Raw genomic sequence first — 110,659 nt, forward strand, 5'->3', positions numbered from 1 at the left:
AAAGCTTTTTGAGGTGGTAGGCGATAGCATGCAGCCCGAATATGACGAGGGGGATTTGGCGATTGTAGATATGGTAAATTTTAGGGGCGATTTTATTAAGATCGGCGGAATTTATGTCGTGCGCGTGGGCGACGTAGTTTACGTAAAAAGGGTCGAGTTTTTGCCAAAAGGCGCTATTAAGCTCATTAGCCTAAACTCCAAATACGGCGATCTATACCCGCATAAAGAGGGCTACGAATACGAAATCCTAGGAAAGGTCTGCGGCAAGATCAAGCTAGAAATTCAAAAAGGGCTGACGTTTAGCGATAGCGGGATAAAATAATTTAAAGCCCCTGTATTTGATGAAATCTGCCTTGCTGCTGCAGCCATAGCCGATCGCGCATCTTTTGGTTTTCTATTTCCAGCGCGTTCGCAGCATCTTGCGCGGCGGCTGCGTTGTTATAAAAAGCGTTTTGCCAAGCCATCCCCGCATCCTGCCAATCATAGCTTCCTTGGCTTGAGCCGGCAAGGGCGATTGCTTCTTGCGGCGTTAGAGGCTTGGCACAGCCCGCCAGATACTTCGCGAAATAATCCTTAAGCAGGTAATCGCTTCCCGCCTGCTTTAATCTGTCAAAATCATACTTCGATACCCAAAAGGCGTCGCCCTCGGTGCAGAAATAAATTCCGATATTTTTTAGATATTTTTCCATATCGCGAGTGACTGGGTAGCCTACCGATTCGACCGGAACATAATAGGCTTCGCCGCCCATAAAAGCAACGTCACGCTCGGCAGGATTAAAAACACAGCCCGAAAATAGCACGGCTGCGCAGATTAGCATCAAATTTCTCATAAATTTTTACCATTTCGGCTTTTTCGTGCCTCTTTTGCCGGTGTATGGATTACTTCTGCCCTTGCTCGACCAGTTGTCGCGCTGCGTGCGGTTTTTATTTGAGCGGTAATGAGGCTTTACGTATTTGCCCTTTTTGGTGACATATCCGCCCACTCTCTGCGCGCTAAAAGACACCGACGGCGTGAGCAAGAAAGCCGCTAAAATTAAAGCGAGTAGTTTTTTCATTTTATGATCCTTTATTGAAATTGTTTCAGATCTGCTAAATCAAAGCGGGTTAGCCGCCTTTCTAGAGGATAAAGAAAATATCTAACGGCAAGAATATCCCCGTCTCGAAGTTGTTTTTGCTGCGATTTGGAAAGACGAATTGTGGCTACTTGAAAAGATGCCGCTAGGATAGCTGTGTTGGTAAACATAGTATTTTTATCAACTCTCATTTCTAGCTTCTGAGTTGGAACGCCACCATTGCTATCCTCCATCCAAAACTGCTCTGGCTCCTTTAACACAATCCCGATTATGCCCCCATAACTTACCTTCCCGTTTTTGCTTTCAAGATACAAGGACACATCCTTTTCTTTACATACAAAATAAAGGGTTGTTTTATCGGTCATCTCGTCGGTAACGTAAAATTTTTCACAAAACGCAGATAGAGATGAGGACAATACCAGAATAAACAATAAAACTTTTTTCATCGCTTATCGGCTTTCTCATAAATTTAAATAATTTGCCCTCTATTTAGGAGGGCAAAACCTATTTCTTCTTTTTAGGCGTAGGTTTTGTTTGCGAAAGTGCGCTTCCTGCGACGGATTTGCTTTTCTCGCTATACCTATCGTCCTTTAAAATTTCGGATGCCTCTGACGCAACCTTTTTGGACGTTTGTTTCTTATTTGTCGCCATTTCAACCTCCTTTCATTAAGATAATCAAGACTTTTCTCGATTGCCGAATTATACTACTAAAAATATTATCAATAATAATAAAATTTAAGCATCGTTTAATATTACTTTTGATAATATTCTCCCATCAAAACCAAGGTGACCCACACCTAGCCCGCGTCGGGTAGAAGCTACGGGAAGCGTCCGTATGGATACGACAATCCATACCCGAGTAATCAGCCCCGATAGCGACAAGTTCGGGGGCAGAAAAATCCTTGTCAAATTTTTTATGGCGGACGTGCCAAGCGGCGCGCTAAATTGCAACAACGGCTTTTATATCGGCTAAACCGAGCGTTCGCCACCATAAAGGTTTCGTAGGCTAATGCCGTTGATGAGTAAAAGGCAGAGATTGCCGTCAAACCGGCTTGACATCTCCCGCATTTGGGGGCTGTCATAGTTTAAGTAAAACACTGACTTTCCTTTTTTATTTTATGGCGGACGTATGTTAAGCGGCAAAAACTCTTGGGTGCCCGTAAAACGAGATTTTGGAACGCAGGTTCGACTCCTGCCGTCCGCCGCCATATCCATAAATGAGCCTCCACTCGCCTTGCTCCTTAGGCGTGATCCACGCACAAATGAAATTTTGTTTTGGAGGCTCTTTTATGGATATTTTTTAAGGAGAAAAGAAATGAAAAAGTTGTTTTTTATCGCAAATCATCCAGCCCCAAAAGAGCTAGAGGCAGAATACGAAGTTGTCGCTCTTAGCGACGAGCAAAAGAGGATATGGGCCTCTATCCCTAAAACAGAGATTTCCACCCATATAGCGGGCATCTTAAAAGTCGCGCGCGATTTTGATGCCGTTGTAGTAGTCGGCGAACCTAGAGCTTGCCATATTGTAGTTTCAGCGGTTGGAAAGGATAGATGCTTTTCTACCTATTCAATCCGCCAAAGTGTAGATGAGCCGCAACCCGATGGCTCTGTAATCAAAAAAGCCGTATTTAAATTTGACGGCTTAGTCCGTTATGAATAAAGGAGAAACAAATGAGAACAAATTTATCAAAAAGTGGTCTACCAACTTTAGGTGTAGGTGGAGGCGCTGCATCAAACACAGCAGAATTCCGAGTAATACTAAATGGTGAGAAAAGGCTCAAAAAGCCGATATTTATTGCCCGCCACGGGCAGCTATCGTGCAGCAGCACTCAAGCAATTATCGCCCTACAAAAGGGCGACTACATCGTTGATGTTCGTTTTAAGCGCGATGCCTCTCGCGAGGCTTGGGAGTGCGGCGAAATTAGGATATCGGCGAAGCGCGTTATCGCAGTCGCCAAAGGCGTTGACGAAATAGAGGTGGAGCCTGCCGTCATCAGCTACGACGACATCCCAGAAAAATGCTGGGAAGGCGGAAATGTCTACCACAACCGCGATGGTGAGTATTTCGCGGAGGTAGAACGATGAAAAATCAAGAGCTTGAAACTGCTGCGGCAGAGATCGCAGGCAGCGTTTCGGATTATCTGCGCTCCGTAGCGGAGCATCTATGTGTAATTTCGCAGATGAGCGGAATAAACATAAGTGATCTACTAATAAACCTCGCGCTACTGGCAAGAGCTGCGGAGCGAAAAAAGGAGAGCGAAAATGCTGCGGCTTCTGAAAAGGCTATTTAAGAGGCGCACAAAATTTACGATCTCAAATCTTAGATTTGGGATATTGAAAGGATAGACAAATGGGTTTAAAAGACTTTAGAAAGGCATTTAGAGCTTACCGGACTAGGGTAGGTATAGATAAACACACGAAATTTAGCAGCTTTGCTAAATTTGTGAATGCTCGAAAAAAGGAGATGAAATGAGCGAAACAATGGAACTAATCGTATCATACGAGGCAAAAACGGCAGATAGCCAAATTCTAACTACGAATTTTGAGGAGATCAAAGCGGGCGTGGCAATGCAGGTGGAAAAATACTCGATCGAGGTAACCGACGAGAATATCCCCGAAGCTAAAAAGGTGATGGCGAATTTTAACAAGGTCAAAACCGCAATCGGCGATCGCTATAAGTTTTTCATTGACAAGCTTTCGACGCCTATCAATCAGCTAAAGAACGAGAAAAAAGAGATCGAAGCCATCATCACCGACGGACGCCAAAAGATAGCTGACGGCGTGGCGGCTTTTGAAAACGCCAAGCTAGAGCAGATTGCGGAGCGCATAAACGAATACGCAAGGAGCCTCTGCGATGAAAAAGGGCTAAATTGCGAGCGCATCAACACCGCCGATCTAATCAAATTAAGCGCGGTAACTACTGCGGGCTCTCTTGCCAAGCCTACGAAAGAAGCTATCGAGGGCAAAATTGCCGCTTTAGAAAACGAAATTTTACAAGCAAAGCTAGCCGAGCAAGAAAAGCAAAGGCGCGATGCGGAGATAGCAGAGCGCGCAAGAAAAGAAGCGGAGGAGAGGGCCGCACGCGAAAAAGCGGAAATGGAAGCGCGAGCAAAAGCTAGAGAGGCTGAAATTTTGGCGCGAGCCGAGAGGGAGAAAGCCGAAGCCGCACAAAGAGCCGAAAGAGAGAAGCAAGAGGCGGTCGAGCAAGCCGCGCGCGAAGCGGCAGAGCGCGCAAAAACGGAGGCAAATAAGCAAGCTTTTTACGAGGCGCAGCGCGAAGTCTTACAAAAGCCGCGCGACGCAGGAGACGGCAAGGTTATCTATACGATCCGCGCCGAGTTTGAGGTAAAGGCCATCGCAAACGCTTCGCACGAAAAACTAGCAGCAAAAATCAAAGAGATGTTAGCTGCGGCGGGCATAACAAACCTAAGCAAAATCGAGGTGTTAAATGCTTGAGATTGATTTAGGCGAACAGGGGGTTAAGCATCCCCTAGGTACGATGATAAAAGGCTTGCCCATCAAAGACTACCACGCGCGAGTTGAAATCTCTAAAAGCGATTTGGATCTCTTGGCGAAAAGCCCCTATCACTTCAAATTTAAAGACGAGTTTGAAAAGCCTGATAGCAAGGCTCTAACCTTGGGCTCGGCAGTGCATAAGCTGGTGCTGGAGCCTGCGGATTTTTTTAAAGAGTTCGCCACCGAACCCAAAGCCGATAAACGCACCAAAGAGGGCAAAGAACTCTACGCGGAGTTTTTAAAAGGCGCGGAGGGTAAGATCGTCCTAGACGCCGAAGCTTATGAAAAAGCGACCGCTATTGCTAACGCAGTCAATTCTATGAGAGAGACGGCGCTTTTTTTAAAAGACGGGCTAGCGGAGCAGAGCTATTTTGCGGAGATTTCGGGGGTGCCCGTGAAGTGTCGCCCCGATTTTCTAAACGAAGCACTAAGCCTTTGCGTAGATTTGAAAACGACCTCCGACGCTAGCGCGGACGGATTTGCAAAATCGGTAGCAAATTTTAATTACCACATCCAAGCGGCGTTTTATACCGACATCTTGCGCCTATGCGGCAAGCGCGTGGATAATTTCCTGTTTATCGCGGTCGAAACCAAAAAGCCCTATATGACGGGCTTTTATGCGCTAGACGAGGCGGCGATAGAGCAGGGGCGCAAGACATATCTAGCCCTGCTTGAGCGCTATAAACTATGCATGGAACGTAACGAGTGGTGGGGATATGCCAAGTTTGAACCCGAGAGTAAAGAGATAGAGGCGGTGCAGACGCTAAGCCTGCCTGCGTGGAAATTTTATGAAAGTATAGCGTAAGGATAAAAAATGAACCAACTTCAAATTAGAGAACAAGACGCGCGCGAGCTAGTAAGAGCTAAGATGGATGTCATAAAGACGATCACGGGCGGCGATAAAGCCAAGATGAGCGCATTTGCGGCAAGCCTCACGGCGATGGCGAGTGATCCCGCTTTAAGTATTTGCTCGGTGCAAAGCGTTATCGGCGCGGGGCTTGAAATCGTACGATTAGGGCTCAATCCGAATAAGACTTTCGGTCAGGCCTATGTAGTGCCGTTTAAAAACAAGGCACAGCTTCAGATAGGCTATAAGGGCTGGCTAAGTCTAGCATATCGCAACGGCTGGATATTTAGGGCGCTCGCGGCTTACAAATGCGACGAGTTTGAGATAAATTTCGCAGGGATTAAGGACGACATAGAATTTAGCCCCAATTACGACGAGCGCGACGAAACAAATTCCTTATGGGTATTTAATAATCTGCGCGGCGTGATCGTCTATGTCAAAGACGCGGGCGGCAATGAATTTAGCGAATTTGTGCCTTTTAAAAAACTCGAGCAGCTGCGCCTAAAAAGCCAGAACCAAAAAGACAAAGAGGCGCTAACCAATATTTGGGGCGAATGGGCGGAGGAGATGTATAAGGCTAAGGCTATCAAATATGTAGCTACTCGCCTACCGATAACCGAGCAGATACAAGAAGCTATCAACGCAGAGAATGAAGCATATAAAGAGCAGCCGAAGCTAGAGCCGCAGCCGCAAAATTTAAATGAATTTCTAGCCAAAGCCGCGCAGAAAAAGGCAGAGCCTGTAGAGGAGATCATCGAAGCCGCGCCGCTAGAGATAGACGTAAGCGAGGAAGTGCTACCGCTTGACGCTCTGCAAAGCGAGCTAGTAGCAAGAGGCGTGGACGAAATCGAAGCGGAAAAGCGGATGGAAAGGCTCAGCCCTGATGAGGCAAGGGCATATCTATCCGATCCGAATTCGATTGACGCATTAGCAGAGGAGCTAAGAAATGAATAAGGTCGTTTTAATCGGAAATTTAACCCGCGATATCGAGCTAAGATACACGCAGAGCGGCTACTGCGTCGGAAACGCGGGTATCGCCGTAACGAGAAAATTTAAGAACGCGCAGGGGGAGACGGCAGAGGATACCTGCTTTATCGACCTGAAGTTTTTCGGTCGCACGGCGGAGGTTGCGAACCAATACCTACGCAAAGGCTCAAAGCTCGCCGTTGAGGGGCGGCTCAAGTTGGAGCAGTGGCAGGATCAAAACGGACAGAACCGCAGTAAACACGTAGTAGAGGTAGAGAGCCTAGAGATGCTAGGCAGCAATCAAAACTCGGGCAATTATCAGAATTCGGGATGCGGTGCGCAGAATTCCAACGGCGGCAGCACGCAAAACTACGCTCAAAGCAGCGCAACTCAAAGCAGAGCGGGAAAGCCTGCCGCCGATAAATACGATGACGGCAACGACACGATCCCGTTTTAAGGAGATATAAATGAACCAACTGTCTTTAGAGCTTGAGGGTATCGGTGTAGTTGCCCCCGCTCTCTACAAATGTAAAGAGTGCAAATTTTCAGAGCGGTGGGAGTGTAATACAAAAGTTGTTTGGTATTGTTCGAAAATTCGCTCAAACAGAACAGACAACAAATTGCTAAAAATTAAAGCCAATAATGCGGCTTGCAAGCTATTTTTAAAGGATGAGCTATGAACGAGGTAGAATGGCTAAACGAACACGGCGGCTTCGATGAATGGCGCGCCGCAGCAGAGGCACAATGGTGGGAGGATTACGGAGCGGATGCGGCGTATGACAGAGAGATAGACGATGCGGAATATTTTGCTGAAAGAGATCCCTATGTGGATGAACGCTAGAGAATTTGCAAAGCGCGAGGATAAAAAACTCTACGTGATAGACGTGCAGGCTAGTAAAGACCGAAAGATCGGACGCACGGATCGCTTCCGTAAGCTAGGAGGAGTGCTACAAATAGAGACGGAGCACTATTATCTAGCCTTTAAAGATCCGATCACGCCCGCGCTGAAAGAGCGGATAGAGCGGCTGTATTACAAGGCGATCGAATTAGTCGCAAACGATTATGAGCTTGCTTGGATAGCGCACAAGGACACGGGCTCGCCACACTTAAATGTGCTTCAGCGCTTTTTGCGCTTCAAGTGGCATCGCGGCGGAAAAATAGTGCAGAAAATGTGTGAGAACTTAGAGGCGCTTTTGGCAATGAGCGAGGAGGCGCGCGCGGAGTTTCTGACTCGTGAGTTAGAGGCTATGAGAGAAGCAAAGAAACAAAAGGAAGTGCAGAGTGAAACTATACAACGATCATTTTCAAAATTTTAAGCGCTACGGCATACCTAAAGCGCAGCTAGTGATCGCGGACATCCCCTATAATCTAGGAAATAACGCTTACGCAAGCAACCCCGTGTGGTATGTGGGCGGCGACAATGCAAACGGAGAAAGCAAGCTGGCAGGTAAAAGCTTCTTTGATACGGATGAAAATTTTAAAGTCGCCGAGTTTATGCACTTCTGCTCTAAAATGCTAATCAAAGAGCCTAAAGAGGCTGGACGAGCGCCTGCGATGATAGTGTTTTGCGCTTTCGAACAACAAGCGCCACTAATCGAGCTTGCCGCACGTTACGGCTTCGCGCACTACATAAATTTGGTATTTCGTAAAAAGTCCTCCTCGCAGGTCTTAAAAGCCAATATGCGAATAGTCGGCAATTGCGAATATGCGCTCATATTTTACCGCGACAAGCTACCGAAATTTAACGGCGGCGGCAGAATGAGGATGAACTGCATAGACTGGGTCAGCGACGACGCAAGCGTGCCGAAAATACACCCGACCCAAAAGCCCGTGAAGTTGCTTGAATACCTTATCTCGCTATTTACCGACGTGGGGGGATGTAGTGATCGATCCGCGTGCAGGGAGTGGCAGCACTTTAGTAGCGGCAGAAAATTTAGGGCGCAAATCTTACGGATTTGAGATCAAAAAGGATTTTTTTAAAGCGGCGCACGAACGGATGTTTAAAGCCGTGCAGAAAAAGCTATTCGTATAAAAGGATAAAAAATGAGCATGTGGTATAAAACACGCATAGAAATTTCGGGGCTGACGCTCAATCAGGCGGCGGGCATTATGGCAAGAGGTAAAGATTTCCTGGGGAGCATAATACCACTGCCTAAGACCATAGAGCTTGACGAAAATGGCTTTTACAAGACAGAGAAAGACAAAGAGGCCGCGCGCGAATTCTACGACAAAGAACGCGACTGTCGATTTATTAACTGCGATTGGAAATACACTGTATATCCAGAATATGGCGGGTATCGCGTGTTAATTGAAGCGCAAACCGAAGATATTCCTAAAAAAGAAATCCTTAAATTTATTAAGGAATTTGAAATGGAGAAAGAATGGCAGTGCATAGAATTTCTAGTAACGTCTTTTTGGGAAGAATTTGACGAGGGAGGCGATAATTGGATATTGCGAGCAGAGATAATATCAGACGAAAAGCAAAAACTCATGATGACCGAGTATGCGGTAAAGACGCCACTAACTTATGTAATATGAAAGGATACAAAATGACAACACAAGAAAAGATAAAGGTTATGCAAGCCTATACGAGGGGCGAGGAGATCGAGAGGCGTTCGGCTAATTGCGAAGAAGATGAATGGGCATTTGCAGGATTGCCGGTTTGGAATTGGGAGAAATTCGAATACCGTATCAAGCCAAAAGAGCCTAAATTCAAAGTAGGCGATGAGATAGTGTGCAAAAGCTCACGAGGTATCGCCAATCCCGAGGTTTGGTGCGTCGGATCGCCTGTGATAGAGGGAATAGACCCAGATGATTTCATCAATGTCGATGATGTCCTTTGGTATTGGGAGTATCAAGACGTAGATGGCGTGTGGGAAAGGACAAACGCTAGATACACAAAAAGCGACCTTAGCAAAGAAGTGCTCGGTCCCAATGAAAGAGAAACAGCTATGCCTCTTTACGCGCTAGGATTTAGATTGCCGGAAAAAATAGGAGAGTGAAATGTTTATACTAACTTATATCAAAGCGTGGGGTATTCTTATGACGCCGATATCTTATGTTTGGCTTTTTGTATGGATGGCTATCACAGGATATTTTTCCAAACTATCCGAAAAAGGAAGCGATACTCTTGCGTTGGTCTTTTTCATATCGACCATACTTCTTGTTATTGGCGTATCGATTTGGTGCTGGTATATAGCGGGCGATGTTTTAAATTTCTTTAGTGGCTTGAAAGGAGAATAGAATGCTAAATTTCATATTTTGGGGTATAACGCTGAATTGCTACGCGTTTACGATGTATGCTCTTGCATTATACTCCCTATCCCCCTACGAACTACAAATAAAAAGCAAGATAAAGCCGCTGTCTTTGGTGGGTGGTATATTTACACCATACGTTATGTTTATCATCAGCATAATTGTTTTTGTGCTGATAGTATATTGTCGGTTCGATGCCAATAAAATGGATATGATAATACAAAAAATGAAGGATATAAAATGAGTAGCCCCGAGCGAGAAAAAGAGCGCGAGATGCTAGCCAAAATCGACGATTTCGCGCAGAAGCACAATGAAAAAGGCGCGCTCGTGGAGAAAATCCATAAAAGGCTGTTTGAGCTGAATTTAGAACAACTAAAGGAAATTTTAAAAAGGATCGAGAAATGAATGAAATTTTGTTGTTATTATACTTGGCTGATCTATCGGATAAAATGTGCATTCTGTTAGCAGTTTGTGGTATACTTCTTTTTTCACTTGTGCTTTTCCTGTTTATGTTCGCCGACATCGGCATTGGAGACCGAACAAAGAAAATAGTATGGCACGGAATTAAGCTGTCAATCGCTATCATAATCCTTTCTTTTCTATATCCGTCCAAAAACACCCTTTATATCGCCGCTAGCGCAAAAGCGGGGCAGATAGGGATAGAAAAGCTGCAAGGTAGCGATACTTTTAGTAAGGCGTTGAAACTATTAGACAAAAAGCTAGATGAAGCTTTAGCGGAGGAAAAAAATGGATGATAAATTTATAACAAAAGCCGAAGCGCTTAAAGAGCTAGGGCTAAAATCTCAAATGAGCCTTTATAGGCTTACAAAGGCGGGAAAAATAGTCGCCAATAAGGTGAATGCGAAAGTGATTTATTATTCGCTAAGTTCTATCAAGGCTTACAAGGCAGGCAAAAGTGCTTAAAGCCCGTCTAAAAAATCGCTCCACCACTGCATCAACGCCGCGCGCTGCTTTAAATTTTTGGCGTGGTTATAAGCATCTTTTACCTTGTTTTTTTCTACGTGCGCGAGGCAAAGCTCGATTACGTCGGAGTTTTGCCCGTGCTCGTCTTGCTTTTCATGGCAGATCGTGCTGAATGTCGCGCGAAATCCGTGCGGCGTAATCATCTCGTTTGAAAAACCTAAATTTCGCAGCATAGAACGCACCGTATTATCGCTGATCGGCCTGACGTTTGATTTGATCGATGGAAAGATAAACTCGCTTTGCAGCGGTGAGCTCGCGCGATAATCCGAGAGCATTCTTCGGACGCTAGAGCTTAAAAACACCTCGTGATCTTTACCGTTTTTCATTTTGCTCGCGGGGATTTTCCACATATCTCCTTTTATCTCATCCCATGTAGCAAATCTTGCATTCTCTCCGCGTACTGCCGTGTATAGCATAAATAGCGCGCATACTTTTATCCTCTCATTTCCAAAATACCCCTTTACCGCTTTTATCAAATTTCTTATCTCCGCCTCATCCTTAAAATACGCAAAATGTCTAATCTGCCGTCTGCCTATGAGCGTGGCCTTATCAATGTCCGCGATGATATTGTGATCTACATATTCGTGAAGCAGGGCGAATTTATAAAAGCCATTTAGCGCGCCGAGCACCTTTTTCGCAGTTTCTTGCTTTTCGTCCGAGAGCAGGGGAGAGAGGGCGCCTATAATATCCTTTCTGCCGATATCCGCTATCTGCATACTCCCGAGCGCAGGCAAAAGGAGGCTTTCAAACCGCCTATTTATCCAAAACAGCTGCTTAGGGCTGATTTTGCTTTTCGTTTTGATCCATTCCTCAAAGACCTCGCGAAAGGTTATTTTATCGCTCGTTTTAACCCTCGTTTTTAGCTCGCTCTTTCTCTGCCTAGCCTCCGCAAGGCTCATCTCTCCCGCGCGCCCGATCGTCACTCTTTTATACTTCGCTCCTTGTTTATACTCATAGATGAAAAATTTAGCCCCGCTAGGCATTATTTTTATAAGCAGATTGCTGCCGTCGCCGACGAAGTAGGGTTTGTCTTTGGGCTTTAAATTCTTTAGCTGCGTTGCGGTTAGCGGAACCGATAACTTAGGCATTTCAAATCCTTTTTACTGACTAAATTTAAAATTTACTGCTGGAATTTACATTTAGGCAGTAAAAAAGTCAGCTATAAATTTTGTCTGCGATTATTTTCGATTGTTAATCATTGTTTGTGATTTTATGAAAATTTGTTTTAAAATTACGTTAAAATCGAGTTATAATGTCTGCGAAAGTTTTTGATTGTTTGTGATTGTTTTGAAGTGATGGCGGGTAGATAGGGATTCGAACCCCAGAAGGCTGACGCCTTACGCGCTTTCGAGGCGCGCTCCTTCGACCGCTCGGACATCTACCCGAATGAAAACGTAATTTAAGCCAAAAATGGCTTAATAATAGATTTAAAAATGAAATTCCGCGTGAAATTTCGCCTGATTTTGCGGGCGGGGGTTGAAATTTAACGGCACAAATTTAGATTTCGTTTTAAATCTATGGCTTAAGGTACGATCCGGTGCGGCTTTGGGTATGAAATTTACCTTCGCGCGCGTAGTTTTGGGCACGGAATTTTACCGCTTTATGGATGAAATTTTATAAAGCAGCAGCGTTTTACGCTCTGCGTAGCTTTTGCGAGCAAGGAATTTTAGCATTTCGCGGACAAATTTTATCGCGGCGGCGAAAAATCACTCGCCGTTTATAATTTTCATGCGCCGCCCTACAAAATCGAGATAAAAATTTTGATCTCGTCTCCGCCGTAAAACTCAAAATCCGTTCCAAACGCTCTTTTTAGTTCGCTAGCTTCAAAAAAGCTCCAAATTTTACTCCAAAACCTTGCTACGTTTTGCGGCTCATTTGGGAAACTAAAAACGGCGTATTTGCCGCTTTTGATTTCCAAGGCTTCGCCACCGCGTGGCGCTTTGGTGCCGATAAAGATATCGTAAAGCCCGTCAGCGCCGTTTTCGTAATCGTAATAGACGCCGTAGATCTCGCTCTGCCCGTCATAGCACTCTTTCATAAATTTTTCCCATAGCGCGGGAATTTTACCGCTCCCGTCTAGCTCGTCCGCGTTTTTCGTGCGGGCTTTTAACCCGTAAATTTTAAATCCGTCTAAATATGAAATTTTGATTTTTTCGCTCAAATTTCGCCCTTTCCGTTACTGCCCTAAAAGCTCCCTTGCTTCTTTTGCGATCGCGACGTCGGTGAAGCCGAAAAGCTTAAATAGCTCGCTCGCGTTGCCGCTCTCGCCGAAGCTTTGCATACCGTGTACCGCGTCTGCAAATTTATACCACTCAAGCGCGCTTGCGGCTTCGACGGCTAAAATTTTAGTTTGCGCCTGCAGGATTTGCGCCAGATAGTCTGCGTCCTGCTCACACAAAAGCTCGAAGCACGGCGCGCTTACGACGTTTGCGCCGATACCTTGCTCTTGCAGGATCGCCGCCGCTTTTAGGCAGAGCGAGACTTCGCTGCCGCTTGCGATGAGCGTGATCTGCGCCTCTTTGCTCTGCCTTAGCAGATACGCGCCGTTTTGCACGTCGCCCAAAACCGCCTTAGGTAGCGGCTCAAGTCCCTGGCGCGAGCAGACGAATGCCGCGGGCGCATTTAGGGCAAGTGCCGTACGCCAGCATTTTACGTTTTCGTTGCCGTCCGCGGGGCGGAAGGTGTAGAAGCCAGGCATCGCGCGGAAGGTGCTAAGCTGCTCGATAGGCTCGTGCGTCGGCCCGTCTTCGCCTACGCCGATACTGTCGTGCGTGAAGACGAAGTAGTGGCGCAAACCCATCAGCGCCGCGAGGCGAGCGCCCGTTTTTAGATAGTCGCTAAAGATAAAAAACGTCGCGCTAAACGGGATGAAAAGCCCGTATCTCGCAAAGGCGTTGCCGATCGCTGCCATCGCGTGCTCGCGGATGCCGAAGTGTAAATTTTTGCCGCACGGAAAGTCGCCGCCGCCTTTTAGCTCGGTCTTATTCGACGCCGCTAAATCGGCGCTTCCGCCCAAAAAGCCGGGCACGGCGTTTGCGATGGCGTTTAAAATTTTACCGTTACTATCGCGGGTGGCGACCTTAAGCCCGCTAAAATCGGGAAATTCTATCTTGCTAAAATCGGGATTTAAAAGCTCGTTTAGAAGCGCTCTTTTTTCATCGCTTAGCTTCGCAAGCTTCTCCTTCCAAAGTCTCTCCTCCAAATCACCCTTCTCAACCGCAGCGCGCGTCGCAAAAAGCACGTCCTCGCTTACGACGAAGCTTTGAGCGGGATCAAAGCCCAAGCTTTGCTTAGCGCGTGCAAGCAGCTCCTCACCAAGCGGCGCGCCGTGCGTTTTGGCCGTGCCCTCAAGCTCGAGCGCGCCCTTGCCGATCGTGGTGTTTGCGATGATGAGGTAGGGTTTTGTTTTGTTTTTGACCTCGTCAAGGACAAATTCTATCTGATCGAAATTATGCCCGTCGATGCGTGCGACCTCAAAGCCCTGCGCCTCAAATCGCACTTTCACATCCTCAAACCACGCGATATCGGTGCTGCCGTCGATCGTGATGCCATTAGAATCATAGATTATCGTGAGATTATCGAGGTTGTGTCTGCCCGCAAGCGCGCACGCTTCGTAGCTGATGCCCTCCTGCAGATCGCCGTCGCCGCAGAAGCAATAGACGCGGTGATCGATGATCTCGTTTCCTTCCTCGTTGAGCAGATGCGCGGCGTATTTCGCGGCCATCGCAAATCCAACCGCGTTTGCGACGCCCTGTCCGAGCGGTCCGGTAGCGATCTCGACGCCTGGGGTGGTGATCTCCGGGTGGCCCGGGGTTTTGGAGTGCAGGCGCCTGAAGCTTTTCAGATCGTCCATGCTCAAATCGTATCCGCTAAGATAGAGGTAGCTATACACGAGCGCGCTTGCGTGCCCGCCCGAGAATACGACGCGGTCGCGGTTCAGCCACGCGGGATTTTTGGGATTGTGGCGGACCTTACTCATAAAGACGCTCATTACGTCGCTTAGTCCCATCGGCGTGCCGGGATGGCCCGAGTTAGCGCTTTGGATCATATCCGCGCTTAGAAATTTGATCGTGTTTGAAATTTTACTTAGCTGCTCGCTCGACATTTTTCATCCTTTCAGGTATTTTTCTATCAAATTTAAAACCAAATCGCGCAGGCTTTCATCATAGCCGCTCATCGCGCCGCTTACCTCGTCTATTAGGCGCTGCTTGTAGCTTCTAGCACCCGCAAGACCTAGTAAATTTACGAAGGAATTTTTCGCGCCGTCCGCCCCTACGGGCTTGCCTGCGCTTGCCTCGTCGCCCGTGGCGTCGATGATATCATCCTCGATCTGAAATATAAGACCTAGCTTTAGTCCGATTTTATAAAGCTCATGCGCGAGCTCGTCCTTTAGCCCGCCGATTATGGCGCCTAGCTCAAACGCCGCTGCGATGAGCGCGCCCGTTTTATGCAGATGCAAAAACTCAAGCTCGCTTTGCTTTAACGGGCTGTTTTCAAAACGGCAATCGATCGCCTGACCCAGCACCATGCCGCCGCTGCCTGCGTTTCGCGCTAGAGTTTTAATGCATTTTATCTTAATCTCGTCGCTTAGGTTCGCGCTCGCGGCTATCAAAAACGCGTCGGTATTTAGCGCATCGCCCACTAAAATCGCCGTGACCTCGTCGTATTTTTTATGCAGGCTCGGCCGTCCGCGGCGCAGATCCGCATCGTCCATCGCGGGCAGATCGTCGTGGATAAGTGAGTAGGTGTGGATCATCTCAAGCGCCATCGCGATCGCCAGCGCGCCCTCAAAGCGCCGCTCATCCACTGTCGAGACGACGCCTAGTAGCAGCTGCGCGCGAAAATGCTTGCCGCCCGCCTGCAGCATGTAATTGAGCGCCTCCTCAAAGTACGGATGAAAGCTAGGCGCCTTCAGCTCGTTTTGCTTCAAGTAATCTTTAAATTTTTCTAAAATATCCATTGATCCTACCTTGCGGTTTTGATTTGCTCTGCTTGGGCGCGCCCTTGACGAATGCAAATTCGCGCCCTTCGAATGCCTTTTCGTCGCGCAGCTTAGACTTTGCTGTCGCGAGCCGTTTGTACGCCGCATAGAAGCAATCGTGCCGCTTAAAATTTTAAATTTTAATTCCCTAGCTTTACACAGTGCGCGCGGCGGAGGATGCTCCGCTTTTTTGAGCTGCATCTTACGTTAGATTTGCTCGCGGATGTCGCGCAACGGCTTGCCCGCTTTGCATTTAAGCCGTGCGAGTTAAATTTTACTTTGCGCCGCAGCGTAGCAGCTCGCCGAAATTTTAGAATTTGCCCTCGCGCCGCCCGTTAAATTTGACTGATTTGCTAAGGTTAAAAATTTAATAACCTAGCGTCAAATTAAGCGAGTCGTGCTTTATGCAAACCGTATCGCCACAAAATCTAAATTTAACGCCGCCTTATAAAATCGGGCTTCATTTAGTTCGCTACAGAAGCCGCTCGCTCCGTAAAATCCAAATCGCTCGCTAAGCAAAGCAGCCATTCTATATAAAAAGCTTATTTTCACCATTTTTGAACTACGCTTAGCCCTTATTGCCGAGCAGATCGCCTAGGCCTCCAAGCCCTCCTAGCATGGATGCTGCAGCGCCTTTCTTCTCATTTTCGACGAGTTTTATCGCGTCGCCTATCGCCGAAATTAGCAGGATCTGCAAGCTCTCTTTGTCGCTAAAAAGGCTGTCGTCGATGCTCAGATCTAGCACCTCGCCCGCGCCATTTAGTCTGATGGCGACCATGCCCGCGCCCGATTTTACGGTAAATTCCTTGCGCGCATTCTCCTCCTCGATCTGCTTAGCCTTGGCCTGCATCTGATCGAGCATCTGCCCCATTTTCGAAAAATCCATTCCCTCAAACATCTTTACTCCGTTATTTGGTTTTTTTCGTTTACTTGCACGATTTTAGGCTTGAAGCTTCTTGCTTTTTTTGCGCTCATCTGTGCGTAGGCCACGATGATGACGACGTCGCCGACGCAGACTTTGCGCGCGGCTGCGCCGTTTAGGCAGATCTCGCCCTTTTTCTCGCCGCGAATCACGTAGGTAGCGAAGCGCTCGCCGTTATTGACGTTTAGGATCTCTACTTTTTGGTATTCGCAAAGCCCCGCAGCCTCGATGAGCTCGGGTCCGATCGTAATGGAGCCTACGTAGTTGAGGTTGGCGTCCGTCACGCGCGCGCGGTGGATTTTGCTTGATAAAATTTCGATTTTCATCGACCGTCCTTTAAATTTAGTCTAAATTTGATTCGCCTCGCGCCGCGACGAGCTCGCTTACGACCTGCTTGTCGCTGAAGGGGTGCTTCACGCCCTTGATCTCCTGGTAGGTCTCGTCGCCCTTACCCAAAATAGCGATCATCTCGCCGTTTTTGGCAAGATCTAGCGCGCGCGCGATCGCCTCTTTGCGATCCGTGATCTTTAAAATTTTATCTTTTCGTCGCATCCCGGCGCAAATTTGCTCGATGATCTCATCTGGATTCTCGCTACGCGGATTATCGCTCGTGACGATGCAAATTTTGGCAAAGTGCTCGGCGATGGCGCCCATTTTCGGACGCTTGCCGTGGTCGCGATCGCCGCCCGCGCCAAAAACCGCGATGATCTCGCCGCTTGCACGCAGCGCGTTTAGCACCTTTTCGATGCCGTCGGGGGTATGAGCGAAATCGACGATTACAAGCGGGTCTTTATTTACGATCTGTACGCGACCCTCGACGCCGCCGAAGTTTGCCAGAGCTTTTGCGATCTTTTCGTTCGGCAGCTTGGTTAGAATTTTAACCGCCGCAAACGCCGCGGTAAGGTTGTAGAGATTAAACTCGCCGATGAGATCGCTTTGCAGCTGCGCATTATCGCCGTTTGGAGTACGCACGAGCGCGTCGATACCGCCCTTTAGCCCGTATCCGCTCACGCCGAAGCTCGCGGCGTTTTTGATGCCGTAGGTAAGGGCGTTTGCGGGGTCAAATTTAATGTGCCCATCGTCGGCGTTTATGAGCTTTGGCGCGTCGTCAGCGAAAAACGAGCTCTTGACTGCGGCGTATTCTTGCATGCTGCCATGATAATCGAGATGATCTTGGCTTAAATTCGTAAAAATTTTAAGCGCAAATTCTAATCCTTCGATACGATTTTGTGCGATTGCGTGCGAGCTTACCTCCATAACGAAATACTCGCAGCCCTGCTTGCCGGCTTCGTAAAGATAGCTCATCGTCTTAAAAACCGAGCTTGTCGTAAGCCCCTTCTCGTCGATCCTGCGCTCATTTATAAAGGCGCCGCGCGTGCCGCTTAGACCGCAGCTAAAGCCCAGATCCAGCAGCGTCGAATAGATCGCCGCCGCGGTCGTGGTCTTGCCGTTCGTGCCAGTGATGCCTACGATTTTGATGCGCGAATCGATCTTTAAAAGTTCCTTTGCTTGCACGATAGAGATGATCTGCGCGCCTTTTTGCGCCGCTTCAGGTTCAAATTTAGCGTTCGCGCTCGTGCGCATAAAAAAGCAGCCCGCCTCGCATTCGGCGGAGTTATCGGTGATAAAGCTATTTTCGAGTCGTATTTTCATGATTTTTGATTTTTTGCATCAGCGCTTCGAAGCGTTCATCGCCTGCATACGCGGCGGCCGAGCTCTCGACGTAATTAAGCCCCATTTCGTAGTAGCCGTTTTCTATCAAATTTTCTAAAAATTCTATCATCTCGGTTTTGTCCGAAATGGCGATTTTGGAGGAAAAAATGATCGATTCAAAGGCGTCTTTAAAGCCTCTTTGGCCTACCGCGCGCATAAAATCGGCATAAGCAATGACTGCAATCTCGTCCTCGGCGCCGGGTTCGGAGGCCGCTTCGTTCGCGATCTTTTCGTTGATGGAGTTTAAAATTTTAAAAAGCTCCGCAGTTTGAGTTTTGGGGCTGAGGTTGTAAAAATCAAAGAGCATAAACGCCTCTTCGCGGTCTGCCAGCGCGGTCTGGCAAAGTTCAAGCAAAAATAGAATTTCCTCCTCGCCGCTTTTTTCATATGCGAGCGAAAAATATAGCTTCGCAAGCTCGAATTCTCCGCGCGAAAAGGCCTTTAGCCCCAGTTTTTTATAGTTCAAACTCTTCGCCTTCGGGGATGTTTACGACGCTAAGCTCGGGGTGAATATCCATGCGAAGCTGGCGCTCGACGCCGTATTTTAGGGTCTGTGAGCTCGCCGCGCAGCCGTGGCAATGCCCGGTAAGGCGGACATAGACGACGCCGTTTTTTATGCCTAAAAGCTTCATATCGCCGCCGTCGTTTTGCAGCATCGGTCGGATTAGCTCCAAGCTATCCTGTACCGGGGCTAGAAGCTCTTCGTCTGTAAATGGTATCATTAAAATTCCTTATTTTAGTTTTGGCGCATTATATCCAAAAGCGATAAAAAAAGGCTTATCGGGGATGAAATTTAATCTGAAATTTTGCGCGAGGACGCGGATTTTGCGTAATGGCTCGCAAAGAATTTTATACGCCGCGAACGGCGAGTCGCGATTTTAAAAATTTTATCGATTCGGCAAGGACGAAACTCGCAAATCATCGGGCTTGCGTATATTTAAATTTAGACTATTTGCGCCATAAATTTGGGATGAAATTTTAGACAGATCGAGGGCTAAATTTGAGATGAAATTTTTGAGCGGTAGGTAAAATTTAAAGCGGAACTCTCTAAATTTAATTTATACAAGCGCCGATATGATTAAATTTTTTAGAAAAACAATCCTGCTTTTAATTGCAAATTTGCGATTACTAAAGCCTGGGCGGCGAATATTGTTTTGAAGCTCGCAGATGAAATTTTACGCCATGTCTTATACTGATCGCGGCTGTGAAATTTTAGCGCGGGCGTGTGCCATCACGGTAAAATTTCTATCGGCGTGCCGATTTTTACGTGCTCAAAAAGCTCGTCCATATCGTCGTTGACGAGTGCTATGCAGCCCTCCGTCCAGTCGCCGAACGCCGCGATACTCTGCCCTAGGTAGCTAAATTTGTTCGGTAGACCGTGGATTTTGATATCGCCACCTGCGCTCTTACCGAGGGATTTTGCGTGCGCTACGTCGGCTTTGTTCGGATAGGAGATGCCTAAATTTAGATGATACGCCGAGTTTGGATTTTTGCCGTTTATGGTGTAGTTGCCCTCCGGGGTTTTGCCGTCGCCTTGAACCTCTTTATGTCCTTCAGGCTCGCGTCCAAGGGCGATTTTGTAGCTTTTTGCGACGCCTTTCGAGGTCAAAATTTCAAGAATTCGTTTAGATTTATAGACGCGGATCTTAGAGATTTGCTCGCCGTCCAATGCCTGCTTTAGCGGAATTTCAGAGTTGATCGTTTCGATATTTTTATAGCTAAGATAATTGTCCAATGCCCACGCTAGGCCCGCAGCGATGATAATAAGCGGGAGTAAAATTTTAAATTTCATAGAAGAAATTTCGGGAGTGATCCCGAAATTTTATTTGCTGATTAGCTCGATATAAGCCATCTCTGCGGCGTCGCCCTTGCGAAGGCGAGTTTTGATGATGCGAGTGTAGCCGCCGTTTACGCCTGCATATTTTGGAGCGATCTCGGTGACTAGCTTATTTGTCGCAGCCTTATCTTGAAGCGCCGCGAAAACAAATCTATGCGCCTCGCTGTCGCCCTTGCGCGCGCGAGTGATCAGCTTTTCGGCATAGCTTCTTAGCTCTTTTGCCTTAGGAAGCGTGGTTTCGATCTTGCCGCTAGTAACTAAAGCGATGGTTAAATTTTTAAGCAGGGCGGCACGGTGAGACGAAGTACGCCCTAGCTTCCTATATCCGTGATTATGTCTCATTTATTGTCCTTCATTCTTTTGTCTTTGAGCCTTCAGCTCATCAAGCTTGCGTTTTAGCTGCTCTTTTTTCTCGCCGAGCTCTTGGTTACCGATAGGATAACCGATCTCCTCCATAACGGCCTTGATCTCCTCGAGAGATTTTTTGCCTAAGTTTTTAAGGTCTTTAAGCTCGCTTTCCTCCATGATCGCAAGCTCACCGATAAATCTAATATCCGCACGATCCAGGCAGTTAAAGCTTCGCGCGCTTAAGCTTAGATTGCTAACGCTCTCAAAAAGCTTTGCAAATTCGGAATTTGCAGGAATCGCTCTACCGAAAGTATCCGCAGCGCTGATATTTACGATGCCTTTGAAAACCGCCAGCTGCTGATACATCGCTTCAAGCGCGTTTTTAAACGCGTCTATCGCGCTGATCTGACCGTCGGTAGTGATCGTAAAGACTACCTTTTCGTAGTCGGGATTATCCTCTACGAAGACATTTTCGATGTCGTAAACGGCCTTGGTTACCGGGGTAAAAAACGCATCCAACGCGATGAAATCAGCGTCTAAATTTTCTCTGATCTCTTCGCTTGGGACGTAGCCGATACCCTTTTCGATGATGAGCGTAAATTTAAGATCGGCATCCTCGTTTATCGTAGCCAGATAAGCGCTTGGATTTACGATCTCTACGGCGTCGTTATTTAGGTCACTGCCGTAAATTTCTTTAGGTCCTTTAAAGCTGTATTCTACGACCTCGCGTAGGGAATCGCCTTTGATTTTAAACCTTAAGCCCTTTAAATTTATGATAAAAGCCGCCATATCCTCGAGCATGCCGCGCATGCTGTCGAATTCGTGGCTTACGCCTTCGATTTTAACCGCAGTCGGCGCAAAACCGACCGTGCTCGTATAAAGTAGCCTTCGTAAAGGATGAGCTAGAGTGACGGCATATCCCGTTTCAAAGGGATATGCTATGATTTTAGCAACATTTTCGCTGACATTCTCAACCTTTATTTCAGTTGGCATATGAGCTGATGTTGTGATTTTTCTCATATTAGCACCTACTATTTCGAGTAAAGCTCTACGATAAATCTTTCCTCTACAGGAATAACAACTTCTTCTCTCTCCGGAACTCTAGAAAAAATTCCGTATCTTTTCTCTTTTTCTACGTCGACCCACGCTACGATGCCGGTCTGTGCAGTAAGATCCAGCGCTCTTGAAATTTGCGGGTTATTTTTGCTCTTCTCGATCACTTCGATCTTTTGTCCTGCGCGAACGCTGTATGAAGGGATATCGACGCGCTTGCCGTCTACCAAGATATGTCCGTGCGTAACGAGCTGGCGCGCAAATCGTCTAGTCGTAGCAAAGCCCATGCGGTAAACGACGTTATCTAGCCTCTGCTCTAAAAGCTGAACCAAAATCGCTCCGGTGTTACCCTCTCTGCGAGCCGCTTCGGCAAATAGCCTGCGGAACTGCTTCTCGCTTACGCCGTACATAAATTTAGCCTTTTGTTTCTCGCGAAGCTGTGAGCCATATTCGCTTAGTTTAGCGCGTCTTTGTCCGTGCTGACCCGGAGCGTAAGGGCGTTTTAAAAGCGCGCTCTTGCCCGCAAGCCTTCTTTCGCCTTTCATAAATAGATCGACGCCGAGCCTTCTTTCTAATTTTTCAACCGGTCCTGTATATCTAGCCATAAATTTCTCCTTTTATAATTACACGCGACGTCGTTTAGGCGGTCTGCAACCGTTGTGCGCAAGAGGAGTGATATCTTTGAAATATGTAACTTTAATCCCTTCTACGCTACCTACACTTTTAACGGCGGTTTCGCGTCCGCTTCCCGGACCCTGAACCTTGACGCCTACCTCTTTGATGCCGTGCTCTTTGGCTTTGCTTAGCGCGTCCTCGACGGCTTGTTGCGCCGCATAAGGGGTGGATTTTTTGCTGCCTTTAAAATTTAAAGCGCCCGCACTGCTCCACGCGATCGCGTTGCCCATCTCGTCCGTTACGGTTATCATGGTGTTGTTAAACGTAGCGGAGATGTAAACTATGCCTTTGGCGATATTTTTTCTGACGGTTTTTTTCTTAACTACTTTTTTTTGTGCCATATCTCAATCCTTATTTAGCTGCCGCGCCGACGGTTTTGCGTTTGCCTTTTCTGGTTCTGGCGTTCGTTTTTGTTTTTTGACCGCGAACCGGAAGACCCTTTCTGTGTCTTAAGCCGCGATAGCCGCCCAAGTCCATAAGCGCTTTTATATCCATAGCCACTTGTTTGCGAAGATCGCCTTCGACCATATAGTGCTCTTGGATCTCTTTTCTAATAGCGGCGGCTTCATCTTCGCTCAGATCGGCGACTCTTTTATCGTAAGAAATTCCTGCCGCATCGAGAATTTTTCTCGACGTAAATAAACCTATACCGTAGATATAAGTTAGTCCGTATTCAATCCTTTTTTTCTTTGGTAGATCTACACCTGCGATACGAGCCATAACTTATCCTTGTCTTTGTTTATGTTTTGGATTTTCACAAATAACGTGAACAACACCTTTGCGCTTGACAATTTTACATTTGTCGCACATTTTCTTAACGGATGGACGAACTTTCATTCCACTCTCCTAAAATTTTCTCCACTTTAAATGCAAACTGCACCTAGGTTTAATGAAATTTCAAAAGCGAAAGTATCAAACCAACTGTTTTCAAAATAGTGGGGATTTTGAAAACACTTCTTCCTACAGTTTAGTCGCAAAATCGCGAGTATATCTAAATTTAACTTTATCCTTACTTATAGCGGTAGGTGATCCTGCCTTTATCGAGGCTGTAAGGGGTTAGCTCGACTTTTACGCGATCGCCCGGCATTATCTTGATGTAGTGCATCCGCATCTTACCAGCGATATGGCATAAAATCACGTGCTTGTTGTCTAGCTCGACCTTAAAAGTCGCGTTCGGCAGCGCTTCTATGACGTTGCCGTCGATCTCTATGACGTCGTCTTTTGCCACAAATTCTCCTTTCTTTTAAATTTAAAAAGGGCGATTATATAGAATTTAAAATTTTAAACAGCTTAAAAAAAATTTAAAATAAGCAAAATTTCAGATTTATTTCGCTACGCGCGCACTGTTTTTACAGAAGCAAGGCGGCGCTCTTTTTAAAATTTTAGTATAATGGCTCAAAAATTTTAAAGGAAAAATATGAAATGGCAAGACGGCAGACGAAGCTCAAACGTGGAGGATGACCGCGCAAGCAGCATGCGCACGAGCTCCGGCTCGCTTGGGATGCTGATTCCGATCATCAGGTTTTTGCTCGGCTCAAAGATCGGGCGCATAGTGCTCATAATCGGCGTCGTAGCGTATTTTATGGGCTACAACCCTTTGGCGCTTTTAGACGGAGGCGCTAGCACGCAGAGAGAGCCGACCGATAGCCCGCAGGAGCAGGAAAAGCTCGCCTTTGTCTCGGCGGTGCTAGCTCAAACCGAGGACGTTTGGGGCGAGATATTTAAAAGCGTGGGCGCGCGCTACGAGGAGCCCGGCTTGCGGCTCTTTCGCGATCAGATAGCAAGCGGCTGCGGCTTTGCGAGCGCGCAGACGGGACCTTTTTATTGCCCGAGGGACCGCAAAATTTATCTGGATCTCAGTTTTTTCGACGAGCTTGCGAATAAATACAAAGCGGGCGGCGACTTCGCGCAGGCCTATGTCATCGCGCACGAAGTAGGGCATCACGTTCAAAATTTAGTCGGCACGCTAGAGCAGGTCGCCGCTCTAAAAAGGCGCGCTCGCAGCGAAGCCGAGCAAAACGCGCTTCAGGTCAAAGTCGAGCTGCAGGCGGACTGCTACGCGGGGGTCTGGGCGCACTATCTCGCAAAAGCCGGGCGCGTGCTTGAAGCGGGCGACATCGACGAGGCGCTAAATGCCGCCAGCGCGATCGGCGACGATACGTTGCAGCGCAAATTTAGCGGCCGCGTCGTGCCCGATTCCTTCACGCACGGCACCTCGGCGCAGCGCAAAGAGTGGTTTAAAAAGGGCTTAGCGGGCGGAAACCTAAAGGCTTGCTCGTTTGAGCCGTAAAACTCGGACTTTGAGCTAGCTTGCGGGCTAGATAAAGGCGGCTTAAATTTTAAAATTTAACGCCGAGCTTGAAGGCGGAATTTTAGAATTTTAATGATCGGCGATTAAGAAGTTTGGGCGGCGCGCACAGCTAGCGCGACGACGGCTTGTTTGAGCGCAGACTCGACTACGGCATAAGAAACCAAAATAGATACGTTAAAAATTTATGGAGGCAAAAATGAATAAAATAACCTGCATCTGCCTAGGCGTGCGAAGCATGCAAAGGGCGCTGAAATTTTACAGAGACGGCCTAGGATTTAAGACGGATTGCAAAGACGACGACCCGCCGGTATGTTTTTTCAAAACGCCCGGAACCAAATTTGAGCTCTATCCCTTGGGCGCGCTGGCACGAGATATCAACGAAAACGATCCGCCCAGAGGCAGCGGATTTGGCGGCATCACGCTAGCCTATAACGTAAAAAACAAAGAGGACGTAGCTAGCGTCATAGAGCTAGTAAAAAAGGCGGGCGGAGCCATCGTCAAGGAGCCCCAAGATGCGTTTTGGGGCGGATACCACGCGTATTTTGCCGATCCGGACGGATACTACTGGGAGGTGGTTTGGGGGCCCGGTTTTAAATTTGACGAGGACGGGCTGCTTAAATTTTAGATCAAAATTTTTGCGGCCGAGGCTTGTTTGGAGGCGCCAAAGCCTTTGGCCTAAGCGTGTAAAATTTAAACTCAAAATTTTATTACAAATCATCGGGCGGGTTTTTTGGCTCGTATAGTTTGCGGCACCGTTTTCCCGCGCTTTGCTCTAAACATCGAGCGAGATTTTACTCTCCGATGTGATCTGCGGCGCAGATTTTACGTGAGGCTAAAATTTACCCGCACCCCGCCCCGTTTCTTTATCGGCGTTCAGCGACTCTAACCGTACCCGCCGCGCTGTTTTATTCGCGCTCGCAGTACCGCTTTGCTCGCATCGCATGCCGCTACTCAAAGCAAGAAAGCGGATATTTCGCGGCGCTTTTATCCGTGAGCGCGGCAAGGAAAATAGCGATAAGCTCCTAGAAGCTTTGCGCGACAGCCTCTTTCAAAAAGCGCTTGTTTATGAGCGAATTTTCGATGTCGGGATGAGCTAGAATGATTAAGCTTTTCATATTTTTCCTTTAAAATTTTGTTTTTGGGCGATAAAATTTGCCGCTAAAATCGCAGATAGAGCTTCGCTTTGAAATTTTATTTTCAAATTAGCGGCAGAATTTTAAGGCAAAATTTCAAGACCGAATTTTAATGCCGAAGCTTCAGTGCCTAAATTTGACGCCGAAATTCCGTAGTAAATTTCAGCGCATAAATTTTATAATTAAAGCTTAGCGCCCAAATACGCCGGGGCCCTATTTCAAAACGCTAGCTTGGCGCTTTATTTCCCCGCAGCTAGCAGATCTGCAAGCACCTTTGCCGCGTGATCCTTTGCCTTGACGCTTTTATAGACCTTTAAAATTTTGCCGTCCGCACCGATCAGAAAGGTCGAGCGCACGATGCCTAGATACTCGCGCCCGTAGTTTTTGCGCACCTGCCACGCGCCGTATAGCTTGGCTACCTCGTGCTGCGGATCGCTCAGCAGGATGTGCTTTAGGCTCTGCTTGGCGATGAAGCCGGCGTGAGATTTGGCGCTGTCGGGGCTGATGCCGACGATCACGCAGTCTGCGGCGACGAAATCATCGTACGCGGCGCTAAATTCGCACGCTTCGGTCGTGCAGCCGGGGGTGTTATCCTTGGGGTAAAAATACAGCGCGACCCTCTTGCCTGCGAAGTCCTTTAGCGCGACGCTCGCGCCGTCGGCGTTTTGTAGCGTAAAAGCGGGTGCTTCGTCTCCCGCTTGCAGCGTGATTTTGCGCTCGCGATCCTCTGCGCTAAATTCGTCTTCGATCCGTGTTTTTCTCTGCATATCGTGTCCTTTTTTTGAAATTTTCGGGCTCATAGCCCAAATCACGGCTAAATTTTAATCTTTTTTCATAAATTTATCCTTGTTTGGATGAAATTTTGCCCCGCGTCGCAGCTGCGCGCGATCGGGTGGATCGTAAGCAGATCGTTTTAGACAAGAGCGGGCTAGGGGCTTGCTTTGCGACACGCGTAAAAACATTTTGTTGCACATGCCTTGAGGTAGTATGTTACGAGAGCGCCTCGTATCTATCGTACCACGCAAATCCAGGTTCCTCACAAGCAAAATAACGCTCGTTTTCACAACTCCTCTTAATCTACTCTTAGCTTTTTAACGATATGATTCTACAAATTTTAACAAAGGATACAACATGAAAACGCTCGTGATCTTATCGCATCCCAATTTCGCCGCCTCGCGCGTGAACAAAGCCCTATCGCAGGTCGCAAAGGGCGCTGCCGGCATGGAGGTACGCCATTTGGAGGGACTTTACGGCACCGATACTGCGCGCATCGACGCTCGCACAGAGCAAGACGCGTTATTGGGCGCTGAGCGCATCGTATTTTTGTACCCGATGTACTGGCTAAACGTGCCGCCTATGCTAAAAGCCTATATCGATATCGTCTTTTCGCACGAGCTGGTGGGCTCCGGCGCGCTTAAGGGCAAGGTTCTGCAGCTCGCGCTAAGCGCTAGTACGCCGCTTAGCGAATACTCCAAACAGGGCGTGATAGGCTTTAGCCTGGATGAAATTTTAACTCCGCTTAAGATCGCGGCAAACTACTGCGGGATGGACTTTGCTGTGCCGTTTGTCAGCAGCGGGTTTGAGCCCGGCGAGTTTGGCGACGATGCCGTAGATGCCGCAGCCGCACGCTTTGGTAAGCTTTTGCGAGGCGAGTTGAGCCCCGGCGAGTATCAAATTTAGCAAAGCAAATGCTTGCTATCTGCGGCTACGAGCTGAAATTTTACAAGAGTGATTTTATTCGAGAAATCTACGCCTTTTAACGAGCCGATCGGCAAAAGCTCAAAAAACGCTCGGGTTTAGGGCGAGGCGGTCGGTTCGATGATCTGTCCGCGCTGCTATCTATCGGCGGGCGCGGTTAGTGTGTGCCGCTATGATCTAGATCGGCTCACTCTTGATGTGGATAATCTACGCGAGGATCGGTCATTACCGAGCAAAGTAGCGCCCTAGCAAGTGCGTAAAATATGAAAGCGCATTGCTATAAGCGAGCGGGCAGAGTGAAGAGGAGCCCGCGTTTCATAGATATCTCGTGCTAGTGGGGCTCTTGCGCGCCGCATAGATGCAAATCCTGCGCGAAACGCGCACTGCGGCAAATAGGGCAAGACCGCTCTTGGTGTATAATTGGGGCTGGATGTCGCGCGGGGTGTATCTGCGCGCATGAGAGAAAAGACCGCTTACGGCGCGATTTGAGTTGCTACAAAATTTGATTTATCAAAAGAAGTTTGAGGAAGGAGCGAAATTCTATCAATTCCACTCCTTTATTTTGCGATGTTTAAAGCGCGCGTATCGCTGTCGCACGCACCGTTACGCCTGATTATTTTACGCCGACGATGATTTGAGTAGCTTTTATGATCGCAGTTACTTCGTCGCCGACTGCTAGCGCCAAATTTTTAACGGAGCTGTTTGTGACGATCGCGCTTAAATTTTCGCCGCCTGCGGTTCTGACATCGATTTCAGCATTGATTGCGCCCTCTTTAACGGCGGTGATTTTGCCTTTTAGCTGGTTCGCAGCACTTAGGCGAAGATCATTTTCTCCCTTTGAAATGATGACATTTGGGGCTTTAAATAAAAATACCGCCTCTTTGCCTGCTTTTAAATCCAAAGTTTTTTCAGAATCAACCGTCACGGTCGCTTTTAGCACGTCGCCGCCTCTGGTTTTAGCTGTGATTAGCGAATTCACCGCACCTGTTTTTACGTCGCTGATTACGACGTGAAGCTGATTTCTAGCACTGATTGCCATTGTTTCTCCTTGTAAAAAATTACGAGCAATGTTAGCGGCAAATCCTTAAATGAAATTTAAAAATGCTGCGTGTAAGAAATTAATTTGATTTGTTGCGAATTTATATTAAGCTCACTTTTTAAATTCCTAGCTTGCATTATGAAAAATAGCGTTAAAAAATAGATGAAATTCTAAATTTGCATATTAAATCGGGTTATTTTCCTTGAAATTTTATTCGCTTTTTATAAAATTCTGCGTTTTTTAGAGCTATGACGCAAAATTTAGCGTTTGTTTTATGCGCATTTGCGAAGTGTACATCCAGATGAAAATTTATCTCAAATCGTGCCTGATAAGGCTTTAAAAGCGCTCCGCTTAAGCCTTGTTTGCTGAATTCTATGCCTCGCACATCGGTTTTCCGAATAGATTTTGGTGAGCGAAGTAATTTTACATTTGCTTTAAAATACAGCTAGCGGTGCGCTTTGAGCGCAAAATTTTAGTGCACCTTGCTTTGCAAAAAATCGCGCAGAATCATCGCGTGGTTGCAGTGCTCGTTCTTTGCGGCGTACAGCAACGTGACGACCGGCTCGTTTTTAACCTTTTTCAAAAATTCAGCTACGGCGGGATTTTGCTCAAGTTCAGCTAGGTAAAGCTCCTTAAAATGGGCGAAATTCTCAGGCTTATGCGCGAAAAGCTTGCGTATTTCGGTGCTAGGCGTTATATCTTTTGCCCACATATCAAGCTCCAGCGCGTCTTTTTTTACGCCGCGCGGCCATAGCCTATCGCAAAGCACGCGAAATCCATCCTCTTCCTCTGCGCTCTCATAAACGCGCTTAATCTTAAATTCTGTCATAGTTTGCTCCTTTAAATTTGCTAATCTTTGATGAAATAATCGCCGTCGAAGCTTACGAGCGAGTATTTGCGCTCGCTTCCAAGCGCCTCTACGAGCTCTGGTATGCTAAGGAATGTGAGGCTGTCGGCGCCTATAAACTTGCAAATTTCATCCGTGCTCATATTCGCGGCGATCAGCTCGCGCACGCTCGGCGTGTCGATGCCGTAGCGCTCGGGATACTTTAGCTCGGGGCTTGCGATACACATATGCACATGCGCCGCGCCCGCATGGCGCAGAAGCTCGACGATCTTTTTGCTCGTGGTACCGCGCACGATGCTGTCATCGATCACTGCGACGCTCTTGCCGTGCAGTGCCGCGCCGATCGGATTTAGCTTGAGTTTGACCTTTAAATTTCGCACCTCTTGCGTCGGCTCGATGAAGGTGCGGCCGATGTAGTGGTTGCGCACGATCGCCATCTCAAAAGGGATTTTACTCTCTTGCGCGAAACCTAGCGCCGCCGGTACGCCGCTATCGGGCACAGGCACGACGAAATTAGCTTTTAAATTTTTACATTTTCGCGCGAGCGCAGCGCCCAGCTTTTTTCTGACCTCGTATACGTTTTTGCCCTCTACGACGCTGTCGGGGCGCGCGAAGTAGATGTATTCAAACGCGCAAATTCTAGCCTCCGCGGCTTTTAAAATTTGAACCGAGCTAAACTCATCCTTGCCCTCTTCGAAGATCACCATCTCGCCGGGCTTTACGTCGCGGATGAACTCGGCTCCTACGAGATCAAACGCGCAGGTCTCGCTCGCGACGATGTAGCCGCCGTCTTTGAGCCTGCCGATGCTAAGCGGACGCACGCCGTAGCGATCGCGCACGGCAAACATCTTCGAGCGGCTTAAAATCAGAAGCGAATATGCGCCCACGCACTGATTCAGAGCTTCGACGATACGGTCTTTTAGATGCTCCTGCTTGCTGCGTGCGATGAGATGCAAGATGTTTTCGGTGTCCATGCCGGACTGAAAGATCGCCCCCTCGCTTACGAGTTTGCGGCGAATTTCGTCTTTATTAATCAAATTTCCGTTATGAACGATCGAAATTTCGCCTAGCGCGTAGTTGCCCGCAACAGGCTGTGCGTCTTTCAGGCTGTCTGCGCCCGCGGTGCCGTAGCGGTTGTGGCCGATCGCGATGTTGCCCTTTAAAATTTCAAAACTCGCGGGGCTAAAAACCTCCGTCACGAGCCCTGTGGCTTTGATCGTTTTGATGTGATGGTTGAAGCTCGAGCTGATGCCGCTTGCCTCCTGGCCGCGGTGCTGCATGGCAAAAAGCCCGTAATACGCGGTTTTAGCCGCACCTTCGGAATTTATGACTCCCACGATTGCGCACATTTTCTAACCTCTTAAATTTTATTTTTTAGAAATTTATCTATATTTTGTTTTATACTCGGCAGGTAGTCGCTAACTACGCTTTGAACGATGGCTAAATTTAATCCTTCGTAATCGTGCGCCGAAGCATTTCTGATCCCGCGGAATCCTGCTATATCGCTCGGTGCAAATATACTTAGAATATCTATATCGCCGCTATCTTGAATTTTTTGCAGTTGCTCGTTGCAAGAGATTAGATGCATTATTATCGCTGGTCGGTCGCGAAGTTCGTCGGCAAGCGCTTTTTCAACACCGATTTTACAGATTTGTTGTATCGCGTCTATCTTTTTGGAGATTAACTCAAGCCTTTGCAAATTCCTCTTATTATACATAGATAGCTCCTTCTAGTAGCTTTAGCTTCTTTTTGTCGCTCATCGATGCCGTATCGCATAGATCTACCGAAATTTTAAATTTATTAGCGATGCGTCCTCTTAATTCGTCTAAATATATAAATGCTCGCATGCCGCCGCCAAGACGAGCGATTGTTTGCTTGCTGCTTTCGATCGCCACATCGATATCCGAAGCGATATTCGCTCTACCTTTGGCGTAGCTACCAAATAGTCCGACTTTGTAAATTCCAAAGCTTTCAAGCTCTGGCTTTAGCTCGCGCAAAAAATTTAAAATTTCATCTTTGGTTGGCATTTTTTCCTCTTAAATTTAGCTGCAAAGCCTAGATTCCTAAGCAGTCGTCTATGCCGTAAAGCCCGCTATTTTGGGACGCAAGCCATACCGCCGCCTTTATCGCGCCTCTGGCAAAGGTCGCGCGAGAAGTCGCCGTATGATTTAGCTCGATGAACTCGCCCTCGCCGTAAAATCCCACGGTGTGGCGCCCGACTATATCGCCGCCGCGCATCGACATCACGGCGATCTCGTCCTTGCTCCGCTCGCCGATGAGCCCGTCGCGACCGCTTACGCGCACGTCTTTTAAGTTTAGCTCGCGCGCGCTTGCGGCGCTTTCCGCAAGGCTCATCGCCGTGCCGCTCGGAGCGTCTTTTTTGTGACGGTGGTGCATCTCTAAAATTTCGCAGTCAAAATCGCGCAGGCTCCTGCTGGCAAGTGCTACGAGCTTGTTTAGCACCGCGACGCCTAGGCTCATATTCGTAGCGTGCAGCACGGGCATTTTTGCGCCGCATTCGCGCAGTAGCCGCTCGCCCTCATCACCCAGAGCCGTCGTACCGATGCAAAGCGGCTTTGGGTGCGAAAGCGCAAATTTCATTAAGCTTATCGCGCCGTCTCGGATCGTAAAGTCTATCACGACGTCGCAGCCGCTAAAAAGCTCGTCGTAGCTGCGGCTTGCGGCGCAGCTCGGCGTATAATCAAGCGGCGCGACCGTGTAGATCGCGCTTGCTTGCGCCTGATCGAAATTTTTCAGGCATTCGTAGATCATCGTGCCCATTCTGCCGCTTCCGCCGTGAATTCCTATATTTATCATCGCCGTTCCTTTAAATTTAGTCCGCTTAGTATAGCCAAATTTTGCTTACACTACCTCTCTACGCCGAGACTTAGCGGGATGAAGCTGTTTTGTTTGAGCTCCGCTTCGCTCGGCTTTTTGATTTCTATGCGAGAGGCGCTTACGCCGCGCTGCACGAGTACCGCTTGCACGGCGGCCGCTCTGGCAAGGGCTAACTCATCAAGACGCGAACGGGTAAATTTCTGCGCGCTTATCAGCTCCTCCATCGCCTCATCGCCGCCGGATTTGATGCCGTATTTGACCTTAAGCGCCACTATGGCTTCATCCGTGGAGAGACCTTGTTTATTAGACATCAGCGTGAGGGTATTTTGCAGCGAGCGCCTTTTAAACTCGTGGGTATCGAGTTTTTCGTTATATGCGGAGTTTAGGATGATCTTAAGTTCAGGCTTAGCTTTTGCGACCTTGGCCAAATCATCGATTTTAGAGCTTTCGCTGATTAAAATTTCGCTGCTCGCCGCCTCAAAATCGATACTTTCGAGCTTTTTCGTATCTACGCCCGCGATCTTTCCCATAAATCTAAACGGACTTAACACGATATCCGAGAGCAGCTTTTTGATCGCGCCCCAAACGAGCGCGCTGTAGCTAAATTTCGGATCACTCAGCGCACCGCTTAGAGGCAGGCTAAGATCGATCTGATCATCGCTGTCCTTTAGGATCGATACCGCTAGCCCGATCGGAAGGTTCAGTGCGTCCTTGCTCTGCATCTCTTTGCCAAGCTCGAAGCGGTCTAAATTTAGATCATTGCTTGCGTTTAGCTTACCGTCTTCGATCTTGTAGGCAAGTTTTAAATTTAGCTTACCGCCCGCGATTTCGTTTCCGATATATTTGGCGGTATAGGGCGATGCGGGCGCAAGCGGGATCTCCTTTAAAACGACGTTTATATCGCTTTTGCGTTTAAAATCTAGCGGATAGGCGCGCGCCGTGATGTTTGCCAGCCCGCTTCCGCTTACGAGCGAGCTAAACTTAATATCCGCCGCCCGCTTCGGACTGATCTCGCTGATACTTGCCTTCATATCGCTGATGCGTAGTTTAAAGGGCGTGCCCAGGCTCTCGTCGGTGAAATTTAAACTTCCGCCGCTAAGCGAGATATTTTTTACGCTCCACGCAAAGTTTGCCTTGCTTTTTGCGGATCTGCTAGGCGTAGCTTCGGCGGGCTTTGCAGTCTGCTTTAGCTGCGCGGCGGGCTTTATTAGCGAAGCTAAATTTAAACGTCTGTCTTTATTTAGCAAGATATTTGCCGCGGGCGAGCCAAGGGCGATCTTATTTAGCGTGAGGGAGTTTGGGCTCAGCGAGATTTGCGCGACATTTAGCGACGCGAGGGAGAAAATTTTATCTCTGCCCGAGCTTAGCGCCAAGCCCTTGCCCGATAGCTTCGCTTCGAGTGAGAAGGCGTTTGAAAGCTTCAGCTGCCCTTGCGTAGCGAGCTCGCCGGCGATGGAGCCCGTGATAAATTCCGTTGCATATTTGTTAAAAACGTTCAAATTTGGTGCATTTAGGCTAAAGCTCACGCCTACGTTAAGCGGCGCGATGCTAGCCTTGCCGTCCGCGCTAGCGGTGATTTCGCCCGTGATAAGGCTTGCTTTGATACCGAAAGGCTCGGCAAAATTCGAGCTTAGCCCGCTTAGTGTGGCGCTGAAATCTTTGATCTCGTGCACATTGTTTTTAACGATAAAGCTCTCGCCGACCTTAGCCTGTGCGCCCATTACGGAGGCCTCGCCGATCTTAAATTTTAAAGCGGGACTTTTGGAGGGCTTTTTAGAATTTAAATTTGCGCCGCTTGCCGTAGAATTTGCATCCGCTTGGCTTACGGCGTTAGAGTTCGCCGTTTTTTTGGGGCTTGCGGGATTTTTAGAGATCGCGCTTAAGATCGCGAGATCGTTTATGCTTTTGGCACCGCTAACGCCCACCTCCGAGTTGAAAAACGGCGCGTTTAGCAAAATTTTATCCACGCCCAGATTTAGATCCGCGACGTTAAATTTAATCCCCTGCACGCCGAAGCTTTCAAATCCGCTAAAAATTCCGTTTTTATTTGCGATTTTGGAGTTTGAAATTTTAGCAAACTTCAGACTTGCGCCGTTTTGCGCGCCCTCTTTGTCGTAGCTAAACGCGCCCAGCTCGGTCGCGGCGAGTGAAATTTTGTCGCTGCGCGCTAGCGTAATCTGCGTATCCGCGATATTAAAGGCGCCAAAGCCTGTATGAAGGGCCGTATCGTTACCTTCGGCATTAAATTTTAAGAAATTTTCCGTGATTTTAGTGTCGTTTGAAACGACCGAAATTAGCGGGTTTGCAAAGCTTGAGCGGTTTAGATCTACGCTTTTTACGGCGGAGTTTAGCCGCAAGTTCGCGCCCGTTTTGTTAAAATCCAGCGCAAAATCTGCGACCTGCGCCCCCTCAAAGCCCGTGGAAATTTTAGTTTCGTTCATATCGTATTTTGCGTCCGAAACTAGCACTTGCGGGATTGCCACTTCGCCAGAAATTTCATCAGAAACGTCCGTATTTAGGCTGAAACTCGGGATTTTTAACGAGCCGAGAGAAATTAAGCTTTGATCTTGCAAAATTTCTAAGCTCTCAAGCTCGAGTTTCGAGTTTTCAAGCGTAAATTTTATATTTTCATCAAGGCTCAATCGGTAATTCAGCGTGGCGGAAAGAAAGCCGTTTTTAAGCCGCACGCCGCTAGGATCGAGATACGATAGCCAAAACGGATCGATTTTCAGCCGTTTAAGATCTATTTTGCCATGCAACCGCAGAGGCGCCAGATCGATCGCTCCATCGAAACTCAGCGAGTCGTATGTGCGCGAAACGGCGCTTAGGTCGTGCTCGCCGATCGTTTCGTCTTTTAAGCTTAAGCCGTTGATCTCATAATTTAGCTCGGTCGAGATGAGCGAAAACGGCCTTTTTAGGGAGTTATCGACGTAGCCCAGAGAGCCGCGCTCGATCTTAAAATTATTCAGCGTGACGTTGAAACTCGAGTTTTCATCCTTGCTTTCGCTCTTTTGCTCCGAGATTAGCGGCTCGAAATTGAAGGTGCCGTTTTGCTCACGCTCGACGTGGAATTTAGGCGATTTTAGGTGCAAAATTTCTACCGCGAGAGTCTTTTTAAAAAGCTTTGAAAAACCGATTTTTAAATTTATCTCATCGGCGCTAAACAGCGGCTTAAAGGTGCTAAGCTCCGGCTTTGTGACGTTTAGCTCGTAGGTAAAGGGGTTAAATTTAGCATCCTGCACGCTAAAGTTTGCTCTGCCCTCTAAAATTTTAGGCAGCGCCTTTTCGATAAAAAGCGGCACGCCGAAAAAGCCCGCAAGCACGTAAAACAGCGCAAATCCACCTACGCCGCAAGCAAACTTACGTCGGTGTTTTATAAAAAAATTTTTCATTTTTCCGCTCATTAATTTTGATAGCGTAAAATTATATCCAAAATTTCGCGCAAAGGGTTAAAATTTGCTGGTTCACATCTGCTGCTCGGTCGATTGCGATTATTTTTTGCGCCGCTTAAAAGAGCTCGCGCAGGAGCCGCTAATAGGCTATTTCTACGATCCAAACATCCACCCCTACGGCGAATACGTTCTTAGAATGCACGACTCAAAGCGGGTTTGCGAGAATTTAGGGATTAAATTTATCCCGGGCGAGTATGATTTTCAGGGCTGGCTACAGGGCGCGCGCGGGCTTGAAAACGAGCCCGAAAAGGGCGCACGCTGCGAGTTTTGCTTTGATTTTCGCATGCAAAAAACGGCCGAGCTCGCGCTAAGTCTAGGCGAGCGTAAAATCACTACGACGCTTCTTATGAGCCCCAAAAAATCGCACTCCCAGCTTTGCGCCTCGCTGCAGCGCATTTGCGAGCGCTACGGGCTAGAGTTTATCGCGCCCGATTTTCGCAAAAACGGCGGCACGAACGAGCAGTTTGCGCTTGCGAAAAAAGACGCGCTCTATCATCAAAACTACTGCGGCTGCATCTACGCGCTTGCGGCGCAGCGGGGTGAGCAGCGAAAGACTGAGCGGAATTCGAGCGGAATTTTGACGGCGGATTTGAGACGAAATTTAGCCCAAGGCGCCGAAATTTACGAGCTAATGTCACCGATCGATAGGCAAATCTTGCCCGCTTCGGTAGAGGAGAAGCTGAAATTTTACAAAAAGCTTTGCTCGCTCGAAAAAAATGGGGTGAAATTTAGTGTGCTGCGCGATCGGTTTTTAAACTACCGCCTGCTGCGCGCATGGATTAAATTTGACGGCGAGGTCGTGCCTTCGTTTGTACTATTCGGCTCGCATTTTACTCGTGAAAATGTAAAGCTTAGCGTGGAGCGAGAGTGCGAAATCTTTTGCAGCGATAAGGGGGAGATTAAAATTTTAAGCCTGGCGAAATTTAACGAAATTTTAAGATCAAATTTCAAAAGCGTATCCGAAATGCTAAAAAATCCGCCGAGTCTCGCGCGCCAAAATAAAGCTCGCGCCGCCCTGTGCGCTGCGGGCTCGCTCTCGCCGATCATCGTCACGGACGAGATAAGAGCCGCCAAAGTTCAAATTTACGGGCTCTCGCGCATATTTTTAGACGTTAGGGAAATTTTAGTAAGAATTTGATAAAATTGCAAGATTTTTAAATAAAGGCAGATAATGATAGACATAAACGAAATTCTCTCCATCCTACCTCATCGTTTTCCGTTTTTGCTGATAGATCGCGTCGAAGAGCTCAGCATAGGCGAAAGCATCAAGGCCTATAAAAACGTAACCTACAACGAGCAGATCTTTCAGGGTCACTTCCCGGGGCATCCGATCTATCCGGGCGTAATGATTATCGAGGGCTTAGCGCAGGCAGGCGGCGTGCTGGCGTTTAAGAGCATGGAGAAAGACGGTGTCGATCTAAGCGACAAGGTCGTGTATTTTATGAGTATCGACAACGCTAAATTTAGAAACCCGGTTCGCCCAGGCGACAAGCTTGAGTATCGCATCAGCGTAATCAAATACCGCGGACGTATATGGGTGCTAAAGGGCGAAGCCTACATCAACGACGGCGCCACATTGGCCGCACAGGCTGAACTTCAAGCGATGATAATGGATAAATGATGGCTAAAGTTCACCACACGGCGATCATCGAGGATGGCGCCCAGATCGGAGCCGAGGTTGTGATCGAGCCGTATGCTTTCATAAGCGCGCAGGCTAAAATCGCAGACGGCTGCACGATCAAGCAGGGCGCGCGCATCATCGGCGATACTCAAATCGGCGAGAACTCTAAAATTTTTTCATACGCGATCGTGGGCGAAATTCCGCAGGATATGAGCTTTGAAGATGGCGAGCGTACAGGGTTAGTCATCGGCAAAAACGCTACGATTCACGAGTTTTGCACGATCAGCTCGGGCTCGCATAAGGGCGACGGATTTACGCGCATCGGCGATAATCTCTTTATGATGGCGTATTGCCACATCGCGCACGATTGCGTGCTGGGAAGCAACATAATCCTAGCAAACAACGCTACGCTCGCAGGTCATGTCGTAATGGGCGATTATGCAGTTATCGGCGGGCTTACCCCCGTGCATCAGTTCGTTCGTATCGGCGAGAGCTGCATGATCGCAGGGGCTAGCGCGCTTAGTCAGGACGTGGTGCCGTTTTGCCTAGCCGAGGGGAATCGCGCCTATATTCGCGGGCTAAATTTAACGGGCATCCGCCGCCGCTTCGATAAAGAGACGGTCGAGACGATAAATCGGGCGTATAAATTTTTATTCAACCAGGGTGGGGGCTTAAAGGAGCAGGCGCAAATTTTATTAAACGAAACGAGCGATCAAAACGTGCGCAAGATGTGCGAGTTTATAATCAACACAAAACGCGGAATTCCGCTAGATAAAGGTAAAATTTAATGGCAAATAAGTGCAGTTTTTGCGGTGAGACGGGCGCGGACGGACGTCGTATCTATCCTAACGACGACGGTACGGCGGCTATCTGCAGCTATTGTATCGATATGGCATACGCCGCTATCCACGGCAGCGAGGGTCAAAATGAGGCGATACAAAATCAAAATAAAGAGATCGATTTCGAAGCTATCAAGCCAAAGGCGCTGATGGAGGTTCTCAACCGCTACGTCATCGGTCAGGAGCGTGCTAAGAAAATTTTTAGCGTCGGCGTTTACAACCACTATAAAAGAATTTTCAGACAGACCGACGCGAAGGGTGACGATACAGAAATTTCAAAATCAAATATCTTGCTTATCGGACCTACCGGCAGCGGCAAGACGCTTATGGCGCAGACCTTGGCGAAATTTTTGGACGTTCCGATCGCCATTAGCGACGCTACGAGCCTAACGGAAGCGGGCTACGTCGGTGAGGACGTAGAAAACATCCTCACCCGCCTTTTGCAGGCTGCGGACGGCGACGTAGAGAAGGCGCAGCGCGGTATCGTATTTGTAGATGAGATTGATAAGATCGCGCGAATGAGCGAAAACCGCAGCATCACGCGCGACGTAAGCGGCGAAGGGGTACAGCAAGCGCTACTTAAAATCATCGAAGGAAGCGTCGTAAATATCCCTCCAAAGGGCGGTCGCAAGCATCCAAATCAGGACTTCATCCAGATCGATACTACTAATATCCTATTCGTCTGCGGCGGCGCGTTCGACGGGCTAAACGAGATTATCAACCGCCGCATCGGGCAGAACGTGTTAGGGTTTAACCAAACCAAGCGCAGCAAGAAAGAGAGCTTAAATTTACTAAATATGGTCGAGGCCGACGATCTGGTGCATTACGGCATAATCCCCGAGCTCATCGGGCGCTTGCACATAGTGGCTACGCTAAACGAGATTGACGAAAAGGCGATGGTTAGAATTTTAACCGAGCCGAAAAACGCGATCTTAAAGCAATATCAAAAGCTTTTCGCGATAGATGGCGCAAATTTAAAATTTGACGACGACGCGCTAAGGGAGGTCGCAAGCCTTGCGATCAAGCGCAAAACGGGCGCACGCGGACTTCGCAGCATAATCGAGGAGATAATGATCGATATTATGTTCGATCTGCCTGAGCTTAAGGGCTATGACGTCATCATCTCCAAAGAGGTCGTAGACGGCGTCTCTAAGCCGATACTTGTAAAACAAAATTTAACTGCATAAAGGGGATAAATGTTACTTGATTCTATTCTAGGATTATTTTCTAGGGATATGGGCATCGATCTAGGCACGGCAAACACGCTCGTGCTGCTAAAAGATAAAGGCATCATCATCAACGAGCCAAGCGTCGTCGCGGTACAAAACGAACGCTACGGTAAGCAAAGGATCATCGCCGTGGGCGCCGAGGCTAAAGAGATGCTCGGGCGCACTCCGGGCGATATCGAAGCGGTGCGCCCGATGAAGGACGGCGTTATCGCGGATTTTGATATGACGGAGAAGATGATTAGGTATTTCATTGAAAAGACCCACAAGCGCCGTTTTTTTGTAAGCCCGCGCATCATCATCTCGGTTCCTTACGGGCTAACTCAGGTCGAGCGTAAAGCCGTGCGCGAAAGCGCGATGATAGCGGGCGCGCGAGAAGTTTATTTAATCGAAGAGCCGATGGCTGCGGCGATCGGCGCGGGACTTCCCGTAAATGAAGCGCGCGGCTCGCTGGTCGTGGATATCGGCGGCGGTACCACCGAGATCGGCGTCATCTCGCTAGGCGGCATCATCAGCGCCAAATCTGTCCGCGTCGCAGGTGATAAGATCGACGCGAGCATCGTTAATTACGTCAAAGAAAAATATAGCCTGCTTATTTCGGAGCGTGCCGCCGAGGAGATCAAGATCAAGATCGGCACGGCGGTGCAGCAGCAAAAAGATCTTACATACACGGTCAAAGGAAAAGACCAGATCAGCGGCCTTTTAAGCTCGGTCGATCTTACGAGTGAGGACGTTAGAGAGGCGATTAAAGACTCGATCAGAGAGATTGCAGACGCGCTGAAATTTGTCCTTGAGAGCATTCAGCCAGAAGTCGCCGCCGACATCGTTGAAAACGGCGTCGTGCTAACGGGCGGCGGTGCGCTCATTCGCGGATTAGATAAATATCTAAGCGACACCGTAAAGCTTCCGGTTTTCGTCGCGGACGAGCCACTGCTGTGCGTCGCAAACGGCACGGGAAAAGCCCTAGAAGAGATCAAATCGCTAAAACAAGCGGCAAATGACTAATCTAAAACTCCTCCTCGTCGCGGTTTTGCTGGTAGCCGTTTCGCTTACGTTCGGCTCGTATATCCACGGCAAATTTATCGGATTTGCAGGAGGAATTTTAGAGGTTTATTACGGCGTGAGCGATCGGGTAAAAAGCGCCGTTAGCGAGCATTTTAACCAAGCCGAGACGATCAAGGCTTTACGCGAGGAAAACGCCGAGCTGAAAAAATCGGCGATGCTGCTTAGTACGTTCGCGGGCGAGCTGAATAAAATTTTGATCGATAAAAATAGCTCCGTCTACGAGCCCAAAGTTCAGCTCGTAAAGGCGCTGAGCTACGCGAATCTAAACGACTACAACAAATTCTTCGTAAATTTTGAAAATTTTAACCCAAACAAAATTTACGGCCTCATCAGCGAGGGCAAGACCGCAGGAATTTTAGTAAATAAAGACGGGCGCCCGCTTGCGATCTTACAGCGCGACGAGAAGAGCAACTTCTCCGTTTTCATAGGAGATACTCAAATTCCTGGCGTCGCAGGCGGCGAAAATAACGAGCTCGTAGTCAGATACATCCCGCAATGGCTCGATCCCAAGGTAGGCGATGAGGTCTTTACGAGCGGGAAAGATGAAATTTTCTTTGCCGGCGTACCGGTAGGAAAGGTTAAAGAAATTCAAAACGGGAAGCTATACAAAAGCGCCGTCGTAGAGCCCTACGTGAGCTCCGAGATGCCGGCGTTTTTGTATGTCGTTACAAAGGAAAATTGATGCCCAAGAGAGATGATATTAAGACGATTTTGCTGATCGGTAGCGGTCCGATCGTAATCGGTCAGGCGTGCGAGTTCGACTACAGCGGCACGCAGGCTGCCAAGACGCTAAAGAGCCTCGGATACCGCGTAGTGCTAATAAATTCTAACCCCGCCACCATCATGACCGATCCCGATTTTGCCGACGCCACCTATATCGAGCCGATCACCAAAGAGAGCATTTTGCGTATCATAAAGCGCGAGGGCGTCGATGCGATCCTGCCTACGATGGGCGGACAGGTCGCGCTAAACGTAGCGATGCAGGCTTACGAAAGCGGCGAGCTAGCAGGGGTGAAATTTCTAGGCGCCAACCCCGAAGCGATCAAAAAGGGCGAGGATAGGGTAAAATTTAAAGAGGCGATGATTAAGATCGGAATGGATCTGCCTAAATCCAAATACGCTTACAATATCGAAGAGGCGATGGCTGCGGCGAATGAGATCGGCTTTCCGCTCATTATCCGCGCTAGCTACACCCTAGGCGGCGCAGGCAGCGGCGTGGCGTACAATATCGACGAGTTTAAAGAGGTCGCGCAAAATGGGCTAGACGTGAGCCCGATAAATGAAATTTTGATCGAAGAGAGCCTGCTTGGATGGAAAGAGTTCGAAATGGAGGTGATCCGCGATCATAAGGACAACTGCATCATCGTCTGCTCGATCGAAAATTTCGACCCGATGGGGGTGCATACGGGCGATAGCATTACGGTTGCGCCCGCTCTGACGCTTACCGATAAAGAATACCAGGCGATGCGCGACGCGAGCTTTAAAATTTTACGTGAGATCGGCGTGGATACTGGCGGCAGTAACGTGCAGTTTGCGGTAAATCCGCAAACGGGGCGGATGATCGTCATCGAGATGAACCCGCGCGTAAGCCGCAGCTCGGCTCTCGCGTCCAAAGCCACGGGCTATCCGATCGCCAAGGTCGCTACAATGCTAGCGGTGGGCTTTAGCCTGGATGAGATCAAAAACGACATCACCGGCACGCCTGCGAGCTTTGAGCCGGTGATCGATTATATCGTGACTAAAATTCCGCGCTTTGCGTTTGAAAAATTTCCAGGCGCAAACCCCTATCTCGGCACCGCGATGAAAAGTATCGGCGAGGTGATGGCGATCGGACGCAGCTTTAAAGAGAGCATTCAAAAGGCGCTGTGCTCGCTGGAGAAGGGCTACTTCGGCTTCGTGGAGCTAAATTTGAGCGAAAAGGATCTTATCTTCGGGCTTCGCAATGCGCAACAAGATAGAGCTTTATATATCGCCCAGGGCTTTAGAGCGGGCATGAGCGTAGATCAAATTTACGAGCTTAGCAAGATCGATTGCTGGTTTTTGAGCCAGATCGAGCAGATCGTAAAATTTGAAGAGCGCATCGATATGGAGATCATCAACGACGCGGCGCTTTTGAGACAGGCCAAGAGCTGGGGCTTTAGCGATAAGATGATCGCAAATTTAATCAACAAAAAGGATAATCTGGGCCTTACGCAAAACGACATCCATTTTGCCTGCGCCAGGCAGGGCATCGACCTTGAATACAACGAAGTAGATACCTGTGCTGGCGAGTTTGCGGCGCTTACCCCGTATCTGTATTCCAGCACCAACATAACGCCCGCCATCGCAAGCCGTAAAATTTCAAAAGATAATAAAAAAGTCCTCATCATCGGCGGCGGTCCGAACCGCATCGGGCAGGGCATAGAGTTTGACTACTGCTGCGTGCACGCTAGCTACGCTCTGCGCGATATGGGGATCACTACGATAATGTATAACTGCAACCCCGAAACCGTCAGCACCGACTACGACACGAGCGATATTTTATACTTCGAGCCGATCGATTTCGAGCACGTTAGAGCGGTCATCGAGGCCGAGAACCCCGACGGCGTGATCGTGCATTTCGGAGGCCAAACGCCGCTAAAGCTCGCCAAGCGCCTAAGCACCGTGGGAGCAAAGATTATCGGCACGAGCGCGCGCACGATAGACGTAGCGGAGGATCGCAAAAAATTTAGCGAGTTTATCGTAAACATCGGCGTTAAGCAGCCCAAAAACGATACTGCCGTAAGCGAAGCCGAAGCGATCGAAAAGGCCGCTGCTATCGGCTATCCCGTACTCGTGCGCCCTAGCTACGTACTCGGGGGTCGCGCGATGCGGCGCGTGCATAGCGAAGCCGAGCTTAGGCTGTATATGAGCGAAGCCGTGAGCGTGAGTCACCACTCTCCCGTGCTGATAGATAAATTTTTACTTGACGCAACCGAGCTTGATGTGGATGCGATCTGCGACGGACGCGACGTGTATATCGGCGCGATAATGGAGCATATCGAGGAGGCGGGCATTCACAGCGGCGATAGTGCGAGCATCCTGCCGCCGCTTAGCCTGAGCGCGGAGATGATCGATCTGGTAAGTCGCCAAACCAAAGAGATCGCGCTAAATCTCGGCGTCGTGGGGCTTATGAATATTCAATTCGCGATTTTTGAAAACGAGCTTTACATCATCGAGGTAAATCCGCGCGCAAGCCGCACCGTGCCGTTTGTCAGCAAGGCGACGGGAATTCCGATGGCAAAGGTCGCTACCCGCGTAATGTGGCAGGGGGGTCTGCGCGAGGCTTTGAAATTTTACGATGAATTCGGCGTGCTGATCGAAGAGAAAGGAATTTTAAAGCCGCGTATTAAAAACCATATCTGCGTAAAGGAGAGTGTCTTTCCTTTCAACAAGCTTGCAGGCGCGGATCTGATCCTGGGGCCTGAGATGAAAAGCACCGGCGAGGTGATGGGCATCGGCGAGAGCTTTGCCAAGAGCTTTGCTAAATCGCAAATCGGCGCGAGCAATGCGCTTCCAAGCGGCGGCAAGGTATTTTTGTCGCTAGCTGATCATGACAAACCGCGAGCCGTAGAGCTTGCACGCGCGTTTACGAGCGCAGGCTTTAGTATCGCGGCTACGAGCGGCACTTACAAGCTACTGGGCGAAAACGGCGTGGAGTGCGAGTTTGTCTATAAAATCAGCGAGGGTCGCCCAAATATCGAGGACAAGCTCAAAAACGGCGAAATTTCGCTCGTCATCAATACCAGCGATAGTAAATCAAACTCTACCGACGCCGCGAAGATCCGCCAGAGCGTGCTGCGCTTTAGACTGCCGTATTTTACGACGATGAAGGCGGCGATCGCCGCTACGCGCTCGATCTGCTCGATAAAGGACGAATCCGTGCTTGAAGTTAAAACGCTGCAGGAGTATCTAAGCGGTAGGTAGCGCTAGCAGCCTCCGTTAGCGCCGTGTAGCGATAAAATTTTAACTTGCTTTTAGGCGATACGATTAAACGTGGCGTGAGTAAATTTAACGCGCAGGATCATTAAGAAATTTAGGCATGGCGAATCGTGGCATACATAGCGCTTTTATTTTTTGGAAGAGCTTTTGATTTGCTGGACGAATATAAAAATATAACGGGTATTCATACGTGTAAAACCTAAAAGTTTATGGTTTGATAATAGTAAAGACGCTACTATCGGTAGCTGCGAAAAGTGAATTTTTCGAGAAATGCCGCAGTTCAAGCATTTAAAAGGGAGTCGCAGATGAAGATACGGCAAAAAAGGCTTTTGTAAATAAAAATCGCCGAAGATTAAAATTTTGTATTAATAATGCTTTTGGGGAAAGGCGCAGTGAAATACTATAGAGTAAGCGGTGTTGATAACAATGCCTGTTTTTACGGCGACGATAAAGAGTTATTGAAATTTTGCTCTAAATGTAAACTAATCGTCAATCGCTATGAAGCGGCAATGGCGGCTGCGGAAACATTTGTGCTAAAAAAGAGATGCGATTATTCTTCTTGCTGGGACGGAGAGACTGTCGTGTCGCAAAGATTTGTCGATACATACAATAAATACAGTTTAAGCGGATTATCATTTATCAAACTTCCGCGTTCAAAGAATTTTTATCTTCTGCAATGCAATATCGAGGTAAGATACGATTACGGCAATAACCCTAACTTGGTACGCCGTCAATTATGTACCGAGTGTGGGCAGTATAGGGAAGTTTCGTGTGTTTTACCGATAAAGATACTTGACGAGGATCGGTTAAAGAACAATACTTTTTACAAAACGGATTTAATTGTCGGCGGTGTCGTCGGGCGCTGGCCGCTGCTGTTAGCAACGGACGATATTCCGCACATATTTCAAGTGGAAAAGATAAAAGATATATATTTTAAACTATGCAATAAAAACGGATAATATTAAATTTTAAGCGGGCAAGCCAGTTTTGTAGTAAAAATTTGCCCTAACGCTGCGGCGTCCGCCTCAAAAAGCGATTTATCTCGCGCGTTTGCTCACCGTCGCCCGCCAGCTCGTAGTGGGTGAAGATCAATTTACCATCGCGGCAGTCTATATCACAGATCGATGAGGCAATCTCACCGAGCGAGCCCGCTTTGGGTTCAAAGCCTGCAAGCGCAATCTCGGCGATAAATTCAAATTTGTGCGCATCAAAGAGGTAGTGGCGAAAGTAGCCGTCGTCGCGCACGAGCCAAATTTTTTCATTTATCAGCACGATACCGCCCAGCATAAACTCCCGCGTCTTGCCGTCTAGCGTGAGCTCCTCGGGGAAGCGAAATTTGCGCAACGGCTCTAGCTGCGGGTAGCTCACGATAGCAATCCGCCCCTGGTAAAAATTTAAAAGCACCGCTTCGCTCGCTCGCATTTTTGATTATTTTCGCGCTCTTGCTCGGGTTTTTGCATGCGCTCTTGTCGGCGCTTTAGCTCGCTGTTTTGTTCATCTTTGCATTCGCGATACGGTGCGCATTTTTGTTCAAGTTCGTCGTTGTAGCCGCCTTTGCCTTCGGTCGCAAATAAAAAACTAAAGTCCTCTTCGAGCTCGGCGATTAAATTTAGCTCGCTTCCATCCGCGTGCAGCAAAAACGATCTGCTGCCGTCCTGTCCCGCGCCGAGATCTACCGCCATACCGCCGATCTGCGGCAGCTCATCCATCCACACGTCCGAGTTTCCAAGTTTATCGGGCAGAGCTAAATTCGACTTTAACTCGCCGTCGCGGCGCGCCAGCCAAATTTGATGGGCGCGGGGTTCGAATTTTGCGTAGATGATCGGTTCTCGAAGGCAAAATTTAAGCTTGCGATCAAAGTCGTAAATTTTAAAATTTAGCTCCTCGCCGCCGGTTTCATCGCTCCAAACGGCGATGAGTTTTGTGACCGTATCGACGTCGAAGTAAAATTTACTCGTGTCGAAGCTCGTAGCGCTTATACCGCCGCTTCTAGGATCGCTTTTAAGTTCGGTAAAATAGTTGATTACTATCAAGCAAATCCTTTAAATTTTATCAAATTTAACGCATGGCAGAACGAACTGCGCGCTTGCCCTTGCGTTATTGGCGTTAAATTCTATAAAATTTAATGCACGGCGGCGGATTTTAAAATTTACTGCCTTTTTTGCACTTTAACTTTCGGAGCGGTTTTTGCGCCTTGCGCTTTTGCCTGTGGGCGCTCGATAATGCGGATATTGGCGTTTGAGCGGAGTCTGTCGTTGAACTCGGTGATCGCCTTTTTGCGCTCAGAGGTTACGTAGCCTTCGATCGCCTTGTCTTGCACGCTATCAAAATCAAGCGTACGAAGCCCCTTTTTGTCGTTTACGTAAAACATTTCGTAGCCGTTGCGCGTAGGGATTATCGGCGAAAATTTGCCCTGTTCGACGTTCGTGACGATGTATTTGAGCCCCTCGTCCATTTGATTGGCCTTTAGGGTTCCCTTCATCACATACACGTCGCTTGGGCGGAGCTTTGGATTTGTGCGGATCCTATCGAGCGGAGCTTGTGATTTTGCGATGTAACGGGTGAGCGTGATGCTATCGAAGGTTGTAAATAATGAGCTATTTTGGCTATAAAATTTTTTAACATTTTCGGGGGTCGTGCGGTGCTGTACGTCCGCAAATATCGAGCCATAGAGCTTTTCTTCAAGCAGTGTGCGGCGGACATTTGCTTTAAAGTCATCGTAGTTTATACCTTGCTTTTGCACAGCGGTTTTGAGCTGGTCTAAGCTAAGCTTATTTTGATCGGCGATCGCTTTGAGCCTCGCGTCGATCTCCGCGTCATTTACCGCGATGCCACGGCGTTTAATCTCGGATTGTTGCAGCTTTTGCCCGATTAAAATTTCCATCGCGGCTTGCGGCGAAGCACCCGTTAGTTTTTGAACTCTGGCTAGTTCGTAGCCGGTGATCGGCTCATCATCTACCACGGCGATGACGCCGTTTACTACTTCGGCATTCGCACAAACGGCACAGATCATTGCGGAAAAAAGCAGTTTCTTTATCATTTTTAACCTTTATTTAGTCTTTTTGCTTTATAATTACAAGATCGCGATTATAACATTAAATGGTAATTTTTGCAAAGGAATTTTATGATAGTAACTCGTTTTGCGCCGAGTCCTACGGGATATTTACATATCGGCGGACTTAGAACGGCGCTTTTTAGTTATCTTTACGCTAGAGCAAACGGCGGCAAATTCCTGCTGCGTATCGAGGACACTGATCTGAAGCGCAATTCGCAGGAGGCTGCTAAGGCGATCGAGGAAGCTTTTAAGTGGTGCAATCTAGACTATGACGGGCAGATCGTGTATCAAAGCTCACGCTTCGATCTTTACAAACAATACGTCCAAAAGCTGCTAGATGAGGGTAAGGCGTACAAGTGCTATATGAGCAAGGATGAGCTGGATGAGCTGCGCGCGCAGCAAGAAGCTCGCAAAGAGCGTCCGCGCTACGATAACCGCTATCGCGATTTTACCGGCACGCCGCCTGCAGGGATCGAGCCCGTAATCCGCATCAAATCCCCGCTTAGCGGCACGATAGAATTTAACGACGGCATCAAGGGCGAGATAAAATTTAATGCCGCCGATATTTTGGACGATTTCATCATCGCGCGCTCCGACGGCACGCCTACGTATAACTTCACGGTCGTGATCGACGACGCGCTGATGGGCGTCACGGACGTGATCCGCGGCGACGATCATCTAAGCAACACCCCGAAGCAGATCGTGCTGTATAACGCGCTAGGCTTTAAAATCCCGAAATTTTATCATGTCGCGATGATCAACGGCGCCGACGGTAGCAAACTAAGCAAACGTCATGGCGCTACCGACGTGATGGAGTACAAACGCATGGGCTATCTGCCGCAAGCTCTGCTAAATTTCTTAGTACGCCTGGGCTGGAGCCACGGGGATGATGAAATTTTTAGCATGGAGGAGATGAAGCGATACTTTGATCCTAACCATATCAGCAAGAGTGCCAGCACCTTCAACCAAACTAAGCTTGAGTGGCTAAATGCGCATTATATTAAAAACTCAGACGATGATGAGCTTGCCATACAGCTTGTGGAATTCGGCGTCGATATACGCTCGCACGCGAAAAAACATCTCATCGCGCAGCAGTACAAACAGCGCGCAAAGACGCTAGTGGAGATGGCCGAGGGCATTAAGGTTCTTCTAAACCGCCCGAGCTGTTATGACGAGAAGGCGTATAAGAAATTTGTAACCGAAAGTTCGCTAAGCTTACTCACAAAATTTGCGGATACTCTAAGCGCAAATTTAAATGCAAAGGAGTGCGAGAAAAGGACGATGGAGTTTTTGGACGCAAACGGCGCCAAGCTAAAGGATCTTGCTCAGCCGCTGCGCGTTGCGATCACGGGAGGCAGCGTTAGTCCGTCGATTTTTGAAATTTGTGAAATTTTAGGAAGCGACGAAGTTAAAACGAGAATTTCAAATTTAATCAAAAAAGGATTATAAAATGGCTAAAGTAAACGTTGAAGCGGCTTTGAAGTACCACATAGGCGGTAAAATCGGAACAAATGTAAAAACACCCTGCGCTACGGCGGAGGATTTGGCGCTTGCATATACGCCTGGCGTCGCGGAGCCTTGCAAGGTGATCGAAGGTGATCACGAGGCTGCGTTTAAATACACAAATAAAGCCAATCTCGTAGCCGTTATCACTAACGGCACGGCGGTTTTGGGGCTTGGTGATATCGGCGCAATCGCCGGAAAGCCCGTAATGGAGGGTAAGGCGGTTTTGTTTAAAAAATTCGGCGGCGTTGACGCGTTTGACATCGAGATCGATGAAAAAGATCCTAAAAAGATAATTGAAATTTGCAAAGCGCTTGCGCCTACGTTCGGCGGTATAAATTTAGAGGATATCAAAGCTCCCGAGTGCTTCGAGATCGAGCGCGAGCTACAAAAAGCCGTCGATATCCCAGTCATGCACGACGATCAGCACGGCACTGCGATGATTACGGGCGCAGGGCTAATCAATGCAGCCCTTATCAGCGGCAAAAAGATCGAGGATATGAAGATCGTAGTCAGCGGCTCGGGCGCCGCTGGCATAGCGTGTGCAAAGATGTATCAAAATTTAGGCGCCAAACACATCATAATGCTCGATTCCAAAGGGGTGATCCACAAGGGTCGCACCGATCTTACCGAGCAGAAGAAAGAATTTGCCCTAGATACCGCAGATCGCACGCTAGAGGATGCGATGAAAGGCGCGGATATGTTTTTAGGACTTAGTAAGCCGGGCGTTTTAACTAAAGAGATGGTAAAGACTATGGCGCCGCATCCAATCATTTTTGCGCTTGCAAATCCGGTACCGGAAATTTATCCAAGCGAGGTCGAGGAAGTAAGAAACGATGCGATCGTAGGCACGGGCAGAAGCGACTTTGCAAATCAGATCAATAACGTTTTGGGCTTTCCGTATATCTTCCGCGGCGCGCTTGACGTAAGAGCCAAAAAGATCACCGAAAATATGAAAATTGCGGCCGCTCGCGCGATGGCGGATCTTGCTCGCGAAGAGGTTCCTGCAGAAATCCGCAAGATGCTGGGCAAGGATAACTTAAAATTCAGCAAAGACTACGTGATCCCAAATCCTTTCGATCCGCGCGTATTTGCCGTGATATCGACGGCTGTGGCAAAAGCTGCGGTGGATGACGGCGTCGCTCGCGTCAAAGAGTTCGACGCTGCGACTTATAAAAAGAACCTAGAAGCTAAAAAGCTATGATTTTTTGCTCCTGCACGAGGCGAGATTAAATTTTAAGAGGCGTAAATGAAAGATTTGGCTTTACTTACCGATTTTTATCAGCTTAGTATGATGCAGGGCTATTTTTTCACAAAGCCCGATCAGACGGCGGTTTTTGACGTTTTTTATCGCAAAAACCCAAGCGGCGGCGGTTACGCGATATTTTGCGGCTTAAACGAGGTCGTGGATTATATCGAAAACTTAAAATTTAGCGACGACGACATCGCGTATCTAAAAAGTCTAAATTTCTTTAAGCCGGAATTCTTGGAATTTCTAAGAGGCTTTAAATTTAGCGGCGAAATTTACGCCATGGACGAAGGGCAGATCGTATTTCCGCACGAGCCGCTAATTCGCGTTAAAGCAAACATCATGGAGGCGCAGCTCATCGAGACTGCGATCCTAAATACTATAAATTTTCAAACTCTCATCGCTACGAAAAGCTCGCGCATCAATTTTAGCGCTAAGGGTGATTCGGTGATGGAGTTTGGCTTGCGCCGCGCTCAGGGGCGAAGTGCGGGCATCTACGGCGCAAAGGCTGCGATTATAGGCGGTTGCAGCGCCACGTCGAACGTACTCGCCGCAAATAAATTCGGCGTGCCCGCGATCGGCACCCACTCGCACTCATGGATTCAGAGCTTTGATAGCGAGCTGGAGGCGTTTCGCGCCTACGCTAAAATTTATCCAAACAGCACGCTTTTGCTCGTCGATACCTACGATACTCTCGCAAGCGGCGTGCCGAATGCGATTACGATTTTTAAGGAGCTGCGCGCGAGCGGTCATGAGCCGCTTGGAATCCGCATAGATTCGGGCGATTTGGAGTATCTGACTAAACAGGCGCGTAAGATGCTCGATGCGGCGGGCTTTGAGAACGCAAAGATCACCGCGTCGAATGATTTAGACGAATACGCGATCGATCAGCTTAAGCTTTTTGACGCTAAAATCGACAGCTGGGGGATCGGCACGAGGCTTATTACGGGCGGAGATAGTTCAAGTCTAGGCGGCGTGTATAAGCTAAGCGGTATCGAAAAAGATGGCGAGATCATAGCTAAGATCAAAATTTCAAACGATCCGCGCAAGATCAATAATCCCGGCTACAAGCAGGTCTTTAGACTCTACGACAAGGATAATGGCATGGCGCTTGCCGATCTGATCACGCTTGATGGAGAGAGCATAGACGAGAGCGCGCCGCTTGAAATTTTCCATCCGCTTTATACCTACAAGCGTAAAATTTTAACGAATTTCAGCGCGCATAAGCTCTTACGTCCCGTTTTCAAGGAGGGCAAATTCGTAGGCGTGCGCCGCACGGTAAGCGAGATCGCGCGTTTTAGTAAGGAGCAAAAGAGCAAATTTTGGCTCGAGCACCTTCGCAACGTCCATCCGCAAAGCTACAAAGTGGATCTCTCTCAAAGGCTTTGGGATATCCGAAAATCACTCATCAACGAGTGTAACCTAAATTTAAAGGAAAAATATGTTTAAAGTTCTATCGTGCGCCGCTTTGGCGTTAGTTTTGCTAGGATGCGGCTCAAACCAGCTCCGCCAATCCCCGGATAGTGCTATGAATAAGCAAGCACAGAGCGAAAAAACCATAACTCAAGAGAACGCAAAGACCTTCTATTTCGTCGATGACAAGGGCAAAAAGCTTTCGCTTAGCTCAAACGACGATTTCAATACCGCCGTGTTAAAGGACGATAGCGGCAAAAGCTACGACCTCAAGCGCGAGCGCGCCGCCGACGGCATCTATATGGAGAACAAGGACGGAGTGAGCATCCACTTCAAAAAAGGTGAGGGTATAGTGGAGTTTAGCAAATACAAATCTATCCCGATCACCGAGGTCAAATAAATCCTGAAATTTTTTGGTTAAATTCCGATTTAGCGCCGGAATTTAACCTCTTTTTCTGCGCTAAATTCGGAGAAAGTTATGTTATTAGGCAAAATCGATTATCTAAATTTGCTCCCATTTCACGTATTTTTAAAATCACTTCCGCTGCCGTCTTATGTTAAAAAATCGATAGAATTTAAAAAAGGGGTGCCGAGTAAACTCTGCGCCGATCTTTATTATAGGCGCATAGACGCCGCAGTAATCTCCAGCATCGAAAGCCGCCGTGCAAAATACCGCAAACTGCCTCTTGGAATCGTCGCAAAGCGCGAAGTGCTAAGCGTGCTCGTGCGCAAAAACTCGGCGCCCAGGCTCGATCCTGCGTCGATGAGCTCAAATATGCTAGCTCGCGTGCTGGATCTTAGCGGCGAGGTGCTAATCGGCGATAACGCTCTAAAGGCGCTACTTTCGCAGGGCAGGGATAAATTTTACGATCTGGGCGAAATTTGGCAGCAGCGCACGGGCTTGCCCTTCGTTTTCGGGCGGCTGTGTTGCGTGAAAAACGAAAAAGCTTACGCGCGCCTGGCGACGAAATTTTTACGTTCGCGCATTAAAATTCCAAGATATATCCTGCAAAGCTATGCCCTTTCGCGCGGCATAAAAGAGCGTGAAATTTTAAATTATTTGAAATTTATAGGCTATGAGATCGGCGTCCGCGAGGAGCTGGCGCTAAAAAAATTTATCGCCAAAGCCAAAAAATTAAAATTTAATCCGGTTCAAAAGGAGAAACTATGAAGTCTTACATCGACGGCTTGCTGCTAAATTTAAAGCGCGCCAATCCCGGTCAGGAGGTCTTTATCCAGGCATCGACCGAAATTTTATACTCGCTCATACCGCTTCTAAAGCGCGACGAGAGGTATGTGAAAAATAAAATTTTAGAGCGCATTTTGGCGCCCGAGCGCACGATGATGTTTCGCGTCGTCTATATGAGCGACGGCGGCGAGCCCTGCGTGCATACGGGATATCGCATAGAGTTCAACTCCGCTCTGGGTCCTTACAAAGGCGGCCTGCGCTTTCATCCGAGCGTAAATTTAGGCGTTTTAAAATTTTTAGGGTTTGAGCAAATTTTTAAAAATTCCCTCACGGGCCTTAATATCGGCGGCGCAAAAGGCGGCGCAAATTTCGATACCAAGGGCAAGAGCGACGGCGAGATTATGAGATTTTGTCAAGCTTTTATGTTAGAACTTCACCGCCTAATCAGCTCCAATACCGACGTGCCCGCGGGCGACATCGGCGTGGGCGGCCGTGAAATCGGCTATATGTATGGCGCGTATAAAAAGCTCACCCGCAGATTCGACGGTGCGCTTACGGGCAAGGGGCTAAGCTGGGGCGGCAGCCTCGCGCGTACCGAGGCTACAGGCTACGGCTCGGTCTATTTTGCAAACGAGATGCTCGCTACCAGAGGCGATTCGCTGCACGGCAAAATTTGCACGATCTCGGGCGCCGGCAACGTAGCGATCTACACCGCCGAAAAGCTCTATCAGATGCAGGCTAAGCCCGTCACCGTGAGCGATTCTACGGGCTTTATCTATGATGCCGAGGGAATTGACGTGGCACTTCTTAAAAAGCTAAAAGAGCAGCTGCGCGTAGGGCTTTGCGAATATATCAAGGAGCGTCCTAACGCAAAATTTATCCCAGTTAGCGCCTATCCCGCGGGCCGCAACGGCGTGTGGAGCGTGCCGTGCGACGCCGCGTTTCCGAGCGCTACGCAAAACGAGCTTAATCTGCAAGACGTAAAGACTCTCTATGCTAACGGATGTCGCATGGTTTGCGAGGGCGCGAATATGCCAAGCACGCTTGAGGCGATCGATTTTATGCTCGCGCAAAAAGACTTTCTTTTCGGTCCTGCCAAAGCGGCGAATGCGGGCGGCGTGGCTACAAGCGGGCTTGAGATGGCGCAAAACGCGCAGATGGCGTCGTGGAGCTTCGAGGAGGTCGATAGCAAGCTGCGCGAGATCATGCGCCACATATTTCGTACCAGCTACGAGACCTCGAAAGAATTCGGCGCGGAGGGCAATCTCGTGCTGGGCTCGAATATCGCGGGCTTTCGCCGCGTAGCCGATGCGATGCTGGATCAAGGCCTGGTATAAGCTTAACTCGCTTTATTTTGTCAAAAGCGGCAGCTCGCTTTTAAATTTAAGCTCTTTAATTTACGGCGAGCTTTTTGGCTGCGGCGGGCTTGATAAAATTTCAATCGTTTGTGCTGAGGATATAGCCGCTCATCGCTATAATTGCTTTATGTGCCCTGCGTTGGCATCGTTTGCGCTGCGTAGATTTAAATAACGCCAAGCAGAGCGTTTTAAAATTTTAGCTCGTCGTAGCGATGCTTTTAAAATTTAGCCGCAAGCACGACAAAGCTCGATGCATCCAAATTTCATCTTTAAATTTGGCTGGTAAATTCCGCCCGTTAAATTTAGCTTTGAAATTCTGTGTTTAAAATTTAGCCTCGAATCCGCTTTCAAATTTAGCTTAAATTTTATCTTAAATCGTCCACGCAGCGCGTAAATTTACACTACGCAGGCCTAGCGTTTACCGCAGTTTGGCATAATGGCGCAAATTTTATCCAAAGGTTGCAATATGAAAAAATTTATGATTTTGCTCGCCGCTGCGGCGCTGTCGCTTGCGCATGCGGACGTGACGGATATTCTAAAGCAGGGCGCGGACGCGCTCGGTGCGACTAGGAGCGGAAACTACAAGGATCTGCTCGCTTCCGCCACGAACCGCGCCGCAAGCGAGCTCGCCAAGGGCTACATCCACAGCAAGACCGCCAAGATCGAGCTTCCTCCTTCGCTGAAGGCGGCTGCGAAGCTTGCGAGAAAGGTGGGCGGCGATAAATGGGAGCGCGAGCTCGTCGTGAGTATGAACGATGCCGCTACTAAGGCGGTGAGCGGTGCGAGCAAGATATTTTTGCAAGATCTGAAATCGATGAGCGATGCCGACGTTAAAAAGCTCATCGGCGGCGGCGACACGGCGCTTAGCGAGTATTTGCAGAGCAAATCGGGCGCGAAGCTGCGGGCGGTTTTCAGACCGATCGTAAGCGATATGATGAGTAAAAACAGCTTCGCGACGGCGTATAATGGGCTAAATTCCTTCGCGCAAAGCAAGATTGCGGGCAATGAAGCGGTGCAAAACATCGCGCGCGGGCTGGGTGCGAGCGAGTATCTGCCTAAGCAGGGCGAGGACTTGAATGATTACATAACGCAAAAGACGCTGGACGGGCTATTTGCGGTGATGAGGGAAAAAGAAAGCGCGCTTCGCGGCAGCGCCGTCGGCAAAGGTGCCGGGATTTTAGGCAAGGTGATTAAATAAAACTCGCGGCGAGGCTTTGGCGTAAATTTCGCCGCATAGCCGCTTATAATTGTTTTGCGCCGTAAGCTTGGGTAGCCTAAAGCTGTGCGCAAAACGCCTGCTCGCGCGAAGCAGCTGCTTGCGCCAAAGCGGGCGCGCGGCGGAATTTAGATGTTCGTTTGTCACGTGCTCGCGGCGGGCTGGCTTTATACGATAATCTTGTGCGGAGTTTAGTCTGCGAAATTCGAAACTGTAAAATTTAGAAATTTAGCAAGACGTAAAGGATTTGAAATTTTAAAATTTCACGCGGAGTTTTAGAAATTCGTGCGGTAATTGAATGCGCGTATATCTAGCGCTTACGTTTGAAATTTTACAAAGCGGCGAAGTATCGGGATAGCAGAGCGGTAACAGATGAGTGTAAGGATAAAGCAAGAAAGCCGTTTTATAAAATTCATCGCTTTTTAAATTTACGCTTTTTAGGCTTTGGAGATTTAGTACTTTGCTCGGAGGCGTTTCTTTGCTGATACACGCCGTCGTTTTTATACTCCGTAAGCTTTTTGCCGCAGTATGAGCAAATTTGATCGGTATCCTTGACATCCTCGTACAGGTAAAATTTAAAGCAGTCCTTACACCACATATATTTAGGATATCTTTTTATGCTCTTTTCAGAGCGGAAGGCGAGGTAAAAAAACAAGATACTAATGAGTAAAACCGAAAATCCCGAGATAAGAAAAGGATATCCGATTTTACTTTGTATTCCTGCGGGATCCCCCGTTGTAAAAATTTCTATAGATATTATTAAAAGGCCTAAACCTATCAAGGCATTAATTACTTTACCTATTTTTTTGTTTATGAAAATTCCTGCAGAAACAAATAATAAGCCGATGATGAAAATCTTGATAACATAGACCGGCTCAACTGCGCTCCAGCCCCCGTATTTAAAATACATCTTTCCGCTAAAGCAGCCAAGAATACTTTCAAATACAAAAAATGCGCCCAAAAGTATTAAACCTATCCTAGTGCTCATTTTTTATTCCTATAGTCTTTTTGAGATAGTTGTCATTGTTAGAATAGCGCCCCATTAGGCTGTAGCTTGTCGTTGGAGGCATACTTTCATTAAGTATATCGTTAGCAAAATTTATCAAATTTAATAAAATATCTATTTTAGCCATTAATGCCGTATTCGCCCTCACACCTCTATAACCACATCCTTATACTTTTCATAAAGCCTCGGCTTTAAAATTTTATCACGATACTCTTTGCCCGCCTTAGTCATACACATCCAGTGGCTAAATCTACTCCAGGTATCGGGATTCTTCCAAGTTATCTCTGCTTTGGGAGTTATGTTCTCCTCCTCTAAAAATTTATATCCAAAAAAGAAATTATCTCTAAAATAGATCCACTTCTCATAAAGCGACATCCCTAGATCGATCTTGGATAAATTCGTATCGAAGTCAGCCCATTCCTTTCTTAAATTTTCGCCCTCTATGCCGAAGTCTATCATACCCCCTAAAAATAGTTGACCCATTACTCCGAAATACTCTCCCGCGTATGTCGGATAGGCTGAAATTTCAGGATTATCTTCGTCCGCTAGCTTATAGTCGCTTTGGATAATCCCATATAGTTCAAACCATTCGTACCAATCAAAGATTTCATATTCAATGTAATCCAAAATATCTTTTTTCCTGGCGCCCGGAATTTGAGCTAATATGCGAATAAACGAATCCATCCAGCAATCAAATCCTAAAGCCTTATAAAGTTCTTCATCTTTGTTAAAAACCCAGCCGTATAGTTCATTCGGTTTTAAAATTTTAAATTTCATAGTATCTCCTTTTTAAATTTAATCGGTTGGCGATATAAAATTTATCTCATCGATCGGTTTGGTTGATCACATATAAACTCGCTAATATAAAAATTATTTGATTCCGAGAGTTTAGGCAAACTTTTTATTATTTCATCTAAATCGACGCTCTTTATTTCGGCGCAATTTTTTACATCGCCGCAGATACCGATAAAAACAAGATCATCGCTGTTTTTGCCTATAAATTTACCCTTTGCGTAATAACCGCTTTCAAATCTTTCATAGGCTATATAATATAATATTTGCTTTAAAATTTCACTTTGATCCAGCTTGAAAAAGGTGCAGAATTTCGCGCCCTTTATATCTTGCGATATGTCGGTGGCGCCTACGGAGCTTCTTTCATATTTTTTAAGATCTATTTTTCCGATATTGTTTTCATCTCCTTCGCCGATTGCTCCAAGCACGCAAAAATCCCTATCCATCTCGCCGTAAATATCAAAAAACAGATAACTGCCCTTAAAGCTTTTATAGGCGAATTCCTTTACGGCATCCTTAACAATTTCGATATTTGCAAGCGTAACTTCGGTATTTTTGCAAGATTCGTTTTTTGTCTCGACTTCGATCATCTAGGCTCCCTTATTTGTCTTGCTAAATTTTAATCCATTAGCCATTTTACCACGTATTCCAATAATTCCTCTAAATTTTCGGCTCCGCAACTTCCTTTGAGTTCGTTTTCCGTGGCATTGATGAAAAACCAATCCTCGTCATCTCTATCGATATTTATTTTGATCGGCTTTTTCCCGCTCTCGCCATCGATTTCAATCCACCAGCCCGGGTTATCGACCGTTTCTAGCGTAAGGCCATATTCATGCTCCCATTCTCCGTCGCATTTGGAAGCGTACCAGTTTTGTATGAGTTTTAGATTATTCATTGCTCCTCCTTTAATTTTATAAATTTTAAAATTCTCGATTTGTTAGGCCTTGATATTGCAATTGAAGCAGGGCTTCTTTGCTATTTAAATTTAATCGCGTATTAAAAATTTCTTTTCCACACCATCTTTATTTACGGTGATTATCTTCGAGTTCGGAATATTTAAAAATTTTATAGCTTTTTCGTCCAGCTCTGACAATGGCTCCTCGTGATTATATTTGGTTTTAAAGTAATATAAGAAAAGATCGCCCGTTCGATTTTCATCCATAAGCTGCATTATACACTCATCGTTTGGACGACCGCTATCATATCGGTTTATCATCATAAACGGCTCGCAGCTCTTATGAAATGGGAAGCGACCGAAGTTAAAAAGATTACCGACGAGCTCAAATATAAGGACAAAAAACAGAAATAAAATGAATAGCTTGATCATTCTGCGTTTCATTGCGGCGTTTCCTAAATTTTGAAATCAAAAATTCGTTTGTGTTTTAATGCCGGACGGTATTTGCGCTCAAGTTGCGCCTGCGTCCAAGCGCTAGTAGCGGTCGGGTACAAAATTTACGAGGCTATCTCGCTCTTTGCCACGCCAGCTGCGGCGGATTCGCTTTCGTCCATAATGATGAGCTGTTTTGCGCGCTTAATCTTGGCGTCGTCGCGAAACGCCGCGCGCACCTTGTCCATGCCGGTGTAAAATTCCTTCATCAAAACAAGGCACAAATAAGCGCCAAATTCCGTCGTGCGTATGATCTCGCCCTCGATCCACACGGCTCCTGCAAGCCTTAGCAGGCTAAGCTCTCTGCCCAGTTCGCGGCGCAAATTTAGATCGTTTGCGGCGTTAAATTTAGTGATATCGATCTCGCCGTTAAAAAGCTCGGTCAAAAAGAGGTATTTTGCGCGTTCGGATCTGCTAAAATCGCAGGTGGCGATGACGGTGCTTTCGTTTTTGCGCACCCTGCTTGCGTAGTCTTCGAGGTTGAACGCATTTACGAGCAGCCTACCGTCCAAAAAGCTAAACGCGCCGCTTCCGATGCCTACGTATTCATGATTTGTGCCTACATACTCGTCGTTGATGTTTGATTTTTCGCGAGCGAAGGCCCACGCGTTGCTGCGGTGCCAACTAGAAAATTCCTTGCAGATGATGGAGTAAAACTCCTCCTCGTGATCTACATTGCTAACGCCGAGGCTTCGCGCTATTTGATCGCGCATCAAAGGCGATTTCATCAGCGGATACAGCGTGATTTGCTCCGGTTTTACCGCTTTTGCCGCTTCGATGTCGCGAAGTAAAATTTCGCGAGTTTGAAATGGAAAGTTAAAGATCAGATCCAGGCTTAAAATCGGTAAAATTCCGACCGCTCGGGATAGCTTTTCTTGCAGAATTTCGCCCGAGCCGAATTTCTCGTAGCGCGAAGCTTTGCGTAAAATATCGTCATCAAAGCTCTGCACCCCCACGCTTAGGCGGTCTATGAGCCCGCGAAATCGCAGCAAACTCTCAGGCTCGATGTGGTTGGGATCGCTCTCGCATGAGACCTCTTTGATGCTAAAAAGCGACTTGGCAAGCTCCAGCGTGCGCGCTAACTCATCCTCGTCGATGAGCGTCGTGCCGCCGCCTACATAAAGCGTCTCAAAGTCGTAGCCTGCGTCCTTCGTGCGCTGCATCTCGGTGCGTAGCGCGCTAAAATACGCCTTGCACGCGCCGCGCTCGTAAGCGTATTTGTGAAAGGAGCAATACGGGCAAAACGTGTGGCAGAATGGCACGTGCATGTAGAGCATATATTTTTTATCGGGATTTGGAATTTTAGCGATATTTTCCTGTGTGATGTCGATTCTAAGGGAGTTATAGAGAGATTTTTGCATAGTGTCGGCGGCGTATTTTTTGGCGAAGCTATGCACCATTTGACTGATAAAATTCATAAAACTTTAGCCTTTTTTAAACTTAAAAATTAATTTTTGAAGTTTATCGAAAACTAACTTATAAATTTATCAATAATTCAATAAAAAGCGTAGCGCCGCCATATATATTAGCGTAGGAAGCGCTATCGTAACGAGGGAATTGCGAAATTTAGCATGCACGACAAACGCCATAATCAGGCAAAATAGCAGCATCGCCGTTTGCAGCACGTCCGCGCTAAAAGCTCGCTCGCCTGAGAAGCTAGGCAGCATCGTCTTAAGCGCATAGATCGTCAAAACGACCATTATCAAAAGGCCCGAGTTTTTCTGCAGATACGATAAGCTTGGACTCGCGGTCTTTTTCTTAAAAAGCAGCAGCGGCAAAAATCGCGTCAAAATCGTAGCGAGCGAGGCCAGAAAGATATAGGGTAAAATTTCCATTATCTACCCCTTTTTAAAAATTTTCGCAGCCTGCGTCCCGTGCGTGAAGGTCGCTCGAAGTATTTACGAAAGAGCAGCAAAACCGCAGTGCCGAAAATCAGAGTGCCGAATAAAAAGTATTTTGTAGGAAAGATAAAAAGCCCCGCAAACGCGCAGGCAAAGCCCAGCAATAGCACTTTGTATTGCGGATTTGCTTTAAAAACCTCATAGGTTAGCATCGCAAAAAGCGCCGTCAGGCTAAACTCGACTCCGCTAAAATCAAGCTTCAAGCTTGCTCCCAAAACAGCCCCTGCAACGACACCCGCGACCCAGTAGGACTGATTTAATACCGCGGTTAGATTATAGAGCAGATCAAGCTCTTTTAGCCTTTGCGGCGTTACCGGCTGTTCGCCGCTAAGCTCCTCGGGGCGCAAAAACGCGCGCGCTTTTAGCAGCGCAAAGGTTTCGTCCGTAAGGGCATATACGGCGTAAATTTTATGACGCACGAAGCGCAGCTCGTCCAACAGCGACATCGTGTAGAAAAAATGGCGAAAATTTAGCAAAAACGCCACGACGAAGGTATCTACGAGCGAGGCGTGAGTTACGATGAAGGCGATCAGCACGAACTCCACGCTGCCTGCGTAGATTAGCAGTGAGGTTAGCGCGAGCGCCCATACGGGCAGGTCTTGGCTGATACCGTAGATACCAAACGCCAGCCCCAGCGGCACGTAGCCCATCATCACGGCGAGGGTGGGTCTAAAAATTTCAAATTTACTCATAGCTTTCCTAAATTTAAAAGCGCGATTGTAACTAAAATTTTATTAAATTTTACAGGGCATGCGGGCGAGATATGCCTTACTGCGAGCGAGTTTTATGCGGTAACGCGCCGCAAGAGGAGCTGTAAAATTTACTCGCTTCGGCGCCGTGAAATTTTAAAATTTAGCCTGCGTAGAAATTCGCGAAATTTTAAAATTTCGGGGAGCGGATTTTTAAATTTAGCCTAAAATACGTGGCGCAAAAGCACGAATGCAAACGCCGAAAGCAGCGCCGAGACGGGCAGGGTGATGATCCACGCTAGCCCGATCGGCTTCATCAGCGACCAGTTCGTGCTGTGATTTACCAAGCCGATTCCCAAAATCGCACCGATTAGCACGTGGGTCGAGGAGATCGGAAGTCCAAGCACCGATGCCGCCATGACGACGACGGCGCTTGCAAGCTCGGCGCTAAAGCCCGAGGCTGGGTGGATTTTCGTAAGATTGGTGCCTACGGTGGCGATCACCTCTTTGCCGATGAACCAAAGCCCCGCTATGAGGGCTACTGCGAACATTATCATAATCTGCTGCGGCACGGGAGTGGAGGGATTAATACTATTCGTGGCCATCGTATCGATGATGGCGGCAAACGGACCCACGGCGTTTGCGATGTCGTTACTGCCGTGCGAAAACGCAAAGCCGCTAGCGGTGAGCACCTGCAGCCAGCTAAACATCAAAAACGCGGATTTGTTTAAATTTGAGCGGCGCAGGGTTTTAGCGAAAATAAACATCAAAAGCCAGGTGATTAGCGTCGACATACCGATGATGAGGTAGTTGTAAAAATTCGTAAGCCCGAAATTTAGATTATGCAGCCCCTTAAATATCAGCATCGCCGAGATCACGAAAGCGCCGATACCGGCTACGGCTGGAATCCCGTACTCTAGGGCTTTGTGGGATTTGAGCTTCTCTTTTTTTGCGTCAAGCTCGATCACCTTTTTATAATACTCGCTATCCAGCTCGCTTGGATCGAAATCTGGATCGCGCATCGCGTAAATATCGTGATTTAGCGCCTCTGCATAGGCGATCTTTTGAATGTCGTCCAGGGTCTCGAAGGTCTTTTTATGCAGCTTACGGAGGGATTTTTTTTCGCGCTTTATGCGGTCGATCTTTATTTGAGCGTAGCGGTTGTAATCCAAAATATAATGTTTGATGAGCCAGAAAATTCCAAAGGAGATCACTCCGCCCAAAATCGGCGAGAGCACCCAGGAAATCGCTATTTTGCCGATCTTATCCCACTGCACTAGCCACAATGCGGAAGTCTCTGCGGTATTAAGCAGGGCGCCTAGCGTAAGCCCCGAGCCCACGATACCGCCGATGATCGCATGAGTAGTAGATACGGGCAAGCCCTTTCTGCTGGCAAAAAGCAGCCACGCGCCCGCCGCAAAAAGCGCGCTCATCATTACGTAGATAAAGTCTCTAGGATGCACGTCCATTTTGCTAAGATCGATTATGCCGCTTCTGATCGTCGAGGTTACTTCGCCACCTGCGATTACCGCGCCGCTTGCTTCAAATACCGCCGCGATACAAAGGGCTTGCGCGATGCTGAGAGTGCCGCTTCCGACGCTGGTGCCGAAGGAATTTGCCACGTCGTTTCCGCCGATATTAAAGGCCATAAAGATGCCCAAAAATACCGAAACTAAAAATAGCATTTTATCGCCGCTTCCTATAAAACCGAATCCCCAGATAAGAAAATAGATTGTTACGCCGCAGAATATGCCGTAGAAAATGAGACTTATCTTGCTAGATTTCATAGCTCTCCCTTAAAATCCGCGAAATTTTACCACACGCGCCTTAATCCCCACTAAATCGCACGGGCGAGGTATATAAATTTTAATTTTAAAAGCGAATTTAGTGGCGCGCGCTAAGCTTTATTAAATCAATACTTCGTTACAATCCACATTAAATTTTAAAACCGAGGCGAAAAATGTCTAGAATTCCGCTGCAAAGCCCGTATTTCGGAATATTCGTAATGCTAATCCTAGCTTTTTGCGTCTTTTCGCTCATCGTTAAACTATCCTCTTTGGTAGGCTCGCGTTTAGCAGACAGGCGCGATGAGCGGCTAAAGGGCGAAATTTACGAAAGCGGCCCCGAAGCCGTCAAACAGCCCAACCGAATGAACTCCCACTTTTTTTTGATAGCCGTGCTTTTCATACTTTTTGACGTCGAGATTATCTTTATGTTTCCGTGGGCGGTAAATTTTAAAATTTTAGGCGTGTTTGGGCTTGTAGAGATGGCGTTTTTCATCGTATTATTAGGCATCGGTTTCATCTACGCCTGGAAAAAAGGAGCGCTAAATTGGCAGAGCATAAGATAAACTACGCGCGCGAAAACGGGCTTCCAGTAGTTCTTACCACCGTCGATAAGCTGATTGCGTGGGGCAGGAGCAACTCTTTGTGGGCGATGACGTACGGGCTTGCTTGCTGTGCGATCGAGATGATGGCGGCGGGCGCGGGCAGATTTGACTTCGACCGCTTCGGCACGATATTTCGCGCAAGCGCCAAGCAATCGGACGTGATGATAATCGCAGGCACGCTTAGCAAAAAGCACGCCGAGTTCACGCGCCGCCTATACGACGCGATGCCCGAGCCCAAATGGGTTATCAGCATGGGCAGCTGCGCCAATACGGGGGGGATGTTTAATACCTACGCTACGGTGCAGGGCTGCGACCGCATAGTGCCCGTGGATATCTATTTGCCTGGATGCGCGCCGCGCCCCGAGACGCTGCAGTTTGCGATGATGGTGCTGCAAAAAAAGATCCGTACCCAAACTCCGCGCCGCGCGCAAAAGGCAAAAAGGCTGATCTGATGAGAAAATTTAATCCCAAAGGCGATCAGAGTAAAAAAAATTACTACAAAGACAGATTTTTCATTCCCGAGGAAACGCCGAAATCCAGCGCAAACGAGAGCGATTTCAAAGACGATCTGGATGCGCTTGAAGGCGTCCAAATTTTAAACTCGTACGTGGAATTTAACACTCTCGTACTCTATGTGGAGCCTGCGCAAAATTTAGCGGCGCTACGCGCGCTTAAGGGCGCGGGATATGAAATTTTATGTGAGCTAAGCGGCGTGGATTTTACCGAGGCTCGCGGCGGCATTGAGGTTTTTTATCAGCTTTTGGATATAAAAAGAGCGCGCCGCGCGCGGCTAAAGTGCTTCGTGCCGAATGAGAGCTTTTTGCAAAGCGCTGCGGGCATTTACAAAAGCGCGAACTGGGCGGAGCGCGAGCTATACGATATGATGGGCGTTTGGATAGAGGCCCATCCGAACTTGGCGCGCCTAATAATGCCCGATGATTGGTTCGGACACCCGCTTTTGAAGTCCTATCCGCTGCAAGGAGACGAGTTTGCCAAGTGGTACGAGGTGGATAAAATTTTTGGGGTCGGCGCGCGCGAGCGGATCGGCGAAGAGAACCGAAATTCCGCATTCGTAGATGAAAAGGATACCTTTAACTTCGCGCGACTCTATCACGAGGGCGCTAGAGGCGAGCCGCGCCCGCAAGAGAAAATTTTACAAGAATATCAGGAAGAGGGCGGCGTGCGCTTCGTAAAACGCGCTAAACGCGGAATTTACAAGATCATCACAAAGAGAAAATAATGCAAAATCCAAACAAGCTAAGACCTTTTTTCGAAAACATCGAGTACGAGCGCGAGGGCGCGAATATGATCTTAAATTTCGGTCCGCAGCATCCAAGCGCGCACGGTCAGCTAAAGCTCGTGCTGGAGCTTGACGGCGAGCGCATCGTGCGAGCCCGCCCCGGCGTGGGCTACATGCACCGAGGCATCGAAAAGATGGCAGAAAATATGATCTACGCAGAGTTCGTCCCAGTAACAGATCGCATCGATTACGTCGCATCGGGCTCGAACAACTACGGCTTTTGCGCCGCGGTCGAGAAGCTCTGCGGCATCGAAGTGCCGCGCCGCGCGCAGATCATCCGCACGATCTTATTGGAGCTTAATCGCATCAGCTCGCACCTTCTGTTTTTGGGTACGCACGCGCTTGATATCGGCGCGATGACGGTATTTCTCTACTGCTTTCGCTCGCGCGAATACATACTCGATCTCATAGAAAAATACTGCGGTGCGCGCCTTACGCACAATAATATCAAAATCGGCGGCGTGTTTTTGGATCTGCCTAACGGCTGGTTAGAGGAGATGTTGAAATTTTGCGACGAATTCCCTAGCGATATTAAAGAATTTGAAGATATGCTCGATACGAATAGAATTTGGCTAATGCGAACCGAGGGTGTGGGCGTGATCTCGCACGAAGACGCTCTTAGCTGCGGCTGTAGCGGCGTGACGCTCCGCGCTAGCGGGCATGCGTGGGATATCCGTAAAGAAGAGCCATACCTCATCTACGACGAGCTTGATTTCGACGTGCCGTATGCGAGCGAGGGCGACTGCTACGCGCGCTATAAGTGCTATATGGCGGAGATGCGCGAGAGCCTTAAAATTTTGCGCCAGTGCGCGAAACACTATCCGCTAAGCGATCCGCAAATTTTAGCGATTGATCCCGCTTACGTAAATCCTAGCAAAGAGCAGATCATGACGCAAAACTACTCGCTGATGCAGCATTTCGTGTTAGTCACTCAGGGCTTACGCCCGCCCGTGGGCGAAATTTACGCCGCGAGCGAGAGTCCTAAGGGCGAGCTTGGATTTTATATTCGCTCGATGGGGCAAAGCCGCCCCTATCGCCTTAAGATCCGCACGCCGAGCTTTTGGCACTGCGCGGTCTATGAAGAAATTTTACCCGGGCAGTATCTTGCCGACGCTGCGGCGATCATCGGCAGCACGAATATCATTTTAGGTGAGGTGGATCGATGAAACGCTACGATTTGAGGCATCTGGGCGATAAATTTTTAAACCGCATGGGCGAAATTTTAAAAAATTCCGCTCGCGGCGAGACGATGATCTTTATGTTTGAGATGGGCGATTTCAGCGCGGTTCAAAAAAGCGCCGATCTAGTCGAGGGGCTAAATTCCACGCTTTTAAGCTCAATCCGCTATAACCAGGTCGATTGGATGATAGTCGCAAAAAAGGGGAGAATATGAAAATTTTAAATTTTGCGCCGCTACTTAGACTGCAAAGTCCGGGGCTTACGGAAGGTTTTAAACACGCTAAAATTTTAAGCGTATCGCCGTTGCAAGATCCGTATTTAGAAAGTGAGCTGATTAAATGCGAGATCGGCGCGCAAAACTTCGTGCTGGCGCTAATCTGCGCTAGTTTTTGCGACGAGCCCTATTTTGCGGATCTGGATCTGGAGTATCTAAACGGCGAAAGCAACGTGGGCGAGGAGGAGATCGAGCAGATTTGCGAGTTTTTACGGGGAGGCTGCGACGCGCTTTTGATCGACGATGCGCTTATTAAAACTCATCCCGATGCCGAAAATATCAAAGCTTTTCTGTCTCTCATAGCGGCAGAATTCGGAGTTAAAATTTTAAGCTTACGCGGCGAGCAAGTGGAGCTGGCCGCACCGCATGCGGTAAATTTAAGCCCGCTTAAAGAGCCTATGAACTTCGACGGCGCCGTGGTTTTCAAACACGATGCGGATGATCGGCTCGTCGGCGGAAGGTATTTTAGCATGGTCGCAAAGATCAAATACGGCGATCGCGTCCGCATCAAAACGCCGCATTTAAATTTGGAAAAAGAATTTATCCAAGATGGGTGGATAAATGGCGCGATCGCGCTTCTGGGCTCGGGCGGACGGGGCTTTAGCGGTTATAATTTCGAACTCGCAGAAATTTCTAAGGTTTAAAATGGCAAAGATCACGATCGACGGTAAAGCTTGCGAGTGCGACGAGGGCGAGTACATCTTGCAGGTCGCGCGTCGCTGCGGCGTTTTTATCCCTGCGCTTTGTTATCTAAGCGGCGGTACGCCGACGCTCGCATGCAGGCTTTGTATGGTCGAAGCGGACGGCAAGCGCGTCTATAGCTGCAACGCCAAGGCCAAGGACGGCATGGTCGTTTACAGCCGCAGCCCCGAGATCGACGCCGAGCGCGAGGCGATCACGCAGGTTTATTGTATCAACCATCCGATGGCGTGCGGGGTTTGCGATCAAAGCGGCGAGTGCGAGCTTCAAAATTTAGCTCATCTGATGCGCACAAATACCCAAAGCTACGCTATCCGCGATACGGCGCGCGAGGTGCAGGATTGGGGTTATTTGAGCTATGATCCTAGCCTTTGCATCGTTTGCGAGCGCTGTATCACCGCCGCGAAGGACCGCTTGGGCGTAGATGCGTTTAAGCTCGTTCCGCGCGGCGGAGACGCGCTTAGTAAGGAGCAAAAGGACGCGATGCCCAAAGACGCCTACGCCGTGTGGAACAAGCTTCAAAAAAGCCTAATTGCGCGGGTCAACGATGAGGATGATTGCGTAAACTACGGCGAGAGCGAGGCGGTCTGCCCGACGGGGGCTCTGGTAGAGAGCGCGTTTAAATACGTTTCAAACGCCTGGGAGCTGCGTCAAATCCCCGCTTCCAACCCACACAGCAGCGATTGCGAACTGCTTTATTACGAGATCAAGCGCCGCGGCATAGGCGAGCCGCGTGAAAAAATTTATCGCGTTAGCAGCGACATAAATTTTAGCGTCCTGCATGCGGGAGCGCGCTTCGGCTGGGATTTTTCAAACGAGCAGGCGAGCAAAAACGAAGCGGTTTTTAGCCGTATCGTGCGCGGCATTGAGGACGGCGAGATCAAAAACATCAAATTTAATAGTTTCATCACCAACGAAGAAGCTCGGATTTTAGAACTTTTGCGGCAAAAATTTAAGCTCGCTCTGATTAACAATGAAGCGTTTGCGTATCAAAAGTTCCTGCGCGAATTTTCAAAATTTAGCGGCACGAAATTTTATAATGCGGATTCGCAGACGATTAAAAATAGCGATTTCATCGTAGTTTGCGGCACATTTTTGCGCAGCGACGCTCCAAATCTGGGCTATGCGGTAAACAGCGCCTGTAAGCTAAATAAGGCAAGCGGAATTTATTTCCATCCGTTTTGCGATGAGGGCATTAAAGGCTTTGGTAAAAATTTTATCCATCAGCCGCACGCTGCGGGCTTGGAGGCGCAGATCCTGCTTTGGATCTTGCAGAAATTCGGACGCGATCTGCCTGGGTGGCTGGATGCGAAACTCGCGGCGGAATTTGAAATTTCGCGCGCCGCGGCGAAGCAAAATTTAGACGAGAAATCCGCGGATTCGCAAAATCCTGAGAATTCTACGGAGGCAAATGGCGCCGAGAATGTTGCGAGTGAGAGCGGTGCCAAAAATTCCGCAAGCGCGGATGGCGCTGAAAATCCTGCAAAAAATTCCGCGCAGAATTCCGAGAATCCCGCGGAAAGTAAAATTTCAAATTTTGCCCGCACGCTCGGGCTGGACGAGCAGAAAGTGGATGAGCTTTTAGCTAAAAAGGAGAGTTTTTCGCTCATCATCGGCGAGGATTTTATCCGCACGCCAAATAGCGCTACGCTCGCGCGCCTAGCGGGTTTGGTGCAGCGCTACACGCCGCTAAAAGTGCTAGTAGTGCCGCCGCGCACGAATAGCCTTGGCGTCGCACTCATCTGTGAGCTTAGTGCGCAAATGAGCGCGGGCGAGACGCTAGGCTACAACGAAGCGGGCAATATAAGCTTCGGCGTGCTGGAAGCCGATCTGGACGCGCCTAGCTTGGTGCAGCAGGAGGGCACGTTTACGAACTACGACAAGCGCGTAGTGCCTACTAATGCGGCGCTTGATTATGGCGGTTACGAGCTAAACGATATCGCCTGTGCGCTGGGAGTTTGCGCGGAACACGCGATCAGCTATACGTCAAGCTTGGGCGCGGATTTTGAGCCGATTAAATTTGACGATTTAGAAAATTTTTACGACAACGGCGGCGCAAACCACCGCGGATATGGGCTGCGAAACGAGGAGCTCGCCGCTAGCGAGGAGGAGTTTGAAATTTCGCTTTCAGCGCCGATTAGCGCGGGCGAGGGCGAAATTTTAATCTATGAGGCGAATCCGCTGCATCAATTCAATAAATTTAGCGGCGCAAGCAGCGCTCTGGGCGAAGCGGGCGCGCTGTATCTAAGCCCTAGCATCGCCGAAAGCTTGGGCGTAAGTGCAGGCGACGTCGTTAAAATTTACCAAGCGGACGATGCGGGGCATAATGAAAAAACTAGCGGCGCAGGCAAAACGGGCGTTGCTAGCAACGAAAGCGACAAAGGCGGCGCTGGTCGTGCAAAAAAAGCGGATCGTGCAAGCGGTGCTCGCAAAGCCAATGCCTTCGGTGATGAAAATGGCGAAAGCGGCGCAACCGGGCTCGTAAACTTAAAGCGCGAAATCGTCGCTAGCGTAAAGATCGATCCAGGCTTTAGCGGGGCGTATCTGCCGTATTTTGACGAGAAGCTGCGCGGCGAGATATTTTTCAAAACCTCGCGCTACGCCGGCGTAAAAATCGAGAAAATTTCAAATTCTAAAGGAGAGGGCAGATGAGCGATAGTGCATTTTATTTCGTAGCCACCGTCTTAAAGGCGCTCGTGATTTTAGCCGTCATCGCGCTGCTCTCGGGGCTTGCGACTTACGCCGAGCGTAAGGTGCTTGCCTACATGCAGCGCAGGATCGGGCCTTCTATGGTCGGGCCTGCGGGGCTTTTGCAGGTGGGCGCGGATATGATAAAGCTTTTTACCAAAGAGGACGCTATCCCTGCGCGAGCGAATAAGCTTCTTTTTAAAATCGCGCCGATCATATCGGCTACGGGAGCTTTCGTGGCGCTTTCGGTAGTGCCGCTGCTACCGGAGTTTACGATCGGCGGGCGGACGATACAGCCGATTTTAAGCGATATAAATGTGGGAATTTTATTCCTGCTCGGAGCTAGCGGCACCTGCGTTTATGGTCTACTGATCGGAGGGCTTGCGAGCTACAATAAATGGGGCACTATAGGCGCGTTTCGCGCGTTTTTGCAGATCACCTGCTTTGAGGTGATAAATGGGCTTAGCCTAATCCCTATCGTGATGATCACGGGCTCGCTCTCGCTTATCGACATCGTAAGCGCGCAAAGCGGCGGCATAGATAAGTGGTTTATCTGGAAAGAGCCCGTTTGCTTCGCGCTCTTTCTCATCGCAGCCTTTGTAGAGTGCAACCGCACGCCGCTGTGTCTTACCGAAAACGAAACCGAGATCGTAGCGGGTGCGGGTACGGCGTATTCTGGTATGCGCTGGGGTATGTTTTTTATCGGCGAATACGCCAATATCATAACTTACTCAGTCGCTACGACGCTGCTGTTTTTGGGCGGATTTAACGCGTTTTGGTTTATCCCTGGCGGCATTATGATGGTGTTAAAATCAAGCCTCGTGTTTTTCTGCTTCCTATGGGCGCGCGCGGCGTGGCCGCATCTGCGCCCCGATCAGCTGATGGGGCTTTGCTGGAAAGTCTGCATGCCGTTAGCTCTTGCTTGCGTGCTAATTACCGCGCTAGCGATCGTTTAAGGAGGGTGCGATGGCAAGATACGTCCAGATCGACAAACGAGCCCCTATTAAATCCGGCGGCGATAAGCTTCGCAGATTCCTAGCCCGCACCTTTAACGGCGAGCTTTTCGTGGGGCTGTGGGTGGTACTAAAAAATATGTTTAAGCGCGGCGGCTCGCACACGCTTCGATATCCTATGGAAAAATTTGTCATGCCGCCTAGATACCGTGGCGTGCACAAGCTTATGCGCCTGCTTGAAAGCGGCAGCGAACGCTGCATCGGATGCGGTTTGTGCGAGAAGATCTGCGTGGCAAACTGCATCGCGATGGAGACCAGCCTCGGCAGCGACGGCCGCAAAAAGGTAGATAACTACTCGATAAATTTAGGGCGCTGCGTCTATTGCGGGCTTTGCGCGGACGTCTGCCCCGAGATCGCTATCGTGCACGGCTGCGAATATGAGCTTGCGAGCGAACAGCGCGCGTATTACGGATTTAAAGAGGATCTTTTAATTCGCGGCGAAAATTTATGTTTAAACGGCGCGGCGCAGGAGTTTGCGGGCTACGGCAGCCTGGATGAAAACGCAGGCGCGCGGATCAAGGTGACGCCGAACGCCTATATAAAAAGCGACGCCGCAAGCGACGAGCCAAACTTAAAGAACGCGGATTTAAATTTAAAAAGCGCTGCGGAAAGCTCCAAAAAAGAGGGTGCCGCTAGCGATAAAATTCTATTTTCAGGCGCGGGCTTAAGCGGCGAAATTTTAGCCGAGCGGCAAGACGCCGAGCAGGCGAGCTTAAGGGAAAGCTCTGCCGCGGACGCCGAAAATTCTAAAGAAAATTCCGCGGACGCTGAAAATTCTACGCTTGATTCGCAGCGAAATTCCAAAGAAAATTCTGCTTCGCAAAGCGCAGAAGACTCCGTTACGGATAGTAAAAATTTTGCGGAAAATTCTAAAGAGAGTTCCGTCGCGTCGCATGCTGAAAATTCTGTCGGCGATTCTACGGAAAATTTTAAAAATAATTCCGCTACAAACGACGATTCTTCGGAGAATTCCAAAGAAAATTCCGTTCCGCAAGACGCGGGAAATTCCGCCGCGCGAGGCAAAAAATCTAAGGCGAATTCCAAAAAAAATTCTACTGAGGGCGCTGAAAATTCTACGCTTGATTCGGCGCGAAATTCCAAAGAAAATTCCGCCTCTCAATGCGCCGAAGATTCCGCCGCGCAGGGGGAGGAGCAATGATACAAACGCTTGCATTTTATTTTTTCAGCGCGGTTTGCCTGGCGCTTTTCGGCATCAGCGTTTTTAGTAAAAACGTTCTTTACGCCCTTAGCGCGCTGGCCGGCGGCATGGTATTTATGAGCGGATTTTTCTTCTTGCTGGATGCGGAGTTTTTAGGCGTAGTGCAGATCATAGTTTACACAGGCGCCGTGATCGTGCTTTACGGCTTCGCGCTGATGTTTTTGGGCGCGGATAAAAACGTAAACGAGCCGAAAAAGGGCGCAAGGCTATTTTTCGCGCTTAGCGGCGTGATCGCATTTTTGCTCGTGATTATCGCGCTTGGCGCGGTGGTTGCGAACAACGTAGAAACGCTTAAAATTTTAAACACCGACGATACCGAGGCGCTTGGGATGATTATCTTTACGAAATATCTGGCGATTTTTGAGCTTGCCGCCGTGATGCTGCTCGTGGCGATGATCTGCGCTATCGTGCTTGCGCATAAGCAGATGGACGCGAGCCTGACATACGAAGAGAGCGAGGGATAAAATGGGTCTAAATCACTATCTGATCGTCGCTGCGATGATGTTTGGGCTCGGGCTTGCGGGTATGATGAAGCGACGGAATTTAATAATGCTCTTTTTTTCGAGCGAAATTTTATTAAACGCCGCAAATTTAGCCCTCGTCGCCGTAGCGAAATTTTACGACAACATAAACGGCGAAATTTTTGCACTTTTCATCGTCGCAATCGCTGCGAGCGAGATGGCCGTGGGGCTTGGACTACTCATCTTGTGGTATAAGAAAACGGGCAGCATCGAACTTGACAGCTTCGTAAATTTTAAAAATCCTTCCAAGGATGGACCGGATGCTTGATACCGTTTTTGTGTGGCTTTTAATCGCCCTTTTCGCACCGCTTGCCTCGGCGATCTTCGCAGGCGTTTTCATTCGCGCCAAAGATAAGATGTTTATTGGCGTAATCTGCTCGGCGCTGGTGATTTTAAGCACTATCGCGTCGCTTGCTTTGATGGAGCTCGTCTCTGACAACCGCCTAATCAGCGTAAGCTTAGCCGATTTCATAAGCACCGGATTTTTGGACGCAAAATTTAGCTTTCTCATAGATAGCGTAAGTGCGGTGATGATGGTGGTTGTAGGCATCGTATCCAGCGTCGTGCATGTGTATTCAATCTACTATATGTGGGATGATGAAAACTTCGCTAAATTTTTCAGCTTCCTGGGGCTTTTCGTATTTTCGATGCTGGTTTTGGTAACGAGCGATAATTTTTTAGGGCTTTTCATCGGCTGGGAGGGGGTCGGACTCTGCTCGTGGCTGCTGATCGGCTTTTGGTATGATAGGAGCAATTACAGCTGGTGCGCCAACGAAGCTTTCATAATGAACCGTATCGCAGATCTTGGGATGCTGCTTGGAATTTTTTTGATCTATTTGAGCTTCGGCTCGCTGCGGTATGAGGTAGTGTTTGCAAATGCGGCGGGCTTGGAGCCTGAAATTTTAACCCTGATCGCAGCGCTTTTATTTATCGGCGCGATGGGCAAAAGCGCGCAGTTTCCGTTTCATACCTGGCTAGCCGACGCGATGGCTGGTCCGACGCCCGTATCTGCGCTCATTCACGCAGCGACGATGGTTACGGCGGGCGTTTATTTGGTGGTCCGCGCAAACTCTATTTTCGCACTTGCGCCAGAAGTAAGCGGCTTTATCGTCTGCTTGGGCGCTTTCGTGGCGGTTTTTGCGGCATCGATGGCGCTGGTTCATAACGATCTTAAAAAAATCATCGCCTATTCCACGCTCTCGCAGCTTGGCTATATGTTTGTGGCTGCGGGATTCGGGGCGTATTGGATCGCGCTATTTCATCTGGCGACGCATGCGTTTTTCAAGGCGCTTCTATTTTTGGGCGCGGGCAATGTAATGCACGCGATGAAGGACGATCTAAACATCCAAAATATGGGCGGATTATATAAGTTTATGCGGCCTACGGCAATTTTAATGTGTATAGGCTCGCTCGCGCTTTGCGGATTTTATCCATTCGCGGGTTTTTTCTCAAAAGATAAAATTTTAGAAGCGGCGTGGAGCGCGGACGCGTATTTTATCTGGGCGCTTCTGTTTGCAGGCGCTGCGATGACGACATTTTACAGCGTGCGGCTGATAATGCTCGTGTTTTTCGGTAAGGCAAAATACTCGCACCATCCGCACGAGGCGAAAGGATTTGCTCTCATCGCGATGGGCGTGCTGGCCGTGCCTGCGGTGATAGCGGGCTTTTTTGAGCACGATTTTGCGGAGTTCGTGCTTAGCATACTGCCGGGCTTTAAAATTTCAATTCCGCACGGCGTAGAGGTAATTTTGATCGCCCTAACGCTAGCGATGATAAGCGCGGTGGCAATCGGAACGATTTGGACATACGGCAAGGGTAAATTTAGCCTGAATTTAAAGAACTGTAAATTTTATAAAATTTTGATCGCGCAGTATTTTATCCCGCAAATTTACGAGCGCGTGATCGTGCGCGGATACGAAAGGCTTAGCGAGATCTGCGCTAAATGCGACGGCGCGATCATAGACGCCAGCGTCGATCTGATCGCTCGCGTGGCGGTAAAAAGCGGCGAGGGTGCGGATCGCGTAAGCAATAGCGGAGATTTGAGCGCAAATTTAAGGTGGATGGTTTTGGGATCTTTCATTTTGCTGATTTTGGCGTTTGCGCTGTGAGGTGGGCATGGAATACTTTTTAAGTTTGGTTATATTTTTCCCGGCGGTAGCTGCGGTTTTGGGTTTTTTGATCGACGAAGCGAGCATCAAGACCTACGCCGTTACGATGAGTTTTATAGAGTTCGTGCTTTCGCTCGTTTTGTGGATACTCTACGAGCCGGTGGACGGCATCGCATTTAGCGTACTGCACCCTTTCATAAGCGAATACGGCATCAACTACTTTATCGGTGTGGATGGAATTTCGCTGTTTTTAGTGATCCTAAGCACGCTGGTTACCTTTTTGGCGCTACTTAGCCTAAGTATCAAAGAGCGCGCCAAAAATTTAATCATCTGCATTCTGTTTTTAGAGATGACGATGGTGGGCGTTTTCGTGGCGCTGGATGCGATTTTGTTTTACATCTTTTGGGAGCTTTCGCTCATTCCGATGCTCTACATCATCGGCGCGTGGGGCAGCGGCAAAAGAATTTACGCTGCGGTAAAATTTTTCATCTACACCTTCCTAGGCTCGATGTTTCTACTCGTTGGACTCGTAGCGATGAGCTATTTCTATCACGAGGCTACGGGAGAGTATAGCTTTAATATCCTAAACTGGCAGAGCCTATCGTTGCCGCTTGGTACGCAAATTCCTCTATTTTTGGCATTTTCGATCGCCTTTGCGATCAAGACGCCTTGCTTTCCTTTTCATACCTGGCTTCCGTACGCGCACGGGCAGGCTCCTACGATAGGCTCGGTTCTGCTTGCCGCCGTGCTTCTTAAGATGGGCACATACGGTTTCGTGCGATTTTCGCTACCGCTGTTTCCGGATGCGAGCGTCTATTTTAGCGGGATGATGTGCGCCGTAGCGATCGTTATGATCGTCTACGCGAGCTTCATCGCCTTTGCGCAAAAGGACATCAAACAGGTAATCGCGTATAGCTCGATCGCGCATATGGGCGTCATAATGCTTGGAATTTTTTCAATGAGCCGCGAAGGAATTAGCGGAGCGGTATTTTTGATGATCAGCCACGGTATCGTAAGCGGCGGGCTTTTTATGCTCGTGGGCTTTTTGTACGACCGCAGGCACACGAAGCTTTTTGGCGAGTTCGGCGGGCTTGCGCGGGTGATGCCGCTTTATGCGTTTTGTTTTTGCGTCGTGCTACTAGGCTCGATAGGCCTTCCGCTTACGATCGGCTTCGTGGGAGAATTTTTAAGCCTTGTAGGAATTTTTAAAATAAGCTTTAGCTATGCGCTTTTGGGCGGACTCGGCATAATAATGGGCGCGATCTATTCGATGAATCTTTATAAAAAGACCTTCTTCGGCGCTCTCGTGCATGAGGAGAATAAAAAGCTAAGCGATCTAAATAGAACCGAGCTTTGCTCTATCATCCCGATCTGCGTGCTGGTGGTAGTGCTTGGTGTCGCGCCGAATTTAATGCTAAAGAGTATCGAGCCTAGCGTGACGCAAAGCCTTGAGCTGATGTTTAACAAAGCCTCTCAAACCGCGACCCGCGCCTATATGGAAAAAGCAAATTTTAAGGTAAGAAGCGATGCAAAATAATCTTTTAAATTTAGCCTCGATCGCGCCTATGGCGATACTCGGAGGATTTGCTCTGCTGATGCTCGCGGTTTCGCTTTTTGCGCGCACGCTATCGTATAAATTTTACGCCGTCATCACGATACTAGCACTAGCTCTGGGCTTCGGGCTCGTTTTTGGATACAACAGCGGCATACGCGGGCTTTTCGACGTGATGCTGGTGGACGGAATCGCGACGCTATCGATGCTTATCATGCTCGCAGGTTCGATATTTTTCATCTTTCTGTCTTTGGGTGCAAGAAGCGCGCACGAGTACCACACTGCGGAGTTTTTCGTGCTGTTTTTATTCGTGCTCGTGGGCTATGAGTTTATGGTCGCGAGCGAAAGCTTAATGATGATCCTCGTTGGGCTTGAGACGGGTTCGCTGGCGCTTTATACGCTAATCGCTCTTCATAATCGCGCCAGATCAGTCGAAGCGGCGCTAAAATACTTCATAATGGGCGCGCTGGGATCCGGGTTTTTCGCATTCGGAGCGGCGATGTTTTTTCTATCGACGGGCTCTATGGAAATTTCAAACATCGCGCAGATCGCTAAGAGTTCAAATTTACAAACCAGCGTCCTGCTTTTCGCCGCCTGCTCATTTATGATCGTCTCGATAGGATTTAAGCTCTCGCTGATCCCGTTTCATACCTGGACGCCTGACGTTTACGAGGGCGCGAGCTCGGCTATGGCGGGCTTTATGTCCGTAGTACCCAAAATCGCGGGCTTTGTCGTAGCGATCAGGCTGTTTGAAGCGCTGGGAAGTATCGGCGTGCAGTGGCTAAACATCGTGCTCTACGTCGTAGCGGTGGTTACGATGAGCCTAGCAAACCTTATGGCGCTCGTGCAGCGCGACGTCAAACGGATGCTTGCTTTTAGCTCCGTTTCGCACGCGGGCTTCGTACTCTGCGCGATCGTGATCGGCTCTACGCAGGCAAATGCGGCGCTTTTCACCTACTGGATCCTATACGCCGTGGCGAATCTCGGGGCGTTTGCCTTCATATGGTGCGTACGGCAAAGGCGCGCGCGCTCGTTAAATTTAAAATTTAAAACCCAAAGCGTCCCTTTAAATTTAAATGCAAACAGCGAGGAGAAGGAGAATTTTATCTCAAACACAAAGCTCTCTTTTTCGCAAAATCACGAGTTAGCAGACTCTGCCGATGAGTTAAATTTAGGCGGGAACGGACAAAATTTAGCTTGCGGCGAGCGGAGCTTTAAGGCAAGCGAGCAAAATTCCAAAGAAAACGAGCAAAATTTTAAAGCGAGCGAGCCCGGCGCGGAAGCAACCCTTTTCGGCACTGAAACTTGCGAGCCAGGCGCCGAAATTTGCGCGCAAAGCTCTAATTTCGCGGCTCGCTTCGAGCATCAGTTTGAGAAATTTGACGGACTGATCTGCACCCATCCGCTCTTTGCGCTATGCGCGGCGATCTTTATGCTCTCGCTTGCGGGTATTCCGCCGTTTAGCGTGTTTTGGGGCAAGATGTATCTGCTGAGCGCGGCGGTCAATTCGGGCTACTTCGCCCTTGCCGTCATCATGGCGGTAAATAGCGCGCTCGCGCTGTATTACTACCTGCGCCTCATCGTGCGTATGTTTTTGCACGAGCCGCGGGAGGACGCGGAGCTTGACGGCTCGCTGAGCGCGGTCTCGGTGCAGATAAAATTTGCCGTCGTGCTAGCTAGCGTAGCATGCGTGCTGGCGCCGTTTTTAGTGAAATTCCTAACCGGTGCGGTAAATAATTTCGTCTTTTTAAGCGGGTATTGAGCTAAAATTTTAAGCGCGAATTGAACCCATCGCGCTTTGCCAACAAGGAGAGATATGTTTTTGGGCGAGCTAAGTGCTGACGGCTACGGTTTTGCGCTGCTTGATGTGCGCGATTTGAGTGAGTTTTTAAAGGAGCGAAAATGCAGAGCAAAAAAGCTTCTAAGCTACTGGGACGCGCACAAGCAGCTGTTTTATGACGCCGTAAAGGGCGCTAAAGCTTTACCCTTCTACCCGCTTACGGTGCGCAGCTATGAGATCTTCGTTTGCATGGACGAGGAGTTTGCGCCGCCTGCGGGCTACGAAGTAGCTTTCAAGCGCGATAAGTTGTATTTCGCCCCGCAAAGCGACTCCGCGATCCTAGCGAGCTTCGATGCTTTGCAGCATCGTTTCGATAAGCTAAAAAGCGGCGAACTCGAGCTAGGCTATGAGTGTCAAAGCGGCGTTGCGGGCAAGATACGAAAATTTAATTCCACGCTCAAGCTCGGCTTGCAAAGCGGCACTTACGAGCTTTGCGCCCTGGGGCTAAAAAACAGCTCGCAGAACTTCGAGAAATACGGCTACGCCTTTATTTTCAAGCGCAATGCAAGCGCGGAAAATCAAAATTTCAGTAGGCTTGACAACGATAAATTTAGCTTTGATATTTGCGAAGGCGATTAAATTTAATCGAAATTTCGCGCCATGCAGGGCTTGAAGCATACCCGCAAAATTTTAAAGATGCGACCGGCGCGGTAAATTTAAAATCTAAATTTTACTTCCTTGTCCCGCTGCTTTCTAGCAAGAGTACAAATTTTGATAAATTTCGATTTTAAATCTCGCGGCGGAGGAGCTTTAAAATTTTACGCTTCAGCTCTTGCGGCGGCGCCGAAATTTTATCCGCAAACTGCGAGCGGTTGAAGGTACGTTGGCGCTTTGCAAGCTGTATTGTATGAAGGCTTACGAGCTGCTCGCACTGCGCCCGCGAGATCTGCCCGCGCAAAAGCTGCCCGCACTCCTTTAGCCCGATGCAGCCTAACGCCCTGCACTCCGCGCCGTAGCGGGCGAATAAAAACTCCGCCTCCTCCAAAAGCCCGCGCTCAAACATCGCCTTCGTACGTGCTTCGATGCGCTGCGCAAGCCACTGCTTAGGCGCGTCGATCTCAAAAATTTTAATATCCGAAATGACGGGCGGAGCGGTGTTCTCGCGCAAAAATTTACTCGGCGCCTCGCCGCAAAATTTATAGATGCTTAGCCATTTTTTTAAACGAAAGCTGTCCGACGCGCTAAATTTCGCGGCAAATTCCGGATCGATCCGCCGCGCTAGGGCGTAAATTTCATCGTTTGAAATTTCGCTTTTAAAATTGGGAACCTTCGGCGCTAGCCCGCTTAGCATCGCCTTTAGATAAAACCCGCTGCCGCCCGTGATTATCAAAGGCGCACCGCTACGCTCTGCAAAAGCCCGCGCGGCTGTGTATTCTTTGATAAACTCGCCGACGCTGAAGTACTCGTTTGGGTAGATTAAATTTACGCCGAAGTGCCTGATCTCGCGCAGCTGCTCCTCGCTTGGCTTAGCGCTTGCGATGTCGATTTGCCGGTAAATGCAGAGCGAATCCAGGCTCAAAATCACGGCGCCGATTTCGCACGCTATGCTTAGCGCAAGATCGCTTTTGCCGCTTGCGGTGGTACCGATGATCGCGATCTGCGGGCTTGCGTGCGAGTTTTGATTTTGGCTCAAGGCGTTTCCTTTCGTAAATTTTTCGTTCAAATTATATCAAATTTAGAGCTATTCTTACTTTTTTTTGATACAATGGTGCCCAAAATAAGGGGCGAAATGGCTAAATTTAAAGAAATTTTATCCGATATCAACGAATTAATAGTTTTTAAACACTCGGTTTTCGCGCTGCCGTTTATCTTTACGGCGATGATTACTGCGAGCAAGCTGCAAAACGGCTCGGTATGGTTCGGCTGGAAGCTACTTTTTTTAGGAATTTTATGCGCGGTAAGCGCAAGAAGCTTCGCAATGGCTCTAAATCGCTACTTGGACGAAGATATCGACCGCGCCAATCCGCGTTGCGCTTCGCGCCCCAGCGTGGACGGACGGATCGGACGCGGGAATTTGCTGCTTTTCATCATCGCAAACGCGGTGGTTTTCATAGCGATTTCGGCGCTTATAAATCCTTTGGCGCTTAAGCTTTCGATGCCGATTTTAGCGGCATTGGGCGGGTATTCATATTTTAAGCGCTTTAGCGAGACCGCGCATTTAATGCTAGGCTTTTGCTTAGGGCTTGCGCCGATTGCGGGAGCGATCGCCGTTAGCGGCACAATTCCGCTATGGTCGGTGCTGCTGTGCTTTGGAGTAGTATTTTGGGTAGGCGGCTTTGACGTGCTGTATTCGCTTCAAGATATGGAATTTGACCGCACGGCAGGGCTTTACAGCATCCCTGCGCTTTACGGCAAGGAAGCTTCGATGTTTATCTCTAAAATTTTTCACGCCGTGGCGGTGCTTTTTTGGCTGCTGTTTTGCGCGGCGGCAAATTTAGGCTTTTTTGCCTATCTTGGCGTGGCTGCGTGCGCGACGATCCTGTACTTTGAGCATAGGATCGTACGTAGTGATTTTAGTAAGATCGATCGCGCGTTTTTTACGCTCAACGGCTACTTGGGCATTGCGTTTTTCGCTTTTATTTTTGTAAATTTATTTTAAGGAACCCCTATGGATCTTAACACTATCATCATTTTAGGACTTTGCGTCGTTATATTTTTGATGTTTTTCGTCATATATTTTAAGGATAAGCAAGCGGATAAAAAATTCGAGCGATTCGATCAGGTGCTGACCGACGCTATGCAGGAAAATTATCTGCTTAAAAAGAAGGTCGAGGAGCTAAAAGAGATGATCGATTCGGGCGGCAAAGTCGCTCCCAATATCGATATAAACGCGATTGCCGACGTAATCGACGAGACGATAGAACAAAGACTAGACGTAGTGCCTACGATGATCGACGAGCGGGTAGAAAAGCAGATCAGACCACTTCTGGATCAGCTTAAAGAGCTCATCGGCTCGGTAAGAAAATAGCCGGAGCAATATAAAAATAAAATTTTGCAAAATCGCTTTGTTTTTTATATAATCGCCACAAATTGATATTAAGGCAAAATATGCTAATTGATAAATTTGGACGGACGATCGATTATTTACGCATTTCGGTTACGCAGCGGTGTAATTTCAGATGTAGATATTGCATGCCTGCTACGCCGTTTAACTGGGTGCCGCGTGAGAATATTTTAAGCTTTGAGGAGATGTTTTTATTCGTCAAGGTTGCGATCGACGGCGGCGTGAAAAAGATCCGCATAACCGGCGGCGAACCGCTGGTGCGAAAGGGGATCGAAGATTTTATAAAGATGATCGCGGATTACGCCCCAGGTATCGATCTTGCGCTTACTACCAACGGATATTATCTCAAAAACTACGCGCGCGCCTTGAAAAACGCAGGGCTAAAGCGTATCAATATGTCGCTTGACTCTCTGCGTCCGGAGCGGGCTAAATTTATAGCTCAGCGCGGCGTGCTTTATAACGTCTTAGAAGGCCTTGACGCCGCGCTTGAAGCGGGATTAAAAGTCAAGCTAAACACCGTCGCGCTAAAAGGCATCAACGACGACGAGCTTATTTATTTGCTGGAATTTGCCCGCGAGAAGGATTGTCAGATCCGCTTCATAGAATTTATGGAAAACACCCATGCCGGCGATCTTACAGGTTTAAAATCAAACGAAATTTTAGATATTTTAAGGCGTAAATTTATCTTTACCGCTCTGCCGAAATCGCAAAGCTCGCCCGCGTCGCTTTACGCGCTCGGGGACGGCTACACCTTCGGCATAATCGATCCGCACAAGCACGATTTTTGCGAGAGCTGCAACCGTATCAGACTAAGTGCCGAGGGGCTTTTGATCCCTTGTCTTTACTTCGAGGACGCACTAAGTATCAAAAAGGCGGTCAAAGAGGGCGACATCGCCGCAGCCGCCGAAATTTTGGCTAAAATTTTAGCGAATAAGCCCGAAAAAAATCGCTGGCAGACGGACGCTTCGAATGAAATTTCAAGTCGCGCATTTTACGAGACGGGCGGATGAGGCTCGTAGAGAGCTTTTTAAGTATCCAAGGCGAGGGCAAATACGCAGGCAGGCTCGCGTTTTTCTTTCGCTTTGCGGGCTGCAATCTGCGCTGTGCGGGCTTCGGCGGTGAGCGCGTTTCGCCAAAGACCGGCGAGATCTTGCGCGGTTGCGATACGATCCGCGCGGTTTTTACAAATCACTTCGAGCACGAAGAAATTTTAAATCTAGCGCAGCTTTTGAATAAAATTTCAAATTTATCAGGTTCGTCCTGTTTCGCACCTGCTTGCTCTGCACCGGGTTTTTGCGCCGCCGAGTCTTTTTTTGAAAGCGATACGTTAAATTCCGCCGCCGCACAAACGCCTCCCCGTCCAAACGGTAGCGCAAAAAATTCTTTAAATTTAAAGAGCGAAAATTCTTTAAATTTCGCGGCGCAAAATTCTTCAAATTTAAATCCGCAAAGCTCCGCATCGCCTCAGAGCGCTAAGCTTCATCAAAAGCCGATCATCATTATCACCGGCGGCGAACCGATGTTACATCACAAGGAGGCGCTATTTTACGAGTTCATCTGCGAGCTGCTAGCACGCGGATACGAAGTGCATTTTGAGACCAACGGCACGATTTTAGTGGATTTTGAAAAATTCCCCGCCTACAAAAGCTCCGTCTTTGCGGTCTCGCCTAAGCTTTCAAACTCCGCCGAGCCGCGCGAACGCAGGTTAAACTTCGCCGCGCTGCGAAATTTAAAACAAAATGCGAAGGATAGTTTTTACAAGTTCGTCATCTCGCCCGAGTTTGACGCGCAGCCCGAGATCAGAGAAATTTTAGCGGCGTGCGAGAGCGAGGTTTATTGCATGCCGCGCGGCGCAGATCGTCGCGAGCTGGAAAGCGGCGCGCAATTTTGCGTGGATTTTTGCCTAAAAAACGGCTATAATTACTCCGATCGCCTGCACATTAGAATTTGGGGCGAGAAGGACGGGGTATGATAATCAGGAAATTATACGAATTTGAAAACGCTCACATCGTGCGCCTGTGCGGCTCGAAGCGGTGCCGCACGAGCATCCACGGCCACTCCTACAGATGCGAAATTTTACTTAGTTCAAATTTTTTGGATGAAGCGGGGATGGTGTATGACTTCGGTTACATGAAGCTCGGTATCCGCGAGCTTATCGATAGTTTCGACCACGCTACGACGATCTATGCGCGCGACGATGCGAGCTATATTGCGGATCTGAAAAAACACAGCGCGCGCTGGGTACAGATACCGCTAAATCCGAGCGCGGAGCAGTTTTGTAGAATTTTTTTCGTTCTAATTGACCGACTTTTGAGCCTAACTCAGATGCAAAACGGCGAGCGCGAAGTAAAGCTTCACAGCGTCATCGTGCACGAAACCGCGACCGGCTACGCGCAGTGCTTCCGCGAGGACGCCTACAACGCGCAGATGGGCGAGATCGCGCTGGAAGAGATAGAATTCTCGCCCGCCGTGCGCGAGGAGTGGAAGCAGCCGGAGCTTTGGCAAAAGCTTCTGTGCGGCGAAAAAATCATCTATCCAAAGGATTGCTGATGAGAAATTTCTTTAAATTTGGCGCGGGGTTTATGCGCGTTTTTGTCGCGTGCGCGATTTTCGTCTGCGCGCTTGCTTTGGGCGGTTGCGATGATGAGAAAAAGGACACCTTGCAAAAGCCGCCGGTAGATAGCGAGGTGCCGAAGGACGTACCCATCGCGCCTAGCGAGCCTAAAGTCGATATAAACGCCGATATGCTGCCGCTTCCGGTGACCGAATAGGACGGAGCGTTGAAAAATCGGCGGCTAAATTTGAAAATTTTTAAAATTTGCGTTGTTTGTATGCGGCGCGTAAGCGCGATTTTAATATCTTTTTTGCCCGTGCGATCTGTGCAGAAAAATTTTAAATTTTATAAAACTCTAACTGCGAAATTTCATTCTTGGCGCAAGAAATACGGCGCGAAACCAGAGTTGAGAGAGCGCGCGGTAAATTTTGACGCAACAAATAGCCGTGGCTGCTTTGGATGGTTTTTAAAATTTCAAAGGCGCGGAGCCGATTTGCTTTATCTCACACCGAAAAAATTTGTGTTGAAATTTGATCGTTTCGGCTCTAGCCGCGCAAAATTTTATCCTGCAAATTTAACCTCTCGGCGGAAGTGATGGATTATCTGTATCAAAGCGCCCTGGGTTTTCATAAGTTTTTCGCGCTAGCTACGGCGATTTTAACGATAATTTATCTGATTTTTACCCAGCTTAAGATCGATGCGGCGGCGGAATTTTGCTCGCGCGGCAAGGCTTTAAATTCTGCCGCCTCCGCGCCGCAAGCTGGGAATTTAAAGCAAAAAAGCAGATCGGGGCTTAGATTTCTTAGGCGCATCAGGCTGTTTTTGCCGATCTATTATTCGTGCATCGCGGCGCTGATAATCAGCGGAAGCGTGATGCTGCCGGTACTACGCTTTGATCTGAGCTTTAGAATTTATTTCATGGCGGCTGCAACGCTAGCGATGATCATACTTAGCGCGGCGTCGTACAAGCGGCTAAAAATCGCGTATCTGAGTCAAAACTTTGCGCCGTATCAGCGCAAAATGCGAGTGATTTTGGGGCTAAGCTTAGCGATAATTTTGATAGCGAGTGTTATTTGATGGTATATTTTTACGATAAGCTTGCAGGCGAACAGAGCCTAGTTTTGCAGAATGATCAGTTTTTACACCTAAAGGTCAGGCGAGCAAGGGCGGGCGAGCGCATAGACGTGCGAAATCTTGAGGACGGGGCGAGTTATCTATATGAGATCGTCGAAATTTCGCGCAAAGGCGCGGCTCTGAATTTAGTTTTTAAAAGCTCGGTTTTTACGCCGAGCCACGATTTTTGCGTCGCTTGGGCGGTCGTCGAGAGCGCCGTGATCGAAAAGAGCCTGCCTGCGCTAAACGAGATGGGCGTCGGGCGGCTTGTTTTGGTCTATGCCGATCTGTCGCAGAAAAACGTGCGGCTCGATCCGCAGAGGATGGAGCGGATTTTGATCAACTCGTCTCAACAATGCGGGCGAAATTCCATCATGCAGATCGAGGTCTTAAGCGGCTCGGACGAGCTAGCGCAAAGATATGAAAACGTAAGCCTGATCGATTTTGGCGGCAAGAACATCGACATTTTCGGCGGTGACGAGATTGCGTTCGTAGGCCCCGAGGGCGGGTTTTCGCCGCGCGAAAGGGAGAAATTTAAAAACGCCTATGCGCTTAATAGCCCTTATATTTTGCGCTCAAACACCGCGCTGATCGCAACTTGCGCGAAGTTGATGTTTTAAACGCTCGGCAAATTTTAAAATTTAAAAAGATCGCGCGCTTTAAATTTTGGAATTTAAAATTTACTCTGCGCGATCCGCTATGTTTATAGACGGCTTAACGTGCGACGCGTATTTGCCGAAGCGTATCTTTATGCGCTGTATTTTGCACGCCGCAGCACGCCGCGGTGAAATAAAATTTTACTCGCAAAACGGGCTAAATTTTAAAATTTTCGCGTCCAAAAAGCATGTTCAAAAAGTAAATTCGCGCTTTGCCCAGAGTTTTTTTAAAACCCTTTAAATTTGCTTTTTAGATAAAAAAGTTGTATAATCATTGCCTTTTAAAATCATCAAAAAGGATCAAAAATGAAAAAAGATATCCATCCAAACTTTGTCGAAACGACCGTTACCTGCGCTTGCGGAAACACTTTTAAAACGCGCTCGAACAAGGCCGAGATCCGCGTCGATATCTGCTCCAATTGCCATCCGTTTTTCACCGGCAGCGAGAAGATCGTAGATAGCGCGGGCCGCGTCGAGAAATTTAAGCAAAAATACGGAATGAAATAGTTGCTATATCTCATTCCTACGCCGATAGGAAATTTAAGCGATATCTCGAGCCGCGCGCTTGAGGTATTGCAAAGCTGCGAAATCCTAATCTGCGAGGATACGAGGGTTTCAAAAAAACTTCTAAACTTATTATCCGATAAATTTCAAATTTCATTTAAAATTTCACAGTTTTACTCTCTGCACACGCACAATGAAGCGGAGTTTTTCGCGAGCTTTAATCCGGCGCTTCTGCGCGAAAAAGCTTGCGCATACGTAAGCGACGCCGGCATGCCTTGCATCAGCGATCCTGGAATTGCGCTCGTAAAATTTGCGCAGCGAAGCGGCGTGCCTTACGAGGTGCTTAGCGGCGCAAACGCTCTGCTGCTCGCAGCCGCCGCAAGCGGGCTGGTGGAGAAAGAATTTAGCTTTTTAGGCTTTTTGAATAATGATGGCGCGCAGCGAAAAGCTCAGATCCTAAATTTAATGCAAAGCCCCTATCCGTGCGTGCTTTACGAATCTCCCAAGCGCGTGGTAAAGCTAATAGAGCAGATCGCGGGGATCGACGCGAAACGCAAAATTTTTGCGATCAAAGAAGCTACAAAAAAATTTGAAACAAAATTTTTTGGTAGTGCCGCAGAGGTCTTGCTAGAGCTAAAAAGCGCAAATTTAAACGGCGAATGGTGCGTCGTGATTGACGGCGCAGGCGAGAAAAGCTTTGAAAAAATCACGCAGGAAGATATTCTCTCGCTTGAGATCGCGCCGAAAATAAAAGCGAAACTGCTCTCAAAAATAAACGGCGAACCCGCCAAAGAAATATATAAAAATTTGATACGCTAAGTCATATTTTAACCGTTTTTCGCTAAAATCCCAAAATGATTATTTACGGCAAGCAGCTGTTTTTGCACCTTTTAAATCGGCATCCGCAGAAATTTATCCGCATCATCCTTGCAAAGGAGTGCGAGAAAGAAATTTTTAAAAAGATCGCCGCGACCGGCGTAAAAATCGAGCGCGCCGATGCGAAAAAAGCTCAAGCCCTCGCTCGCGGCGGCAACCATCAAGGCTTTTTAGCCGAGGTGGAGGAGTTTAGCTTCGGCGATCTAGCCAGCGTCAAAGACGATAAATTCGTGCCGATCCTTTATGGGCTTACCGATGTCGGAAACATCGGCGCGATAATGCGCAGCGCCTATGCTTTGGGCGCGGACAGCGTGATCGTCGTCGCAAATAATCTAAATATGGCAGGCGTAGTGCGCGCAAGTTCGGGCGCGGCGTATGAGCTAAACGTCGTTAAGGCCGCAGACGGGCTTAGCGTGCTAAACGAGCTTAAACAAAGCGGCTTTGAAATTTACGCCGCGAGTGCTGGCGGGACGAGCTTTAAGGAGTTAGAGCTCGGCGCGAAAAATGCACTCGTAATGGGAAACGAAGAAGAGGGGATACCCGCTAGGGCACTTAAAAAATGCGACTGCGCGGTATCGATAAAGATGCGCGAAGGCTGGGATTCGCTTAACGTAAGCGCGGCATTTGCGATATTATGCGATGGAATTTTAAATGGAAGAAATAAAAGAGAAGCTAAATAATACGGACGAGCAGGCGGAACAAACCGAGAAGCCGGAGCAAACACAGCAGCCAAAAAGCAGCGATCTAGATAAATTAAAATCTATGGATCTGATCGAGATAGCGCGTACGACGCGCATCGACGCGCAAAATTTAGAATACATCATAAACAAAGACTTTGAGAAGCTGGCAAATTTTAATGTTAGGGGCTATATTAAAATTTTAGAGCGCGAGTTCGGGCTGGATCTATCAGACTGGCTTAGCGAGTTTGAGAGCGCCAAAGCGAGCTTTGCGCCCGTTAAAAAGGCCAAAGTCGAGCAGGTTTATGGTCAAAGGGTCAGCCCTAACAAAAGCGGCAGCGGTTGGCTTTTATGGCTGCTTGCGATGGTGCTAATCATAGGCGCAATCTTTTATTTCGGACTTTATAAAAGCTTCGGCGAGTTTTTGGGCTCGCTTTTATGGGAGCAAAACAAAACCACCTACTCGGACGCCCCGATTGTAAACAATACTCAAAAAAAGCTTGAAAACATCGGTATCGACGTCGTTTCGCACAACGCTACAGATGAAAAATTCGCATTAAAGTCAGATGCCAATGCAGCCGCTGTTGCGGATGAAAATTTAAGCTCGCTTAATGCGCTGGACCGCTCTATCAGGATCGAACGCGCGAGCATTAAGACTGAGGAAAATTCTACCGACGAAAACGCCACGCAAAGCGCGCCCGCACCCAGCAAAGACATCGTGCTTAGCCCGCGCGGCAAGATGTGGATTGGCATCATTGATTTAAAAAGCGGCAAGAAGCGTGAGATGGTCATAAATGCCCCTTACGTCGTCGCTTCGCAAGGAGATGAGGAACTGCTAATCTCTACCGGTCATGGGATGTTTGAGCTCGGCAAAGCGGACGGCAACGTGAGCTTCAACGAAAAAAATACTCAAAAACTCCGCGTCAAAGACGGAAACGTCACTAAAATTTCAAACGATGAGTTTCTGCGCCTAAACAAGGGCAAGAAGTGGTAAAGCTCTCGCGCGCGCGTAGTTTTTCACTCGTAGGATTTCGCCGCTGCCGAGGGTAAAATTTCAGCTTGCTACGGTGCTCGGTTTAAATTTAACCTCGCGGCTGTAAATTTAAAAAGTTTGAATCGTGTTGCCTTGGATAAAATTCCAAGTGGCGTAGATAAAATTTAACGGTGCGATAAAATTTCAAGCGGTGCGGGCGCTTGAGGTAGAGCGCTAAATTTAAGAGGCGTCGTCCATGGCGCCGTGCAAAATGGAAGCTTTGATCGTTATCGTTTTGATCGGACGTAAATTTAAACAGCGTCACAAAGGACCGCGATGCTCTAAATTTAAACAATCAATGCCCCCGCGGTTTTTTAAAATTTTAGCGAGGCAAGGGTTTTAAACGCCTTAGCGATATAAAAGCGCCGCCGCATCGCTGCTAAAGCTTGAAATTTTAGCTTCCGTGCGGTACGAGCAGATCGCGCGTTTAAGGCGCTAAATTTTAAATAAAGCTTGAAAATTACTTTAAGATAAGAGGTTTGAGATGTTTGACGAAATCCGTTTTTCAAAAATCGAGCGTTTGCCCAATTACGTTTTTGCCGAGGTCAATGCCATAAAAATGGCGGCGCGCAGAGCCGGCGAGGATATAATCGATTTTTCGATGGGAAATCCCGATGGCAGGACGCCGCAGCATATAATCGACAAGCTTTGCGAAAGCGCGCAAAAGGATAAGACGCACGGCTACTCCGTAAGCCAGGGCATCTACAAGCTACGACTTGCGTGCGCGAATTGGTATAAGCGCAAATACGGCGTGATCTTAGATCCGGAAAGCGAGATCGTCGCGGTGATGGGCTCTAAAGAGGGCTTCGTGCATCTAACTAGCGCGATCGTAAATCCTGGCGATGTCGCGGTGGTGCCTGATCCCGCGTATCCGATACATACTCAAGCTTTCATCATCGCGGGCGGCAACGTCGTTAAAATCCCGCTTGCCTATGATGAGAATTTAAATTTTAATGAGAATAAATTTTTCATCGATCTGCAAAAAACCTTCGACGAGAGCATTCCGCGTCCAAAATATGTCGTCGTAAATTTCCCGCATAACCCTACCACCGTCGTCGTGCAAAAGAGCTTCTACGAGCGGCTCGTGGCGATGGCGCGGCAGGAGCGGTTTTATATCATCAGCGATATCGCTTACGCAGAGATCGCTTTTGATGATTACAAAACGCCGTCCATTTTTGAGATTCAGGGTGCGAAGGATGTCGCAGTCGAGGCGTACACTCTCTCTAAAAGCTACAATATGGCGGGCTGGCGCGTGGGTTTTGTTAGCGGCAACAAAAAGCTAGTCGCCGCGCTTAAAAAGATCAAATCGTGGTTTGATTACGGTATGTTTACGCCGATCCAAGTAGCCGCCACGATCGCGCTGGACGGGCCGCAGGAGTGCGTAGAGCAGATCCGCGCGAGCTATGAAAAGCGTAGGAATTTTTTGATTGACGCCTTTGCGGACGCGGGCTGGCAGATCGCTAAACCTAGCGCGTCGATGTTTGCGTGGGCGAAATTACCGCCTGCGGCGGCTCATCTAAGGAGTATGGAGTTTTCCAAGCAGCTTCTTACCAAGGCGCGCGTCGCCGTAAGCCCGGGCGTGGGCTTTGGCGCGGCGGGAGACGATTACGTGCGGATCGCTTTTATCGAAAACGAAAACAGGACCCGCCAGGCCGCTAGAAATATAAAAAAATATTTGAAAGAGATCTGATGAAGGTAGCGATTTTAGGCGTCGGCACCGTAGGTAGCGAAGTTGCAAACATTTTGATCAAAAACAAAGATATCATCCTTGCGCGCGCAGGCGTTAGCATAGAGCCCGTAATCGGGCTCGTGCGCGATACGAGCAAAAAAAGGGGCGTGCAAATTCCTCTTAGCAGCGACGCGCGAAGTATCATCGAGCGCGATGACATCGACGTTTTTGTAGAGCTTATGGGCGGGGTAGAAAAGCCCTACGAGGTCGTAAGTGAAATTTTAAAGCGTAAAAAGGCGGTCGTTACAGCAAATAAGGCGCTTTTGGCTTATCATCGCTACAAGCTCCAGGCTTTGGCGGGCGATACGCCTTTTGGCTTTGAAGCGAGCGTAGCGGGCGGAATTCCGATCATCAAAACCCTGCGCGAGGGCCTAAGCGCCAATCGTATCGAAAAGATAATCGGCATCGTAAACGGCACGAGCAACTTCATCCTTACGAATATGATGCAAAAAAACGAGAAATTTGAGGATGCGCTAAAGCGAGCTCAAGAGCTCGGATACGCCGAAGCCGATCCTAGCTTTGACATCGGCGGGTTCGACGCGGCGCATAAGCTTTTGATCTTAGCTAGCATCGCATACGGCGTGCACGGCGACCCAGAAGATATCCTAATCGAGGGGATCGAGGAGATCACGCAGGAGGATATCTATTTTGCGCGCGAATTCGACTTCATAATCAAGCTGCTTGCGGTAGCCAAGCGCGCGTGTGATAATAAAGTCGAGTTGCGCGTCCATCCTGCGCTCATTTCAAAGGATCAAATGCTCTCAAAAGTCGATGGCGTGATGAACGGCGTGAGCATCTACGGAGACTGCGTCGGCGAGAGTATGTATTACGGCCCTGGCGCGGGCGGAAGCGCTACGGCAAGCGCTGTTATAAGCGATCTTATCGATATCGCGCGCGATAATAAAAATCCGATGCTCGGCTATAAAATTTTGCCGAGTGAAAATTTTATGCAAATTTTGCCAAGCGAACAGATCCGCACGAAGTATTATTTCAGGCTGCGCGTGCGCGACGAGAAGGGCGTGCTGGCGAAGCTTACGAACATTATGAGCTTAAACGATCTTTCGATCGACAGCTTTTTGCAAAAGCCGAAGCTCAAAACGGATGAGGAAGTGACGCTGTTTTTCACGACGCATACGTGCTGTGAGAAGGATATCAAGCGCGCAATAAGCGTAATTAGCGGCGAAAATTTCATCACGCAAAAGCCTTTTATGATCAGGATCGAAAGCTAAATTGAGCTTAAAAGAATATCTTTTCGGCTTTGCCTGCGAGGACCGTGCGGCGGAATTTTTACGCGGCGAAGGATTTGAAATTTTAAAGCGAAATTTCCGCTGCCGCTTCGGCGAGATCGACATCGTCGCGCGCAAAGACGGCATTTTGCACTTCGTAGAAGTAAAGGCCACGAGCGGCGATTACGACGCCGCAGAGCGCGTGACGGGCGCTAAGATGGCTAAAATTTTAAAGGCGGCGGAATTTTATCTGATGAGCTGCGATAAGGACGAGCCGTGGCAGATCGATGTCGTGGAAGTTTATCCAAAGCAGATAAAATTTATCGCCAACATATCTTTTTAAATTAGAATTTTTATTATTTATTTAAGATAATGAACTATAATCCGCAGAATTTTAACACAAGGAGAACATTATGGGAAAGTATATAGAGCTTACTTCGGAGAATTTCGATGTTACTAAAGAGGGTGTCGCGCTAGTCGATTTCTGGGCGCCTTGGTGCGGACCGTGCCGTATGATCGCCCCGATCATCGAGGAGCTTGCGAACGATTACGACGGCAAGGCTAAAATTTGCAAAGTAAATACCGACGAAGCGCAGGATCTTGCGGTGCAGTTCGGCGTTCGCTCGATCCCAACGATACTATTTTTCAAAGACGGCGAGCTAAAAGCTCAGCTCATCGGCGCGCAATCCAAGCAGATCATAGCCGACAAGCTAAACTCGCTTCTGTAAATTTTAAAAGGGCGGCTTTCGCCCTTTCTTCTCCCACTCATCGTTTTATTAATTAAATTCGTAAATTTAACGCTCGCGGCTTTACTTAATAAAATAATTAAGGAGAAAAAATGTTAGATTTAGCAATTATTGGCGGCGGTCCTGCGGGGCTAGCGGCGGGGCTTTATGCTACAAGAGGCGGTTTAAAGGATGTCGTGATGTTTGAGATGGGTATGCCCGGCGGGCAGATTACCTCAAGCTCCGAGATGGAAAACTACCCAGGCGTTGCTGCGGTGACTGATGGGATGAGCTTTATGGCGCCTTGGCAGGAGCAGTGCTTCCGCTTCGGGCTGAAGCATGAGATGGTGCGCGTGCTGCGCGTCTCAAAAGACGGCGACGGAAATTTTACGATCTATCTCGAGGGCGATCAAACACGTCGCGCGCGCGCCGTTATCGTGGCTACCGGCTCTACTCCGCGCCGCGCGGGAATCAAGGGTGAGGATGAGTTTTTTGGTCGCGGCGTCAGCACTTGCGCGACCTGCGACGGATTTTTTTATAAGGGCAAAGAGGTTGCCGTCCTCGGCGGCGGCGACACGGCGTTAGAGGAGTCGCTGTATCTAGCTAAAATTTGCTCTAAAGTCTATCTGATTCACCGTCGCGATGAGTTTCGAGCCGCGCCTTCTACCGTGCAAAAGGTGCGCGAAAGTGAAAATATCGAGCTCATCACAAACGCGCTCGTAGAGCAGATAAAAGGCGATGTAAGCGGCGTAACTGGCGTCGTAGTCAAGGATAAAACAAGCGGCGCCGCGCGCGAGCTGCAGCTGCCTGGGATCTTCGTATTTGTGGGGCTTGACGTACGAAACGAGGTGCTAAAAGACGAAAGCGGCAAGTTTATCTGCGACGTCACGCCAGGCGGACAAGTCGCGGTAAATTTAAAGATGCAAACAAGCGTACACGGGCTATTTGCGGCGGGCGATATGAGACAGGATGCGCCTAAACAGGTCGTTTGCGCGGCAGGCGACGGCGCGGTTGCCGCACTTAGCGCGATCGCGTATCTGCAAGGACACGACAAATAAGCTTGTATTCGGGCTAAAATTTTACGGCGCGGCGGGCGAAGCTACTTCCGTCGCGCTTTTTAAATTTAAAAGCCCGCGTCAAATTTGAATGAAATAATGAAATTTTGACGCAAGGCGGCTCAAATTTAAAATTTCGTCAAATTGAGCCGCAAAATAATGCTATCGTCTTTTGCGGAAACGCTTCCGAGCCGAAACGTCTTTTAAAAATTCAGATAAAATTTTATTGTCTTTCGTAGAAAGTTGCAAGGGCGTCTTCCGCCGTTTTTCTATTATTAAATGCCGATCTTATCTTAATAACATCATCAATTATATCTTTAGTCACTATAAATTTATCCGATAAACTTACGCTCTTATCGGCATTCACGATAAAATTTAATTCGATCGCAGCCTGTGGCGGCAGCTCTGCTGCCCTTCCAAGCTGTAGCCTTATTTGGCTAGGCGTTAGCTGCGAATAATAAGCGACGTCTTCTAATGAATCAATAATATTACTCATATAAATCGCAGAAGTTTTTGGTTCACCATCCTTTAGTATTTCATCTTTTAATTTATCGTCGCAATCAACTGGCTTTTTTTGAAATGAGTAATCTATTTTGCCTCTGTCTTTGAGCTCCTCTTGAAATTTCGTCTCATTTATTTTGCAATGTTCATTTGCCAATTTAAGTAAACGCTGTTGTTTATCATCAGATTTATCTTTATAGAAAAGCACGGCACCTCTTAAAGACGTGTTTAGCATAGCCTCTTTATATTTTTTGTTAAAGGCATCTACATCGACCTTTACTTTCTCCATATCCACGTCGCAAACCATCTTAACCGTCTTTAATCCGCCGTTTTCCTCTTTGCTCCAGGTAATATTTTTGCAGATTTTCGAGCCCTCGATCGCCGCGCCGATACTCATAGACTTAAAATCGGACAGAGTGTAGTTTTTCACGAGCCCTATCTCATCCTCGCCGCATCCTACTAAAATCAATGCCGCTAGCGCGGCGCCTAACGTATATTTCATCTTCGCTCCTTTGAGATAAATTTTAAAAATAATGCTACCCCCTCCCTGCTTAAACATGTATAAATTTAAAGCCGAAATTTGAAATAAATTCGCAAAGCGCTAGAGATCAAGAATGCAAAGGTGAAATTTGATGAAAGAATTCGGCGAGAGAGGGAGGGAATCGAACCCCCCGGAAAACGGTCAACCGCCCTCCTATCGGATTTGAAGTCCGCAGACGCCACCAGGTCGCCATCCTCTCCAAATGCGAGAATTATAGCGAGATAAAATTTATTTAGCTTTAAAGAGGCTAAATTTTAAGCCCTTTCGGCTCATTATTAGCGACGGTAGAATTATGAGCGCGCCTAAAAGAAGCAGGCTCATCACCAGACATATTAACATCCCGAAGTAGATCGTAGGCCAGAAATTACTCATCATCATCACGCTAAAGCCCAAAATGATCGCAAACGACGTATAATACATCGCGTATCCGATACTTGCGTGGCTCGCGCGGATAGCCGCGGCCTCGTCGCCCAGGCGCGCAAACTCGCGCTTGTAGCGATAGATATAGTGGATGACATCGTCCACGCCGATACCGATGCTGATCGCCGCTATCGTGATACTCATGATATCCAGCGGGATGCCCGCAACGCCCATGATGCCGAAGCAGGCGCAAAGCGGGATTAAATTTACTATGATCGCGATAAGCGCGTATGAAAGCGAGCGAAAGATGATCACGAAAAGCACGAAAAGCACGAGCACGGTGATACCCAGGGTGTCTATCTGCGAGCTCATCAGGCTTTGAAGCATATTGTTATAAAGCACCATTATGCCGCTAATTTGCGCGCTTGCCTGCTCGCCCTCGAGCAAAGAATTTAGCCCGCTTTGCAGATCTTTTAGGAATTTTGCTCTGCGTAAGCGCGGATCGCTGTCTATCGTGCGGACGCTAAAATGTGCTTCGCTCGCTTCGATATTTACAAAAGGTGAAAGCACCATTTCGCGGTAGTTTGCGGGCATTTCAGAGTAGATTAGAGCAAGGCTCAGATCGTCCAGATCGCGCCCCTGATTAATCTGCTTGCCGAGCTTTAAAAGCGATGCGAGCGAGCTTACGTTGCCGATAAACTCGTGTCCCGTGACGTTTTTGTCCTTCAAAAAATCATCTATTTTGCCGATGATACGCATCTTTTCGGAGGTAAACCAATACTGCGGCTTGTTTTCGTTGGCGGCGTATTCAGCTTCAAAATCGCCAAAATCGTCGCTCGCAGTGGAATTCCGCTCTAAATTTGCGGCATGGGTCTGATCTGAATTCACGGCTTCGCTTGGTTGTGCTGCCGCGAAGGAGCTTTGCTCGGTAAAATTTTGATCATTGAAATTTTGCGCCGCGGCAACGGAACTTTGAGGTATGGAATTTCCTGCAATAGAATTTTGCGCTGTGGCGGTAGAATTCTTAGTAGCGGAATTATGCGCGATAGAATTTTGCCCTGCGGGATTGGAATTTTCGCCGCTCTTAAAATTTGCGCTACCGCTTGCGGAATTTTCACTCCCGCTAGCAGTATCTGCGCCGCCTGCACTTTTAAATTTAACGACGATATCAAGCGGGATTGTTCCGCCGAGATTTGTATCGATGACCTCCATGCCTGCGCGGATGTCGGTGCTTTTTTTGAAGTAGCCGATGAAGCTGTTTTCGACGCGCAGCTGCGAGATACCGTACAGCCCAAAGATCACCGCCGCAGCGCATACGCCATAGACCGCGCCTCTGCTGCGTAGCGCCGTTTCGGCGCACCAAAGGGTAAATTTAAAGTGCTGCTCGAAGCTGCGATTATTGTGCGTACGCTTTAGCAGCGACATAACCGCGCCGAATACTCCAAACGCCGTAACTAGCGAGATACTGATGCCTACGCTCATCATAATTCCCAGAGAAATTACGGGTTTTATATCGCAAAAAATTAGCGACATAAAGCCGATAACGGTCGTAAAGATTGCGAAAAAGCAGGGCATCGCGCGCTCGCGAAGCACTGCGTAAACGAGCTGGCGTTGCGAAAATGCGTGAAAGCGCGCGCTAAATTCGCGGTATGCGACGATTAGGTGGATACAGACCGAAACCGTGATGATGAGCTGAAGCGCGATAAAATTTGAGCTGATGACGGTAATTTCAAAGTCTAAAAAGCCGAAAAGCCCCGCTGCGAGCACGACCGAATACGCGCAGATGATAAGCGGCAGCAGGATAAATTTCGCCTGTCTAAAAAAGAGCCAAAAGCAAGCCAGCAGAAGCACCAAGGCGCCGAGTCCGTAGGTCGCCAGATCCGAGCGGACGTAGCCCACCATATCGTCTGCGATCATATTTAATCCGCCTAGAAACAATCGGTCGCCCGTAAATTCCTTCTCAAAGCCCGCGATCAGCGCGCGCAAAGCCACAATGTCGCGGTGATCCTTTTCGCGTAGTTCGTCGCGGTAGGATTTAAAATTTTGCTCCGCAACTTTAAGCGCGTCTTTAAGCTGTGAAATTTGAGCCCCCGAGCGGTTGCCCTCGTGCTCCGCTTGCTCTAGAGCGCTTTTAGCTCCGTCTCTTAGGCGCAAAAGCTCCTCGTAGCGGGTCTGCGGCTTTAAATTTATTAAAATTGCGGTAGTGCGAAAATCGGCGCTTACTAAATTTGATGCGTAAAAGGGGCTTGTGGCAAACTCGCGCCTAGCCGCGGTTAAATTTACGTCCGCGTCGGTAAGGGTGGGTATGTGTTTAAGCAGCTCGCTCATGCCGCCACCTTTGTTTAGCAAAAGCGGCACATTCGTAATATCTGTGACGCTGGCGACGAAATCCAGCTTGGAAAAAGCTGCGTCCATCTGCGCTATCTTGCGGATCGTCTCGGGCGCTAAAAGATCGCCTGCGGGAGTGTATGCAAGCACCAAGAAATTCGGCGTTTCGTAGCGTTTGGATACTTCGCGCCAAATTTGAAGATCTTTGTCATTATCTAGTAGAAGCGTCTGGCTTGAAGCATCGATCTCAAGCTTTGTGGAGTAATATCCTAAAAACAGCGCCAGCGCCGTAAACAGCGCGAGCGTGATTTTCGGAAACGCGACGATTAAGCGAAAAATTTTTTTCAAATACCGCTCTTTTGGGCGTGCCGCTATTCGCCGCTATTGATGACGGTGGAATTTAGCCGCTTTATAAGCTCGTCAAAGCCCAAACTTTGCGTTACGTCGCCTAGCTGCGAGCGGTAGGTCTGAATTAGGCTGACACCCACGATATCGACGTCGTAGATGCGCCAATCCGCGCCGTTAGGATAAAATTTAAAATCGATGTCATAGTTTTTCTGCTCGCCGATGACCTGCGTTTTTAGCACGCGGCGCTTATCGCTCGGGCTTTGTTTACTTAGCACCTTCATATCCTGATCGGTATAAAGCGAAAGCTTTTCGATAAAGGAGCGCTTTAGATGCGCCTCGAAGGCCTTATCAAATTCTGCGATCTGCGCCGGGCTAAGGCTCGCATAATGTTTAGCAAGGGAGAGCTTTGCCATCATCTTATAATCAAAATAGCCGTCAAAAAGCGCAAAAATTTTCGCAGGCTTTGCGTCTTTTGGGGTGCTGCTTCGCATGATGCTTACGGCCTCGGCGACCTTTTGGCTCATCACCGGCTCGATATCCGCATCGCTAATAGCGTGCGCCGAAATCAAAAGCGCTCCGCAAAGCGCTAGAACTTTTAAAATTTTCATTTTTATTCCTTTATTAATTTCTCGCGATTTTGCTCGTAAGCATCGCGTAAAAATGGATATAGATCCACCGCATCTTTGGTCATTTTTTCATAAAATTTCGGATCGCGCGAGTAGTCATTAAATATTCTAAATCCGTTGACAGAGTTTCGAACGGTGCCGTCTTTAATATAATTTATCGGGTTTGAAAAATAATCTCCTACAAGCCCCGCTGTATCGCGGAGATTGCTTTGCCCCAAAATCGGCCAGACGATATGCGGACCTGCCGGCACGCCCCAGTATCCTAGCGTCTGCCCGAAATCCTCGTCGTGGCGCGGAATTCCGTAGTATTTGCCTGCCATATCGTTAAGCCCGCCGAAGCCGACGGTCGAATTGATCAAAAATCGCTTCGTCTCGTCCCAAGAATTTTCAAATTTACCCTGCAATAGGTTGTTTACGAGCCTCATCGGATATAAAATATTATAGAAAAAATTTGAAAACGCGCCCTGGATCGGATCGGGCATTACGTAGTCGTAACCGCTGGCTACGGGGGTTAGTATGTATGAGTAAAATACGTCGTTGAAGCTCGTCATTACGCGGTTGTAGCCGCTAAGCGGATCGAAAACCTCACGCTTGGCGAACTCCTCGTCAAAACCATCCGTATCGCTAGGTGCTACGTCTTGCTTTTGCGAGCAACCGCAAAGCGCCAACGCCGCGGCTAAGAATAGAATTTTTATAAATTTCAAATGCGACCCTTCTTTATAAATCAAAGTGGCGATTTTACAAATTTAAAGAAATTTTGTCAATAAAGGTAAAATTTCATATAGAATTTCCCTCCTTATATCGCAGAATAAAGCCTGCAGCCGTTTAAGAAATATATCAGAGGATATATTATAAAATCACGCGAAAGTAAATAAGAAAGGATGAAAATGGACGCAAAATTTGCTTTGGAATTCCTACTTGGCGAGGAAACATCACTTTTAGCTAAGCATATTAAGCTGCTTAAAGCTGTGGACGAAACTAAAAGTATTACAAAGGCCGCAGAGATCGTAGGAGTGTCGTATAAAAACGGCTGGGACGCGCTAAATTTAATCAACAACGCGAGCAAAAAGCCCCTCATCGTCCGCACTCAAGGCACTAAGAAAAATAGCGGCTCCGAGCTCACCCCTTACGCTCACAAGCTGATTCGCGCTTATGATGCTATCAGCCACGCGGGCGAGACGTTTTTGAGTGAAATTTTAAAGCTTGACGAGATTACCGAAGAGAGCCTTTTAAGCTTAGAGAAGATCGGTATGAAGCTTTCTGCGCGAAATCAGCTAAGTGTTGAGATTACGGATGTTCAAACAGGCGCTGTAAATTCTCAAATCACGGCTAAGCTCGCAGGTGGCGAAATTTTATGCGCGACGGTAACTGTAGAGAGCGAAAAGAATTTAGGGCTAAAGACGGGCAAGGATGTGCTGTTTTTATTCAAAGCCCCAAGCGTCATCATCGCTAAAGGAGCCTCGGAGAAGCTAAAACTTAGCACGACGAATCAAATCAAAGGCACGATTAGCGAGGTCAAAATCGGCGCGGTAAACGCAGAGATCTGTCTAGGCACAAGCTCGCACCAAAATATCACCGCGATCATCACGCGAGAATCTGCCACCGCGATGGGTCTAGGAGTAGGAGATGAAGTAACGGCGATCATCGAGTCTAGCGAGATCATTATCGGTGCGTAACGCGACGGAATTCAGGCGCGCAAATTTTAAAATTTAAGGCGCAAATTTAAAATTTTAGATACAATTCAATTCTCGGCGAGAGCCGAAACGAAAGGCATAAAATGAAGTTAAAAGCAGTGCTTTTAGGAATTTTAACCGCAGGCGCGCTTAGCGCAGGAGAGGTCAGCGTAGCAGCCGCTGCGAACACGACGTATGCATTTGACGAGATCAAAGCGGAATTTGCCAAGCTGCATCCGCAAACCACGCTAAACGTGAGCTTGGGCGCCAGCGGTGCGCTTAGTACGCAGATCAAAAACGGCGCGCCGTTTGATATTTTTATGGCGGCGGATATGAAATTTGCAGACGATCTGCATAAAGAGGGCTTCGCGGCGGCACCTGCCAAAACCTATGCAAAGGGCAAGGTGGCGATGTTTAGCGTGCGCGGCGTAGATCTTAGCAAAGGGCTTGAAATTTTAAAAGACCCTAGCGTAAAAACGATTTCGATAGCAAATCCAAAGACCGCTCCTTACGGCACCGCAAGCGTGGAAGCTTTCAAAAAAGCGGGAATTTACGAGGATATCAAAGGCAAAATCGTAGAAGCAAAATCGATCGGCGAGGCTCTTTCGCAAGCGCTTAAAGCTTCCGACGTCGGCTTTATCGCGGCCAGCGCGATGTATGCGCCTAAGATGGCAAAGGACGGCTGCAATGGCAAGCCTTGCAAGCAGGGAGAAAATTTCGTCTTGGTCGACACCAAGCTCTACGAGCCGATAGCTCAAGGCATGGTTGTGCTAAATCGCGCCAAAGACAATGCCGAAGCCAAGGCATTTTATGATTTTATCCTAAGCGATAAGGGCAAAGAGATCTTTGCTAAATACGGATACGAGTTTTAATGATTAGAGCGAGAATCAACGAAATTTTACAAAAAGACGGCATCCATTCTGTAGGATTTATCGCAGGCGGCATCAAGCTGCGTGGCGTATTTCTGCAGCTAAGTAGCGAGCTTAAGGTGGGCAGTGAAGTTTACGTGGGCTTTAAAAGCACCGATGTGCTTTTATCTCGCGAAGCCCTAAGTGGTGTATCTAGCGAAAATGAAATTCACGGCAAGATTATGAGCCTAAGTTTGGGCGAAATTCTATGCACGCTCAGGTTTGAAGGCAAGATAAGCTTTGATGTGCTCATTAGCGCGCATTCTGCGCAGGAGCTTGCTTTACGCGAGGGCGACGAGGTTTTCGCATACATTAACGCCACTGCGATATATATAGAAAAATATGATAACGATTGATTGTAAGAAAAAAATCAGTGATGATTTCTCGATTGATGCTCGCTTAGAGATTAACAAAGGCTCGTTTGTGTGCCTATATGGGCGCAGCGGCAGCGGTAAGACTACGCTACTGCGCATTTTGGCTGGATTTTTGCGCGCAGATAGCGGTAGCATAAAAGACGGCGATCGTGTGCTGCAAGAAGGCAATGAATTCTTAAGTGCGGGCAAGCGCAGGATCGGCTTTTTATTTCAAGACTACGCACTTTTTGAGAATATGAGCGTGACGGGCAATCTACTTTTTGCCAGAAACGATCCGCAAAAAGCTGCGATGCTGCTTGAAATTTTAGAGCTTAGTGAGTTTGCAAAATCCGGCGTCGAGGGTCTTAGCGGCGGGCAGAAGCAGCGCGTGGCACTTGCTCGCGCACTGATGCAGGAGCCTGAAATTTTGCTACTTGACGAGCCGCTTTCGGCGCTTGATTTTACGATGCGCGAAAAAATCCAAGAGTATTTGCTAAAGATCCACGAGCAGTTTCATCAGACCGTGATTTTGGTAAGCCACGATGTGAGCGAGATTTATAGGCTTTGCAAGCGAGTTTATGAGATGAAGGATGGCAGGATCGTCCGCACCGGTACGCCGGAGGAAATTTTTCTTAAAACTAGCGGCTCTCAGAAGTTTTCTTTCGTGGGCAAAATTGTTGATTTGCAAGCACGCGACGGGGTCAAAGTGGCTGTCGTAGCGATCGGCAGCCAGCTGTGCGAAGTGGTGCTAAGCAATGCAGAAGCCGATGGCTTGCAAGTAGGCGATGAGGTCAAAGCGGGTGCCAAAGCCTTTAATATCACTCTGCGTAAAATTTAAACTTGCAGACAAGCTTTTAGGTGCGCCTAAGTAGGAAACTTCAACTAGATTAGAGATTTAAATACAGGCTTTTATGGAATTTAGACGAGGGATTTTGCGAAATTTTAGCTAGATTTGCCCGCAAAATACGGTGAGATTTTAAAATTTCATTCGCATCGCGCTTAGATTTTCATGAAACACAAAATTTAAACGCAGGCTAGAGCAAAACCGCAATGCAAGACTAGATAGCGTGGGGAAAGTAAGCTTAAATTTTAGATTTTGCGCAGACAGGCGCCGTTAAATTCCTTCTTTGAATTTATTAATTGGCGTGGTGGGTTTATTTTTAAATTTGGCGGCTTTTAGCTTACTTTTTTGGCAGGAGTTGCGCGAATTCTATCATGCGATTTTGGTAAAAAATTTAATGTGAAGCTTCGCGCAAACTTAAAATTTTCAGATTTAGAATTTTACCTGGATTTTGTGGCTTTGAAATTTTAAAAGCTCTAACGGCCTGAAGCTTGCGTGCTAAACTCGCTCAATAAGAGCTGCGGCAAAATTTCATTAACCGGGTCTTTTGGGTTTATGCGAAATTTTAAAATTTTGTTTTTGTCAGGCTCAATGTAATTCCACTAAGTTGTTCAGAGAATGCCGTTTGGCTATATCTTGCGTGAAATTTGCGCTCAGATAAATCCTGCCCGCTCAAGTTTTAAAGCTAAGCTAAGCTTTTTGAAATTTAGCTCAGCAAAATTCGTGGTCTTAAAGAACCGCCAGCTTAGTAGAGTTTAAATGCCTGACGGAATTTGCACGCTTGAAGGAATTTATTGGCCAAGCACTTTTATAAATTCCGCTCGCTTTAGCTTGCGTGAAATTTTTAAAATTTCATTTTGCAAAGCCTTATGACTATGAGGTTTGCGCAAATTCTATCCAGCTTTGCCTCTAAATTTTAAAGCAGAGCTAGGCTTTTAAAATTTTATAGTTTGGGCCCAGCGGCTCGGCTCGGAGGATAAATGTTTGAAATTCTAAAGGGGCTCGATTACACGCCGTTTCTCGTTTCATTAAAGCTTGCCAGCTTGACGACGCTCGCGTTGTTTATCATCTGCGTGCCGCTCGCGTTTTTTATGGCGAGAAAAAATTTCCGCGGCAAAAGCGTGATCGAATCGATCATCTCGCTTCCACTCGTGCTGCCGCCTTCGGTGCTAGGGTTTTACCTACTCGTTTTTCTCTCGCCGTATTCGGTGCTGGGGGAGTTTTTCGACAAACACTTCGGGCTTCGGCTCGTATTTAATTTCAGCGGGCTAGTGATCGCGAGCTGTATCTACTCGCTGCCGTTTATGTTTTCACCGCTGGTTTCGGGCTTTCGCTCGCTTCCGCGCTCGCTTTTTTGGGCGTGTGACTCGCTCGGCAAGGGCTATTTTTCCAAGCTGTTTCGCGTCGCGTTGCCCGCGATTCGCCATTCTATGCTTAGCGCCTTGGTGATCTGCTTTGCGCATACGATGGGCGAGTTTGGCGTCGTGCTGATGATCGGCGGCAGCGTGAGCGAGCAGACCAAGGTCGCCTCCATCGCGATCTACGAAGCAACCGAAACGCTCGATTTTGCGCAGGCTCACGCATATTCGGCGCTGATGCTGCTCTTTAGCTTCGCCGTGCTTTTGATTATGCATTTTTTGGGCGCAAAGGGCGCAAAAATACAAGCTTAAATCGGCTTTAAAACGAAATTTGCTAAAATCCCGCAAAATTTGGAATTTGGCATGAAAAACAAAAAAGACTTCGTTACCGAAAGATTTAACGCCGCCTTGATTCTAGGCGCTGCGCTGCTTACGCTTGTAGTAGTTTGCGAGATTAGCTTTTTGCGCACTAGGATCGCTACGCAGCTTGATTTGCGGACGCGCACGGCGATTACTTTACTTAAAAATACCGACGAGTCGCTTTTTAGCGAGCTTGAAATTCTAAAAGAAACTATCCTTTCTTTAGACGCAAGGCACGAAGCTATGCAAAGCAAGCTTTATGCGGATTTGATCCGTAATGTCGTAAAATCTTCTCATAGATTTGACGCTATTTTTTATCTACGCGCCCGCGGCGCGGAACAGGAGAGCTTAGCACATTTTTCATCGGATGCGCGTATTTCGGATCTTGGCGAGATACGGCTTGCGGATATCGCAGGCGAGCTAAAAAAGGATGAATGGGTATCGCGCTATATGATGATGGACGGGGCGTGGCGGTATTTTTTAATCAAGCGTGTAAATGCTGATTCATATCTGCTAGGTTTTGCCAACACCGCTAGGCCGATTGCCAGACTCTCTTCGCTGGGAGATATTTTGGTCTTTAATGCCGAAGGTAAATTTTTTAACGCTCCTGGCAGCGTAACCGATATATTAGGGCAGGATTTTGATTTTTCGCGTCTAGGCGAAGTGGTGAGCTTTGAAGACGAATCTGGGCTAAGCTTTGCATATCTTGCGAAATTTGGGGATAATTTTGTAATGGCTCACGAACGAGCCGGCTATTTTTTAGGCGCGGACGATTTTATCGTCGTAGCGCTAGCAGCAGCGATTTTAGCTTATTTAATCCTTCTAATTTCAAATTTTACGTTTTTAAAAAAGCGCGTTTTCATCCCGCTAGCGGCAGTTCAAAACGCTCTGCGCCAAGGGGATTACCACTCCAAAATTCGCGATATAGAAGCGCTAAATCCGCTAAGCTCCGTCTTAGAAATTTCTAAATCCATAGATGAGGTTTTGAAGTCTAATCTGCGCCACGGCGATTTTAGCCTCAGCTTTAAAGATGCGCTAAAATACAGCTCTCTTTCAGTGCTTAGTATCGATAACGTTGCAGGTACGATCGAAAGCGCTAGCAACGGCGCACGCGAGCTTTATGGCGATGACGTCGTGGGACGGAATATCTTCGCGCTGCAAGCAGGCTCGTTTTACGATCACGCCTATCAAACCCAGCGCGCAAACTATGTCAAAGAAAACTACGTCGTAACCCGCCAAGAGACCAAAAACGGCGTTAAAGACCTCTATGTTAAAAAATCTTATATCCGCGACGGAAGTAAAATTTCAACCCTTTTTGTGGTGCTGGATGCGTCAAAATATCGCAGATTTTACGATGAAACTAAGCAAAAATATGAGTATTTAAATCACGCGCCTATCGTTACGCTAGTGTTTGACTACACTTCGGGCAAGATCGTAGATGCTAGCAAAAATATAAAAGAGCTTTGGGGCTACGAAGCGGCGCAGTTTTTAAGCGGCGAGATAAGGCTATGGGATTTGCTGGATGAAAAGGACGCGAATGAGGCTAAAAATGAAATTTTAAACCGCTTAGCCGATATGCCCGCAGAAGAGCTAAGCTTTTCTCAAAGCTATAAAATTCGCCACAATGACAATATCCGCTATAGCTACGAAGTGAGCATCTATGTCAAAAAGTCCGCCGCCAGGGCTGCGTTTTATTTTCAAAATATCGATGACGATGTTAAGGCGATCCGCGGCTTGCAGGAGGATTTGGACTTTTATCGCACCGTAATCGAGACTAGGAATTTTTGCACCTGCTTAATCGATCTTGATGCGCAGACGCTGTCGTTTGATAAAAATTACTTTAAAATTTTAAAATATCGCGGCAAAAGACTAAATACTGCGATGAGCTTTGGGGAGTTTAGTTATGAAATTTACTTCGCGGATTTAGAGAATTTCAATAAAATGATCCGCGAATGCACCGCCGGGCTTAGGAGCGATTTTAGCTGCGAATTCCGTCTGCGAAATGCCGCTAATGCCTATACTTGGATCAGTATGCAAGGCTACGTCACCGAAAAGCACGGCTCTCGCTCGCGCCTTGTAAAAACTACGCTCGAAGATATCAGCTCGCGCAAGCAGACGGAGCTGGAGTTAAATTTAAACGCTAATGTCTTTTCGCGCTCGCTAGAGGCGATCTTAATCACAGATGAGAGCGGTCGCGTGCTGCGCGCTAATAACGCCTTTTATGAAATCACCGGCTATAGCGAAAGCCAAACCATCGGCAAAATTCCAAATTTCTTCGCTCCTACAGAGGGTGGAGCGGACGTGATGGAGAGGATTAGAAAAAATCTCGTCGGCAAACAGACCTCTTACAAAGATGAAATTTACGGACTAAAAAGAGGTGGTGGCACCTTTCCTGCGCTATTTACGGCAATTGCGATAAAGGATGATTTTTCGCTTACTTCAAATTTCATCTTGATGTTTACCGAAATTTCGCAGATCAAGCAAAAAGAGAGCGAGCTAGCCAAGATCGCCCATCATGACGCGCTTACTGGGCTTCCAAATAGAGTGTATTTTATGAAGGCTGCGCAGAGATTTACGGCAAACTCGGGCGAAAATTCCAAGCTTATGGCAGTGCTTTTCATCGATTTTGACGGCTTTAAGGCGATCAACGACACCTACGGGCACGAGGTCGGCGATATGTTTTTACAAGCGATCTCAAAGGCGATGAGCGGGCTGCTGCGTAAAGGTGATATTTTAGCGCGCCTAGGCGGTGATGAGTTTGGCGCCATCATCGGCGATCTGCAAAGCAAGGACGCCGCGCATGTGCTATTAGATCGCCTGCTTGGGATTTCAAAGATGAAATTTAACCTCAAAGGCAATGAAATCAGCGCAAGCATCAGCGTTGGCGCAGCATTTTACGACGGCAGCGAAAAGATCGATTTTCCAGGACTTTTATCGCGCGCGGATAGGGCGATGTATCGCGCCAAAACGAGCGGTAAAAACCGCTACTGCATCTTTGAGCGCGCTGAAGCAGACGGACCTAGCGAAGAAGGGATTGCTGCAGCGATCGAAGAGGGGGAGTTTTTCGTGCTCTATCAGCCGATCATTAGCGGCGCGCAGATTTACGGATATGAGCTGCTTTTACGCTGGGATCGCGGGAAGCGCGGAATTCTTGCTCCGCAGGATTTTGCGCAGATATTAAGCGAGCCTCGATTTGAATTGCCAATCTCAAAATTTGCGTTTTCAAAGATGATGGAATTTAACGCTCAAACAGGCGCAAACTGCTCGATAAACGTAAGTTTAGCCGTGCTTACAAACGACGAATTTTACGATTTCGTAGCTCACAGCTTGCGAGACAGGGCTAATGCAAAAGGCGAGTTGATGTTTGAGATAACCGATTTTAGCGAGCAAAATTTTAAGGAATTCGCCCCTGCGCGTGGGCGTTATGCAGATCTTGGGATTAAATTTGCCCTTAATAGTGCAAATAAAAATAATATCCCATTCCTGAATGCCCAGCCTTTCGATATCGTTAAAATCGACCGCGAGCTCTGCCTTGACATAGGCAAGAAAAAAAATGCTATCCGAACGATGGTGGAGATCACAGGCAAGCTAAAGCGGGAGTTTGGATTTGCTCTCGGCGCTCAAGGGGTCGAAAACGCGCTATCGCTGCGACTTTTAAATAATCTAAAATTTAACTATCTTCAGGGAAATTTTATCGCAAAAGCGCTGGATCGCAAGGAGATAGACGCTTTCATCGCGCGATTTAAAGATACGCCGAAGCTCGCAGCCATCGACAAAGATGAGTTTATCAGCTTCTTAAACGCGCTTGATTACAAAGAGCTTGCTTTAGGCTTCATCGCGCGCGGTCAAACGGGCGAGCTTAGCCCGGGAGAATTTGAAAGCTTTAGAGCGAAATTCGGCGAAATTTTAAATAAAACTCAAAGCGCGGGCAGCGAAAAATTTGCGCTAAATACAGAAATACGTAAGCAAATTTTAGATATTCTTTCGCTTGATTATCGCGCTTTAGTAAGCTTCATTCAGAGCTTTAAAACGCGGCTGAATCAGTTCATAAGCGATTTGGAGGCAGCATGATAGATAGCGTTAGCGCCGATTTTGATCACGAGATACCCAACGGCTCGAGACTTTATTTCGGAAAGAGCGCGCAGCTCAAGCGCGAGCTGGAAAATAAAGCGAGCGAAATTCTCGTTAAAAACGGCTTTAGTGAAATTTTAACGCCATATTTTTCATATCATCAGCACCTAAGCGTCGCACCGCAAAAGCTTCTCAAGCTCTCCGATCCCACGAACCACGAGCTCGCGCTTCGCGCAGACAGCACCGTGGACGTCGTGCGTATCGTGCGCAAGCGGCTGAAAGACGATAAGCTAAGGAGGCTATTTTATGTGCAGCCGACCTTCAAATACCCAAGCGACGAGTTTTATCAGATCGGCGCGGAGCTGATCGGTGAGAAAAATTTGCCTCTTGCGATCAAAATCGCGCAGGAATTTTTTAAAGAATTTGATCTTATGCCCGCGCTTCAGCTAAGCAACATAGAAATTCCGAAAAAAATCTGCGAAATTTTAAACCTGCCGCTTGAAATTTTTGAAAAGGGCAAGATTGAGACGCTGCTTGAGCAAAATTTGCCTTGGCTGGATGCTACGGCTCGCGCCACGTCGCTAAAGGACGTGCAGGCTCTGCGCGCGCAGGTGCCTGAAGAGCTCGTGCCATGCCTAGATGAAATTTTAAGTCTGGGCGTGGATTACGAGCGTATCTGCGTTTCGCTGCTGTATTACTCTAAAATGCGCTATTACGACGCGCTATTTTTTAGATTTTTAGACGCGGGCGCGGTGTATTGTAACGGCGGAAATTACGAGATTGACGGGCTAAAATCCAGCGGCTTTGCGCTGCTAGTGGATGCTTTGATAGAAAAAATTATGCAAAAGGATGAGAAATGAGTAAAGTTGACGTAGTAATCGGCGCCCAATGGGGCGATGAGGGCAAGGGCAAGATCGTAGATATGATAAGCGCGAATTACGATTTCGTATGTCGCAGTAGCGGCGGGCACAACGCGGGCCACACCATTGTCATAAACGGCGAGAAATTTGCGCTGCATCTAGTTCCTAGCGGCGTGCTTCATAAAAATATCATCAACATCATCGGAAACGGCGTCGTGATCAACCCCGACGTGCTGATTACCGAGATGGCACAGTTTGAAAATTTAAAGGGCAGATTTTTCATAAGCGAGAAGGCGTTTTTAAATTTACAGTACCACTCGCTGATCGATCAGGCGCGCGAAAAGAGTAAGGGCGAGCTTGCGATCGGCACTACCGGCAAGGGCATAGGGCCTGCGTATGCCGATAAGATCGCGCGCACGGGGCACCGCGTAGTGGAGCTTTTGGAGCCTGAAAGGCTTGCCGAAGCGCTATCGCGCGATTTTGCTTCGCATGAGAGCGTTTTTGAAAAAGCGGGGGTTAAAATCCCTAGCAAGCTTGAAATTTATGACGAGCTAAAGCGCTATAAAAGCGCACTCGAGCCATACATCGCCGATACCACGCACATGCTGTGGAAGGCGCTTGATTACGACAAGCGCGTACTCGTAGAGGGCGCGCAAGGAAGCTTGCTTGATATCGATCACGGCACCTATCCTTACGTCACGAGCTCGACGACTATCGCGGGTGGGGCTTGCAGTGGGCTCGGACTCGCACCGAAAGACATTGGCACGGTGATGGGAATTTTAAAAGTCTACACCACCCGCGTGGGCAACGGCGCGTTCCCTACCGAGGATAAGGGCCCGCAAGGCGAGGCGATGCGCGAGATCGGCAAAGAGTACGGCACCACGACGGGGCGGGCGCGCCGCTGCGGCTGGTTCGACGGAGTGGCTACGAAATACGCCGTGCGCCTTAGCGGCATCGACAAGCTCGCGCTTATGAAACTTGACGTCCTAGACGGCTTTGAGAGCATTAAAATTTGCCGCGCATATCGCTACAAGGGGGAGGAGATCGATTATTTCCCGATCGATTTGGAAGCTGCCGAGCCGGTTTATGAGCAGATGCCGGGCTGGGACAGCGTCAAAGGAATTTCAAAATTTGAGGATCTGCCGCAAAACGCGCAAAATTATATCCGCAAAATAGAGGAGCTAAGCGGCGCGAAGGTGGGCTTTATCTCTACCAGTCCCGAAAGAAGCGACACGATAATTTTATAAAATCGGGCGGAATTTTAAGAATTTTAAAATTCCGCCGTTTGCAAACGCGGGCGGCGCGACCGCTCATAGAACTGAATTTAAAGGAACGATCATGCGAATACGACTACCACACGTGCCATATATCGCGCATAAAATAGCGCTGGATCTGCTAAACTCGGGCTGCGTTACGCTTAGTGCGGGCATAGAGCCCGTCGCCAAGGAAGCAGACGAGATCATAAGAGCCGATCTGCAAAAAGAAAGAGCGATAGACGAGCGCGCGAACGAGCTAATAGACGAGCGCGTAAGCGAGCTAGATGAGATGAGCGTGAATAAAAAAGATATGTTTTGGCTCATCAAACGCCACATCGCAAACGACGAGAATTTTGAGCTAAATTTCGAGGATCGCTACGGCACCATATCGCATAAAATTTTAGAAACCGTTTGGAAGAAAAATTTGATCGATTACAAAGTCTCGGAAAACAGGCTAAAGACGATAATTTATAACGCGATCGACGAATATCTTAAAAATTATCAAAAGATTGAGGATGCGGTCTATGAAAAGATCGAGGGCTACAAGCAAAAATTGATCCCCGGCACCGAAGAATACGAGCTTGTGTTTGAAAAGCTCTACGAAGAGGAGCTAAGAAAACGAGGCATGCTGTAATGAACGCGTATATCTACATAGAAAACGGCATCTATCTGCAAGCCAAAGCGTTCGGCAAGGGCGGTAGCGCGTTCGGCGAGCTCGTGTTTAACACCTCCGCCACCGGCTACGAAGAGATCATTTCAGATCCTAGCTACGCGGGGCAGTTTATTATTTTCACTATGCCTGAAATCGGTATCGTAGGGATCAACGAAAACGACAAGGAAAGCTCCAAAATCCACGCCAGCGGAATTTTTGTAAGAAATTTTAACAACGAGCCTTCAAATTTCCGCTCGCAGATGAGCTTGGAGGATTATTTTCTGCAAAACGGAAAATTCGGCGTTTACGACATCGACACTAGATTTTTAACCAAAATGCTGCGCGATCAGGGCAGTCTGCGCGCCTTCGTCTCTACGCAGATCAGCGATAAGGCGGCTCTTAAAAAGGCGCTTAGCGAGTCTGCGCGCATAGAGGAGATCAACTACGTAAGCATCGTAAGCACGAAGGCGCCATATAAGCACACCTCCGGTCGCTGGGACGCCGCGCGCGGAAGCTACGCTCAGCCCGCAAGCTGCGGCAAAAAGATAGCCGTGATCGATTACGGCGTCAAGCGAAATATCCTAAACGAGCTTTGCGATCTGGGGCTCGGCGTCGAGGTTTTTCCGCACGACGTTACGGCAGAGAGCCTGATTGCTAAGCTTAAAGAGGGGCAGATTGACGGCGTGTTTTTATCAAACGGCCCGGGCGAGCCTCGCATGCTTAAAGAGGAGATCG

The 110,659-nt window shown here is 48.1% G+C and carries 126 protein-coding genes, 2 tRNA genes and 3 pseudogenes (2 of these 131 only partly in view); 82 read left to right on the top strand and 49 right to left on the bottom strand.

Annotated features, from left to right (window positions below; translation table 11 throughout):
* Window positions 1-322, top strand: partial view of an XRE family transcriptional regulator gene (locus tag CGRAC_RS01160; protein WP_005870003.1) — the 3' end only. The gene continues 458 nt to the left of window position 1, outside the view; 322 of the gene's 780 nt are visible here — the last part of the coding sequence; its start codon lies beyond the left edge, outside the window; it ends in the stop codon at window positions 320-322.
* Between the two features lies 1 nt (window position 323).
* On the opposite strand, the gene CGRAC_RS01165 is transcribed toward CGRAC_RS01160, so the two are convergent.
* The 4 genes from CGRAC_RS01165 to CGRAC_RS12150 are packed head-to-tail and all read right to left on the bottom strand — an operon-like array spanning window position 324 to window position 1,724.
* Entirely contained in the window at window positions 324-830 is a 507-nt protein-coding gene (locus CGRAC_RS01165) for a hypothetical protein (RefSeq protein ID WP_005870004.1), read from the bottom strand.
* A gap of 6 nt (window positions 831-836) precedes the next feature.
* The gene (locus CGRAC_RS01170) at window positions 837-1,055 is read right to left on the bottom strand and encodes a hypothetical protein (RefSeq protein WP_005870005.1); all 219 of its coding nucleotides are present in this window, start codon (window positions 1,053-1,055) and stop codon (window positions 837-839) included.
* An 11-nt stretch (window positions 1,056-1,066) separates the two neighbouring features.
* Window positions 1,067-1,519, bottom strand: a complete 453-nt coding sequence (locus CGRAC_RS01175; RefSeq protein ID WP_005870006.1) for a hypothetical protein — start codon at window positions 1,517-1,519, stop codon at window positions 1,067-1,069.
* A 58-nt stretch (window positions 1,520-1,577) separates the two neighbouring features.
* Window positions 1,578-1,724, bottom strand: a complete 147-nt coding sequence (locus CGRAC_RS12150) for a hypothetical protein (RefSeq protein WP_005870007.1) — start codon at window positions 1,722-1,724, stop codon at window positions 1,578-1,580.
* A gap of 184 nt (window positions 1,725-1,908) precedes the next feature.
* Here CGRAC_RS12150 and CGRAC_RS11670 point away from each other — a divergent pair, with 184 nt between their 5' ends.
* From CGRAC_RS11670 to CGRAC_RS12155, 19 genes and pseudogenes are all read left to right on the top strand, one after another.
* Window positions 1,909-2,046 (top strand): hypothetical protein, encoded by a 138-nt coding sequence (locus CGRAC_RS11670; RefSeq protein ID WP_005870009.1) that lies wholly within the window; start codon window positions 1,909-1,911, stop codon window positions 2,044-2,046.
* A gap of 148 nt (window positions 2,047-2,194) precedes the next feature.
* Window positions 2,195-2,277, top strand: a tRNA-OTHER gene (locus CGRAC_RS11675).
* Between the two features lie 111 nt (window positions 2,278-2,388).
* Window positions 2,389-2,730 carry a hypothetical protein gene (locus tag CGRAC_RS01180; protein ID WP_040303546.1) on the top strand — a complete coding sequence of 114 codons (342 nt, stop codon included), beginning with the start codon at window positions 2,389-2,391 and terminating at the stop codon, window positions 2,728-2,730.
* Between the two features lie 11 nt (window positions 2,731-2,741).
* Window positions 2,742-3,155, top strand: a complete 414-nt coding sequence (locus tag CGRAC_RS01185; RefSeq protein WP_005870015.1) for a hypothetical protein — start codon at window positions 2,742-2,744, stop codon at window positions 3,153-3,155.
* The gene (locus CGRAC_RS01190; protein WP_005870017.1) at window positions 3,152-3,361 is read left to right on the top strand and encodes a hypothetical protein; all 210 of its coding nucleotides are present in this window, start codon (window positions 3,152-3,154) and stop codon (window positions 3,359-3,361) included. The genes CGRAC_RS01185 and CGRAC_RS01190 overlap by 4 nt, the downstream gene beginning before the upstream one ends.
* Before the next feature lie 178 nt (window positions 3,362-3,539).
* On the top strand, window positions 3,540-4,526 hold the full coding sequence (locus tag CGRAC_RS01195; protein ID WP_005870022.1) for a DUF1351 domain-containing protein: 987 nt from the start codon (window positions 3,540-3,542) through the stop codon (window positions 4,524-4,526).
* Window positions 4,519-5,391 carry a PD-(D/E)XK nuclease-like domain-containing protein gene (locus CGRAC_RS01200; RefSeq protein WP_005870024.1) on the top strand — a complete coding sequence of 291 codons (873 nt, stop codon included), beginning with the start codon at window positions 4,519-4,521 and terminating at the stop codon, window positions 5,389-5,391. The genes CGRAC_RS01195 and CGRAC_RS01200 overlap by 8 nt, the downstream gene beginning before the upstream one ends.
* Before the next feature lie 9 nt (window positions 5,392-5,400).
* Complete coding sequence (locus CGRAC_RS01205; protein ID WP_005870026.1) at window positions 5,401-6,387, top strand: recombinase RecT; 987 nt, start codon at window positions 5,401-5,403, stop codon at window positions 6,385-6,387.
* Complete coding sequence (gene ssb / locus CGRAC_RS01210) at window positions 6,380-6,856, top strand: single-stranded DNA-binding protein (protein ID WP_005870029.1); 477 nt, start codon at window positions 6,380-6,382, stop codon at window positions 6,854-6,856. The genes CGRAC_RS01205 and ssb overlap by 8 nt, the downstream gene beginning before the upstream one ends.
* Window positions 6,857-6,866: 10 nt before the next feature.
* Entirely contained in the window at window positions 6,867-7,079 is a 213-nt protein-coding gene (locus CGRAC_RS01215; protein WP_040303550.1) for a hypothetical protein, read from the top strand.
* Window positions 7,076-7,240: a hypothetical protein gene (locus CGRAC_RS11680; RefSeq protein ID WP_005870032.1), complete on the top strand. Its 165-nt coding sequence runs from the start codon at window positions 7,076-7,078 to the stop codon at window positions 7,238-7,240. Before CGRAC_RS01215 ends, CGRAC_RS11680 begins: the two co-directional genes overlap by 4 nt.
* Window positions 7,206-7,715 carry a hypothetical protein gene (locus CGRAC_RS01220; protein WP_157753346.1) on the top strand — a complete coding sequence of 170 codons (510 nt, stop codon included), beginning with the start codon at window positions 7,206-7,208 and terminating at the stop codon, window positions 7,713-7,715. The genes CGRAC_RS11680 and CGRAC_RS01220 overlap by 35 nt, the downstream gene beginning before the upstream one ends.
* A pseudogene (locus CGRAC_RS01225) lies at window positions 7,681-8,431 on the top strand (DNA-methyltransferase). The gene CGRAC_RS01220 and the pseudogene CGRAC_RS01225 overlap by 35 nt, the downstream one beginning before the upstream one ends.
* A gap of 11 nt (window positions 8,432-8,442) precedes the next feature.
* A complete protein-coding gene (locus CGRAC_RS01230; RefSeq protein ID WP_005870037.1) occupies window positions 8,443-8,937 on the top strand; it encodes a hypothetical protein in 495 nt (164 codons plus the stop codon).
* An 11-nt stretch (window positions 8,938-8,948) separates the two neighbouring features.
* Complete coding sequence (locus CGRAC_RS01235; protein ID WP_005870040.1) at window positions 8,949-9,401, top strand: hypothetical protein; 453 nt, start codon at window positions 8,949-8,951, stop codon at window positions 9,399-9,401.
* A gap of 1 nt (window position 9,402) precedes the next feature.
* Window positions 9,403-9,642, top strand: a complete 240-nt coding sequence (locus tag CGRAC_RS01240) for a hypothetical protein (RefSeq protein ID WP_005870042.1) — start codon at window positions 9,403-9,405, stop codon at window positions 9,640-9,642.
* Window positions 9,643-9,894: 252 nt separating this feature from the next.
* Window positions 9,895-10,059 (top strand): hypothetical protein, encoded by a 165-nt coding sequence (locus tag CGRAC_RS11685; RefSeq protein WP_005870046.1) that lies wholly within the window; start codon window positions 9,895-9,897, stop codon window positions 10,057-10,059.
* Window positions 10,056-10,409, top strand: a complete 354-nt coding sequence (locus CGRAC_RS01250; protein ID WP_040303554.1) for a hypothetical protein — start codon at window positions 10,056-10,058, stop codon at window positions 10,407-10,409. The genes CGRAC_RS11685 and CGRAC_RS01250 overlap by 4 nt, the downstream gene beginning before the upstream one ends.
* Complete coding sequence (locus CGRAC_RS12155; RefSeq protein ID WP_005870050.1) at window positions 10,402-10,578, top strand: helix-turn-helix transcriptional regulator; 177 nt, start codon at window positions 10,402-10,404, stop codon at window positions 10,576-10,578. The genes CGRAC_RS01250 and CGRAC_RS12155 overlap by 8 nt, the downstream gene beginning before the upstream one ends.
* Here the strand turns inward: CGRAC_RS12155 and CGRAC_RS01255 are convergent.
* Both CGRAC_RS01255 and CGRAC_RS01260 read right to left on the bottom strand, forming a co-directional pair.
* Window positions 10,575-11,726, bottom strand: a complete 1,152-nt coding sequence (locus tag CGRAC_RS01255; protein ID WP_005870052.1) for a tyrosine-type recombinase/integrase — start codon at window positions 11,724-11,726, stop codon at window positions 10,575-10,577. The genes CGRAC_RS12155 and CGRAC_RS01255 overlap by 4 nt on opposite strands.
* A 208-nt stretch (window positions 11,727-11,934) precedes the next feature.
* A tRNA-Ser gene (locus CGRAC_RS01260) sits at window positions 11,935-12,022 on the bottom strand.
* Window positions 12,023-12,114: 92 nt separating this feature from the next.
* Here CGRAC_RS01260 and CGRAC_RS11690 point away from each other — a divergent pair.
* The gene (locus CGRAC_RS11690; RefSeq protein ID WP_005869892.1) at window positions 12,115-12,258 is read left to right on the top strand and encodes a hypothetical protein; all 144 of its coding nucleotides are present in this window, start codon (window positions 12,115-12,117) and stop codon (window positions 12,256-12,258) included.
* A gap of 118 nt (window positions 12,259-12,376) precedes the next feature.
* Here CGRAC_RS11690 and CGRAC_RS01265 read toward each other — a convergent pair whose 3' ends face one another.
* From CGRAC_RS01265 to infA, 16 genes are all read right to left on the bottom strand, one after another.
* The gene (locus CGRAC_RS01265) at window positions 12,377-12,799 is read right to left on the bottom strand and encodes a GyrI-like domain-containing protein (RefSeq protein ID WP_005869890.1); all 423 of its coding nucleotides are present in this window, start codon (window positions 12,797-12,799) and stop codon (window positions 12,377-12,379) included.
* 15 nt (window positions 12,800-12,814) lie between these two features.
* The gene (gene tkt, locus CGRAC_RS01270; protein ID WP_005869887.1) at window positions 12,815-14,743 is read right to left on the bottom strand and encodes a transketolase; all 1,929 of its coding nucleotides are present in this window, start codon (window positions 14,741-14,743) and stop codon (window positions 12,815-12,817) included.
* A gap of 3 nt (window positions 14,744-14,746) precedes the next feature.
* On the bottom strand, window positions 14,747-15,598 hold the full coding sequence (locus tag CGRAC_RS01275; protein WP_040303479.1) for a polyprenyl synthetase family protein: 852 nt from the start codon (window positions 15,596-15,598) through the stop codon (window positions 14,747-14,749).
* 589 nt (window positions 15,599-16,187) lie between these two features.
* Window positions 16,188-16,517: a YbaB/EbfC family nucleoid-associated protein gene (locus CGRAC_RS01280; RefSeq protein ID WP_005869878.1), complete on the bottom strand. Its 330-nt coding sequence runs from the start codon at window positions 16,515-16,517 to the stop codon at window positions 16,188-16,190.
* A 2-nt stretch (window positions 16,518-16,519) separates the two neighbouring features.
* Window positions 16,520-16,867 (bottom strand): aspartate 1-decarboxylase, encoded by a 348-nt coding sequence (gene panD / locus CGRAC_RS01285; protein ID WP_005869876.1) that lies wholly within the window; start codon window positions 16,865-16,867, stop codon window positions 16,520-16,522.
* 16 nt (window positions 16,868-16,883) lie between these two features.
* On the bottom strand, window positions 16,884-18,194 hold the full coding sequence (locus CGRAC_RS01290) for a UDP-N-acetylmuramoyl-L-alanyl-D-glutamate--2,6-diaminopimelate ligase (RefSeq protein ID WP_005869874.1): 1,311 nt from the start codon (window positions 18,192-18,194) through the stop codon (window positions 16,884-16,886).
* Window positions 18,172-18,720 (bottom strand): hypothetical protein, encoded by a 549-nt coding sequence (locus CGRAC_RS01295; RefSeq protein ID WP_005869872.1) that lies wholly within the window; start codon window positions 18,718-18,720, stop codon window positions 18,172-18,174. The genes CGRAC_RS01290 and CGRAC_RS01295 overlap by 23 nt, the downstream gene beginning before the upstream one ends.
* Window positions 18,710-18,976: a NifU family protein gene (locus CGRAC_RS01300; RefSeq protein WP_005869869.1), complete on the bottom strand. Its 267-nt coding sequence runs from the start codon at window positions 18,974-18,976 to the stop codon at window positions 18,710-18,712. The genes CGRAC_RS01295 and CGRAC_RS01300 overlap by 11 nt, the downstream gene beginning before the upstream one ends.
* Before the next feature lie 509 nt (window positions 18,977-19,485).
* Window positions 19,486-19,989: a L,D-transpeptidase family protein gene (locus CGRAC_RS01305; protein ID WP_157753345.1), complete on the bottom strand. Its 504-nt coding sequence runs from the start codon at window positions 19,987-19,989 to the stop codon at window positions 19,486-19,488.
* A gap of 87 nt (window positions 19,990-20,076) precedes the next feature.
* On the bottom strand, window positions 20,077-20,433 hold the full coding sequence (rplQ, locus tag CGRAC_RS01310; RefSeq protein ID WP_005869862.1) for a 50S ribosomal protein L17: 357 nt from the start codon (window positions 20,431-20,433) through the stop codon (window positions 20,077-20,079).
* Window positions 20,434-21,459 carry a DNA-directed RNA polymerase subunit alpha gene (locus CGRAC_RS01315; protein ID WP_040303420.1) on the bottom strand — a complete coding sequence of 342 codons (1,026 nt, stop codon included), beginning with the start codon at window positions 21,457-21,459 and terminating at the stop codon, window positions 20,434-20,436.
* An 11-nt stretch (window positions 21,460-21,470) separates the two neighbouring features.
* Window positions 21,471-22,097 carry a 30S ribosomal protein S4 gene (rpsD, locus tag CGRAC_RS01320; RefSeq protein WP_005869858.1) on the bottom strand — a complete coding sequence of 209 codons (627 nt, stop codon included), beginning with the start codon at window positions 22,095-22,097 and terminating at the stop codon, window positions 21,471-21,473.
* An 18-nt stretch (window positions 22,098-22,115) separates the two neighbouring features.
* Complete coding sequence (gene rpsK, locus CGRAC_RS01325; protein ID WP_005869857.1) at window positions 22,116-22,508, bottom strand: 30S ribosomal protein S11; 393 nt, start codon at window positions 22,506-22,508, stop codon at window positions 22,116-22,118.
* 10 nt (window positions 22,509-22,518) lie between these two features.
* Window positions 22,519-22,887, bottom strand: a complete 369-nt coding sequence (rpsM, locus tag CGRAC_RS01330) for a 30S ribosomal protein S13 (RefSeq protein WP_005869856.1) — start codon at window positions 22,885-22,887, stop codon at window positions 22,519-22,521.
* 3 nt (window positions 22,888-22,890) lie between these two features.
* Window positions 22,891-23,004 carry a 50S ribosomal protein L36 gene (gene rpmJ, locus CGRAC_RS11420; protein WP_005869855.1) on the bottom strand — a complete coding sequence of 38 codons (114 nt, stop codon included), beginning with the start codon at window positions 23,002-23,004 and terminating at the stop codon, window positions 22,891-22,893.
* A 172-nt stretch (window positions 23,005-23,176) separates the two neighbouring features.
* Window positions 23,177-23,395 (bottom strand): translation initiation factor IF-1, encoded by a 219-nt coding sequence (infA, locus tag CGRAC_RS01335; protein ID WP_005869854.1) that lies wholly within the window; start codon window positions 23,393-23,395, stop codon window positions 23,177-23,179.
* A gap of 189 nt (window positions 23,396-23,584) precedes the next feature.
* Here infA and ypfJ point away from each other — a divergent pair, with 189 nt between their 5' ends.
* A complete protein-coding gene (gene ypfJ / locus CGRAC_RS01340) occupies window positions 23,585-24,457 on the top strand; it encodes a KPN_02809 family neutral zinc metallopeptidase (protein ID WP_005869853.1) in 873 nt (290 codons plus the stop codon).
* Between the two features lie 217 nt (window positions 24,458-24,674).
* The gene (locus tag CGRAC_RS01345; protein WP_005869852.1) at window positions 24,675-25,103 is read left to right on the top strand and encodes a VOC family protein; all 429 of its coding nucleotides are present in this window, start codon (window positions 24,675-24,677) and stop codon (window positions 25,101-25,103) included.
* Window positions 25,104-25,500: 397 nt separating this feature from the next.
* Here CGRAC_RS01345 and CGRAC_RS12375 read toward each other — a convergent pair whose 3' ends face one another.
* Together CGRAC_RS12375 and bcp are read right to left on the bottom strand one after the other, a co-directional pair.
* Window positions 25,501-25,593 (bottom strand): NAD(P)H-dependent oxidoreductase, encoded by a 93-nt coding sequence (locus tag CGRAC_RS12375; protein WP_218565497.1) that lies wholly within the window; start codon window positions 25,591-25,593, stop codon window positions 25,501-25,503.
* A 257-nt stretch (window positions 25,594-25,850) separates the two neighbouring features.
* On the bottom strand, window positions 25,851-26,378 hold the full coding sequence (bcp, locus tag CGRAC_RS01350) for a thioredoxin-dependent thiol peroxidase (RefSeq protein ID WP_040303409.1): 528 nt from the start codon (window positions 26,376-26,378) through the stop codon (window positions 25,851-25,853).
* A 364-nt stretch (window positions 26,379-26,742) separates the two neighbouring features.
* Between bcp and CGRAC_RS01355 the strand changes: the two genes are divergently transcribed.
* Complete coding sequence (locus tag CGRAC_RS01355; protein WP_005869841.1) at window positions 26,743-27,291, top strand: NAD(P)H-dependent oxidoreductase; 549 nt, start codon at window positions 26,743-26,745, stop codon at window positions 27,289-27,291.
* Between the two features lie 631 nt (window positions 27,292-27,922).
* Here the strand turns inward: CGRAC_RS01355 and CGRAC_RS01360 are convergent.
* The 7 genes from CGRAC_RS01360 to CGRAC_RS01395 all read right to left on the bottom strand — a co-directional run bounded on the left by CGRAC_RS01360 (window position 27,923) and on the right by CGRAC_RS01395 (window position 35,425).
* Window positions 27,923-28,348, bottom strand: coding sequence for a TOBE domain-containing protein (locus tag CGRAC_RS01360; RefSeq protein WP_005869837.1), 426 nt, complete (start codon window positions 28,346-28,348; stop codon window positions 27,923-27,925).
* Window positions 28,349-28,820: 472 nt separating this feature from the next.
* Entirely contained in the window at window positions 28,821-29,177 is a 357-nt protein-coding gene (locus tag CGRAC_RS01370) for a DUF488 domain-containing protein (RefSeq protein WP_005869834.1), read from the bottom strand.
* Between the two features lie 20 nt (window positions 29,178-29,197).
* The gene (gene purF, locus CGRAC_RS01375) at window positions 29,198-30,544 is read right to left on the bottom strand and encodes an amidophosphoribosyltransferase (protein ID WP_005869832.1); all 1,347 of its coding nucleotides are present in this window, start codon (window positions 30,542-30,544) and stop codon (window positions 29,198-29,200) included.
* Between the two features lie 11 nt (window positions 30,545-30,555).
* The gene (locus tag CGRAC_RS01380; protein ID WP_005869830.1) at window positions 30,556-30,912 is read right to left on the bottom strand and encodes a HepT-like ribonuclease domain-containing protein; all 357 of its coding nucleotides are present in this window, start codon (window positions 30,910-30,912) and stop codon (window positions 30,556-30,558) included.
* Window positions 30,905-31,222, bottom strand: a complete 318-nt coding sequence (locus CGRAC_RS01385; RefSeq protein WP_005869828.1) for a nucleotidyltransferase family protein — start codon at window positions 31,220-31,222, stop codon at window positions 30,905-30,907. Before CGRAC_RS01385 ends, CGRAC_RS01380 begins: the two co-directional genes overlap by 8 nt.
* Window positions 31,223-31,250: 28 nt before the next feature.
* Complete coding sequence (gene dapB, locus CGRAC_RS01390; protein WP_005869827.1) at window positions 31,251-32,012, bottom strand: 4-hydroxy-tetrahydrodipicolinate reductase; 762 nt, start codon at window positions 32,010-32,012, stop codon at window positions 31,251-31,253.
* A 50-nt stretch (window positions 32,013-32,062) separates the two neighbouring features.
* The gene (locus CGRAC_RS01395; protein ID WP_040303402.1) at window positions 32,063-35,425 is read right to left on the bottom strand and encodes a DUF748 domain-containing protein; all 3,363 of its coding nucleotides are present in this window, start codon (window positions 35,423-35,425) and stop codon (window positions 32,063-32,065) included.
* A 64-nt stretch (window positions 35,426-35,489) separates the two neighbouring features.
* Here CGRAC_RS01395 and CGRAC_RS01400 point away from each other — a divergent pair, with 64 nt between their 5' ends.
* The 8 genes from CGRAC_RS01400 (at window position 35,490) to CGRAC_RS01435 (ending at window position 45,155) form a co-directional block, all read left to right on the top strand.
* Window positions 35,490-36,623: an epoxyqueuosine reductase QueH gene (locus tag CGRAC_RS01400; RefSeq protein ID WP_005869825.1), complete on the top strand. Its 1,134-nt coding sequence runs from the start codon at window positions 35,490-35,492 to the stop codon at window positions 36,621-36,623.
* Window positions 36,624-36,656: 33 nt separating this feature from the next.
* Window positions 36,657-37,106, top strand: a complete 450-nt coding sequence (gene fabZ / locus CGRAC_RS01405) for a 3-hydroxyacyl-ACP dehydratase FabZ (protein WP_005869824.1) — start codon at window positions 36,657-36,659, stop codon at window positions 37,104-37,106.
* A complete protein-coding gene (gene lpxA, locus CGRAC_RS01410) occupies window positions 37,106-37,894 on the top strand; it encodes an acyl-ACP--UDP-N-acetylglucosamine O-acyltransferase (RefSeq protein WP_005869822.1) in 789 nt (262 codons plus the stop codon). Before fabZ ends, lpxA begins: the two co-directional genes overlap by 1 nt.
* Window positions 37,894-39,132 carry an ATP-dependent protease ATP-binding subunit ClpX gene (gene clpX, locus CGRAC_RS01415; protein ID WP_005869820.1) on the top strand — a complete coding sequence of 413 codons (1,239 nt, stop codon included), beginning with the start codon at window positions 37,894-37,896 and terminating at the stop codon, window positions 39,130-39,132. The genes lpxA and clpX overlap by 1 nt, the downstream gene beginning before the upstream one ends.
* A 9-nt stretch (window positions 39,133-39,141) precedes the next feature.
* The gene (locus tag CGRAC_RS01420) at window positions 39,142-40,176 is read left to right on the top strand and encodes a rod shape-determining protein (RefSeq protein ID WP_005869818.1); all 1,035 of its coding nucleotides are present in this window, start codon (window positions 39,142-39,144) and stop codon (window positions 40,174-40,176) included.
* A complete protein-coding gene (gene mreC / locus CGRAC_RS01425) occupies window positions 40,169-40,918 on the top strand; it encodes a rod shape-determining protein MreC (RefSeq protein WP_005869816.1) in 750 nt (249 codons plus the stop codon). Before CGRAC_RS01420 ends, mreC begins: the two co-directional genes overlap by 8 nt.
* Window positions 40,918-44,181, top strand: a complete 3,264-nt coding sequence (gene carB, locus CGRAC_RS01430; protein WP_005869814.1) for a carbamoyl-phosphate synthase large subunit — start codon at window positions 40,918-40,920, stop codon at window positions 44,179-44,181. Before mreC ends, carB begins: the two co-directional genes overlap by 1 nt.
* A gap of 407 nt (window positions 44,182-44,588) precedes the next feature.
* The gene (locus CGRAC_RS01435) at window positions 44,589-45,155 is read left to right on the top strand and encodes a hypothetical protein (protein ID WP_005869813.1); all 567 of its coding nucleotides are present in this window, start codon (window positions 44,589-44,591) and stop codon (window positions 45,153-45,155) included.
* A 46-nt stretch (window positions 45,156-45,201) separates the two neighbouring features.
* On the opposite strand, the gene CGRAC_RS01440 is transcribed toward CGRAC_RS01435, so the two are convergent.
* The 3 genes from CGRAC_RS01440 to CGRAC_RS01450 form a co-directional block, all read right to left on the bottom strand.
* The gene (locus tag CGRAC_RS01440) at window positions 45,202-45,564 is read right to left on the bottom strand and encodes a hypothetical protein (protein WP_005869810.1); all 363 of its coding nucleotides are present in this window, start codon (window positions 45,562-45,564) and stop codon (window positions 45,202-45,204) included.
* A gap of 26 nt (window positions 45,565-45,590) precedes the next feature.
* The gene (locus CGRAC_RS01445) at window positions 45,591-46,229 is read right to left on the bottom strand and encodes a hypothetical protein (protein ID WP_005869809.1); all 639 of its coding nucleotides are present in this window, start codon (window positions 46,227-46,229) and stop codon (window positions 45,591-45,593) included.
* Between the two features lie 116 nt (window positions 46,230-46,345).
* Window positions 46,346-47,236 carry a peptidylprolyl isomerase gene (locus CGRAC_RS01450; RefSeq protein WP_005869808.1) on the bottom strand — a complete coding sequence of 297 codons (891 nt, stop codon included), beginning with the start codon at window positions 47,234-47,236 and terminating at the stop codon, window positions 46,346-46,348.
* An 84-nt stretch (window positions 47,237-47,320) separates the two neighbouring features.
* On the opposite strand from CGRAC_RS01450, the gene gltX reads away from it, so the two are divergent.
* The 6 genes from gltX to gdhA all read left to right on the top strand — a co-directional run bounded on the left by gltX (window position 47,321) and on the right by gdhA (window position 53,942).
* Window positions 47,321-48,700, top strand: coding sequence for a glutamate--tRNA ligase (gltX, locus tag CGRAC_RS01455; protein WP_005869807.1), 1,380 nt, complete (start codon window positions 47,321-47,323; stop codon window positions 48,698-48,700).
* 1 nt (window position 48,701) lies between these two features.
* A complete protein-coding gene (locus CGRAC_RS01460; protein WP_005869806.1) occupies window positions 48,702-49,958 on the top strand; it encodes a malic enzyme-like NAD(P)-binding protein in 1,257 nt (418 codons plus the stop codon).
* Window positions 49,959-50,003: 45 nt separating this feature from the next.
* Complete coding sequence (locus CGRAC_RS01465) at window positions 50,004-51,452, top strand: nicotinate phosphoribosyltransferase (RefSeq protein ID WP_005869805.1); 1,449 nt, start codon at window positions 50,004-50,006, stop codon at window positions 51,450-51,452.
* Window positions 51,445-51,816, top strand: coding sequence for a hypothetical protein (locus CGRAC_RS01470; RefSeq protein WP_005869803.1), 372 nt, complete (start codon window positions 51,445-51,447; stop codon window positions 51,814-51,816). The genes CGRAC_RS01465 and CGRAC_RS01470 overlap by 8 nt, the downstream gene beginning before the upstream one ends.
* A gap of 78 nt (window positions 51,817-51,894) precedes the next feature.
* On the top strand, window positions 51,895-52,587 hold the full coding sequence (locus CGRAC_RS01475) for an MqnA/MqnD/SBP family protein (RefSeq protein ID WP_005869801.1): 693 nt from the start codon (window positions 51,895-51,897) through the stop codon (window positions 52,585-52,587).
* Window positions 52,584-53,942 (top strand): NADP-specific glutamate dehydrogenase, encoded by a 1,359-nt coding sequence (gdhA, locus tag CGRAC_RS01480; RefSeq protein WP_005869799.1) that lies wholly within the window; start codon window positions 52,584-52,586, stop codon window positions 53,940-53,942. The genes CGRAC_RS01475 and gdhA overlap by 4 nt, the downstream gene beginning before the upstream one ends.
* A 246-nt stretch (window positions 53,943-54,188) precedes the next feature.
* Here the strand turns inward: gdhA and CGRAC_RS12675 are convergent, their stop codons facing one another.
* The gene (locus tag CGRAC_RS12675) at window positions 54,189-54,314 is read right to left on the bottom strand and encodes a hypothetical protein (protein WP_005869795.1); all 126 of its coding nucleotides are present in this window, start codon (window positions 54,312-54,314) and stop codon (window positions 54,189-54,191) included.
* A 115-nt stretch (window positions 54,315-54,429) separates the two neighbouring features.
* Here CGRAC_RS12675 and CGRAC_RS01490 point away from each other — a divergent pair, with 115 nt between their 5' ends.
* Complete coding sequence (locus tag CGRAC_RS01490) at window positions 54,430-55,161, top strand: DUF4197 domain-containing protein (protein ID WP_040303393.1); 732 nt, start codon at window positions 54,430-54,432, stop codon at window positions 55,159-55,161.
* Between the two features lie 430 nt (window positions 55,162-55,591).
* Here CGRAC_RS01490 and CGRAC_RS01500 read toward each other — a convergent pair whose 3' ends face one another.
* The 9 genes from CGRAC_RS01500 to CGRAC_RS01540 form a co-directional block, all read right to left on the bottom strand.
* Entirely contained in the window at window positions 55,592-56,167 is a 576-nt protein-coding gene (locus CGRAC_RS01500) for a hypothetical protein (RefSeq protein ID WP_005869791.1), read from the bottom strand.
* A 162-nt stretch (window positions 56,168-56,329) separates the two neighbouring features.
* Window positions 56,330-56,962, bottom strand: a complete 633-nt coding sequence (locus tag CGRAC_RS01505; RefSeq protein WP_005869788.1) for a hypothetical protein — start codon at window positions 56,960-56,962, stop codon at window positions 56,330-56,332.
* A 41-nt stretch (window positions 56,963-57,003) separates the two neighbouring features.
* Entirely contained in the window at window positions 57,004-57,567 is a 564-nt protein-coding gene (locus tag CGRAC_RS01510; protein ID WP_005869786.1) for a hypothetical protein, read from the bottom strand.
* 29 nt (window positions 57,568-57,596) lie between these two features.
* Window positions 57,597-57,872 carry an Imm53 family immunity protein gene (locus tag CGRAC_RS01515; protein ID WP_005869784.1) on the bottom strand — a complete coding sequence of 92 codons (276 nt, stop codon included), beginning with the start codon at window positions 57,870-57,872 and terminating at the stop codon, window positions 57,597-57,599.
* Window positions 57,873-57,962: 90 nt separating this feature from the next.
* Complete coding sequence (locus CGRAC_RS01520) at window positions 57,963-58,316, bottom strand: hypothetical protein (protein ID WP_005869782.1); 354 nt, start codon at window positions 58,314-58,316, stop codon at window positions 57,963-57,965.
* Window positions 58,317-58,429: 113 nt separating this feature from the next.
* Window positions 58,430-59,782 (bottom strand): coproporphyrinogen III oxidase family protein, encoded by a 1,353-nt coding sequence (locus tag CGRAC_RS01525; RefSeq protein WP_005869780.1) that lies wholly within the window; start codon window positions 59,780-59,782, stop codon window positions 58,430-58,432.
* Window positions 59,783-59,851: 69 nt separating this feature from the next.
* Complete coding sequence (locus CGRAC_RS01530) at window positions 59,852-60,199, bottom strand: AzlD domain-containing protein (protein WP_005869779.1); 348 nt, start codon at window positions 60,197-60,199, stop codon at window positions 59,852-59,854.
* Entirely contained in the window at window positions 60,199-60,957 is a 759-nt protein-coding gene (locus CGRAC_RS01535) for an AzlC family ABC transporter permease (protein WP_005869778.1), read from the bottom strand. The genes CGRAC_RS01530 and CGRAC_RS01535 overlap by 1 nt, the downstream gene beginning before the upstream one ends.
* Window positions 60,958-61,178: 221 nt before the next feature.
* Complete coding sequence (locus tag CGRAC_RS01540; RefSeq protein ID WP_005869776.1) at window positions 61,179-62,741, bottom strand: inorganic phosphate transporter; 1,563 nt, start codon at window positions 62,739-62,741, stop codon at window positions 61,179-61,181.
* Window positions 62,742-62,914: 173 nt separating this feature from the next.
* Between CGRAC_RS01540 and CGRAC_RS01545 the strand changes: the two genes are divergently transcribed.
* The 15 genes and pseudogenes from CGRAC_RS01545 (at window position 62,915) to CGRAC_RS01615 (ending at window position 78,315) form a co-directional block, all read left to right on the top strand.
* Window positions 62,915-63,304 (top strand): NAD(P)H-quinone oxidoreductase subunit 3, encoded by a 390-nt coding sequence (locus tag CGRAC_RS01545; protein WP_005869774.1) that lies wholly within the window; start codon window positions 62,915-62,917, stop codon window positions 63,302-63,304.
* The gene (locus tag CGRAC_RS01550) at window positions 63,286-63,795 is read left to right on the top strand and encodes a NuoB/complex I 20 kDa subunit family protein (RefSeq protein ID WP_005869772.1); all 510 of its coding nucleotides are present in this window, start codon (window positions 63,286-63,288) and stop codon (window positions 63,793-63,795) included. The genes CGRAC_RS01545 and CGRAC_RS01550 overlap by 19 nt, the downstream gene beginning before the upstream one ends.
* Window positions 63,795-64,583 carry an NADH-quinone oxidoreductase subunit C gene (locus CGRAC_RS01555; protein WP_005869770.1) on the top strand — a complete coding sequence of 263 codons (789 nt, stop codon included), beginning with the start codon at window positions 63,795-63,797 and terminating at the stop codon, window positions 64,581-64,583. Before CGRAC_RS01550 ends, CGRAC_RS01555 begins: the two co-directional genes overlap by 1 nt.
* Entirely contained in the window at window positions 64,583-65,809 is a 1,227-nt protein-coding gene (gene nuoD, locus CGRAC_RS01560; RefSeq protein ID WP_005869768.1) for an NADH dehydrogenase (quinone) subunit D, read from the top strand. Before CGRAC_RS01555 ends, nuoD begins: the two co-directional genes overlap by 1 nt.
* On the top strand, window positions 65,806-66,036 hold the full coding sequence (locus CGRAC_RS01565) for an NADH-ubiquinone oxidoreductase subunit E family protein (protein WP_005869766.1): 231 nt from the start codon (window positions 65,806-65,808) through the stop codon (window positions 66,034-66,036). The genes nuoD and CGRAC_RS01565 overlap by 4 nt, the downstream gene beginning before the upstream one ends.
* Window positions 66,033-66,740, top strand: coding sequence for a hypothetical protein (locus CGRAC_RS01570; protein ID WP_005869764.1), 708 nt, complete (start codon window positions 66,033-66,035; stop codon window positions 66,738-66,740). Before CGRAC_RS01565 ends, CGRAC_RS01570 begins: the two co-directional genes overlap by 4 nt.
* Window position 66,741: 1 nt before the next feature.
* Window positions 66,742-69,447 carry an NADH-quinone oxidoreductase subunit G gene (locus tag CGRAC_RS01575; protein WP_005869762.1) on the top strand — a complete coding sequence of 902 codons (2,706 nt, stop codon included), beginning with the start codon at window positions 66,742-66,744 and terminating at the stop codon, window positions 69,445-69,447.
* Window positions 69,444-70,439 carry an NADH-quinone oxidoreductase subunit NuoH gene (gene nuoH / locus CGRAC_RS01580; RefSeq protein ID WP_005869759.1) on the top strand — a complete coding sequence of 332 codons (996 nt, stop codon included), beginning with the start codon at window positions 69,444-69,446 and terminating at the stop codon, window positions 70,437-70,439. The genes CGRAC_RS01575 and nuoH overlap by 4 nt, the downstream gene beginning before the upstream one ends.
* A gap of 10 nt (window positions 70,440-70,449) precedes the next feature.
* Window positions 70,450-71,040 (top strand): annotated as a pseudogene (gene nuoI / locus CGRAC_RS12380) (NADH-quinone oxidoreductase subunit NuoI); the annotation flags it as partial.
* Between the two features lie 611 nt (window positions 71,041-71,651).
* Window positions 71,652-72,179: an NADH-quinone oxidoreductase subunit J gene (locus CGRAC_RS01590; RefSeq protein ID WP_005869755.1), complete on the top strand. Its 528-nt coding sequence runs from the start codon at window positions 71,652-71,654 to the stop codon at window positions 72,177-72,179.
* Between the two features lies 1 nt (window position 72,180).
* Window positions 72,181-72,504, top strand: a complete 324-nt coding sequence (gene nuoK / locus CGRAC_RS01595) for an NADH-quinone oxidoreductase subunit NuoK (RefSeq protein WP_005869753.1) — start codon at window positions 72,181-72,183, stop codon at window positions 72,502-72,504.
* Window positions 72,497-74,344, top strand: coding sequence for an NADH-quinone oxidoreductase subunit L (gene nuoL, locus CGRAC_RS01600; protein ID WP_005869751.1), 1,848 nt, complete (start codon window positions 72,497-72,499; stop codon window positions 74,342-74,344). The genes nuoK and nuoL overlap by 8 nt, the downstream gene beginning before the upstream one ends.
* A 7-nt stretch (window positions 74,345-74,351) precedes the next feature.
* A complete protein-coding gene (locus CGRAC_RS01605; RefSeq protein WP_005869749.1) occupies window positions 74,352-75,881 on the top strand; it encodes an NADH-quinone oxidoreductase subunit M in 1,530 nt (509 codons plus the stop codon).
* Window positions 75,871-77,658 (top strand): NADH-quinone oxidoreductase subunit N, encoded by a 1,788-nt coding sequence (locus CGRAC_RS12385; RefSeq protein WP_005869747.1) that lies wholly within the window; start codon window positions 75,871-75,873, stop codon window positions 77,656-77,658. The genes CGRAC_RS01605 and CGRAC_RS12385 overlap by 11 nt, the downstream gene beginning before the upstream one ends.
* A gap of 54 nt (window positions 77,659-77,712) precedes the next feature.
* Window positions 77,713-78,315 carry a hypothetical protein gene (locus tag CGRAC_RS01615; RefSeq protein WP_005869745.1) on the top strand — a complete coding sequence of 201 codons (603 nt, stop codon included), beginning with the start codon at window positions 77,713-77,715 and terminating at the stop codon, window positions 78,313-78,315.
* A 148-nt stretch (window positions 78,316-78,463) separates the two neighbouring features.
* Here the strand turns inward: CGRAC_RS01615 and miaA are convergent, their stop codons facing one another.
* Window positions 78,464-79,369, bottom strand: a complete 906-nt coding sequence (miaA, locus tag CGRAC_RS01620) for a tRNA (adenosine(37)-N6)-dimethylallyltransferase MiaA (protein WP_005869741.1) — start codon at window positions 79,367-79,369, stop codon at window positions 78,464-78,466.
* Window positions 79,370-79,465: 96 nt separating this feature from the next.
* On the opposite strand from miaA, the gene mqnP reads away from it, so the two are divergent.
* From mqnP to trxB, 18 genes and pseudogenes are all read left to right on the top strand, one after another.
* Window positions 79,466-80,335, top strand: coding sequence for a menaquinone biosynthesis prenyltransferase MqnP (mqnP, locus tag CGRAC_RS01625; RefSeq protein ID WP_040303387.1), 870 nt, complete (start codon window positions 79,466-79,468; stop codon window positions 80,333-80,335).
* Between the two features lie 9 nt (window positions 80,336-80,344).
* A complete protein-coding gene (locus tag CGRAC_RS01630) occupies window positions 80,345-80,704 on the top strand; it encodes a hypothetical protein (RefSeq protein WP_005869739.1) in 360 nt (119 codons plus the stop codon).
* Window positions 80,705-80,784: 80 nt separating this feature from the next.
* Window positions 80,785-81,750 (top strand): GTP 3',8-cyclase MoaA, encoded by a 966-nt coding sequence (gene moaA, locus CGRAC_RS01635; RefSeq protein ID WP_005869738.1) that lies wholly within the window; start codon window positions 80,785-80,787, stop codon window positions 81,748-81,750.
* Window positions 81,747-81,980, top strand: a pseudogene (locus CGRAC_RS11700) (7-carboxy-7-deazaguanine synthase QueE); the annotation flags it as partial. The gene moaA and the pseudogene CGRAC_RS11700, both read left to right, overlap by 4 nt.
* Window positions 81,969-82,712 (top strand): 4Fe-4S cluster-binding domain-containing protein, encoded by a 744-nt coding sequence (locus tag CGRAC_RS01640; RefSeq protein WP_227940503.1) that lies wholly within the window; start codon window positions 81,969-81,971, stop codon window positions 82,710-82,712. The pseudogene CGRAC_RS11700 and the gene CGRAC_RS01640, both read left to right, overlap by 12 nt.
* Window positions 82,709-83,290: a 6-pyruvoyl trahydropterin synthase family protein gene (locus CGRAC_RS01645; protein ID WP_005869736.1), complete on the top strand. Its 582-nt coding sequence runs from the start codon at window positions 82,709-82,711 to the stop codon at window positions 83,288-83,290. Before CGRAC_RS01640 ends, CGRAC_RS01645 begins: the two co-directional genes overlap by 4 nt.
* On the top strand, window positions 83,290-83,511 hold the full coding sequence (locus CGRAC_RS01650) for a hypothetical protein (protein WP_005869734.1): 222 nt from the start codon (window positions 83,290-83,292) through the stop codon (window positions 83,509-83,511). Before CGRAC_RS01645 ends, CGRAC_RS01650 begins: the two co-directional genes overlap by 1 nt.
* Window positions 83,512-83,888: 377 nt before the next feature.
* Window positions 83,889-84,371, top strand: a complete 483-nt coding sequence (locus CGRAC_RS01660; protein ID WP_005869731.1) for a hypothetical protein — start codon at window positions 83,889-83,891, stop codon at window positions 84,369-84,371.
* Complete coding sequence (locus tag CGRAC_RS01665) at window positions 84,371-85,027, top strand: 16S rRNA (uracil(1498)-N(3))-methyltransferase (RefSeq protein WP_005869730.1); 657 nt, start codon at window positions 84,371-84,373, stop codon at window positions 85,025-85,027. The genes CGRAC_RS01660 and CGRAC_RS01665 overlap by 1 nt, the downstream gene beginning before the upstream one ends.
* A gap of 342 nt (window positions 85,028-85,369) precedes the next feature.
* Window positions 85,370-85,570, top strand: a complete 201-nt coding sequence (rpmE, locus tag CGRAC_RS01675) for a 50S ribosomal protein L31 (RefSeq protein WP_005869728.1) — start codon at window positions 85,370-85,372, stop codon at window positions 85,568-85,570.
* A complete protein-coding gene (gene rsmI, locus CGRAC_RS01680; protein ID WP_005869727.1) occupies window positions 85,571-86,386 on the top strand; it encodes a 16S rRNA (cytidine(1402)-2'-O)-methyltransferase in 816 nt (271 codons plus the stop codon).
* 35 nt (window positions 86,387-86,421) lie between these two features.
* Window positions 86,422-87,123, top strand: a complete 702-nt coding sequence (rlmB, locus tag CGRAC_RS01685; RefSeq protein ID WP_005869726.1) for a 23S rRNA (guanosine(2251)-2'-O)-methyltransferase RlmB — start codon at window positions 86,422-86,424, stop codon at window positions 87,121-87,123.
* Entirely contained in the window at window positions 87,095-88,114 is a 1,020-nt protein-coding gene (locus CGRAC_RS01690; RefSeq protein WP_005869725.1) for a helix-turn-helix domain-containing protein, read from the top strand. Before rlmB ends, CGRAC_RS01690 begins: the two co-directional genes overlap by 29 nt.
* 523 nt (window positions 88,115-88,637) lie before the next feature.
* A complete protein-coding gene (locus tag CGRAC_RS01700; protein WP_005869722.1) occupies window positions 88,638-89,843 on the top strand; it encodes an LL-diaminopimelate aminotransferase in 1,206 nt (401 codons plus the stop codon).
* A complete protein-coding gene (locus tag CGRAC_RS01705; RefSeq protein ID WP_005869721.1) occupies window positions 89,843-91,111 on the top strand; it encodes a homoserine dehydrogenase in 1,269 nt (422 codons plus the stop codon). Before CGRAC_RS01700 ends, CGRAC_RS01705 begins: the two co-directional genes overlap by 1 nt.
* 1 nt (window position 91,112) lies before the next feature.
* Window positions 91,113-91,451, top strand: coding sequence for a YraN family protein (locus tag CGRAC_RS01710; RefSeq protein WP_005869719.1), 339 nt, complete (start codon window positions 91,113-91,115; stop codon window positions 91,449-91,451).
* 70 nt (window positions 91,452-91,521) lie between these two features.
* Window positions 91,522-91,836 (top strand): thioredoxin, encoded by a 315-nt coding sequence (trxA, locus tag CGRAC_RS01715; RefSeq protein WP_005869718.1) that lies wholly within the window; start codon window positions 91,522-91,524, stop codon window positions 91,834-91,836.
* Between the two features lie 110 nt (window positions 91,837-91,946).
* Entirely contained in the window at window positions 91,947-92,891 is a 945-nt protein-coding gene (gene trxB, locus CGRAC_RS01720; RefSeq protein WP_005869716.1) for a thioredoxin-disulfide reductase, read from the top strand.
* A 220-nt stretch (window positions 92,892-93,111) separates the two neighbouring features.
* Here trxB and CGRAC_RS01725 read toward each other — a convergent pair whose 3' ends face one another.
* The 4 genes from CGRAC_RS01725 to CGRAC_RS01740 all read right to left on the bottom strand — a co-directional run bounded on the left by CGRAC_RS01725 (window position 93,112) and on the right by CGRAC_RS01740 (window position 98,296).
* A complete protein-coding gene (locus CGRAC_RS01725; RefSeq protein ID WP_040303382.1) occupies window positions 93,112-93,891 on the bottom strand; it encodes a hypothetical protein in 780 nt (259 codons plus the stop codon).
* A gap of 267 nt (window positions 93,892-94,158) precedes the next feature.
* The gene (locus CGRAC_RS12390) at window positions 94,159-96,966 is read right to left on the bottom strand and encodes an MMPL family transporter (protein ID WP_005869710.1); all 2,808 of its coding nucleotides are present in this window, start codon (window positions 96,964-96,966) and stop codon (window positions 94,159-94,161) included.
* Window positions 96,967-96,989: 23 nt separating this feature from the next.
* Window positions 96,990-97,574, bottom strand: a complete 585-nt coding sequence (locus tag CGRAC_RS01735) for a Tgt2/MlaC family protein (protein ID WP_005869709.1) — start codon at window positions 97,572-97,574, stop codon at window positions 96,990-96,992.
* Window positions 97,575-97,576: 2 nt separating this feature from the next.
* Window positions 97,577-98,296, bottom strand: a complete 720-nt coding sequence (locus CGRAC_RS01740) for an MlaA family lipoprotein (protein ID WP_005869706.1) — start codon at window positions 98,294-98,296, stop codon at window positions 97,577-97,579.
* A 183-nt stretch (window positions 98,297-98,479) separates the two neighbouring features.
* Here CGRAC_RS01740 and CGRAC_RS01745 point away from each other — a divergent pair, with 183 nt between their 5' ends.
* The 10 genes from CGRAC_RS01745 to carA form a co-directional block, all read left to right on the top strand.
* Window positions 98,480-99,268, top strand: coding sequence for a TOBE domain-containing protein (locus tag CGRAC_RS01745; protein WP_005869703.1), 789 nt, complete (start codon window positions 98,480-98,482; stop codon window positions 99,266-99,268).
* Window positions 99,269-99,369: 101 nt separating this feature from the next.
* Window positions 99,370-100,137 carry a molybdate ABC transporter substrate-binding protein gene (gene modA / locus CGRAC_RS01750; protein ID WP_005869701.1) on the top strand — a complete coding sequence of 256 codons (768 nt, stop codon included), beginning with the start codon at window positions 99,370-99,372 and terminating at the stop codon, window positions 100,135-100,137.
* The gene (locus tag CGRAC_RS01755) at window positions 100,137-100,529 is read left to right on the top strand and encodes a TOBE domain-containing protein (RefSeq protein WP_005869698.1); all 393 of its coding nucleotides are present in this window, start codon (window positions 100,137-100,139) and stop codon (window positions 100,527-100,529) included. The genes modA and CGRAC_RS01755 overlap by 1 nt, the downstream gene beginning before the upstream one ends.
* A complete protein-coding gene (locus tag CGRAC_RS01760) occupies window positions 100,516-101,364 on the top strand; it encodes an ABC transporter ATP-binding protein (protein ID WP_005869696.1) in 849 nt (282 codons plus the stop codon). Before CGRAC_RS01755 ends, CGRAC_RS01760 begins: the two co-directional genes overlap by 14 nt.
* Before the next feature lie 983 nt (window positions 101,365-102,347).
* Window positions 102,348-103,037: a molybdate ABC transporter permease subunit gene (gene modB / locus CGRAC_RS01765; protein WP_005869692.1), complete on the top strand. Its 690-nt coding sequence runs from the start codon at window positions 102,348-102,350 to the stop codon at window positions 103,035-103,037.
* A gap of 51 nt (window positions 103,038-103,088) precedes the next feature.
* Window positions 103,089-107,156 carry a diguanylate cyclase domain-containing protein gene (locus tag CGRAC_RS01770; protein WP_005869690.1) on the top strand — a complete coding sequence of 1,356 codons (4,068 nt, stop codon included), beginning with the start codon at window positions 103,089-103,091 and terminating at the stop codon, window positions 107,154-107,156.
* Window positions 107,153-108,016 carry an ATP phosphoribosyltransferase regulatory subunit gene (locus tag CGRAC_RS01775; protein ID WP_005869688.1) on the top strand — a complete coding sequence of 288 codons (864 nt, stop codon included), beginning with the start codon at window positions 107,153-107,155 and terminating at the stop codon, window positions 108,014-108,016. Before CGRAC_RS01770 ends, CGRAC_RS01775 begins: the two co-directional genes overlap by 4 nt.
* Complete coding sequence (locus CGRAC_RS01780; protein ID WP_005869686.1) at window positions 108,013-109,263, top strand: adenylosuccinate synthase; 1,251 nt, start codon at window positions 108,013-108,015, stop codon at window positions 109,261-109,263. Before CGRAC_RS01775 ends, CGRAC_RS01780 begins: the two co-directional genes overlap by 4 nt.
* Window positions 109,264-109,354: 91 nt before the next feature.
* On the top strand, window positions 109,355-109,906 hold the full coding sequence (locus CGRAC_RS01785) for a DUF507 family protein (RefSeq protein ID WP_040303379.1): 552 nt from the start codon (window positions 109,355-109,357) through the stop codon (window positions 109,904-109,906).
* A protein-coding gene (gene carA, locus CGRAC_RS01790) for a glutamine-hydrolyzing carbamoyl-phosphate synthase small subunit (RefSeq protein WP_005869683.1) crosses the window boundary here: on the top strand, window positions 109,906-110,659 show its 5' portion. It continues 365 nt past the right edge of the window; the window shows 754 of its 1,119 coding nt (coding positions 1-754); the start codon lies at window positions 109,906-109,908; its stop codon lies off the right edge, out of view. The genes CGRAC_RS01785 and carA overlap by 1 nt, the downstream gene beginning before the upstream one ends.

This window comes from Campylobacter gracilis (assembly GCF_001190745.1).
In the GTDB taxonomy this organism is placed as follows: domain Bacteria; phylum Campylobacterota; class Campylobacteria; order Campylobacterales; family Campylobacteraceae; genus Campylobacter_B; species Campylobacter_B gracilis.

Coding starts and splice junctions, on each gene's coding strand:
- CGRAC_RS01165 (WP_005870004.1), bottom strand. CDS start 830: ATGAGAAATTTGATGCTAATCTGCGCAGCCGTGCTATTTTCGGGCTGT.
- CGRAC_RS01170 (WP_005870005.1), bottom strand. CDS start 1,055: ATGAAAAAACTACTCGCTTTAATTTTAGCGGCTTTCTTGCTCACGCCG.
- CGRAC_RS01175 (WP_005870006.1), bottom strand. CDS start 1,519: ATGAAAAAAGTTTTATTGTTTATTCTGGTATTGTCCTCATCTCTATCT.
- CGRAC_RS12150 (WP_005870007.1), bottom strand. CDS start 1,724: ATGGCGACAAATAAGAAACAAACGTCCAAAAAGGTTGCGTCAGAGGCA.
- CGRAC_RS11670 (WP_005870009.1), top strand. CDS start 1,909: ATGGATACGACAATCCATACCCGAGTAATCAGCCCCGATAGCGACAAG.
- CGRAC_RS01180 (WP_040303546.1), top strand. CDS start 2,389: ATGAAAAAGTTGTTTTTTATCGCAAATCATCCAGCCCCAAAAGAGCTA.
- CGRAC_RS01185 (WP_005870015.1), top strand. CDS start 2,742: ATGAGAACAAATTTATCAAAAAGTGGTCTACCAACTTTAGGTGTAGGT.
- CGRAC_RS01190 (WP_005870017.1), top strand. CDS start 3,152: ATGAAAAATCAAGAGCTTGAAACTGCTGCGGCAGAGATCGCAGGCAGC.
- CGRAC_RS01195 (WP_005870022.1), top strand. CDS start 3,540: ATGAGCGAAACAATGGAACTAATCGTATCATACGAGGCAAAAACGGCA.
- CGRAC_RS01200 (WP_005870024.1), top strand. CDS start 4,519: ATGCTTGAGATTGATTTAGGCGAACAGGGGGTTAAGCATCCCCTAGGT.
- CGRAC_RS01205 (WP_005870026.1), top strand. CDS start 5,401: ATGAACCAACTTCAAATTAGAGAACAAGACGCGCGCGAGCTAGTAAGA.
- ssb (WP_005870029.1), top strand. CDS start 6,380: ATGAATAAGGTCGTTTTAATCGGAAATTTAACCCGCGATATCGAGCTA.
- CGRAC_RS01215 (WP_040303550.1), top strand. CDS start 6,867: ATGAACCAACTGTCTTTAGAGCTTGAGGGTATCGGTGTAGTTGCCCCC.
- CGRAC_RS11680 (WP_005870032.1), top strand. CDS start 7,076: ATGAACGAGGTAGAATGGCTAAACGAACACGGCGGCTTCGATGAATGG.
- CGRAC_RS01230 (WP_005870037.1), top strand. CDS start 8,443: ATGAGCATGTGGTATAAAACACGCATAGAAATTTCGGGGCTGACGCTC.
- CGRAC_RS01235 (WP_005870040.1), top strand. CDS start 8,949: ATGACAACACAAGAAAAGATAAAGGTTATGCAAGCCTATACGAGGGGC.
- CGRAC_RS01240 (WP_005870042.1), top strand. CDS start 9,403: ATGTTTATACTAACTTATATCAAAGCGTGGGGTATTCTTATGACGCCG.
- CGRAC_RS11685 (WP_005870046.1), top strand. CDS start 9,895: ATGAGTAGCCCCGAGCGAGAAAAAGAGCGCGAGATGCTAGCCAAAATC.
- CGRAC_RS01250 (WP_040303554.1), top strand. CDS start 10,056: ATGAATGAAATTTTGTTGTTATTATACTTGGCTGATCTATCGGATAAA.
- CGRAC_RS12155 (WP_005870050.1), top strand. CDS start 10,402: ATGGATGATAAATTTATAACAAAAGCCGAAGCGCTTAAAGAGCTAGGG.
- CGRAC_RS01255 (WP_005870052.1), bottom strand. CDS start 11,726: ATGCCTAAGTTATCGGTTCCGCTAACCGCAACGCAGCTAAAGAATTTA.
- tkt (WP_005869887.1), bottom strand. CDS start 14,743: ATGTCGAGCGAGCAGCTAAGTAAAATTTCAAACACGATCAAATTTCTA.
- CGRAC_RS01275 (WP_040303479.1), bottom strand. CDS start 15,598: ATGGATATTTTAGAAAAATTTAAAGATTACTTGAAGCAAAACGAGCTG.
- CGRAC_RS01280 (WP_005869878.1), bottom strand. CDS start 16,517: ATGTTTGAGGGAATGGATTTTTCGAAAATGGGGCAGATGCTCGATCAG.
- panD (WP_005869876.1), bottom strand. CDS start 16,867: ATGAAAATCGAAATTTTATCAAGCAAAATCCACCGCGCGCGCGTGACG.
- CGRAC_RS01290 (WP_005869874.1), bottom strand. CDS start 18,194: ATGAAAATACGACTCGAAAATAGCTTTATCACCGATAACTCCGCCGAA.
- CGRAC_RS01300 (WP_005869869.1), bottom strand. CDS start 18,976: ATGATACCATTTACAGACGAAGAGCTTCTAGCCCCGGTACAGGATAGC.
- rplQ (WP_005869862.1), bottom strand. CDS start 20,433: ATGAGACATAATCACGGATATAGGAAGCTAGGGCGTACTTCGTCTCAC.
- CGRAC_RS01315 (WP_040303420.1), bottom strand. CDS start 21,459: ATGAGAAAAATCACAACATCAGCTCATATGCCAACTGAAATAAAGGTT.
- rpsD (WP_005869858.1), bottom strand. CDS start 22,097: ATGGCTAGATATACAGGACCGGTTGAAAAATTAGAAAGAAGGCTCGGC.
- rpsK (WP_005869857.1), bottom strand. CDS start 22,508: ATGGCACAAAAAAAAGTAGTTAAGAAAAAAACCGTCAGAAAAAATATC.
- rpsM (WP_005869856.1), bottom strand. CDS start 22,887: ATGGCTCGTATCGCAGGTGTAGATCTACCAAAGAAAAAAAGGATTGAA.
- rpmJ (WP_005869855.1), bottom strand. CDS start 23,004: ATGAAAGTTCGTCCATCCGTTAAGAAAATGTGCGACAAATGTAAAATT.
- ypfJ (WP_005869853.1), top strand. CDS start 23,585: ATGAAATGGCAAGACGGCAGACGAAGCTCAAACGTGGAGGATGACCGC.
- CGRAC_RS01345 (WP_005869852.1), top strand. CDS start 24,675: ATGAATAAAATAACCTGCATCTGCCTAGGCGTGCGAAGCATGCAAAGG.
- CGRAC_RS12375 (WP_218565497.1), bottom strand. CDS start 25,593: ATGAAAAGCTTAATCATTCTAGCTCATCCCGACATCGAAAATTCGCTC.
- bcp (WP_040303409.1), bottom strand. CDS start 26,378: ATGCAGAGAAAAACACGGATCGAAGACGAATTTAGCGCAGAGGATCGC.
- CGRAC_RS01355 (WP_005869841.1), top strand. CDS start 26,743: ATGAAAACGCTCGTGATCTTATCGCATCCCAATTTCGCCGCCTCGCGC.
- CGRAC_RS01360 (WP_005869837.1), bottom strand. CDS start 28,348: ATGGCAATCAGTGCTAGAAATCAGCTTCACGTCGTAATCAGCGACGTA.
- CGRAC_RS01370 (WP_005869834.1), bottom strand. CDS start 29,177: ATGACAGAATTTAAGATTAAGCGCGTTTATGAGAGCGCAGAGGAAGAG.
- purF (WP_005869832.1), bottom strand. CDS start 30,544: ATGTGCGCAATCGTGGGAGTCATAAATTCCGAAGGTGCGGCTAAAACC.
- CGRAC_RS01380 (WP_005869830.1), bottom strand. CDS start 30,912: ATGTATAATAAGAGGAATTTGCAAAGGCTTGAGTTAATCTCCAAAAAG.
- CGRAC_RS01385 (WP_005869828.1), bottom strand. CDS start 31,222: ATGCCAACCAAAGATGAAATTTTAAATTTTTTGCGCGAGCTAAAGCCA.
- dapB (WP_005869827.1), bottom strand. CDS start 32,012: ATGATAAATATAGGAATTCACGGCGGAAGCGGCAGAATGGGCACGATG.
- CGRAC_RS01395 (WP_040303402.1), bottom strand. CDS start 35,425: ATGAAAAATTTTTTTATAAAACACCGACGTAAGTTTGCTTGCGGCGTA.
- fabZ (WP_005869824.1), top strand. CDS start 36,657: ATGATAGACATAAACGAAATTCTCTCCATCCTACCTCATCGTTTTCCG.
- lpxA (WP_005869822.1), top strand. CDS start 37,106: ATGGCTAAAGTTCACCACACGGCGATCATCGAGGATGGCGCCCAGATC.
- clpX (WP_005869820.1), top strand. CDS start 37,894: ATGGCAAATAAGTGCAGTTTTTGCGGTGAGACGGGCGCGGACGGACGT.
- CGRAC_RS01420 (WP_005869818.1), top strand. CDS start 39,142: ATGTTACTTGATTCTATTCTAGGATTATTTTCTAGGGATATGGGCATC.
- mreC (WP_005869816.1), top strand. CDS start 40,169: ATGACTAATCTAAAACTCCTCCTCGTCGCGGTTTTGCTGGTAGCCGTT.
- carB (WP_005869814.1), top strand. CDS start 40,918: ATGCCCAAGAGAGATGATATTAAGACGATTTTGCTGATCGGTAGCGGT.
- CGRAC_RS01450 (WP_005869808.1), bottom strand. CDS start 47,236: ATGATAAAGAAACTGCTTTTTTCCGCAATGATCTGTGCCGTTTGTGCG.
- gltX (WP_005869807.1), top strand. CDS start 47,321: ATGATAGTAACTCGTTTTGCGCCGAGTCCTACGGGATATTTACATATC.
- CGRAC_RS01460 (WP_005869806.1), top strand. CDS start 48,702: ATGGCTAAAGTAAACGTTGAAGCGGCTTTGAAGTACCACATAGGCGGT.
- CGRAC_RS01465 (WP_005869805.1), top strand. CDS start 50,004: ATGAAAGATTTGGCTTTACTTACCGATTTTTATCAGCTTAGTATGATG.
- CGRAC_RS01470 (WP_005869803.1), top strand. CDS start 51,445: ATGTTTAAAGTTCTATCGTGCGCCGCTTTGGCGTTAGTTTTGCTAGGA.
- CGRAC_RS01475 (WP_005869801.1), top strand. CDS start 51,895: ATGTTATTAGGCAAAATCGATTATCTAAATTTGCTCCCATTTCACGTA.
- gdhA (WP_005869799.1), top strand. CDS start 52,584: ATGAAGTCTTACATCGACGGCTTGCTGCTAAATTTAAAGCGCGCCAAT.
- CGRAC_RS01490 (WP_040303393.1), top strand. CDS start 54,430: ATGAAAAAATTTATGATTTTGCTCGCCGCTGCGGCGCTGTCGCTTGCG.
- CGRAC_RS01500 (WP_005869791.1), bottom strand. CDS start 56,167: ATGAGCACTAGGATAGGTTTAATACTTTTGGGCGCATTTTTTGTATTT.
- CGRAC_RS01505 (WP_005869788.1), bottom strand. CDS start 56,962: ATGAAATTTAAAATTTTAAAACCGAATGAACTATACGGCTGGGTTTTT.
- CGRAC_RS01510 (WP_005869786.1), bottom strand. CDS start 57,567: ATGATCGAAGTCGAGACAAAAAACGAATCTTGCAAAAATACCGAAGTT.
- CGRAC_RS01515 (WP_005869784.1), bottom strand. CDS start 57,872: ATGAATAATCTAAAACTCATACAAAACTGGTACGCTTCCAAATGCGAC.
- CGRAC_RS01520 (WP_005869782.1), bottom strand. CDS start 58,316: ATGAAACGCAGAATGATCAAGCTATTCATTTTATTTCTGTTTTTTGTC.
- CGRAC_RS01525 (WP_005869780.1), bottom strand. CDS start 59,782: ATGAATTTTATCAGTCAAATGGTGCATAGCTTCGCCAAAAAATACGCC.
- CGRAC_RS01530 (WP_005869779.1), bottom strand. CDS start 60,199: ATGGAAATTTTACCCTATATCTTTCTGGCCTCGCTCGCTACGATTTTG.
- CGRAC_RS01535 (WP_005869778.1), bottom strand. CDS start 60,957: ATGAGTAAATTTGAAATTTTTAGACCCACCCTCGCCGTGATGATGGGC.
- CGRAC_RS01540 (WP_005869776.1), bottom strand. CDS start 62,741: ATGAAATCTAGCAAGATAAGTCTCATTTTCTACGGCATATTCTGCGGC.
- CGRAC_RS01545 (WP_005869774.1), top strand. CDS start 62,915: ATGTCTAGAATTCCGCTGCAAAGCCCGTATTTCGGAATATTCGTAATG.
- CGRAC_RS01555 (WP_005869770.1), top strand. CDS start 63,795: ATGAGAAAATTTAATCCCAAAGGCGATCAGAGTAAAAAAAATTACTAC.
- nuoD (WP_005869768.1), top strand. CDS start 64,583: ATGCAAAATCCAAACAAGCTAAGACCTTTTTTCGAAAACATCGAGTAC.
- CGRAC_RS01565 (WP_005869766.1), top strand. CDS start 65,806: ATGAAACGCTACGATTTGAGGCATCTGGGCGATAAATTTTTAAACCGC.
- CGRAC_RS01570 (WP_005869764.1), top strand. CDS start 66,033: ATGAAAATTTTAAATTTTGCGCCGCTACTTAGACTGCAAAGTCCGGGG.
- CGRAC_RS01575 (WP_005869762.1), top strand. CDS start 66,742: ATGGCAAAGATCACGATCGACGGTAAAGCTTGCGAGTGCGACGAGGGC.
- nuoH (WP_005869759.1), top strand. CDS start 69,444: ATGAGCGATAGTGCATTTTATTTCGTAGCCACCGTCTTAAAGGCGCTC.
- CGRAC_RS01590 (WP_005869755.1), top strand. CDS start 71,652: ATGATACAAACGCTTGCATTTTATTTTTTCAGCGCGGTTTGCCTGGCG.
- nuoK (WP_005869753.1), top strand. CDS start 72,181: ATGGGTCTAAATCACTATCTGATCGTCGCTGCGATGATGTTTGGGCTC.
- nuoL (WP_005869751.1), top strand. CDS start 72,497: ATGCTTGATACCGTTTTTGTGTGGCTTTTAATCGCCCTTTTCGCACCG.
- CGRAC_RS01605 (WP_005869749.1), top strand. CDS start 74,352: ATGGAATACTTTTTAAGTTTGGTTATATTTTTCCCGGCGGTAGCTGCG.
- CGRAC_RS12385 (WP_005869747.1), top strand. CDS start 75,871: ATGCAAAATAATCTTTTAAATTTAGCCTCGATCGCGCCTATGGCGATA.
- CGRAC_RS01615 (WP_005869745.1), top strand. CDS start 77,713: ATGTTTTTGGGCGAGCTAAGTGCTGACGGCTACGGTTTTGCGCTGCTT.
- mqnP (WP_040303387.1), top strand. CDS start 79,466: ATGGCTAAATTTAAAGAAATTTTATCCGATATCAACGAATTAATAGTT.
- CGRAC_RS01630 (WP_005869739.1), top strand. CDS start 80,345: ATGGATCTTAACACTATCATCATTTTAGGACTTTGCGTCGTTATATTT.
- moaA (WP_005869738.1), top strand. CDS start 80,785: ATGCTAATTGATAAATTTGGACGGACGATCGATTATTTACGCATTTCG.
- CGRAC_RS01645 (WP_005869736.1), top strand. CDS start 82,709: ATGATAATCAGGAAATTATACGAATTTGAAAACGCTCACATCGTGCGC.
- CGRAC_RS01650 (WP_005869734.1), top strand. CDS start 83,290: ATGAGAAATTTCTTTAAATTTGGCGCGGGGTTTATGCGCGTTTTTGTC.
- CGRAC_RS01660 (WP_005869731.1), top strand. CDS start 83,889: ATGGATTATCTGTATCAAAGCGCCCTGGGTTTTCATAAGTTTTTCGCG.
- CGRAC_RS01665 (WP_005869730.1), top strand. CDS start 84,371: ATGGTATATTTTTACGATAAGCTTGCAGGCGAACAGAGCCTAGTTTTG.
- rpmE (WP_005869728.1), top strand. CDS start 85,370: ATGAAAAAAGATATCCATCCAAACTTTGTCGAAACGACCGTTACCTGC.
- rlmB (WP_005869726.1), top strand. CDS start 86,422: ATGATTATTTACGGCAAGCAGCTGTTTTTGCACCTTTTAAATCGGCAT.
- CGRAC_RS01690 (WP_005869725.1), top strand. CDS start 87,095: ATGGAAGAAATAAAAGAGAAGCTAAATAATACGGACGAGCAGGCGGAA.
- CGRAC_RS01700 (WP_005869722.1), top strand. CDS start 88,638: ATGTTTGACGAAATCCGTTTTTCAAAAATCGAGCGTTTGCCCAATTAC.
- CGRAC_RS01705 (WP_005869721.1), top strand. CDS start 89,843: ATGAAGGTAGCGATTTTAGGCGTCGGCACCGTAGGTAGCGAAGTTGCA.
- trxA (WP_005869718.1), top strand. CDS start 91,522: ATGGGAAAGTATATAGAGCTTACTTCGGAGAATTTCGATGTTACTAAA.
- trxB (WP_005869716.1), top strand. CDS start 91,947: ATGTTAGATTTAGCAATTATTGGCGGCGGTCCTGCGGGGCTAGCGGCG.
- CGRAC_RS01725 (WP_040303382.1), bottom strand. CDS start 93,891: ATGAAATATACGTTAGGCGCCGCGCTAGCGGCATTGATTTTAGTAGGA.
- CGRAC_RS01735 (WP_005869709.1), bottom strand. CDS start 97,574: ATGAAAATTTTAAAAGTTCTAGCGCTTTGCGGAGCGCTTTTGATTTCG.
- CGRAC_RS01745 (WP_005869703.1), top strand. CDS start 98,480: ATGGACGCAAAATTTGCTTTGGAATTCCTACTTGGCGAGGAAACATCA.
- modA (WP_005869701.1), top strand. CDS start 99,370: ATGAAGTTAAAAGCAGTGCTTTTAGGAATTTTAACCGCAGGCGCGCTT.
- CGRAC_RS01755 (WP_005869698.1), top strand. CDS start 100,137: ATGATTAGAGCGAGAATCAACGAAATTTTACAAAAAGACGGCATCCAT.
- CGRAC_RS01760 (WP_005869696.1), top strand. CDS start 100,516: ATGATAACGATTGATTGTAAGAAAAAAATCAGTGATGATTTCTCGATT.
- modB (WP_005869692.1), top strand. CDS start 102,348: ATGTTTGAAATTCTAAAGGGGCTCGATTACACGCCGTTTCTCGTTTCA.
- CGRAC_RS01770 (WP_005869690.1), top strand. CDS start 103,089: ATGAAAAACAAAAAAGACTTCGTTACCGAAAGATTTAACGCCGCCTTG.
- CGRAC_RS01775 (WP_005869688.1), top strand. CDS start 107,153: ATGATAGATAGCGTTAGCGCCGATTTTGATCACGAGATACCCAACGGC.
- CGRAC_RS01780 (WP_005869686.1), top strand. CDS start 108,013: ATGAGTAAAGTTGACGTAGTAATCGGCGCCCAATGGGGCGATGAGGGC.
- CGRAC_RS01785 (WP_040303379.1), top strand. CDS start 109,355: ATGCGAATACGACTACCACACGTGCCATATATCGCGCATAAAATAGCG.